Genomic DNA, 111,925 nt, shown 5'->3' with positions numbered 1-111,925 from the left:
AACGGGTCGTTTCGTTTCATCGCGGGATCGCTTATCATTGCCGCGAATTGAAACGGGGACGACAGGCATGGCCGAGGAGGCGGATACGGCGCGCAGATCGATCGGTGCGCGGCGCAATCCCGACAGTGCGGACGCCATTCTGGAGGCTGCCGAGGCAGTGCTGGTCGAAGGCGGCTATGCCGGCTTCTCGATCGAGGCCGTGGCGCGCCGCGCGCGCGCCGGCAAGCCGACCATCTATCGCTGGTGGCCAAGCAAGGCGGCATTGCTGCTCGAAGTTTATCAGCGCCAGAAGCGCGTCGACATTCCAGACAGCGGAAGCTTGGAAGAAGACCTCGTCGGCTTCCTGAAAAACCTGTTCGCGCATTGGCGCGACACGCCTTCGGGCAGCGTGTACAGGTCGCTGATTGCCGAGGCGCAATCGGATGAGACCGCCGGCGCGGCGCTCGCCGGCTATGCCACCGGGCGCCGGACTCACAACAGCCTGATCGTGGACCGCGCCAAGGCAAGGGGTGAGATTGCCGACGATATCGATTCAGAGGTGGTGGCCGATCTGATCGGGTCCTTCGCCTGGAAGCATCTTTTGACCAACCGCCTCGATGTGGATGAAACCACGATACGAACCGCTGTTGGCTATGTCACGCGAGGCATCGTCACGCCCAAGCCCTAAAGAACGGCAAAAAAATAGGCGCGGCGAGCAATCACTCGCCGCGCCTTCGCGATTGCGTGTGTTACTTGGCGCTTTCCAGCGTGTCGACGGCCTTTTTCAGATTGGCGTCGGGGATCTCGACCTTGGCGCCGCCGCGCAGCGACTTGACCAGCGCGAAATACTTGTCGCGGATGACGGCCTGCTTGGCCTGATCCTTGACGTCGTCGAAGGCCGGCGGCTGCTTGGCGCGCTTGTCCTCGAGCTTGATGACATGCCAGCCGAACTGCGTCTGCACCGGCTCCTTGGTGTATTTGCCGACCTCGAGCGCGGAGGCCGCCTTGTCGAACTCCGGCACCATCTGGCCAGGTCCGAACCAGCCGAGATCGCCGCCATTGGACTTGCCCGAGGGATCGCTGGTGTGCTCGTTGGCGAGCTTCTGGAAATCGCCGCCGCTGTCGAGCTGCTTGATGATCGCCTCGGCCTCTTCCTTCGTCTTCACGAGGATGTGACGGGCATGCACCTCGTTGACCGGGGGCGTGTTGGCGATTTCCTGGTCGTAGCGGGCGCGAACCTCGGCGTCGGTGACCTTGTCGACCACACCCTTCTCAACCATCTCGCCATGCAGCGCGCGCTGCTGCAGGAAAGCCATGCGGCGCTGGAAGTCAGGATCCTTATCGAGACCGTCGGTGACCGCCTTGGCTGCCATGACGCGGATTTCGATGGCCGCCGAAAGTGCCGCGGCGCGGCGCTGCTCGGGCGGCAACTGCGCGAACTGCTGCGATAGCTCGCCTTCGGCAAGCACCAGATCGGCCTCGGTCAAAGGCTGGCCGTTGACGGTGGCGATCACGGTATTCGGGTCGACGGGCGCCGCGGCCGGGGCGGCCGGAGCGGGAGCGGTCTCCTGCGCGGTGACAGGCGACAGGCAAAGAGCCGACAGGCCGAAGGCCAGGCCAAGGCTGGCAAGCGACGCACGGCTGAACAACAAGGACATAAGGATGACTCCGGTGAGGGATTGTAGGGAGGGTGGCTTCCAGATCAGCCAGATTGTGGCGGAATTTGGCGCGACCGGCAGGGCCAGCGCGGCGTTGACATCAGTTGAGCCCCCTCTTATCTGTCCATCGACTTGGCGTCCAGAACCGTTTTCCGGGCGCTTTTTGTGTTTGCCCGTATTCAGGCGGTGCGTTCACGTGGATGTGATGGGGCCGGCCGGCGTCCGTCTCAAGATTGAGAATTCTATCGAAAGGACCATTGGATGGTCAGTCTCGGCGGTCTCGCCCGTAAGGTTTTCGGTTCCTCCAACGACCGTCGGGTCAAATCGACCCGCCCCCGTGTCGAAGCGATCAACGCCATGGAAAACGAGATGCGGGCGCTCTCCGATGCCGAGCTTGCCGGCCGCACGGAAAAATTTCGCCAGGATATCGCCAACGGCGCCAGCCTCGACGATCTGCTGGTCCCGGCCTTCGCAACCGCCCGCGAGGCCGCGCGCCGCGTGCTTGGCATGCGCCCCTTCGACGTCCAGCTGATCGGCGGCATGGTGCTGCACAATGGCGGCATCGCCGAGATGCGCACCGGGGAGGGCAAGACCCTGGTCGCGACGCTGCCGGTCTATCTCAACGCGCTCGCCGGCAACGGCGTCCATGTCGTGACCGTCAACGACTATCTCGCCACCCGCGACTCCGAATGGATGGGCCGCGTCTATAAATTCCTCGGCCTCTCGGTCGGCGTTATCGTCCACGGCCTATCGGACGAGGAGCGTCGCGTCGCCTACGCCTCCGACGTCACCTACGCCACCAACAACGAACTCGGCTTCGATTATCTGCGTGACAACATGAAGTACGAGCGCGTCCAGATGGTGCAGCGCGGTCACAATTACGCGATCGTCGACGAGGTCGATTCCATTCTGGTCGACGAAGCGCGCACGCCGCTGATCATTTCCGGTCCGCTCGAGGACCGTTCGGAAATGTACAACACCATCGACACCTTCATCATCCAGCTGCAGCCGCAGGATTATGAGATCGACGAGAAGCAGAAGACCTCGATCTTTACCGAGGAAGGCACCGAGAAGCTGGAGAACATGCTGCGCGATGCCGACCTCCTCAAGGGCGAGTCGCTCTACGACGTAGAGAACGTCGCCATCGTCCACCACGTCAACAACGCGCTGAAGGCGCACCGGCTGTTCCAGCGCGACAAGGACTACATCGTGCGCAACGGCGAGATCGTCATCATCGACGAGTTCACCGGCCGCATGATGCCCGGCCGCCGCTATTCGGAAGGCCTGCACCAGGCGCTGGAAGCCAAGGAGCACGTGGCGATCCAGCCGGAGAACCAGACGCTCGCTTCCGTCACCTTCCAGAACTACTTCCGCCTCTACAAGAAGCTTTCCGGCATGACCGGCACGGCGCTGACCGAAGCCGAGGAATTCGGCAACATCTACGGTCTCGAAGTCACCGAGATCCCGACCAACCTGCCGGTCATCCGCAAGGACGAGGACGACGAGGTCTACCGGACGGTCGAGGAGAAGTACAAGGCGATCGTCAGGGAGATCCGCGAAGCCAGCGCCAAGGGTCAACCGACACTGGTCGGCACGACCTCGATCGAAAAGTCCGAGCAGTTGGCCGAGCGCCTGCGCAAGGAAGGCTTCACGGATTTCGAGGTTCTGAACGCCCGCCATCACGAGCGGGAAGCGGCAATCGTGGCCCAGGCAGGCAAGCCCGGCGCCATCACCATCGCCACCAACATGGCCGGCCGCGGTACCGACATCAAGCTCGGCGGCAATGCCGAGATGCGCATCGCCGACGAACTGGGCGACATGCCCGAAGGCCCCGAACGCGAGGCGCGCGAAAAGGAAATCAATGCCGACATCGAGCGCCTGAAGGAAAAGGCGCTGGCCGCCGGCGGCCTATACGTGCTTGCCACCGAGCGCCATGAATCGCGCCGCATCGACAATCAGCTCAGAGGCCGCTCTGGCCGCCAGGGCGACCCCGGCCGCTCGAAATTCTTCCTGTCGCTGCAGGACGATCTGATGCGCATCTTCGGCTCCGAGCGCATGGACGGCATGCTGCAGAAGCTCGGCCTCAAGGAAGACGAGGCCATCATCCATCCATGGATCAACAAGGCGCTGGAAAAGGCGCAGAAGAAGGTCGAGGCGCGCAACTTCGACATCCGCAAGAACCTGTTGAAATATGACGACGTCTCCAACGACCAGCGCAAGGTGGTGTTCGAGCAGCGCATCGAGCTGATGGACGGCGAGGGCCTTTCGGAGACCATCGGCGAGATGCGCGCGGGCGTCATCGACGAGATCGTCGCCAAGGCCATTCCCGAAAACGCCTACGCCGAACAGTGGGATGTCGCCGGCCTGAAGGCCGAGGTCGCCGAATTCCTCAATCTCGACCTGCCGATCGAGGACTGGGTGAAGGAAGAAGGCATCGCCGAGGACGACATCCGCGAGCGCATCTCTCAAGCCGCCGACGCCGCCGCACAAGAACGCGCCGACCGTTTCGGTCCCGAGGTGATGAACTATGTCGAGCGCTCCGTGGTGCTGCAGACGCTCGACCATCTGTGGCGCGAGCATATCGTCAATCTCGACCATCTGCGTTCGGTCGTCGGCTTCCGCGGCTACGCCCAGCGCGATCCGCTGCAGGAATACAAGAGCGAGGCGTTCGAGCTGTTCCAGGCGATGCTCGGCAATCTGCGCCAGGCCGTCACCGCGCAGCTGATGCGCGTCGAACTGGTCCGCCAGGCCGCCGAAGCGCCGCCGCCGGAAGCGCCCGACATGTTCGGCACGCATATTGACGGCACCACCGGCGAGAATGATTTCGAAGATGGCGAAACGGCCCTTCTGGTACGCCAGGAAAGCACCGCCATCGTCGCTCCCGAGGATCGCGACCCAAACAACCCCGAGACCTGGGGCAAGGTCGGCCGCAACGAAGCCTGCCCCTGCGGCTCCGGCAAGAAATACAAGCACTGCCACGGGACCTTCGCGTAAAGACCGCGAGATCGGTGTTCCCGGACTTCTGATCCGGGGAGGCTTCCATATTGTCAGATCAGCCCGGAATCGCGCGCGGCGGCGGTCGCCTCGCCGCGCGAAACGGCGTCCAGCTTGCCCAGCACCGCTGAGACATGATGATCGACGGTCTTCGGTGAGATGGTTAGGTGCTCGGCGATTCTCTTGTTGGAGAAACCGCGCTCGATCAGGTGCAGAACCTCCATTTGGCGGAGCGTCAGGCCAGCGTGATTGGCGCGTGTGCTCTGCCGCGGTCCCCTGGCGATGTTATGGACGCCATTCTGCCGCATGACGGCGCGGACGTGCTGCGCCACCGGCCGGGCACCGAGCCCCTCGAATATGTCCAGGGCCAGGCGCAGCGCCGGCTCGTCGCCGTACAACAGGGCGAGCGCCCGTTCGAACGGAGCGCCCAGCCGGGCCCACAGCATCGCGGCACCACGCCAGTCGCCGGTGAGCAGCAGGCGGTAGGGCTCCGCCATGCCGGTCGTATCGCCAGGATTGCTGTCAGGTGACAAGAGCAGCCGCCAGACGGCCAACTCGGCGAACATCGCCCTCGTCGGCGACAGGCTTTCGGCCAGATCGATCAGGCGAAGTGCCTCTTCGGAGTCGCCTTGCCCTAGCCATGCCAGTTCGGCCATCGATGCCGTGTAGGGCACCAGCCGCTGCAGCTCCATTCCCTTGTCTAGGAACCGCTTCATTTCGTCCAGCACGGGCGCGGCCGGATCGCCTCGTCTTATGCGCAATTTCGCCAGCGCGACCAAGGATGGGTAACGCACCAGGGCCGTGGTCGCACTATCGTCGATGATGTCGTGAGCCATCGCGGCCGCATCGTCCCAAAGGCCGCGTCGCAAAAGCAATTGCGCCTGCACGCCCCGCATATAGTCCCGCCAGGTCGCGAGGTCATTCTCGACGCAATAGGCAATGCCCCGGTCGAGAAAGGATTGCGCCCGGACAAGGTCGAGCTGGTTCATTTCGGCGCAGGCACAATTGGTGAAGCCGCGTGCGGCGTGCTCCTGGAAGTTCTGCCCGAGCGCGATGTCAAGACTGCGGGCGAGGTGCAGCCGACCCTTGGCCAGGTCTAGCCACTGTTCGGCGGAGCCAAGATTGTTCAGCGCATGACAGACTATCTCCGGCTTGTTCAACCGTTCGGCCAAACCGACTGCCTTGCAGCCGAGCAGCAGCGTCTCGTCGAGCTTCTCGGCCAGCATCGCCAGCTGCGAGAGATTGGAATAGGCCATGGCAAGCTCCGGACTGGCCGGCGCCTGTTCCAGCAATTCCACCGCCTGTGCCCCGAACAGGTCCGCCTGTTCTCGGTCACCCACCAGATAGGCGAAGCGCGACAGGCATCTGAGGCTGTCGCCCTCCCTGAGCGTGTCCCCCAACGCCTGCTGCAACCGCCGCGCCTGGCCCTGCGCCTCGATGGCCGTATCGATGCGGCCGATCAGATGGCATTCAAAGGCATAGCCCTCGTAAAGCCTCGCCCTGTCGCCCATGGGCAGGCTGTCGGCGTGCCGAAGGGCGACTTCGTAATAGCCGGCCGCATCGCGATGCGCGCCGACGCGGGAAGCCTCGCCCGCCGCGAGCGGGGCAAGCTCGCGCACGGCTTCCAAATTCTGGGCCTCCACCGCGTGGTGCACAAGTCTTGCGGTAGCCACCTCGACGTTTTCCTGCAGTGCGGAAAGCGCGCGCTGGTTGAATTCGCGCCGATGGCTCGGCGTCAGCGCCATCTCGACGGCGCGACGGGCGATCTCGTGGCGGAAGGCATAGCCATCGCCGAGATCGTCGAGCAGGCCGTTCGATACACATTCCGCCAGCTGGCCCGCGCTGGCGACACCACAGAGGCCGCGCAGCGCCCAGACATCGGCGCGGCGCGGAAACACCGACACCGCGTCGAGCATCGAGCGCCCGCCCCGCGACAGGCGCTCGGCACGCGCCAGCACAGCGTCGCGGACGCTGGCCGGCGGGATCATCTCGCTTTCGGCAGCCAGCAACTCGGTGACGAAGAAGGCGTTGCCCGCGGTGGCGCGGTAGATTGCGCTGCCGTCGCGGTTGGCTGCTTCGGCAAGCGACAACACCGCCGCTTCGGTGAGCAGCGGCACTTCGATACGCTGGACGTTGGCGGCCGGAATTTCACCGAGCACCCGACGCGCGCGCATCTGCCCTTCGCTACGGTCGGTGCGTGCCGTGAACAGCACCAGCATATGGGTGTTGGCGATGCGTCGGCCCAGGAAACGGACGAAATCCAGGGTCGCGTCGTCGGCCCAGTGCATATCCTCGATGACCAGCAGGCCCGGACGAGACTTCGCCTCGAAAACCTCGAGAGCGTCAGAAAACAAGGGCAGCCGCTGGCCTTGCCGGTCATCGATCGCCCGAGGCAGTGCCCACTGCGCGTCCCGGGCCAAATCATAGAGGGGTCCCAGCGGATCGGGAATCGACAGATCCTCGCAGGCGCTGCGGAATATGGAAACGTGCTGCCCAACACCGCTTACGAACGCCTCCACGAGTGCCGTCTTGCCGGCGCCGGCCTCACCCAGCAATGCCGCCACGCGGCCGCGACCGAGCGCCGCCGCCGCGAGCAGTTCCTCCAAATGTTCAAGTTGCGCCTGCCGCTCCAGAAGCATCGTTACTGGCCCATGAGTATCGTCGTCAAACCCATCCCCCAAGATACCCACGCTCCGGTATCCGCAGTGTGGCTCCAAGATCAAACGTCGAAAACATAGGGAATCGTCCCGCGAAATATGGGGAAAGGCTCCGATGCGCGCTTTCGAAGGCCATGGTTCTTCTCCGACCGCGCTCACTTCGAGCGTGAATCAATCGTAAAAGGAAGCCATTCCATGCCTCGCTATCTGATCGAACGGACATTCCCCGACGGACTCAACCTTCCGATGAACGACATCGGCGCAACGGCGCTTGGCGGTATCATCATGCGCAATGCCGAGAAGGGGGTCACCTGGGTGCAGTCCTTCGTCTCGCCCGACAAGAGCAAGAGTTTCTGCATCTACGACGCCCCCTCGCCGGAAGCCATCCGCAGCACGGCGCAGAAGAATTCTCTGCCGGTGGACAAGATCACCGAGGTGAGGGTCCTGGACCCCTACTTTTATCGCTGATCCGATGGACCAAGGTTGGAGCGATGAGCGTGAAATTGTCCTGGGCAATGATAGCAGTCGGTTTTCCCTGTCGTTCCTTCCCGAAACGGCGGCCGCCGTCGTGGCGTTCGACCCCCCACCCCACCGGCGCGGTCTCGCATCGCGGATTGTCTCCGCGCTGCTATCGGCATTGCGAGGCCGGCGCAGGTGCCTGCCTCCGCAAGACGATTATTTGAGACGGGACATCGGTCAGCCGGAGCACGAGATGCGGCGGGACTACTGGGAATACTGGTGGTGGCACCAATGAGACCGCGGTCCGGTTAGACGGGATGGACGAGATCGAACCCCTCCCGCACTGCCACTCCCATGCCGCGGGCTTCTGCAACCAGGCCTGGCCTTGATGGCCGGCCTGGGCGCCTGCCGGATCATCAACAATCAATGGAGAACAAAATGAACGTCAATTTCTGGCGCCTTGCCGCACTGTTCATCACGTCGATCGCCTCCACCGCCGCATCGGCGGGGAAGAGCAATCCGCTTGCCGACGAGGTGCGGGCGGCCAACAGCCGCTTCGCCAACGTCGCGGCGGCCACCGCCGAGGGCTATGCGGCGATACCTTGCGCCAGTGGCATCACTGGCGGCGCCATGGGCATTCATTACGTCAATGGCGCCTATCTGAAGGACGATGCGATCGACGTCGCCAAGCCGGAGGCCGTGATGTACGAGCCGATGTCCGATGGCACGCTGAAGCTGGTGGCTGTCGAATACATCACCGCGAAGGGTCCGGCCTCGCTTGATGGCCAGTTGTTCAACTTCAACAGCGCTCCCAACCGCTATGGCCTCGGCCCTTTCTACGAACTTCATGTCTGGGCCTGGAAGCAAAACCCGACCGGCGCCTTCGCCGACATGAACCCGAACGTCTCGTGTGACGCCATGAAAAAGGCCGACTGACGGCACCCGGCCTGCCGGTCCAGGTCCCGGCAGGCCTTTCGCGCGCACCGCGAGGAGAGATCATGCCCGAAATCGATGTCGTCCTGGCGAGGCCGCGCACCCAAACTTCGCGCCTGATGGCCGTTGCCGCTTGGCTTGTGCACGGGCGGCGCCTACGGCATGGCCGGCGTCGCCTTGAGACCATGCCCGATTTCATGCTGAAGGACATCGGTATCAGCCGTTGCGCGATCGACCATGTCGCAACGCGCGGAGAGACGGGCCGCCGGTAGACTCGACTGATTAAAAAACGGCGCCGCGCCTGTCTCGCCTTTGCGGCACCTTCACCCGTTCGTCATCGCTCGACTTTCGGCCATTACGCACGCCCTCCCCACCCACGCTTTCTTAAGGTGTTTTCGCTACACCAAAGTCTGAAAAGAGGCGGAAAACGGAGAGAAATCGGGGTGCGCTTTTCCGCGGCCACGACTGCCGGGCGGTTCTTGCCGCAGCGTTTGGCGCTGCGCATGGAGCCTTTGCTTGGCCGCCTCGAGGCCGTGCTGTTCACCGCCGACGAGCGCGGCGAAGCCGGCCGGATGTCGGTCATCGCCTTCTCCATCCGCATCGTCAGTGCCGTCATCGCCTTTATCAGCCAGGTGCTGATGGCGCGCTGGATGGGTTCGTTCGAATACGGCATCTTCGTGCTGGTCTGGGTGACAATGGTCATTGTCGGCAACCTCGCCTGCCTCGGCTTCCACACATCGGTCATCCGCTTCATCCCCGAATACCGCGAGCGCGGCCTGATGGACGAATTGCGCGGCATCGTCGTTGCGAGCCGCCTGTTCGTGCTGATCGCCTCGACGGTCATCGCCGGGCTCGGCGCCCTCGGCGTCTGGCTGGCCGCGCCCTGGATCGAAAACTACTACGTGATACCGTTCATCCTCGGTGTCATCTGCCTGCCGATGATCGCGCTGTCGGATTTGCTGCAAGGGCTGGCGCGCGCCAATTCATGGGCGTTGTTCGCGCTGTCTCCGACCTACCTGATCCGGCCGGTGCTGATCCTGCTGTTCATGGCGCTGATGCTTTGGGCGGGCTACGCCCCCGACGCGCGGACGGCGATCTTCGCCTCGATCGCCGCTACCTACGCCACCACGCTGACCCAGCTCATCGGGGTCACCCAGCGCATGGAAAGGCAAATTCCGGCCGGCCCGATGAAAGTGCATTTCGCGCAATGGTTCGTCGTCTCGCTGCCGATCTTCCTGGTTGAGAGCTTCTTCTTCCTGCTCACCAACGCCGATGTGCTGATGGTCGGCGCCTATATGGATCCCAATGATGTCGCCGTCTATTTCGCCACGGTCAAGACGCTGGCGCTGGTGCATTTCGTCTATTTCGCGGTCAAGGCCGGCGTTGCCCAACGCTACGCGCAGTTCACCCATGGCGAGCCGCAAAAGCTTGCCGCCTTCGCCCGCGAGACGGTATCGTGGACCTTCTGGCCCTCGCTGCTGATGGCGTTCCTGGTGCTGGCGCTGGGCGAACCGATGCTGGTGCTGTTCGGCCCCGAATTCACGTCGGGCTATCCGCTTCTGTTCCTGCTCGTGTTCGGGGTCGTGGCGCGCGCAGCCGTTGGCCCCTGCGAAAGCCTGCTCACCATGAGCGGCAACCAGAATGTCTGCGCCGCAGTCTATGCCATGACATTGGCCTTCAATATCGGACTCAACGTGGTGCTGATCCCGCATTTCGGCCTGTGGGGCGCGGCCATGGCCACCGCCTTTGCCATGATCTTCGAGGCCGGCGCGCTGTCCTTCACGGTCTGGCGCAAGCTCGGCATCGTCATGGCGATCTTCGCGCCAGCCAAAGGAGCCGCCTGATGGCCGCCATCCCTCTGCTCGAGGAAACCAGCGGCGGTCCCGCCGGCGCCATGGTGTCCGGCCTTGCCGGGCTGGCGCGCGACGCCGATCCCGCCCATATCGAGATCCTCGCCAACAACCGGCCCGAGCGCAAACTCGCCATCTACCCGGCGTCGGCCGGCTTCGACCTTGTCGAGGAACTGGACTATCTCTGCGCCCGCACGATCGAGCCGAACGTCTTCTTCAACCCGCGTTTCCTGGCGCCGGCCATGCCCCGGCTGGAAGACCGCGAAGTGCGCCTTGCCGTGATCCGGGACGGCGATGAATACCGCAACCGACTGCGGCTGCTGGTGCCGATCTCGGTGGAACGGCCGGTGGTGCCGCTCGGCGTACCGGTCATGCGCACCTGGTCGAGCCCGTTCGGCCCGCTCGGCACGCCGCTGATCGACCGCGACGACCCGGTCGGCGTGGTCGAGGATTTCTTCTCGATGCTGTCGCGCCCGCATTTGAAAATGCCGAAAGTCCTGATCCTGCCCGACATCAGGCTCGACGGTCCGGTGGCGAGCCTGATCGCCACCGTGGCCGAAACCCGTGGCCTGACACTGGTCACCACGGGCCAGACTTCACGCCCCGTGCTGGAGAGCGAACTCGACGGCGACGACTATCTCAAGGCTTCGCTGCGCGCGCACCATTATCGCGAATTCCGCCGCCTGAAGCGGCGCCTTGGCGATCTCGGCAAGCTCGAACACGCCGTGGCACGCGGCCCCGAGGAAATCCGCCACGCCATCGAGCACTTCCTGACGCTGGAGGCGTCCGGCTGGAAAGGCCGCGAGCGCACCGCCATGGCGATCGACCGCTTCCGCGCCGCCTTCGCCCGCGAGGCGGTGCACCGGCTCGCCGAACAGGACATGTGCCGCATCCATTCGCTGACGCTCGACGGCCGTACCGTCGCTTGCCTGATCGTCTTCGTCGAGGCCGGCGTCGCCTACACTTGGAAAACGGCCTATGACGAGACGCTGGCTGCCTATTCGCCCGGCACGCTGCTGATGATCGAGGTCACAAGACAGCATCTCGACGATCCCAACATCATGATGACCGACTCCTGCGCCGTGCCTGACCACCCGGTGATGAGCCGGCTGTGGAGCGAGCGCAAACCGGTAGGCACGCTGGTTATCGGGTTGACCAGGGATGCCGACCGCCTCGCCCGCCAGGCCGCCTCGCAGCTGCATCTCTATCGCGAGACCCGAAATATGGCGCGCCTGCTGCGCAACCGGATGAAGAGTTTGCTCAAGAGGCGGTAAGAAGGCCCCGCTTCTTTTGAAGGGCTCGTTCCGTGCCCGGGTTCCAGCCGGCGCCCGCCGGCATGAACGTCTCTCCGGGAGCCCCGGATAGGCCGCCTCACCGGGCGATACCCTCCTCACCCGAAACACCGGCGGCGAGCCCCTGGGATCCATGCCGGTTCCATGGAAGCCGTGGTCATTGTGCACTTGTTTGCTCAATCCTTGTTAGAGGATTTTTGTCACGAGATTGTCCAGCCGGGAGTTCTCACGATAGATCAGTCGCGCCACAACAGCGCCCAGGGCGCCAGTGATCGCGCCGCCGATGACATCGGTCAGGTAATGGGTCCCAATGTAGATCCTCGACCAGCAAATCAGGAATGCCACCACCAAGAGCCCAATCGTCCGGCGCGGCAGCCTCCGCATCGCAAAAGCGGCAACGATGGCAATGGTGGCTGTTGCATGGTCGGAAGGGAAGGACCAGTCGGCGCTTGGCGCAATCAGGAGATGCGTCACGCCGGCATCGTAGGGCCGCATCCGATGCACGAACAGAAGGATGAACTGGTTGATTGCGAGGCCGAGCAGGAACGACAGACCTGCAGAAAGGGCCGCGTGACGAACATGGTAGCGGTCAGTTTTGGCCCACCACTGCAGCACTATGGCCAGCACCATCAGCGGAACGCCGAATTGTGAGACGCCGATCATTGCTCTATCAAGGATAGGGCTGAGGCCGGCCTCGGCATTTACCCAATGGGTGAGGGCTGCATCCATTTGTCGTCCGTTTCGTCAGTTGGATGAGGTGGGACTTTGAAGGCCGTCGATGAGAGTCGCATTCACCAGGTCTTCGAGATCGGCGTCTGGCTCAAGGGAGCGCATGCCTTCATTGAGTGCGTTGGTGGGGTGTTGCTCTATCTCGTCACCCCGCCACCATTGCGTCTTGGGTCAATGCCCTTACCCAGGACGAGTTGACCGAAGATCCGAAGGATTTCATAGCTGGCTATCTGTCGCAGGTGGCAAGCCATTTCTCGGTCGCCAGCAAGGAGTTCTATGCCTTCTATCTCCTCAGTCACGGCCTGATAAAGCTCTTCCTGGTTATCGGACTTCTCAGGGGCAAACTATGGTCGTACCCGGCGTCTCTCCTGGCCTTGGGGGCATTCATGATCTACCAGGTCTACCGTTACTCCTACACCCATTCGGCCGGGCTGCTCGTGCTGACCGTCTTCGATGCGGTCGTCATGGTGCTGATCTGGCACGAATGGAAGATCATACGGCAGCACGGACCCGTGTGAGGCGATCATCGCCCACGCCGCTGTTTCAATCCAGTGGAGCGCCAGCGACTGAATTGTTCAACCCAGTGGAGTCAGCGATTTGTCGACTTCCCACCTGTGTTGTGGTGCCCCTAGCCGGGATCGAACCAGCACTCCTTGCGGAACTCGATTTTGAGTCGAGCGCGTCTACCAATTCCGCCATAGGGGCTCAGGCCGGGCGGCCTGGATGGGCGCGGACTATACGGTCGGAGGCCTGTTCGTCAACAGGCCAATTTGCAAACCAGCCTCTGCCGCGACCAGACGGCACCTTTCCAATTTGTAAGACCGCGGCCATTGTGCAGCGCGAAAAACCTTTCTAGACAGACGGGCCGTTCCATAGGAGAGCCGATGCTTCGCGGACTGTATGACTGGACCCTGTCGCTGGCGGCTCGCAAATCCGCCGAATGGTGGCTGGCCTTCATCGCTTTCGTCGAGAGCTCGGTCTTTCTGGTGCCGGCCGACGTGCTCTATCTGCCGATGGCGTTGTCACGGCCGGATCGCGCCTATCGCTATGCCTTGATCGCCACCGTCGCCTCGGTGCTGGGCGGCATTGCCGGCTGGTTCATCGGCCACTATGCATATGACGCGGTGGCGCGGCCCATCCTCGAATTCTACGGCAAATATGACGACTTCGAGCAGTTGCGGTCCTCGGCGGGCGTCAGCATCGAGTTCATCGCCCTGATGCTGGTCACCTCGGGTGCCGCGCATCTGCCGCCTATCAAGGTGGTGACGATCCTGTCCGGTGCCCTGGGCGTCAACCTGGCGCTGTTCATCGTGCTGGCCATCATCGCGCGCGGCGGCCGCTTTCTGCTGTTGGCGTGGCTTTTGCGCCGCTATGGCGAGCCAATCCGCGAATTCATCGAAAAGCGCCTGGGCCTGATCGTCGGCGCTGCCGCGGTCGCCCTGATTTTGCTCTATATCCTGATCAAATACGCTCTCTAAGGTTTGATGCTTAAAACCGGGCAACGGTTTCGGCAGCGCGGCGAGCAGACTTCGCAGACGGCGAACGCAACGGACGAAAGACGCCATGACAGCGACCATGAATTCCGATACCGGCCGCCAGCGGACGCGCGCGGCCCTGTTTCTCGCCGTCGCGATGGCCGCGACCGTTGGCTCGGCGCTCGGCTTCCAGCACATTGGCGGCTACATCCCCTGCCACCTCTGCCTGGAACAGCGCACACCCTACTACATTGGCGTGCCCTTGATGGTGCTGGCGGCGATCGCATCGATGCTGCGGGCACCGGCATGGCTGACGCGCGGCCTGTTGGCCGTTGGCGGCCTCTTGATGCTGTACGGGCTCTATCTCGGCGTCTATCACTCCGGCGTCGAGTGGCAGTGGTGGGCTGGCCCGACCGACTGCACGGCGGGCGCCGGCCCTGTCGACACCGGTGGCAAGGGCGTGCTCGACGCGCTCGACAAATTCGTGCCGCCCTCCTGCGACAAGGCCGCCTTGCGCATTCTCGGCCTGTCGCTGGCCGGTTGGAACGCCATCGCCAGCCTTATCCTGGCCGCCGTCGCCTTCCGTGGCGCGCTGGCTCGCGATTAATGTAGAGAACGCGCCGACTCGAGATCCTTCAAAGAAATTCGGCAGGCTGAGTCAAATGAAGTGATTTTCGAGAACCGGAGCGGAGCGGCCATCAAGTCCGTGAGCCCCGGAGGCGCAGAAAATCGCTTCGGGCGGCCAGCCTCCTGAATTCTCGAACGAACTCAGGGCTCCAGTTCGACATCCCAGTAGAGATAATCCATCCAGCTTTCATGCAGATGGTTGGGCGGGAACAGGCGGCCGTTATTGTGCAGATCATGCACCGTCGGCTGAAACGGCTTCTGCAGCGGCCACATCTTGGCGCGAGCCGGCATCATGCCGCCCTTCCTCAGATTGCAGGGCGAACAGGCGGCGACGACATTCTCCCATGTCGTGGCGCCGCCACGGTGACGCGGGATGACATGGTCGAAGGTCAGGTCCTCGGGGGTACCGCAATACTGGCACTGGAAACGGTCGCGCAGGAAGACGTTGAAGCGTGTGAAGGCTGGATGCCTGGATGGCTTCACATAGGCCTTCAGGCTGACCACGCTCGGCAGCTTCATCGAGAAGGTCGGCGAGGAGACCGCGTGCTCGTATTCGGCCACGATGTTCACCCTGTCGAGGAACACCGCCTTGATCGCGTCCTGCCAGGACCAGAGCGACAAGGGGTAATAGCTGAGCGGACGGTAATCCGCATTCAGCACCAGCGCTGGAAGCCCATCCGGAGATACGGCAACCGTCACCTTATTGACCTCCTAGTTCTAGAACCGTTCGGCGTGGATACTGTAAGCCTGACATGACAGGGATGTGAAGCGGATTGTCGCTGGCGCGAAGCGCCAAAAACGCATGATTTTTATGCTTTCTTGCGGATTCAGGCCGGCGGTGCGGCGTCCCGGCCCTTCGTTTCGCGATAATAGGACCAAAAAAGCCGCGATGCGACACCTCGCCACGGGCTCCATGATTCGGCCAGAGCGATCAGTGTTTTCTCCGCTGGACGCGGGTCGATGCCGAGCGCATGGCCAACGGCGCTCTGCAGGGCGACGTCGCGCGCCGGGAAAATGTCGGGGTGTCCGGCGGCAAACAACAGATACACTTCCGCCGTCCAGGGACCGATACCAGGCACCGCCGTCATCCTGGCGATCGCCTCCACGGCATCGAGCGAACAGAGGTGATGCAGGTCGAGCCCATCGGCCACGGCCTGGGCAACCGCGATCAGGCCGCGCTGCTTGGGCCGCGACAGGCCGGCCTCGCGAAACATGTCCTCGCCCGCGGCAAGGATCGCCTGGGGCGTCAGCGGATCGACGAGTTTCGTCAGCCGGCCGAAGATCGCATCGGCGCTCGCCCGCGAAACCTGCTGCGAGACGATGATCGAGGCCAGGCTTCTGAAGCCCGGCTCCGAAAGCCTGAGCGGCACCTCGCCGGCCATGCCGCGCACTTTGTCCAGGCGCGGGTCGATGAGGCAAAGCGCGTCCAGCCCCCGCTCAACGTCGTCCATTGTCGCAATGCGCTGCATGGTATCCTTGTCCGAAGATGTGCAGCAAGGTAGCAACCGCCAAAACCACAGCACAACCCGATTGCCGCCTGAGACATGACGCTCCTGACATTCCGCTTCGCGCCCAGCCCCAACGGCGAACTGCATCTGGGCCACGCCTATTCGGCGCTGCTCAACCAGAAGCTCGCAAATAGCAGTGGCGGCCGCCTGCTGCTGCGCATCGAGGATATCGACACGACGCGCTGCACGCCGGAGTTCGAGGCGGGCATGATCGCCGATCTGAAATGGCTGGGCCTCGACTGGAAGGAGCCGGTGCGTCGGCAATCGGAGCATTTCGCCGAATACGAGACGGTGCTCAAGCGCCTGATCCGCCAAGAACTCGTCTATCCCGCCTTCATGAGCCGCGGCGAGATACGCGCCTTCATCGCCGACAGCGAAAAGCGCGGGCGCGACTGGCCGCGCGATCCCGACGGGGTGCCGCTCTATCCCCCGGCCGACAAGGCGCTTTCGATGAAGGAACGCAACCGGCGGATTGCCGAGAATGCGCCCTTCGCCTGGCGGCTCGACGTCGGCGTCGCCATGGCGCGTGCCGGCAAGGACCTGGCATGGGCCGAATTCAGCGATGAGACGCTATCCACGACGCGCTTCGTCGAGGCACGTCCGCAGGATTGGGGCGACGTTATCGTGGCGCGCCGCGACATCCCGACCAGCTACCACCTCGCCGTCGTCATCGACGATGCCCTGCAAGGCGTCAGCCACGTCGTGCGCGGACAGGACCTGTTTTCCGCGACCGGGGTGCAGCGCCTGCTGCAGGAGATTCTGGGATTGCAGCCACCCGCCTATTTCCATCATAGACTGATCCTCGGGCCGGATGGGCGAAAACTGTCGAAGAGCCTCAGGGATACGGGCCTTACCGCCTTGCGCGACGCAGGCGCTTCGCCCGAAGAAATCCGAAGGATGGTAGGGCTTTGACCAGCATTATGTCAGGAGAACGCTCTCCGGGCGCGCCACCCGTTCATCCCCCTTGACGCATGGATCAATCGTTTCGTTTTGCGCGCGGGGTTGAACAGGACTAGAGCATCGTCACGGTTAATTCTCACCAGCGCGGCGATCCCCGGAAAATGTCCAGCATCAAGCGGTTCATCCCCGCCACCTTCGTTGTCCTGTGGGCGACCGGCTTCATCGGCGCGCGTTACGCCATGCCATGGGCGGAGCCGTTCACCTTCCTCGCCGCGCGTTTCGTGCTCGCCGCCATCCTGCTGGCCGTGCTGATGCTGGTGCTGGGCTCGAAACGAGCCACCCGCGAGGAGGCGCTGCATGCCACCGGCGCCGGCGTGCTGATGCATGGCATTTATCTCGGCGCCGTCTTCTGGGCCATCCATCGAGGCATGCCGGCCGGTTTTTCGGCCCTGATCGTCGGCCTGCAGCCGCTGATCACCGCGGTGCTTGCCGGCAAGTTTCTGGGCGAGGCCATCCTGCCGCGCCACTGGCTTGGCCTCGCTATCGGGCTGGTCGGCATCGTCATCGTGCTGTGGCCGAAACTCGGGGCGCTCGGTGGCGGCGTGACGGCGGCGACGCTGGCTGCCTCGCTGGTCTCGGTGCTCGGCATGAGCGCCGGCACGATCTGGCAAAAGCGTTTTGCGTCCGGCGGCGACCTCGTGGCGGCCACCATGTGGCAATATGTCGGCGGCGCTTCGCTGATGATCCTGGCTTCGCTTGCCTTCGAAACGCAAGCCGTTGTTATCAATGGCGAATTTGTCTTCGCCATGGCCTGGCTGCTGCTGGTGCTGTCGCTCGGCGCCATCTTTCTTCTGATGGTGATGATCCGTGACGGCGAGATGTCGAAAGTGGCCTCGTTGTTCTATCTGGTGCCGGCGGTCACGGCTGTCATCGCCTGGGCCTTGTTCAACGAGCAGCTCAATGCGCTGCAGATCGTCGGCATGGCCATCACCACTTTCGGCGTCGGCCTGGCAACCGCCCGAACAGGCAAACTTCAGCCGACCCGGGCACGCGCCTCTAGATAACGGCTGATCGCGGCGTTGAGCTCGCCGCCGAGGATGAAGATGGCCGAGACGATGTAGAGGAAGACCACCGCGATCATGATCGAGGCGAGGCCGGCATAGGTCGTCACGTAGGACGAGAAGTGGTCGAGATAGGTGGCGAAGACAGTCGAGCCGACAAGCCATCCGGACAGCGTGAAGATGATGCCCGGGACGATCGACACCAGGCGGCGCTTGCCCGCCGGCAACNCCACCGCGATCATGATCGAGGCGAGTCCGGCATAGGTCGTCACATAGGACGAGAAATGGTCGAGATAGGTGGCGAACATGGTCGAGCCGATAAGCCATGCGGCTAGTGTGAAGATGATGCCGGGTATCAGCGAGACGAAACGGCGCTTGCCGGCCGGCAGCCAGTAATGGACGGCAAACAGTCCGCCGATGATGACGGTTGAGGCGATGACGTACCGCCATAGCGTGATCGTGCCCGTATAGGGTTTGATCCATTCGAAATGGGCTTCCGCCAGCCGCGCCAGCAACGGCGCGAACACCAGCAGCACGCTTATCGCCAGGAAGCCGGCGGTAGCGATCAGCACGAAGAAGATGCTTTGCACCCGGCGATAGATGATGCCGCGCGTTTCCGTGACCCGATAGGCGCGGTTGAGCGAGGTGCGCAGCGCCTCGATGCCGTTGGAGGCAAAGTAGGCGGCAAGCAGCACGCCATAAGTCAACAGATCGCTGCGCCTGACGGTCAGCACGTTCAGCACCTCGTGCGCGATCGGCTTGGCGATCTGGTCCGGCCAGGTGTCGAAAACCAGGTGCACGGCTGTGTCGGCAAAGGCCTGGGCGCCAAGGAAGCTGCCCAGCGTCGTGGCGAAGATCAGGAATGGAAACAGCGCCATCAGCGAGGTGATCGCCAGATGGCTGGCCATCGCCCAACCGTCATCGGTGTTGAAGTGGCCGAGCGCGTCGTAGAGCACGCGGCGCAGGGCGACAATATTCCGCAGCAAGGACGCGCGCTCCCCTCGATTGTCTCGACGCCGCGAATATGGGAAATGAATGCCGCAAATGGCAACCCTTCGTCAAACCCCGAATTCTCCTGCGGCAGAGTTGCGCACCATCATCGTCACCGGCGCGTCTTCCGGCATAGGCGCCTATTGCACCCGTGCATTGAAGGCTGAGGGCTGGCGGGTGTTCGCGACGGCGCGCAAGCCGGAGGACATCGCTGCCCTCGAAGCCGACGGCATCGAGGCTTTTTACCTCGACTATAGCGAACCGGACTCCATAGCCGCCCTGGTGACGGCGGTGCTCGAACGCACCGGCGGCAGGCTCGACGCGCTGTTCAACAACGGCGCCTATGCGCAGGCAGGCGCCGTCGAGGATTTGCCCGTTGCGGCGCTCAGGGAGCAGTTCGAGGCCAATTTCTTCGGCTGGCACGACCTGACCCGCCGCCTGGTTCCGGTGATGCGACGCCAGGGCCACGGTCGCCTCGTCCACTGCTCGTCGATCCTGGGTCTCGTGCCTGTGCGCTTCCGCGGCGCCTATTCGGCCTCCAAGCATGCCTTGGAGGCCTTGATGCTCTGCCAGCGCCAGGAACTGGCCGGCAGCGGCATCCATGTCTCGCTGATCGAGCCGGGACCGGTGAAATCGAAGATCGCCAGCAATGGCCTGCCGTGGTTCCTCAGGAACATCGACCATGAGAATTCCACGCATCGCGCCGACTATGCCGCACAGCTGGAGCGCATGCGCGCCGGCGGCAGCCAAGCGGCGCGGAAGCCCGGACCCGAAGTGGTCCACAAGGTGCTTCGCCATGCACTTCTGTCGCGGCGCCCACGCCCGCACTATGTGGTAACAATGTCGGCCAGGATCGGTGCCGTGCTCAAACGCATCCTGCCGGCCTCGATGCTCCACCGCCTGCTCGCCAAGCGCGCCTGAACAAGCAAAGAACTGGAAACGCAAAAATGGCCACTGCCTTCAATATCCTTGCCATTCTGGTCATGGCCGCCGTCGTGGTCGTGCTGATCAGGGGCCTCATCAACATGATGCGCGGCGGCTCCGGTGTGACCTCCAACAAGCTGATGCAGGCCCGTGTTCTGCTGCAGGCCGTGGCGCTGGCACTGATCCTGCTGGCCGTGTATTTCACCCGCAAGTGAGGCTTTTCGGGAGGCGATGTGGTCAAGCTCAACAAGATCTACACCCGCACCGGCGATGATGGCACCACGGGCCTCGGCACTGGTGAGCGGCGGCTGAAATCCGATCTCAGGGTGGACGCCTACGGCACGGTCGACGAAGCCAATGCCTGCATCGGCATGGCTCGAGTGCATACCGCCCAGAGCTACCAGGCGATCGACGCCATGCTCTCGCGCATCCAGAACGATCTCTTCGACCTCGGCGCCGATCTCGCGGTGCCTGATGACGGCAAGCCGCTTGGCTACGAGCCGTTGCGCATCGTTGCCACGCAGACCGACCGTGTCGAGCACGACATCGACGTCCTCAACAAGAAGCTCCAGCCGCTGAAATCCTTCGTGCTGAACGGCGGCACGCCGGCAGCGGCGGCACTTCATCTCGCCCGCACGGTGGCGCGGCGCGCCGAGCGGCTGATGGTCGCCCTGGCTCAGGACCCGGCCGAACACGTCAACCGCGAAGGGCTGAAATTTATCAACCGCGTCTCGGATTTCCTGTTTGTCGCCGCCCGGGCGGTCAATGACAACGGAAATGCCGACGTGCTATGGGTTCCCGGCAAGAACCGCTGAACGGACCAGAGGCGGGAGGGGGCCGGCGACCGATGTTCATCCCGCTTTACGACACCAACAGGCTGCGCCACATCAGGCTGCAATATGTGACGATCGGGCTGATTGTCGCAAACGCCGTGGTCTATTGCGCCACGGCGCTCGGCGGCGAGAACTTCACCAATGCCGCCGTGCTTGGCCTCGGCTTCATCCCCTCCGTCGTTCACGACACGGCCGAACTTGACCCCCGCTTTGTCATCATCCCCGAGAGCCTGAGCTATCTCACCTATTCCTTCCTGCATGCCGATATTTTCCATCTCGGCGGCAACATGCTGTTCCTTTGGGTGTTCGGCGACAATGTCGAGGACGCGCTCGGTCACATCCGCTACCTGATCTTCTATCTGCTGTGCGCCATCGCCGGTGCCGCCTTCCAGGGGCTGGTCGCCTGGGATTCGCAGGCGCCGCTGATCGGCGCGTCGGGCGCTATCGCCGGCGTGGTCGTCGCCTACCTGATCCTCTATCCCAGGGTGAAGGTGTGGGTGCTTGCCTTCGCCCGCATTCCTTTGCGCATTCCAGCCTTTATCCCGCTCATCCTGTGGGTGCTGTTCCAGATCGTCATGTTCGCGGCCGGCGGCGAGGATCAGATATCCTGGGCCTGCCACATCGGCGGCATCATTGCCGGCGCGGTTCTGGTGCTGGTCCTGCGCAGCCGCGGCGTGCCGCTGTTTGCCCCTGCCGACGAGGATGCCGTGCTACCGACGGCTGAACAGCCGCCGGCGGTCGGCGAACCAGCGGCGCCCCAAACGGCCGCCACCACGGCGCGCTGGGGACGTGGAAACCCATCTGGCCCAAACTGAACCGATTTGAGCGGCTTTCAGCGTATTGACGGCAGGGGTTGCCACAATTACGGAAACGTCTCCACTGCGGCCCAAGGCGTTCAGGAGCAGCCCAGGGCGGGCAAAGACCAGAATTTCCATCCGGCCAGAATTCCGTCTGGCCGGAATTCAGTCAGGAATGTCGGCTTTCGACAACTCAGAAGGGGCGCAGGCTGCTATAGCGCGCCCAACTAGCGTGAAGAGGTGACAGGCAAATGAAGATCCTTGTGCCCGTGAAGCGGGTTGTGGACGCGAACGTCAAGGTGCGCGTGAAGGCTGATGGCTCGGCGGTGGAACTGGCCAACGTCAAGATGGCGATGAACCCGTTCGACGAGATCGCGGTCGAGGAAGCGATCCGGATCAAGGAAGCCGGCAAGGCCGAAGAGATCATCGTCGTTTCGATCGGCCCGCAGCAGGCGCAGGAAACCTTGCGCACCGCGCTCGCCATGGGCGCCGACCGTGCCATCCTGGTCAAGACCGACGAGCAGACCGAGCCGCTCGGCGTCGCCAAGGTGCTGAAGGGCGTGGTCGAGGCGGAACAGCCCGGCCTTGTCATTCTCGGCAAGCAGGCGATCGACGACGATTCCAACCAGACCGGCCAGATGCTGGCTGCCCTGCTTGGCTGGGCGCAGGGCACTTTCGCCTCCAAGCTCGTGCTCGAGGGCGATCATGCCAGGGTGACGCGCGAAGTCGACGGCGGCCTGCAGACTGTGGAGTTGAAGATGCCGGTGATCGTCACCGCCGACCTTCGCCTCAACCAGCCGCGTTATGCCTCATTGCCCAACATCATGAAGGCCAAGAAGAAGCAGCTCGACGAGAAGAGCCCGGCCGATTACGGCGCCGACGTCAAGCCACGCCTCAAGGTCATCATGACCGAGGAGCCGAGCGGCCGCAAGGCGGGTGTCAAGGTCAAGAGCGTCGCCGAACTCGTCGACAAGCTCAAGAACGAAGCCGGCGTGCTCTGAGATCGGAAGGAACAGACAAAATGGCAATTCTCCTCATCGCTGAACACGACAACGCCACCCTTTCCGACCAGACCGCCAAGGCGCTTTCGGCCGCCCTGCAGATCGGCTCGGACGTTCATGTTCTGGTGGCCGGCAAAGGCGCCAAGGCTGCCGCCGACGCAGCCGCGAAACTGAAGGGTGTGAGCAAGGTGCTGCTCGCCGAAGCCGACGAACTCGCCGAGCGTCTGGCTGAGCCGACGGCGGCGCTTGTCGTCTCGCTGGCTGGCGCCTACGACACGGTCATCGCGCCCGCGACGTCGGCCGGCAAGAACATCGCGCCGCGCGTGGCGGCCCTGCTCGATGTCGCGCAGGTCTCCGAGATCATCGAAGTGGTCTCGCCCGATACCTTCAAGCGGCCGATCTATGCCGGCAACGCCATCCAGACGGTGCAGTCGAGCGACGCCAAGAAGGTGATCACCGTTCGCACCGCGTCCTTCCAGGCCGCGCCCGAGGGCGGCGCGGCTTCGGTCGAGACGGTCAATGCGGCGGCCAATCCCGGCCTGTCCACCTTCGTCGAGAACAAGCTGTCGGAGACTGACCGTCCGGAGTTGACCTCGGCCAAGATCATCATCTCGGGCGGCCGCGCGCTCGGTTCCTCGGAGAAATTCCAGGAAGTCATCCTGCCGGTCGCCGACAAGCTCGGTGCCGCCGTCGGCGCCTCCCGCGCCGCCGTCGATGCCGGCTACGCGCCGAACGACTGGCAGGTCGGGCAGACCGGCAAAGTCGTCGCCCCCGATCTCTACATCGCGGTCGGCATATCGGGCGCCATCCAACACCTTGCCGGCATGAAGGATTCCAAGGTCATCGTCGCCATCAACAAAGACGAGGAAGCGCCGATCTTCCAGGTTGCCGACTACGGCCTCGTCGGCGACCTCTTCGTCATCCTGCCGGAGTTGCAGAAGGCGCTTTGACGCTTCCGCGCAACCGTACTAAATTGCGAGGGGTGGGGTAGACGAAGTCGCCCCACCCTTTTAGTTTGCACCGCACAATAAGCACGCCACAAAGGCTGAGAGCAATTCCAGCAGCAGTGCGCAGGGTTTTGCGCCGGGAATTGCGGGAACAAAGAGATGGGGCGGTTCGCTATTCCAGCGAAAAACGCTCCGGACGGGATCGGGTAATGAGCAAGATCGAGACGATCGGCATCATTGGTGCGGGCCAGATGGGCGGCGGCATCGCCCACGTCTCCGCGCTTTCGGGCTATAAGGTGCTGATCTACGATATATCGCCCGACCGCATCGAGAAGGGCATTGCCACCATCAGCGGCAACATGGCCCGTCAGGTGGGGTCCGGCAAGCTCGACGAGAAGCTGCGCAATCAGGCCATGGCACGCATCGCGTCGGCACCGACGATGGCCGATCTCGCCGGCGCCGATCTGGTGATCGAAGCGGCGACCGAGGACGAGACCGTCAAGCGCAAGATTTATGCGCAGCTCTGTCCGCAGCTCAATCCCGAAGCGATCCTGGCGACCAACACCTCGTCGATTTCGATCACACGGCTGGCTGCGCAGACCGACCGGCCGGAGCGGTTCATCGGCATACATTTCATGAACCCGGTACCGCTGATGAAGCTGGTCGAACTGGTGCGCGGCATCGCCACCGAGGACCAGACCTTCGAGGCGGCCAAGACCTATGTGAAGCAGCTCGACAAGACGATCACCGTCTCGGAGGATTTTCCGGCCTTCATCGTCAACCGCATCCTTTTGCCGATGATCAACGAGGCGATCTACACGCTCTATGAGGGCGTCGGCTCGGTCGATGCTATCGACACCGCCATGCGGCTCGGCGCCAACCATCCCATGGGACCGCTGCAGCTTGCCGATTTCATCGGCCTGGATACCTGCCTGTCGATCATGCAGGTGCTGCATGACGGCCTGTCGGACTCGAAGTACCGGCCTTGTCCGCTGCTGGTCAAATATGTCGAGGCCGGCTGGCTCGGTCGCAAGACCGGGCGCGGCTTCTACGATTATCGCGGCGAGCATCCCGTTCCGACGCGCTGACGTGATTGCCACTCACGAGGCCGCGGCGAGTGGCGTGGGCGGTTCTGACCTGTCGTCGTCGCTGACCTTGCCGTCCGGCGCCACCGAAACGCATCCGCGGCCGGCGGCCTTGGCCGCATAGCAAGCGGTGTCGGCCCTTGCGATGATCTCGTCGACTTCGCCGCAATTGGCGCGGATCGCGGTCAACCCGATGCTGGCGCCGATCCCGTGCGGCCGGCCATCCCATGTGAAGTTCAGGCCGGTTATCGCATCGATGATGGAACGCGCCGCGATCCTCGCGCCGGTTGTGGAAGCCGATTTCAGGATCACGGCGAATTCGTCGCCACCCAGGCGCGCGACGATGTCTTCAGGACCAAGCACGCCGCGCACGGCGTCAGCGACACGCTTCAACAGGGCGTCTCCGGCAGCGTGACCTCCCGTGTCGTTGACCAGCTTGAAATGGTCGAGGTCGATGAACATGAACTGATGGCGGCCCCCAGCCGCGGTGCCGTCCTTGCGCGCCTGATCGACCATCCCCTCCATGGCACGGATGAAACTCGAGCGGTTGGCAAGGCCGGTCAGCGCATCATGCGCGGCGGCATGGGCAAGCTGTCGCTGCAGGGCACGCGCATCGGTGAAGTCCTGGAAGACGATCACCAGACCGCAGAATTCGGTGCGTTCGTTGAGGATCGGCGACACGACCTGACGGATGCTGCAGCGTGTGTCGTCGCGGCGGATGAGGACCGCGCGGCTGTTCTGGTCGGAGCGCGTCTCTTCGCCTGTGACCGGCCGCGTCATGCCGATCCTGTGGCCCGTCTCCTCGTCAACCGCCCAGTAGACATGGCTCAGCGTCTTGCCCAGCGCGTCGTCACTGGAAACGCCGGTCAATTTTTCGGCCACCGGGTTCATGAAGGTGACACGGTTCGCGGCGTCGGTGCAGATGACGGCATCGCCGATGGATTGCAGCGTCACCCTCAGCCGCTCCTTCTCGTCGGCCAGCATCGCCGCCGAGACGATGAGCCGTTCTTCGGCCTGCTTTCGCCGGGTGATGTCCATCAAGCTGCCGATCGCTCTGACCAGTTGTCCGTCCGCATCGCGCTCGATGGCCTTGCCACGGTCGAGGATCCAGATCCAGTGGCCGTCCTTGTGGCGCATGCGGAACTCGGCTTCGAAAAACTCCGTCTCGCCGGCGAGATGGGCGCGATCGGCCTCCGCGACCGTGGCGCGATCGTCCGGATGGATCATCGTCAGCCAGCGATCGGGGTCGCCATCGAGCTCGCCATCCCCGTAGCCCAGCATCTTGACCCAGGCGGAAGAATAGGTGGTGCCCCCCTTGCGCATGTCGAAATCCCAGACACCTTGACCGGCGCCGGCCAGCGCGAAGTTCCAGCGCGTTTCCGCCTCTGTGATGCGCGCCTCGGCCTGTTTGCGCGCGTCGATGTCCTCGATCTGCGAGACGAGATAGAGCGGCCGGCCGCTTTTCTCGTCGCGAATGACCGAGCCGGCAAGATGAGCCCAGACGGGTGTGCCGTCCTTCTTGAGATAACGCTTCTCGAAGTGGAAGGCATCGACGGTACCCGCCTTCAGGCCGGCCATCGTTTCGCTTCCGATCTGCACATCGTCGGGATGCGTGAGCTGGAAGAAGGTCAGCGCCTCGATCTCCTCGCGGCTGTAGCCAAGCATGGCGGCAAAGGCCGGATTGGTCTGGAGAATACGCCCGTCGAGACCGACGATAGCGATGCCGATCGCCGAGTCCTCCATGGCCCGGCGGAACCGCTGCTCGCTGTCCGTGATCTGTCGTCGATCCTCCGAGATTCGACCGATGAACAGATAGGCCGCGAAAAGCGCGCAGACCGTCACCGCGACCGATATTTGGAGGCAAAGTCTGAGTGCTTGCGCGCCAAGGTCCAGCCCGGACAGCACAAGCGCGGCGGCCACTACGGCCAGACCGGCCACAAGCAGCGCCAGAGCTGCATGCTTGTGCGGTCCCGGCCCGATGATACCTCGCAATGTCACGATCCGTGCCACCCCCGTGGGCAATCGCTTTTTCCCGTTAAAACCCTGAAGGATCGATTTTAAGGAAAGGTTGCGCCTGGGGCGTTGGCGACATGGAAACCCGGCAAACAATTGCCGGCATGATTAAGGATCGGTATTCACGGTGCAGGCGTGGGTATCGTGCTACCAGCGCACGAAAAACCGCCCGCCGAGCGCGCCAAGCAAAGCGAGAGCCGCGATGGCGATCGTGTACCAGGTGGCAACGAAAAGCGGCGAATCGTCGAAGCAGTGAGCCGCGTAGAAAGTCGCCGCCAGGCCGCCGGCAAGCAGCCCCGCGACCGCGCCGGCAAGCACCGGCCGTGTCGGCGCGCCATAGCGCAGCATCCACAGGAAGATGGCCAGCGGGCCGATGCCGATCAGTGGGATGAAGCCCATGCAGATCATCATGTTCGAGCCGATCAAGCGCGTGCTCCACAGGGCCTGCGGCACCATGAAGAGCTCCAGCACCACGGCCACCGCGACCAGCAGCGGCGCGGCGATCATCGCCGCCATTGCCCGGCCTGTCGCCGCACCCGGCGTCGACAGGGCACGGATCAGGGCAAAGGCGCTGATGGCGAGCACGATGGTGAAAACGAATTTGGACAGGAAACGCATCGTGTGCGCGGCCACCATGAAGTCGGGGCGCGGCCCGATCGTCATCATGAAAACAGCGGCCGCGAGGACGGCGGCCGCAACAGCCGCCAGCCACCAGGCCGATCGCAGCGGCATCGCCTTGCTGCGGGCATCGGCGTCGAGCGCCTTGATGAGATCGTCGGTCTTCATGTCATTCCCGCCCGAACCGCCCCTGCCCGAATCGCCTGGCTATGGCGGTAAGTCCCCGGTGCAGCGACACCCGCACCGCAGTCTCGCTGATGCCGAACTTCGCCGCCGTCTCGCCGATCGAGCGGCCCTCCACGGATACGGCTGAAACCACGGAACGCTGTGCCGGCGGCAGCCCGTCGAGCGCCCGGTTGATGTCGCGCTCGCTGACGGTTTCCGTTTCGGGCTCCGCGAACGTCTCGGCGATGTCGTCGACATCGATCTCTATGCGCCGTCCGCGCCGCCGGAACGCATCGATCAGCTTGAAACGGGCAATCGCATAGACCCAGGGCAGCACCGGCGCGTCCTGGCGCCAGGTGTGCCGTTTCACATGAATGGCCAGCAAGGTTTCCTGCACGACATCCTCGGGATCGACCCCGCCCTGCACGATCTTGCGCCTGACGAAACCGCGAACCAGCGCGGCAATCCGGTGCAGAAAGTCGGCATAGGCCTTTTCATCCCCCGCGATCGCGGCCCGCATCAGCCGGGAAAGCTCGGCCTCGTCCTTGCCGCTCACAAGAGTTCACTCCCCGATCTTCGCGCCTCGGCACTGATTTGTTACGTGGCCGGTGAAATAATGTCCAAGCCAAACTACGGGCAAATCACGAAACTTTGCGGGATGGCCCGCTAATTTCCCTGACGGGTTCCCTGGTTTCCAGCCCCATGCGTGAGGAGCGGCGTGGGACCAACCTTGGATTGACGTAAGGTAAACCCTTCTGTAGCGTCAAAGGATCGGAGGGCGGCCGAAATGGATTTCATTGAACGCATTTTTGGATTTTCTCCCGACAATGGCTCGGGAACTGTCGAGAGCAGCCTTGTCATTGCTGCCATAGTCCTTGTCGCCGCCGTCTACTTCTACAGAAGACAGGGATCACTGAAGAAATAGCCTCTGGACAACCGGCGGAGACAGGTCCGCCAGGAAAACATTACCGTTGCGTCCTCTCAGCGTGGGGAACACGACATGGCAGGATCTCTGGTCAACCACATCAGAACCGCGGCCTTGCTGTTGTTTGCCGCCGAATTCTGGAAGCGTCTGGCCGCCGGGCTGAAGGTGCTGTTTGCCACGATATGCAGGCTGCTGTGCCGGCTGGCCAAGGGCCAGCGGCTGCCCAGCCCGGCGCAGAACGATTGCTGCATCCAGCTACCACCCGACATCTACAAGCGCGCCGATCCTCTTCTCTATGCCCAGTACTATCTGATGGGGCAGGGCCTCGCGGTCACCTGGGACAATCCCGATATCGACATTTTCGACGGCACCTTGCCGGTCACCGGCGCGCTTCAGCCAGCACATACATATCGCGTTCGCGTGCGTGTCTGGAACGGCTCCTATGACGCCCCAGCGGTGGGCGTCGGGGTCGCACTGTCCTACCTGTCATTCGGCGCCCAGACCATTTCCCGTCCGATCGCCAACGTCGCCATCAATCTCGGAGCCAAGGGCACGATCGATTGCCCTGCCTATGCCGAGTTCAGTTGGACCACGCCCGCCACCGGCGGCCACTACTGCCTGCAGGCACAGCTTTCCTGGGGCGATGACGCCAACCCCAGCAACAACCTTGGCCAGAAGAACGTCAACATTGCCGAGATGCGCTCACCGGCGAAGTTCGTCTTCAGCGTGCGCAACGAAGCCTCGGTCGTCCGGCGTTTCCAGATCGAGGCGGACTGCTACGCTCTACCGAAGCTGCGGCCATGTGTCCCGCCACGCGGCCAAGGTCGAGACGAGCGGACGGACACCCCACAGCCGCGGCTCGCCGAGAGCAAGGCGCGCTGGGCCAAGGCCCTCGAGGAACAGGCGTATGGCCGGTTTCCCGTGCCGGACGACTGGTTGGTCAGGATCGTCCCAAGAACGCTTTTACTGCAGCCGCGCCAGCTGACCGAGATCGCCGTCGAGATCGAACCGAAGGACTCCGCCTTCCGCGGCTCAAAGACCTTCAACGTCCACGTCTTCACGGTCGGCGAGAGCGGATCGCGCACCATGACCGGCGGCGTGACGCTCACCGCCACGAAAGGCTGAGGCTGCTCCGATGGCCTACAAGCACTATACGAGCTGCTTTCTCTATCCGGCCGGTGGCAAGCCCTACAACGAGGACGATCGGCTGGCTTTCCTCGCCGGCCAGGCGCTGCAGATCATCGTGATCACCGGGCTGGCGGCTGCCTTCGGCCTGCTGCTGGGGCCGGTCGGTGCGGCACTTGCCGCGGTCATCGCATTTCTGGCGTCCGCCACTGCCACGATCGACAAGGCGGCGGGGGAATGGCTCAACCATCGCCTGGTCTGCCTCGACAAGGACAATCCGAAATGCGCCGTCGGCATCGTGTCTTACAATCCGTTCCGCAGCGATCTCGGCGCCTTCGACAACGACCAGTATTTCGACGTCATACTGATGCCGCATCCGACGACCGAAATCCTCAATGCGGAAACAAATGAGGCGGCCTTGGCGGCGGCCAATCGCTACAATGCCGACGGCACCGTCGTGGCGGAATTCGCCGCCAGCGTCGCGGCCCATCCGGCCAACGATATTCTCAATGACGGCTTTCAGGGTCATGAGCTGCTGTTGCCGCGCGATGACCTGAAGACGGATCTGGGCTACGCACCCGCCGACGATCATGCCCGCTGGGGCCTGCACTGCGAGGCCGAGGGCGACTTCTGGATCAAGATGCGCCAATGGGCACCGGCCATCGTCATCCTGCTGACGGCGGCCCTGGTCGTCACGGCGGCCGCGGCGGCGGCCGGCGCCAGTATCGGCGCGGCTGTCGGCTGCGCCATAGGATCGTTCTTCCTGGGTGCGCTGGGCTGTGCCATCGGCTCGTTCCTGGGAGGATTGCTCGGAGCGGCCATTGGCGGCGCCATCGGCGGAGCGGCGTCCTATTTCGGCGGGGTCAAGCCGGTCCTTCAGGGGTTGTTCAACTGGAGCCCCGGCAATGTCGAGGACGCCAATGTCGGCGACAAGGCGCTCGGCCCCATCAGAATGGGCGACCATGTCGCCGTTCTCGGCGAACATGTCTATGACGGCTATCACAAGGGCTGGCACGAGTTTCATCCGCTGATGGCGGTGGTCAAATTCGATGTGGCCGCCGGTGCCGACGCGAAACATTATCTACAGTGGGATCCGAACTTTGCCGACACGGGCACCGTTCCGCCCAAACCGCCGGGCGAGACCACCGACCTCACCGCGCAGGATATGCGTGACGGGCTTGGCAGCGCGGCGTTCCGGTCGCGCGGCGACAATCTGCGCAGAACCTGGTGCGCCATGCTGAACGAAGCGTTCGATCCCGAGACCAAACGAACGCAGCAGGGGCTGGACCAGCGCTGGACCATTCATCCGATGGTCGATGGCTGCATCCCGCAGGAGCAGCCACCAGCCCCGCATATCGGGTGATGCCATCGGCCTCCGACACGCGAAACCGTGATGATGCCAATCGTCTTTCAATCTTGACTAGTTCATTCATGAATTGTACTCGGACGCACCCCAGTGCGGGACAACCCGAGGAGTACCTTATGAAATCCCCCCTTCTTGCCCTTGCCAGCGTAGCCGCGCTTGCAATCAGCCTCGCCGCTGGTCCGGCGACGGCCGAAGATGCCGGCATCGTCGTCTATAACGCCCAGCATGAAAGCCTGGCGAAGGAATGGGCGGAAGGGTTCACCAAGGAAACGGGGATAAAGGTCACCTTGCGCAACGGCGGTGACAGCGACTTCTCCAACCAGATCGTCGCCGAAGGCGCCGCCTCGCCCGCCGACGTGTTCCTGACGGAAAATTCGCCGGCCATGGTGCTGGTCGAGAATGCCGGCCTGTTCGCGCCGGTCGCCACCGATACGCTGGCTCAAGTCCCGCAAGACTATCAGGCCACTAGCGGCAAATGGGTGGGCGTGGCCGCGCGCAGCACCGTGTTTGTCTACAACACCACCAAGCTCAAGGCAGACCAGCTGCCCAAGTCGATGCTCGATCTCGCCGACCCGAGCTGGAAGGGCCGCTGGGCGGCTTCGCCTTCCGGCGCCGATTTCCAGGCCATTGTTAGCGCTTTGCTGCAGCTCAAGGGCGAGCCCGCCACGGCCGACTGGCTGAAGGCGATGAAGGAGAACTTCACCGCCTACAAGGGCAACAGCACCGTGATGAAGGCGGTCAATGCCGGTGAGATCGAAGCCGGCGTGATCTACCACTACTACTACTTTGGCGATCAGGCCAAGACCGGCGAAAATTCCAAGAATGTCGCGCTGCACTATTTCAAGAACCAGGATCCGGGCGCTTTCGTCTCGGTTTCCGGCGGCGGCGTGCTGGCCTCGAGCAAGCATCCCAAGGAAGCCCAGGCCTTCCTGAAATGGGTGACCGGCAAGGGCGGCCAGGATGTGCTGAAGAACGGAAGCTCCTTCGAATACGCGGTCGGCAAGGGCGCGCAGTCCAATCCGAAGCTGGTGCCACTGGCCGACCTGCAGGCGCCGAAGGTCGATGCCACGACGCTGAACTCCAAGAAGGTCACCGATCTGATGACGGCAGCCGGCTTGCTTTAGTTGCCGTTCTTCCTAATAAGGACGTCAGATCGTGCTCCCGCGGGAATTCACCTTTCGCGGGAGCGTTTTGTTTCGAGATGCATTCGTCCATGACGACACGCTTCGTTCCTGACCGCTACCGTGGTCCCATGATTGCCGCTGCCGCGTCGCAACGGTATGGCGCCTGAACGGATGCAGTCCGCGGTCGATCTCGCGCGTCCCGGCCTGCGGCCCAAGATGCGTGGACGGGCGCAGCGGCGGGCGGCGCCCTGGCTTGTCGCCGCCGCCATATTTGTCTCCCTGCTGGCGCTGCTGCCGCTCGCTTTCATCTTCTGGATCGCGGTGCAGACCGGCTGGGAGACGGTCTCGGCACTGGTCTTTCGGCCGCGTGTCGGCGAACTGCTGGTCAACACCGGCCTGCTGGTGCTGCTGGCGGTGCCGATCGCCATCACCTTGTCGGTGACGCTGGCCTGGCTGACGGAACGCAGCAACCTGCCCGGTGCCCGGCTCTGGTCCTGGCTCTGCGTGGCGCCGCTCGCCATCCCCGCTTTCGTGCACTCCTATGCCTGGATCTCCCTGGTGCCCGGGCTGCACGGCCTGTGGGCTGGCGTGCTGGTTTCCGTCATCGCCTATTTCCCTTTCCTCTATTTGCCGGTGTCGGCGGCCCTGCGCCGTCTCGATCCCGCTCTCGAGGACGCGGCCGCGGCACTTGGCCATGGACCCTGGCGCGTGTTCTGGCGCGTCGTGCTGCCGCAGCTCAGGCTCGCAATATGCGGCGGCTCGCTGCTGGTCGGGCTGCATCTGCTGGCCGAATATGGCCTCTATGTCTTCATCCGCTTCGACACCTTCACGACCGCGATTGTCGATCAGTTCCAGTCGACCTTCAACGGCCCGGCCGCCAGCATGCTGGCCGGCGTGCTGGTGACCTGCTGCTTCGTGCTGCTCGGCCTCGAAGTGCTGGTCCGCGGCGAGGAGCGTTATGCCCGTGTCGGCTCGGGTGCCGCGCGATACCAGCAACGAATGAGCCTAGGCCGCGCCACTCTGCCCAGCTTACTGCTGCTCGCCGTCACCACATTGCTGGCGCTTGGCGTTCCGTTCGTGACCATCGGGCGCTGGCTCGCCGCCGGCGGCGCCGAGGTTTGGCGCTTCGACGAGATCGGCCTTGCACTCGGTCAGACGCTGTTCCTGTCGTTCGCCGGGGCGCTGCTTGCCACTGTGGCGGCCATGCCGATGGCCTGGATCTCTATCCGCGCGCCAGGTCCGTTGCAGCGCCTGCTCGAGGGATGCAATTATATCGTCGGTTCGCTGCCGGGCGTCGTCATCGCGCTTGCACTGGTCACCATCACGGTGCGCATCGCACTGCCGCTCTACCAGACCCTGTTCACCATCCTGGTCGCCTATGCACTGATGTTCCTGCCGCGCTCGCTGGTCAGCCTGCGTGCATCGATTGCGCAAGCGCCGGTCGAGCTCGAACGGGCTGCGTCCAGCCTCGGCCGTCGGCCGCTCAATGCGCTGTGGTCGACGACAATCCGCCTGTCGGCGCCCGGTGCGGCGGCCGGCATGGCGCTGGTGGCGCTCGGCATCATGAACGAACTGACCGCGACCCAGATGCTGGCGCCGAACGGCACCCGCACACTGGCCATGGCGTTCTGGTCCTACAGCAGCGAGATCGATTACGCCTCGGCGGCTCCTTACGCCTTCATCATGGTGGCCATGTCGCTGCCCCTGACCTGGCTGCTCTACGTCCAGTCGAAGCGGATGGCCGGACGATGAGCTTTCTCGAACTCGGCAATCTGCACAAGCACTACGGCGCGGTCGCCGCACTGGCCGGTGTCAACCTGAACGTCGCCAGCGGCAGCCGCACGGCGATCGTGGGACCTTCCGGCTGCGGCAAGACGACCTTGCTGCGGCTGATCGCCGGCTTCGAGGCGCCTGATCAGGGCAGCATCGTGCTCGACGGGCAGGTGCTGGCCAATGGCGGCGCCGCTGTCCCGGCGCATCGCCGCGGTATTGGCGTGGTGGCGCAGGACGGCGCCCTGTTCCCGCACCTGACCATCTCTGACAATATCGGCTTCGGCATGGCACGGGACGACGACAGGCGCGCAGAACGCATCGTCGAACTTGCCTACATCGTGGGACTCGACAAGGCGATCCTCAAACGCCGCCCGCACGAGCTCTCCGGCGGCCAGCAGCAGCGCGTGGCGCTGGCCCGCGCCATGGCTATGAAGCCGCGGCTGATGCTGCTCGACGAGCCGTTCTCGGCACTCGACACCGGCCTGCGCGCCTCGATGCGCAAGGCGGTGGCCGAACTTCTGGAGGCGGCCGGCATCACCACCATCCTGGTGACGCACGATCAGGCCGAGGCACTCTCCTTCGCCAGCCAGGTGGCGGTAATGCGCGATGGGAAATTTTCCCAGATCGGCACGCCGCGCGAGCTCTATCTCAAGCCGAAGGACAGGATGATCGCCGAGTTCCTCGGCGATGCCATCATCCTTCCGGCGAGCATTTCAGGCGGCTTCGCCAGTTCGCCGCTGGGTCGCATCGCCGTCGACGCGCCGGACAGCCGCGATGTCGCCCGCATCATGCTGCGGCCGGAGCAGATCGGCCTGAAACGCACCTCGCGCGAGGGCATGTCGGGCACGTCGGACATGCCGTTCGGCGAGGTGACGGAATCGGAATTCGCCGGCTCGACATGCACGATCGCCGTGCGGCTCCTGAACAATTCCGATCCGCCCGACGCTGCGGCCATCGGCGGCACGCCGCTGATCCTGCGCAAATCCGGCATGGACGCGCCGGCGGTCGGCGAGATCGTGCGGCTGACCGTATCGGGCAAGGCGCACGTCTTCGCTTGAGCCCGACGCGCCGGTCATGGTTACCCGGCAGCAGCCTCTACGGCACCGATAGCGTGGTCAGGGCAGCGCGCGGATCGGCATAGCTCTGTGGCGCACCGGTCTCTGTCAGGTCGCCGGTAAAAGACGCAAAGCGCGGCGTCGGCGTGATGTGCATTGATGTGCGCAATGCAATGATCCCGCCGCTGGTGCAGGTCGGCCCCAAAGCGGCGCTCACCTTGCCGACCGGGATGCACGTCGGTGACCTGGATGACTTTCATGTACGTCTCTATGGCTGTGCGCGTGCTGGAAATCAAAGCGCTGGCTCTGGCACCGAAGCCTTGAAGACATCGAGACGGGTGCCTGTCTCCGACGAGAAGAAGTGCATGTCGTCCGGCGAGATCTTCAGGCCGACAGTGCTGCCGGGCTCGGGGTGAACGGCCTCCGAGGTCATCACCGAGAACGGCGCGCCGTCGAGGTCGACATAGATCACCCGCCCCGCGCCCAATTCCTCCACCAGGTCGACCGTGGCATCGAGCGCGCCGGCCGTGCCTGGTGCCACCAGCCGGACCGCTTCCGGCCGGATGCCCATCGCCACTTTCGTGCCGACCGGCAGGCCAGCGCGAGCCATCGCCAGGCGCCGGCTGCCGCCGAGCAGCGACAATCCGTCGAGTTCGACGGTGCCTCCGAGGATGTTCATGGCCGGCGCGCCGACGAAGGTGGCGACGAAGCGGCTGGCTGGGCGGGTGTAGATTTCACCTGGCGTGCCGACCTGTTCGACCCGTCCCCCATTCATCACCACCAGTCGGTCGGCCAAGGTCATGGCCTCGACCTGGTCGTGGGTGACGAAGACGGAGGTGGCATTCAGCCGGCGATGCAGCTTGCGGATCTCCGAGCGCATCTGCACGCGCAGCTTGGCGTCGAGATTGGACAGCGGCTCGTCGAACAGGAACACCTTCGGCTCGCGGATCATGGCGCGGCCCATGGCGACGCGTTGCCTCTGGCCACCCGAAAGCGCCATCGGCTTGCGGTCGAGCAGTTGCTCGAGTTCGAGCGTGCGGGCCACCGCCCGGATGCGCTGGTCGCGTTCGGCCGAGGGAACGCCGGCGACTTTCAGCGAATAGCCGATGTTCTGGGCCACGCTCATATGCGGATAAAGCGCGTAATTCTGGAACACCATGGCGCAGCCGCGCTCGCGCGGCTCGAGCTTGTTGACCACCGTGCCGTCGATGGCGATTGTGCCGTCGGAAATCTCTTCCAGCCCCGCGATCATCCTGAGCAGCGTGGACTTGCCGCAGCCGGACGGCCCGAGGATGACGACGAATTCGCCCGAGGCGAAGTCGAGATCGACGCCGTGCACGACCTGCGTCTTGGCATAGTTCTTCTTGACGCCGCGTATTGCGATGGAGGCCATCTTTTGTCTCCTTGTTACTTCTCGGTGGCGATCAGGCCGCGCACGAACCAGCGCTGCATGAGCACCACCACGATCAGCGGCGGCAGCATGACGATAAGCGTTCCGGCCATGGCGATGTTCCATTCCGGAATGCCGCCGACATTGGGGATAAGTTGCTTGAGCTCGGTGACGGCGGTCGCGTGCGACTGGTCGGTGGTGATGAGCAGCGGCCACAGATACTGGTTCCACGCCCACAGGAACATGATGGTGCCGAGCGCGGCCATGTTGTTGCGCGACAACGGCAGCAAGATATCGATGAAGAAGCGCAGCGCGCCGGCACCGTCCATGCGCGCCGCCTCGGTCAGTTCGTCCGGCACGGTCAGGAAGAACTGCCGGTAGAGGAAGGTGCCGGTGGCAGTGGCGATCAGCGGCAGGATCAGCCCGGTATAGGAATTGAGCAGGCCTAGGCTGAGCGAAACCTGCACGCCCGAGATCTTCTCGATCAGCCAGCTCAGCCCGGTAATGTCGAGGATGGTCTGGTAGGGCGACAGCACATTGGCGACCACCGCATAGGTCGGCACGATGCGCACTTCCAGCGGCAGCATCAACGTGACGAAGATCAGCCAAAAGATGAAGGTGCGGCCGGGATAGCGGAAATAGACGATCGAGAAGGCGGTCAGCGCCGAGATGATTACTTTGCCGGCCGCGACGCCGGCAGCCATGATGAAACTGTTGAGCAGCTTGGGACCAAGGTCGGCCGTCGTCCACGCCGTCTTGATGTTAGTCCAGAAATCGCTGCCCGGCAGCAGCGACATCGGCACGTCGTTGACATCCTTGAGGTTGTGCGACGCGGCCACGGCCACAACCACGAACGGCGCGATGCAAAGCACAAAGCCGGCAAACAGAATCACATGGGTGAAGAAGTTGAGGAACGGGGTGCGCTCGACCATATCAGTCTCACCTGTAGTGGACGCGCCGCTCGATGAAGCGGAACTGGAAAATGGTCAGCACGATGATCAGCAACATCAGGATGATGCTCTGCGCGGCGGCACCGGAGTAATCGAGGCCTTTGAAGCCGTCGGAATAGATCTTGTAGACCATCAGATTGGTGGCATTCGCCGGCCCACCGGACGTCATGATATCGACGATGCCGAAGGAATCCTGGAAGCTTTCCGTGATGTTGATGACAAGCAGGAAGAAGATGGTCGGCGTGATCAGCGGAAACTGGATATCCCAGAAGCGCCTCATGACACCAGAGCCGTCCATCGCGGCGGCTTCGATCAGGGAACGCGGGATGGCCTGGAACGCGGCAAGGAAGAAAATGAAGTTATAGCCGACATATTTCCAGGAGAAGGCGACGATAATCGAAGCCATGGCGTCTGCGCCGTCGAGGCCGGGATCCCAGAAGCCGGGCCAGACCTGGTTGACGACGGCCATGAAGCCGGCTTCGGGCGCCAGGATGAAGCGGAACGCCATCGCCAGCGCGGGTGCGGCGATACCGTAGGGCCAGATCAGCACCACGCGATAGAGACGCGAGCCGGCTAGCTGGCGGTCGGTGAGCGCGGCGAGCACGAGCGCGACGAACATCGCAAGCCCGGTGCTGATGCCAGCAAAGACAAGACTGGCAGTGATCGAGTTCCAGTAATCGGCGTTGGCTAGGATCGAGCGGAAATTGTCGAGACCGACCCAGATGTTGCCGCCGCCCCAGGGCTGCTGCAGCGTCAGCGACCAGTATACGGCCTGGCCGGCAGGCCAGTAGAAGAAGGTGAAGATCAGGACAAGTTGCGGCACCGCGAAAAGAATGCCGACTGTCCAACTGCCGAAAGTGACGCGTTTTTCCATCGGTCCGCCGTTGCCGCAGGGTGGTCAGCTTAAAGCAAGCGAAAGATTAATAACGAAATAGCCGCCCGTCGACCCAAGCATGATCCCGAAAGTGGAGACGGTTTTCGGGATCATGCTCAAACGGGTCGGCCGGCGGCCCGGAATTTCCCTGGATCAGGGCAGGGTTTTTCCCGGATAGGTCTTCTGGAAGCGGTCGAGGATGGCGTCGCCGTTCTTGACCAGCGTGTCGAGGCCTTCCTGCACGCTGACCTTGTTGGCGAAGATCGCCTGCATCTGGGTGCCGAACTCGGCGCGGATCTGGGTGAAATTGCCCAGGCGGATGCCGCGGGTGATTTCGGTCGGCTCGGAGGCGGTCAGGCTGGCGATCGCGACTTCGCGCCCCTTGTAAGGCGCCTTGTCGTAAAAGCCCTGGCCCTTCATGTAGTCGAAGCCCGACTTGGTCACCGGGATGTAACCGGTGTTGGTCGACCAGAACAGGGCGGTCTTCGGATCGTGGATGAAGTTGAGGAACGCGGCCGCGCCCTTGTATTCAGCATCCGACTTGCCGGAGAGAACCCACAGCGATGCGCCGCCGACGAGCGAGTTCTTGCGCTCCGTGCCGGCATAGACGGGCAGTTCGGCAACGTCCCAGTTCATGCCTTCCTTCTGCGTACGGCCAACCGTGCCGTGATCGCCGACCGAGGTCAGGATGACCTGGCAGGTACCGGTGGCAAAGGCCTGGACCATATCCTGGCCGAGATCCTTCGATTTGATCTTGATCAGGCCGGCGTCATACCATTTCTTGAGGTCGGTGACGTACTGCACGAATTTGGTCTTGTTGACTTCGAGACGGGCGTCGAGGCCGTCATAGCCATTGTTCTTGGTGGCGATCGGTTGGTTGTGCAGCGCCGAGAATTGCTCCATGAGCTGCCAGCTTTCATTGGCCGAGATGTTGATCGCCATCGGGCATTCATAGCCGGCGTCCTTCAACGCCTTGAGGTCGGCGCCGACGTCTTCCCAGGTCTTCGGCGCATCGCTCTTGCCGATCTTGGCGAAGGCGTCCTTGTTCCAGTACATCAGCGGGGTCGACGAATTGAACGGGAAGGACAGCATCTCGCCTTTCGACGTGGCGTAATAGCGGGCGATGCCGGGGAAATAATCGGCGTAGTCGATCTTGTAGCCGTTTTCTTCCATGAGCTTGTCGGCGGGCTTGTAGGCACCCGACAGCATCATGGTGGCGGTGCCGACGTCATAGACCTGAACGACGGCGGGCTGCTTGCCGGCGCGGAAGGCGGCAATGGTGTTCTGCAAGGTGGCGTCGTAATTGCCCTGGCTGGTGCAGACGACTTCATAGTCCTTCTGCGAGGCGTTGAAATTCTTGCACAGCGTGTCCACGACACGTGCGAGATCGCCCGAAAGGCCGAACCAGAAATCGAATTTTGCCGGTTCCGCGAAGGCAGGCATCGCCAGCGCGGTGCTCAGCACGCCTGCGACAAGGGCAGCAAAGCCCCGCTCGATGATCGTCATGATTTCTTCCCTCTTGAATGACTGTTGACAAGGGTCTTGCGCAAGTCCTTGCCCGCTCTCTTAGAGAAGGTATGTGACAGTCTGTTGTGGCCCTTGCGGGCCTGTACACAGCTGGTCTTTTCTCCCCTTCGGCGGCGACAGCGGCATGAAAACGTCACACCGGCGCCCTAGGTAGCTAGGGCGCCTGCCAAAGACGTAAAGACCGTCATTGTTATCCGGCAAAGGGATGATGAAATGCTGGTGAAGCGTTCGTGCAATGGCATCGACATGACGAAGCCGCTCGACGTTCCAGGCCACCACCTTCAATGCCTCGCCGACGCCGCCTGAAATAGCCGTTGCCTTCAATCGATACGGCTGACCTGGTCTGTGCTCTTGCGGTCAGCTTGCGCCGCAAAGGCACGCTATGGTTGCAGGCGGCTTTATCGATCCTTCAACAGCCAAGCATTAATCAGTCATATTTCTTTCTTTATTTCCTGCGGGCTAGGGGGAATAAGATGCTGACGATCTATAATTGCATCGTGAACCAGCACGATCTGAGGCTGGTTGCTCTGGCAGCGCTGATTTGTGGAATTTCCTGTTTTTCAGCCGTCAATCTTCTTCATCACATAGGCCGCTCGACGGATCGAAATCGGCTTGCCTGGCTGACGATCGCCTCCACCTCGACCGGCTTCGGCATTTGGGCCACGCACTTCATCGCCATGCTTGCCTTCACGCCGGGAATACCCAACGCCTATGATCCCGGACTTTCAGTACTCTCGCTCGCTGGTGCGGTGGCGGTGACGGCGGTTGGCATGTGGGTCGCCACCTTGCGCGACGAGCTTGATTATCATCTGGTCGGCGGTGCCGTTCTGGGCGGCGGTATCGCGGCCATGCACTACATCGGCATGGCGGCATTCGAGGTCGAGGGCCGGATCGAATGGAACCTGCTCCTCGTCGCCGTCTCCTTGCTGGTCGGCGTGACGCTCGCGGCGCTGGCTTTGCGGGTCGTCCTGCGTGGCTCGTCAATGCCTGCGACACTTGCCGGTGCGGTCTTGCTGACGCTGGCAATCTGCGGCCTGCACTTCATAGCCATGGCTGCCGTCTCGATCTTCCCGGATTCCTCGATAGCCATATCCGAACACACCGTCGCACCGACCTCGCAGGCCTTCGCCGCCGCTGCGGCCACTCTGGTGATCCTGGTGCTTTCGGCCTCCGCGCTGTGGATCGACCTGCGCTTCCGCCGCCAAAAGCTTGAGGTCGACCGCATGCACGGCTTGGCCAACGCCGCGGTGGAAGGCCTGATCGTTTGCGACGGCAATCGCATCGTCAGTGTCAACGACAGCATGGCCAGGCTGACCGGCATGGTCGCAACGACACTGAACGGAAGGGAACTTGGCGACCTCTTTGATGAGCGCACCGCATCCGACCTGATCAACTTCCAGGGACAGCCGTGGGAGGCGGAACTGAGCAATCGCGACGGGATGAGAATCCCTGTCGAACTGATCGCCAGAAGCATCGACTATTGCGGCAAGCCCCACAATGTCGTGGCCGTCCGCGACATTCGCGAACGCAAGAAGGCGGAGCAGGAAATCCTTCGCCTCGCTCATTTCGATCCGCTGACGGGGCTCGCCAACCGCCGTAGCTTTTCCAGCCGGCTTGATACCGAAATCGCGACCACGAGCCGAGACGCAAAACCCGGCAAGGGCGCGAGGGGCGGACATCTTGCGCTTCTGCTGCTCGACCTCGATCGCTTCAAGGAAGTGAACGATCTTTATGGGCATGGCGCCGGCGACGCGATGCTTCAGAAGGTGGCGAATTGCGTCTCCGGCGTTCTTCGCCACGGACAGATGCTGGCGCGCCTTGGAGGCGACGAATTCGCCATCATCGCCCCCAACCTGCCCGACCCGCAGGCGGCGAGCCGGATAGCCGACGCGGTGCTCGCCGCGATGCGCGAGGAGAACCGGCTCTNACCGGCTCTCGGCGGGTGGCGGGCTGGTATCGGGGAGCATCGGCATCGCGCTCTATCCGCTGGACGCGGAAGACCAAGCCAGCCTCATCAGTCATGCGGATACCGCGCTCTATCGCGCCAAGACCGAAGGCAGGGACACCTATCGCTATTTCGAGGCGTCGATGGGCGCCGAGGCTCGCGACAAGCGCGTCATGGAGCACGAACTGCGCCAGGCAGTCGCGCGCGACGAATTCTATCTCGTCTACCAGCCGCAGAAAGAGATCAGCAGCGGCAGGATGGTCGGCTTCGAAGCCTTGATCCGTTGGCGGCATCCCGAACGCGGCGATGTTCCCCCGTCCATATTCATTCCCCTGGCGGAGGACAGCGGCGCCATCGGCCAGATCGGAGATTGGGTGCTGACGGCAGCGTGCCAGGAGGCCGCCCGTTGGGAAAATCCCCTGACGGTGGCCGTCAACGTCTCCGCGGTGCAGTTGCACAATCCGAACTTCAGTCGAAAGGTGCACGAGACCTTGCTCAAGTCCGGTCTCGCGGCGGCCAGGCTGGAACTCGAAATCACCGAGACGGCGCTGGTGAAGGACATGCCGCGCGCGCTGGCGAGTTTGCGACAGGTCAAGGCGCTTGGCGTGCGTGTGGCCATGGATGATTTCGGAACCGGCTATTCCTCCCTCTCCAACCTTCGAGCCTTCCCTTTCGACAAGATCAAGATCGACGGTTCCTTCATCAAGTCCGTCGACACCAACGGCCAAGTTGCGGCGATCGTGCGCGCCGTGCTCGGGCTGGGGCGCGGCCTGGGCCTGCCGGTGCTGGCGGAGGGCGTCGAGACGCTCGGCGAGTTGAAGTTCCTCGACGCCGAGGCCTGTGAGATCGGCCAGGGCTATTATCTCGGCAAGCCGGCGCCGATCGAGGCGTTCGGGGACCTGACCGGCCACGGCAAGCGTGTTCGGGCGCGAGGCGCCGACCGCCAGGATGGCAGCCTCGTATTGCTCAAACCGAGCGTACGCTCGGCCTAGAGCTCTTTGTTTTTACGCAATTCCGGACGGAAAACCGTTACACACTTTTCCTGGAGTTGCTCCGGCTCACGACCCGAGCGCCGTCTCGACCAGCCGCTTTGCATCGGGCCCGGCCCATTCGGCCGGACCGTTCATGTGGGCGATCAGGCAGCCTTCGCCGTCGATCAGCATGGTGACGGGCAGGCCGAGCGCCAGACCGCGCGTCTTGAGGTCGTTGAACAGCGTCATCGTCGAATCGCGGTAGTAGCCGAGCGTGTGCACACCGGTATCGGCGAGAAACTTCTTCGGTTTCACGTCGTCGCCGGCATCGACGTTGACGGCGACGACCTGAAAGGCGGCGCTGCCTTTCTCCTTCTGCAGCGCATCGAGCGCCGGCATTTCGGCACGGCACGGCGCGCACCATGTCGCCCAGAGATTGAGCAGCACGGTCTTGCCGGCAAGGTCGGCAAGCGTCATCNGACGGCGACGACCTGAAAGGCGGCGCTGCCTTTCTCCTTCTGCAGCGCATCGAGCGCCGGCATTTCGGCACGGCAGGGCGCGCACCACGTGGCCCAGAGATTGAGCAGCACCGTCTTGCCGGCATGATCGGCGATCGTCATCGGCTTGCCGTCCGGACCGTTGAAGGCGAGGCTCCTCATTGACTGCGGCGGATCGGCCGGCAAAAGTGCCGCGACCTCGCCGGTGGCCGCGGCCGCGACCTTCTTGGCGCGATCGCTCTTGGCGGCGCAGGCGACATCGTCCTTGCTGTCGCCGGCGGCTGCTTGGGGCGCGGCGTTGTTGCCAGACCGGCTCTCGCTGACATATACCGCGACCGCGCCGGCCAGCGCTCCCGCCACCAGGGCGGCGAGGATCAGGCGCGGGGCCGGGAAAAATCTGTTTCCGTCTGCCATTTTCTCAAAACTGCTCCGAAGCACGGGTTATAGCCATGAGCGACAAGAAGACCAGCAACCAGATGTGGGGCGGACGATTTGCCTCGGGTCCGGCCGCGATCATGGAAGCGATCAACGCGTCGATCTCGTTCGACCGCAAACTCTACGCGCAGGACATAAGAGGCTCGATCGCCCATAGCGAGATGCTGGCGCAAACGGGCATTATTTCGGCGGCCGATCAAGAAAAAATCGCTCACGGTCTGAACACGATCCTGAAAGAGATCGAAGCCGGCAGCTTCGAGTTTTCGGCGCGGCTGGAAGACATCCACATGAATGTCGAGGCCCGCCTTGCCGATCTGATCGGTCCGGCGGCCGGCCGCCTGCACACCGCCCGTTCGCGCAACGATCAGGTGGCCGTCGATCTGAGGCTCTGGGTCAAGGACGAATGCCTTCGTGTCGCCGAGGCGTTGAAAGGCTTGATCATGGCCCTCCTGGCGCGAGCCGAGGAACATGCGGCGACCGTCATGCCGGGTTTCACCCACATGCAGGCGGCGCAGCCGGTCACTTTCGGCCATCATTGCATGGCCTATGTCGAGATGTTTTCGCGCGACCTGTCGCGCGTGCGCGACGCGATCGAACGGATGGACGAGAGCCCGCTCGGTGCCGCCGCCCTTGCCGGCACCAGCTTCCCGATCGACCGCCACCAGACCGCGAGCGCGCTCGGTTTCCGCGAGCCGATGCGCAATTCGCTGGACAGCGTCTCGGACCGCGATTTCGCGCTGGAGTTCCTTGCCATGGCGGCGATCTGCGCCACCCATCTGTCGCGGCTGGCCGAGGAGATCATCATCTGGTCGACGCCGCAATTCGGCTTCATCAGGCTGTCGGATAGTTTTTCCACCGGCTCCTCGATCATGCCGCAGAAGAAGAACCCCGACGCCGCCGAACTGGTTCGCGGCAAGACAGGCCGCGTCAACGGCCATCTGGTCGGCCTGCTAACGGTGATGAAGGGCATGCCTTTGTCCTACGGCAAGGACATGCAGGAAGACAAGGAATCGGTGTTCGACGCGGCCGAGACGCTCGACCTGATGCTGGCCGCGATGACCGGCATGGTTGCGGACATGACGGTCAATGCCGCCGCGATGAAGAAGGCCGCCGGCTCCGGCCATGCCACCGCCACCGATCTCGCCGACTGGCTGGTGCGCACTTTGGGCATCCCGTTCCGCGAGGCCCATCATGTCACCGGCCGCGCGGTGGCGCTGGCCGAAGACAAGAAGGTTAGTCTGGAAAAGCTATCGCTGGAGGATCTGCGATCGATCAACCCGGGCATCACTTCCGACATATTCTCGGTGCTGGCGGTGCAGCGCTCGGTCAAGAGCCGCACCAGCTTCGGCGGCACCGCACCGTCGGAAGTGAGAAAGCAAATCCGCTATTGGAAAAAGCGTCTCGCCAAAGCGTAACCCCGATATCGCGATCAGCAATATCCGGGGTGCAATGCAACCAGAACTCGGCTAAAAGCAGCGGCGGACAGAGAGTTTCGGACGGATGGATCGATGACCGGAAGCAGGATTTTGGTGACGCTGACGCTGCTTGCGGCGCTTGCCTTCGTGACCGCCTGCGGCCGCAAGGCGGGCCTCGACACGCCCTACGAGGCGGCTGTCCAGGCACGCAAGGATGCCGAGAAGGCCCACCAGCCCGTGCCGCCGGAACCGGAAAAACCGGTCGTGGACAAGAAGTTCATTCTCGACCCGCTGATCTAGCTTCGATGAAGGCGGGATTGGTCTTTCCAAACCCGATCGCATCGTGCCTCAACTTCCGGAACCACTCTCGTGAACCATTTCGACTACCGCGACGGCGTGCTGCATGCCGAGGACGTGGCGATCCCTGATATCGCCGCACAGGTCGGCACGCCGTTCTACTGCTATTCGACGGCGACCCTGACCAGGCACTACCGTGTCTTCGTCCAGGCCTTTGCCGGGCTCGATACGCTGGTCTGCTACGCCATGAAGGCCAATTCCAACCAGGCGGTGCTGCGGACCTTGGCCAAGCTCGGCGCCGGTGCCGACGTGGTCTCGGAAGGCGAATTGCGCCGGGCTCTGGCCGCCGGCGTACCGGCCGGCAAGATCCTGTTCTCCGGCGTCGGCAAGACCGCGCGCGAAATGGACTTTGCGCTCGAAGCCGGCATTCTCTGCTTCAACGTCGAATCCGAGCCGGAACTCGAGCTGTTGTCGGCACGTGCCGTGGCGCTCGGCAAGGTGGCGCCGATCTCGCTGCGCATCAATCCCGACGTCGACGCCAAGACCCACAAGAAGATCTCAACCGGCAAGGCCGAGAACAAGTTCGGCATTCCCTGGCAGCGGGCGCGCCAGGTCTACGCCCGCGCGGCAACGCTTCCGGGCATCCGGATCACCGGCATCGATACCCATATCGGCAGCCAGATCACCGAGTTGCAGCCCTTCGACGACGCCTTCGCCCTGCTGGTCGACCTGGTCGGTGCGCTGCGCGGCGACGGCCACGCCATCGAGCATGTCGACCTCGGCGGCGGCCTCGGCATTCCCTACCGCGTCGACAACAACCCGCCCCCCTTGCCCGACGCCTATGCCCAGATCGTCCGCAAGCACGTCACCAAATTGGGTCTGAAGGTCATGTTCGAGCCGGGCCGGCTGATCGTTGGCAATGCCGGCATCCTGGTGTCGGAAGTGATTTTCGTGAAGGAAGGCGACGCCAAGAATTTCCTCGTAGTCGACGCGGCCATGAATGACTTGATCCGGCCGACGCTCTACGATGCCTTCCATGAGATCAAGCCGGTCGTGCAGCCGCCGGCCGACGCGCCGCGCATGATGGTCGATGTGGTCGGCCAAGTCTGCGAGACCGGCGATTATCTCGGCCTCGACCGCGACCTGCCCCGGATGATGGCGGGCGACCTCGTCGCCGTTTCCACCGCCGGCGCCTATGGCGCGGTCCAGGCCGGCACCTACAACACCCGCCTGCTGGTGCCGGAGGTGCTGGTCGACGGCGACCGTTTCCATGTCGTGCGTCCGCGCCTGACCTATGACGAGCTGATCGGGCTGGATTCGGTGCCGGACTGGCTTGCGTAAGCCGCCCTGCCGCGACGCTATAACCGGTTCTGGATGAGTGCCCTTGCGTCGGCGATCCTGTCCTCGTCACGGCGGTAGAAGGTCCATTGCTTGATGCGCTTGGTTCTGAGCAGGCCGGCCTGGATGAGCACGCGCATATGCTCGGAAAGCGTCGCCTGAGTGATGCCGAGCTTCTCGGCGATCAGCAGAGCGCAGACGCCGTCCTCGACCAGATCGCCATCCGCCTGTGCCCGGAAATGCGCACGTGGATCCTTGAGCCAGTCGAGAACCTGCAGTCTGCGCTCGTTGGCGATCGCCTTGAAGATATCAACCTCTTGCATTTAGCCATTTTGCCAAGTTACTAATTGCTGTCAATCCCAAGGAGATTTTGATGTCGCAGGGCAACGTCGTCACACGCGCACGCATCGCCGCGATGGAACCGCGCATCCGCCCCTATATCAGGTATACACCGGTTCTGCGCGTCGACATGGCCGACTTCGACCTGCCGCCTTTGGCGGTCGACCTCAAGCTCGAATGCCTGCAGCATTCCGGCTCGTTCAAAGCCCGCGGCGCTTTCACCAACCTGTTGGAGCGGCCGGTTCCCGAGGCCGGGGTCGTCGCCGCATCGGGCGGCAATCATGGCGCCGCCGTCGCCTACGCCGCCATGCGGCTTGGCCACGGAGCGACCATCTTCGTTCCCGAAGTGAGCCCGCAGGCCAAGCTGGACCGCATCCGGGGCTATGGCGCCGACCTCGTTGTCGGCGGCGCCCGCTATGCCGAGGCGCTGGCTGCCAGCGAACGATTCGCGGGGCAAACCGGCGCCTTGCGGATCCACGCCTTCAACCAGGAGGAGACGCTGATCGGCCAGGGCACGCTCGGGCTCGAAATCGAAAGCGATCTGCCTGAGATCGACACGCTGCTGGTCGCCGTCGGCGGTGGCGGCCTGATCGGAGGGATCGCCGCCTGGTATGCCGGCCGCATCCGCATCGTCGCCGTAGAGCCCGAGGGCGCGCCGACCCTCCATCGCGCCTTCGAGGCCGGCCATCCGGTTGACGCGCCCGCGGAAGGCATCGCCGCCGATTCGCTGGCGCCGAAGCGCGTCGGCGAGATGATGTTCCCGATCGCCGAAGCCTTCGTCGAACGCTCCATCCTGGTCAGCGACGACGACATCATCGCCGCCCAGAAGGCGCTCTGGAACCGCGTGCGCATCATCTCGGAGCCGGGTGGTGCCGCCGCCTTCGCCGCGATCCTGTCGGGCCGTTACGCGCCGACACCGGGCGAACGGGTCGCCGTGCTGGTCTGTGGCGCCAACGCAGACCCCGCCAATTTCTGATTGCAACCATTTCGGCAGGCTTCACGTTCTTTCAAACTGCCTCGCCTTTGCCGTGTTTGCTGGTATTCTTCGAGTCGTGAGGCTTGGGCTATCCCGCCCGCCTCGCCGCATGATCGCGAAAAGTGGAATCCGAGTTTCGGAACAGATCATGCCCAAAGAGGTTGAGCCCATTGCGGTCCTTCTGGACGGAACAGGGCTCTAGGAAGGGGCCGATGACCGAACGACCCATCTTCAGCAGCGATCGCGGCCTGGCCGGACGCCTGGCCTTGAGCCGGCTGGCGACGCGGATCTCGATGGCGATCGAGCGTGGCTGGCCGCTGCTGCTTCCGCTCATTATCGTCGTCGGCCTGTTCCTGAGCGTCTCCTGGTTCGGTATTTTCCCCCGGCTGCCCGACGTGGTGCGGATCGGCCTTACCGCCATGTTCTGCCTGGCAGGTCTGGCGGCGCTTTATCCGCTGCGCTTTTTCCGCATCCCTGGCGCGGCCGAGATCGATCGCCGCATCGAAGCCGCCAACAGACTGCTGCACAGCCCCGTACAGGTGCAGAGCGACCGGCCCAGCGGCCAGGAAAGCAGTTTCTCGCAAGCGCTCTGGCGCGAGCACCAGAAGCGAATGGCTGGAAAGCTCGACAATCTCAGCGCCGATCTGCCGCGCACGCGCGTGCCGGAGCGCGACCCGTGGGGGTTGCGCGCCGTGGCGGCGCTCCTGCTGGTCACTGCCTTTGCCTTCTCCTTTGGGCCGACCGGCGGCCGGCTGGGCGATGGGTTCAGCGCACATGGGACGCTCGACACCGTACCGCCGCGCATCGACGCATGGGTGACGCCGCCGGCCTATACCGGCAAGCCTCCGATCTTCCTGACGGCCGACGCCAACCAGGCGACGCCGACCTTTCATGTCCCCGAGGGCAGCGACGTCTCCTTGCGCGTTACCGGAGGCTCGGGCGAGGAAACGCTTGCCTATGCCGACAAGGACGGCAATGCGCGCGCCATCGACCCCGCAAGCCCGCAAGCCGCCGCCAAACCGGCAGCAAGCCCGGCGGTGCCGTCCGCCTCGAAGGTGCGCCAGTTCGCCAGCAAGCTGACCGGCGACGGGACGATGACGCTGAAATCGGGGGAGGATCAGCTTGGCCGCTGGGCTTTCGCCGTGATCGCGGACAAGCCGCCGCAGATCCGCTTCGTCGGCGAGCCCAAGCGCGCCGCCAACGGCGCCTTCGAGCTCAACTATCAGATCGACGACGACTACGGCGCCGCCACCGCCAAGGCGGCCTTCGCGCTGGCCGACCCGCAGGCGCCGGGTGCGCATCCGCTCTACGGTCCGCCCGAAATGCCGCTGACACTGCCGCGCCGCGGCGGCAAGTCGAATGCCGCCAAGACCACGAAAGACCTGACCGAGCATGTCTGGGCCGGCAGCAGCGTCAAGCTGACGCTGGTCGCCACCGACGACGCCGGCCACACCGCCTCAAGCGAAACCAAGACGCTCGTGATGCCCGAACGGCCCTTCGCCAACCCGCTGGCACGCGCGCTGATCGAACAGCGCCGCCTGCTTGCGCTCGACGCCAATGCCAAGCCGCGCGTGCTCGACCTGATGGAGGCCATCACGCTGCGGCCCGAAGACACGTTCGATACCATGTCCCACTACCTCGCCATCATGAGCGCGATGAGCCGGCTGAAGCTGGCGGTGAACGACGATCAATTGCGCAGCGAGGTTGCCTACCTCTGGGAGATCGCGCTTGGTATCGAGGAGGGCAACCTCTCGGCGGCCGAAAAGCGGCTGCGCCAGGCCCAGCAGGCCCTGCAGGATGCCATCAAGAATGGCGCCAGCGATGCCGAGATCGAGAAGGCGATGAAGGAACTTCGCGAGGCGATGAACCAGTTCCTGCAGGAATTCGCCGAACGCGCCAAGCAGAACCCGAACGCGCCGCAGATGCAGCAGAACGGCCAGGAGCTGCGCCAGAGCGACATCGACCGCATGATGGACCAGATCGAAAATCTGGCGAAGTCGGGCGCTCGCGACAAGGCCCAGCAATTGCTGTCTCAGTTGCAAGACATGATGAACAACCTCCAGGCCGGTCGCCAGCAGCAGGGGGGCGAGCAGGACAGCCAGATGCGTCAGCAGATGGATAAGCTTGGCGAGATCCTGCGGCGCCAGCAGGAGATGATGAACGACACCTTCCGCATGGATCAGATGCAGCGCGGCGAGCGCCAGCGCGGCCGCAACCGCGACGAGCAGCTTGGCCAGAACGATGAGCAAGGTCAATCGGGCGAAAACGGCAAGCCCGGCGAGAATGGCGAGCCAAAGCCGATGACGCCGCAGGAATTCGCCGATGCGCTGAAGCAGCTGCAGGAAGGCCAGGGCCAGCTGAAGAGCGATCTCGAGCAGCTGAAGAAAGGCCTCGAGGGCATGGGCATGGAGCCCAATGAAGGATTTGGCGAGGCCGGCAAGTCCATGGGCAGCGCCGAGCAGGCGCTTGGCGAGGGCCAGGGCGACGAGGCCGTCGGCCACCAGGGCCGGGCGCTCGAGGCGCTGCGCAAGGGCGCCAAGGACATGATGAAACAGATGCAGGCCATGCAGGGCGACCAGGGCGGCAGCCAGGAAGGCGGCCGCCAGCAGGATGCCGACCGTGACCCGCTCGGCCGGCCGCGCGCCAGCCAGGGTCCCGATTTCGGCGATTCGGTGAAAGTGCCCGACGAGATCGACGTGCAGCGCGCGCGCCAGATCCTGGAAGCGATCCGCAAGCGGCTCGGCAATGCGCTCAGCCCTGACATCGAGCGCAGCTATCTGGAACGGCTGCTGGAGCTGAAATAGCAAGCGGCGAGAGCGGCCAGCTTCATTTCCATGAAGCCGATCTACCTGTTGACGAATGCCTCGCGGATTGCCTCCTGCATGCCGTCGATTGCTTCGCCTGACGCATTCGGGTTGCGATGCATCACCACATTGGAGGAATCGATGTCGCCGAACCCGTCCGCGGACGTCAGCTCTCGGCAGTCCGCCGGAATGTTGCTGCGTGAGATCGGCGCGATCGCCAACCCTGAGGTGACGGCAAGCTTCAGGCCGCCATTGGTATCGCTTGTATAGGCGACGCGATAGGCAAGGCCGCGCTGCTCCAGCGATTTGATGGCGAAGTCCTTGCACCAGCCGGCGCGGTTGTAGAGCGCGATCGGGACCGGGCGCTCCTCATGCATGTGATGCAGGTTCGACGTCACCCAGACCGTCGGATCGTGCATCAGCACTTCGCCGCCGGATGGGTCCTGCCATTCGAACACCACGCACAGATCCAGCTCGCCGGCGGCGAGCGCCGCGATCTGCGCCTCCGAATGCGCGTAGCGCACGGTGACCTCGACCTTGGTGTGGCGCTTCGAAAATGCGCCGAGCGCGCGAGACAGGATGGCATGGCCATATTCCTCCGGAATGCCGATGCGCACCGGCCCACCGAGCGGCGCCGCCGCCATCGACGCCGCCGTTTCATCGAGCAGCGAAACGATACGGCGGGCATTGACGATGAGTTCGCCGCCCCGCCGCGTCAGTGCGACGCCGCGTGAACCTCGCTCGAAAAGGCTGTCGCCGACCAGCTCTTCGAGCTTCTTCATCTGCATCGACACGGCCGATTGCGTGCGGCCGGCCTGCTCGGCGGCCCTCGTGAAATTGCCAGCCTCGGCGATGGCGACAAAGGTACGTAGGAGATCACTGTCGAGGGTTGGCCGCATGGCATCCATCATAAGCGGATTTGATCGCTGGCATCATTCCAATTCGTTTGCAACATGTCAAACGCCGAACGATAATCGCATCACCCATTGGATATGCAGTCGCGAAATCGGCCGCGGACCAATCAAGAGTCCTCACTCGTGCCCGCTACCCGAAAACGGTGGCGGGTTCTTTTTGATCTGGTGAGGGTCGCCGGATCGGATGCGCGGGAGCCTGAACGGATGCAAAATAGGATGGTGGGCGGCATCCTGAGCCTGTGCCTGGGCGTGCTGGTCTTCTCGCTACAGGATCCGCTCGTCAAAGCCGTGTCGAGCGGCTACCCGGTGACCGAGGTGATGGCGATCCGCTCGATCATAGCCTTGCCGATCCTGATCGTTCTGGTTCACGCCGATGTCGGGCTGCGGGCAATCCTGTCGAAACGGTTCGGCCTGCTGACGATACGCGCCTTCATCCAGTTCACCTCCTACACGGTCTATTACCTGGCCATCGCCGCCCTGCCGCTGGCCGACGCCGTGGCGCTTTATTTCATGGCGCCGCTCTGCATCATGGCGATGGCCGGCCCCTATCTCGGCGAGCGCGTTTCCTGGCAGACGCTGTCAACCGTGCTGATCGGCATGTTTGGCGTCCTGGTGATGCTGCGGCCCGGCGCAGGGCTGTTCGACTGGGCGGCCTTGCTGTCGCTGGGCTCGGCCGTGCTCTACGCCTTCTCGCAGCTGATGGCTCGCAAGATCGGCGATACCGAATCGTCCACTGTCATGGCCTTCTACCAGAACGGCGCCTATCTCGTCGGCGCGGCCGTCGTCGCCGGCACGTTTCACATTGCGGGCATAACCCACGCTGTCCACCCGAGCCTCGAATTCCTGGTGCGACCATGGATCTGGCCGACGCTGCCGGATTTCCTCAAGATGGCCGCCTGCGGTTTCGTCGCCGCGGCCGGCATGATCCTGCTCTCGCAAGGCTACCGGCTGGCGCCGGCCAACCGCGTCGCCACCTTCGAATACACCGGCATCCTGTGGTCGCCGCTGTGGGGTTTCCTGTTCTTCGCCGAGGTGCCCAGGTCAGCAACGGTGATCGGCGCGGCGCTTATCATCGGCGCCGGCCTGCTGGCGCTCAACACCGAGCGCCGCGCCAGCCCGGCACCGGCGCTTGTCGCCAGGGATCCAGCCTGATCAGGCGAAGCAGATCAGCGCGCGTTCGACGCGAGAACGGATCTCGGCCAGCGTGAAGGGCTTTTGCACGACATCGAGGATGATGCCGTTCAATTCCTCGGCGCGCTCGCGCTGGTCGGCATAGCCGGTCATCAGCATGATCTTCATCGCGGGAAAAAGCGCGGCTGCCGCAACCGCCATCTCGATGCCGTCCATCTCGGGCATGCGTATGTCGGAGACGACGAGATCGTAACCGCCTTTTGCGGCGCGGATCAGCGAAAGCCCCTGCGCGCCATCGGCGGCGATATCGATTGAGTGGCCGGCGCGTTCGAGCGCGCGGGCTGCGAGGGTGCGGACGGACTCATCGTCCTCGACGATCAAAAGCTTTGCCATGGCCGGCATATTTGGTGGCGAAACGTTGACTTTTCCTGAAAACCCCGGCGTTCGTCCACACTAATTTTCCTGCCACCGTTAAGGCCTTTTTCAGGATTCACCGGTGCGAGGCACTCGCCTTACACGTCGCCTTTCACCACACCCACGAACGGCAATTCACGGAAGGCATGCGCCACATCCATGCCATAGCCGACGACGAAATAATCGGGGCAGTCGAAGCCGACGTAATCGGCGTTGAGCGCGGTCTGGCGGCGCATGCGCTTGTCGAGCAGCACGGTGATGGAACAGCTTTTCGCGCCACGCGACAGCATCAGGTCGCGCGTGAAGCTTAGCGTCTTGCCCGATTCCAGAATGTCGTCGATCAACAGCACGTCGCGGCCGGCGACCTCGTTGTCGATGTCGCGCAGCACCCTCACCTCGCCGCTGATTGTGCCGGCGCCATAACTGGAGATGAAGATGAACTCGACTTCCGGCGACAGGCCGACATCATGCATGGCGCGGATCAGGTCGGCGGCGAAGATGAACGAGCCTTTCAGCACCGAAATCACCAAGAGATCGTGATAATCGTGCCCGGCGATCTCCTTGGCGAGTTCGAGATTGCGCCGCGCGATCGCCGATGCCGAAAACAGGACTTCGATGTCCTTGCCGCGCACGTTTGGCATTTCTCGCCCTCTCCAGTTTTTTCCCAACGCCTTCACACCGAGCGTGTGATGGGATTCAGGTCAGGCCGAGCCGAAAGCGGTGGTTTCCGAGAACTGGAGCGGAGCGTACTTAAGTACGTGAGCACCGGAATCGCGGGGAACCACCGTTTGCAGACCGGCTTCACCTGAATATCGACACACGCTATTCGGCGAAGGTGACCAAAACGGTCCTTACGCCGTTCTTAGGCACGTCGAGCCGGCTGGCAAAGCCGAATCTTTCGCCCGATGCCAGCGAATGGCCAGATGTCCCCAGCGTATAGCGGGTTGTTCGCCCGTCATTGCCCGTCACCCGGATTTCGAGTGGCGGCATTGTCGCCGGCCTCGTCCCATCATTGGCGGCCTCGCCGTCGACGAACAGCACCGGATTGGCGCCGGAGGCGTCGACGCGTGACGTCACGCCTGAAATGGTCAGCGCCGACGCTTGCGCGCCGGGCAGGAGCGGTGCCTGGCGCACCAGCGCATGACCGCCCGAGACCCAGAAGGCAGCAAGGGCGGCACCGATGCCGGCGATCCAGAAGATCGGACCGCCGCGCGAGGCCGGCGGCCGTTCCGCCGGCGTTTCCGGCTTGCGCAGCATGTCCATGCCTTCGATAGGCGGGGTGACAATCGCACGCGGCAGCGGCGAAACATTTTCGACTGATGAGGCCGGCTGCGGCAACACAATATAATCCGCATCGATGATATCATCCGCCGGAGCGCGCAAGATCCGGTCAACCGCGGCAACTGCCGCGGGATCGGTCATGATTTCGCCGGAAACCGGGCGCGCGGTTCGTTCGTCAGCCATCATGGCCCCAGTATTGCGCGTGTTCGCTTTTCGTTTCTTTTGCGTAAACACAAATGGTTAACGCTTCCCCACCGGAGCCCTCTTGAAGAGCCTAAACGAGCCAGGAATTAACCGCCGGTTAACCATGCCGGCCGATGGTCTTTTCACAAAACAGGCCGGTTCGCCGCGGCCAGGAAATTCAGGTCGTCGAAATTGATTCGCTTTGAAAATGTCGGCCTCCGCTATGGCATGGGTCCGGAAATCCTCCGCGACATCTCCCTGCACATACCGGAGCGCTCCTTCCAGTTCCTGAGCGGTCCTTCGGGTGCCGGCAAGACGACATTGCTGCGCCTTTTGTTCATGTCGCTGAAACCGACGCGTGGACTGATCACCATCTTCGGCAAGGACCGCTCGCGCATCTCACGCACCGAACTGCCGCATCTGCGCCGCCGCATCGGCGTGGTCTTCCAGGACTTTCGCCTGCTCGACCACATGACCACCTATGAGAATGTCGCGCTGCCGCTGCGCGTGCGCGGGCGCGAGGAAGCGAGCTACCGCACCGATGTCACCGAGTTGTTGAAATGGGTGGGGCTCGGCGAGCGCATGCATGTGCTGCCGCCGGTCCTGTCCGGCGGCGAGAAGCAGCGTGCCGCGATCGCGCGCGCCCTGATCGAGCAGCCGGAGATCCTGCTCGCCGACGAGCCGACCGGCAATGTCGATCCGCCGCTGGCGCGGCGGCTGCTGCGGCTGTTCATCGAGCTCAACCGGCTTGGTACCGCCGTTGTGATCGCCACGCACGACCTGGGCCTGATGGAGCAGGTCGACGCGCGCCGCATGATCTTGGCCGGCGGAAGGCTTGATATCTATGACTGAGCAGTCGGCCGACCATTTCGAGGAGCAGGATGGCGAGGCGGTGGAGGCGAGGCCGCGCGCACAACGCAAGATGGCGCCGATCGTGCCGGCTCAGAACATTGCCGGCCGCGCGCTGGTGCTGGTCATCGCCATCATGACTTTCCTGTCCTGCCTGACCTTCGGCGCGGTGACACTGGTGCGCGACACAGCCTCGGTTTGGGAAAACCAGATCTCGCGCGAGGCGACGATCCAGATCAAGCCGGCCGCCGGCCTCGACATGGAAGCGGCGCTTACCCAGGCTTCGCGGATCGCTGGCGAGTTCCCTGGCGTGAAGGCCACCCGGATCATCGACCGCGAAGCGACCGCGAGACTGCTGGAGCCCTGGCTGGGCTCGGGCCTCAACATCGACGACCTGCCGGTGCCGCGCCTCATCATCGTCACCATCGATGAGAGCAGCCCGCCGGACTTCGCCGCCATGCGCGCCGCGATCACGCCGAAACTGCCGAGTGCATCGCTCGACGACCACCGCACCTGGGTCGACCGGCTGGTGGCCATGGCCCGTACCACGGTGACCATAGGCGTCGCCGTTCTGGCCCTGATGCTGTCGGCGACGGTGCTGACCGTGGTGTTCGCGACCCGTGGGGCCATGGACGGCAACGGCCACATCATCGAGGTGCTGCATTTCGTCGGCGCCGAGGCGCGCTTCATCGCACGCGAATTCCGCCGGCATTTCCTGGTCACCGGCATGAAGGGCGCGGCCGCCGGCGGGGCGGCGGCGGTGCTCGTCTTCATCGTGTTCTCCTGGTGGTCGTCACGCAACATGGCAACCCCGCAGGCCGATCAGGCAACCGCCTTGTTCGGTAACTTCGCCATCGGTTCGGCTGGTTACGCAGGTGTCGTCCTGATGGTGCTGGTGATCGGCGCGCTGACGGCGGCAACCTCGCACGTCACCGTCGTTGCCTATCTCAGCGACATCGACGTTCGCCAGCCCGATGCATGAAAGGACCTCGTCCTGGCTTGGATGGAAACAGGGCGATCACGGATAGAGAATTCGCGTAACGCAAAGTGCGTCTTTTACCTATCAAGGGCCGCATTTGAGGATTAACTATATGATCATGGATGTGCGGGACTCGACCGGGACGGCTGGACAGCTGCCAGTGGTGGTTGACCGTTGGCGCGGCCTTGGCAGGGTTAGCCATCTAAGGACCGCCCTTCGCTTCTCCGCTTTCTCCCTGCTTGTGCTTGCAACAGTGTTCGCTGGCGGCTTTGGCTGGTTCGCCAGCAAGGTCAGTCATCTGACCACGCCCGCCAACCCGGCCAAGGCCGACGCCATCATCGTGCTGACCGGCGGCCAGTCGCGCCTCGACGCCGCGATGGAGCTGCTCGCATCCGGCAAGGGCGAGCGGCTCTTGATCAGCGGCGTGCACCCCTCGGCCAGCCGGCGCCAGCTTCAGGCGGCGACCGGCGGCGACAAGAAACTGTTTTCCTGCTGCGTCGACATCGATCGCGCCGCGCTCGACACGATCGGCAATGCCGAGGAAAGCGCCAAATGGGTGGAAAACCATGCCTATGGCACGGTGATCCTGGTCACCAACAATTATCACATGCCGCGCAGCCTTTTGGAGATGGGCCGGCTGCTGCATGGCGCCAAGCTCGAACCCTACCCGGTGGTCAATTCCAACCTGGATAATGGCAGTTGGCTGACCAAGCCGCGGGCCGTGCGCGTGCTGTTCACCGAATACACCAAGTATCTGCTGGCGCTGGCTCGCGGGTTTATCCCGGTGAAACCGACGCCCGAGGGAATCGCGCTGGCCGAGACCGCCGCCGGCGGCTGAGCCGCGTCATTGCTTGGCGACAGCCCCTGAAACGCCCTTGAGGCGCGCGATCTCTCGTTCAAGGTCTTGGATGCGCCGGTCGCGCTCGCCAAGCGCGGCTGCCACATCAGCCGCCTCGAAGCGCTGCGGTATATGTTGCGGGCAATTGGCATCCCATGCCGAGACGGTGAACAGGATGATCTGCTCGGGACGCGCCTTGTAGTCCGGCGGCATCAGCCTCGCCGTCAACTCGGCATCGTCCTCGACAACGCGCGCCGTACCCCAGATCTTGATGCGCTGGCGCATCATGTAGTCGATCAGGAACAGGAAGGCCCTCGGATTGTCGGCCAGATTGCCCTGCGTGATGAATTGCTTGTTGCCGGAGAAATCCGCGAAGCCGATCGTCTTTTCGTCGAGTACCTTGAGAAAGCCAGCAGGCCCGCCGCGGTGCTGGATGTAGGGCTGGCCATCGCCATTGGCCGTCGACAGGAAGATGCTGGTCTGCATTTCGATGAACGCGGCAAGGTCCGGTGTGATCGCCGACTGCCAGCCGCCGCGCTCCTCGACGCGGGCGTAGGACTGGCGCGAGCCCTTGCGCGCCTGGATCGCCTTCACCGTCGGCGTGAAGGCGACATCGCTGGTAAAAGCGTGTGCGTTCATCGAAACCTCCTTGCATGAATGCTTCTAAAGACCGAGCTCCGACAAGGTCGGATGGTCGTCCGGCCGCCGGCCGAGCGGCCAGTGATATTTGCGCTCGGCTTCGGCGATCGGCAGGTCGTTGATGCTGGCGATGCGTAGCCGCATCAGCCCGTGCTCGTCGAACTCCCAGTTCTCGTTGCCGTAGCTGCGGAACCATGAGCCGCTGTCGTCGCGCCATTCATAGGCGAAGCGCACGGCGATGCGGTTGCCGTGGAAGGCCCAGACCTCCTTGATGAGCCGGTAGTCGAGCTCGCGGCTCCATTTGCGCGTCAGGAACGCCTGGATGGCATCGCGGCCCTGCAGGAACTCGGCGCGGTTGCGCCAGCGGCTGTCCGCCGTATAGGCGAGAGCCACCCGCGCCGGATCGCGCGAGTTCCAGGCATCCTCGGCCATGCGCGCTTTCTGGGCTGACGTCTCGGCGGTGAAAGGCGGAAGCGGCGGGCGGCTCTCAGACATGGGATTCCTCTGCGGCATGAAGGTGGGGACCGGCGGGCACCGCCGCTCCTATCCGGATTCAGGCAGCATCGCGGGCGGAAACAACCGGAAAATCGATCTCGGTCTGGGCAACCTCATTGATATAGTTGGTCCAGACGTTCAGGGCGACATGCTGGACAATCTCGATGATCTCTCCGTCGTCATAGCCCGCGAGCCTGACAGCGGCGATATCGTCCTGGGCGACATGTCCGCGGCTTTGCGCAATCCGGGCCGCAAAACGCACCGCCGCGGCTGCCTTGGGATCCATCGAGCCGCCATGGCGATTGGCCATCATCTCGGCATCATCGAGGCTTGCGAGCGTCTTGCCGAGATAGGTGTGCGCGCACAGACAGTAGTTGCACCCATTGATTTCGGCGATCGCCAGCGCGATGCGCTCTCGCGTCGGCGCCGGAAGCCGGCCCTTGGCAAGCGCTCCCATCATGCCGAGATAGCCATCCAACGCCGCCGGACTGTTGGCGACATCCGAAACAGGTTCGGCACGACACCAAGCTGTCTTTCCACCGCTTGCAGCATGGGCTGCGCGGCGGCGGGAGCGGCAGCGATAGACGAAGGCGTAGCGATGCGGGGCATGGAGATTTCCTGGTTGAGGTGTGCCCCACTATATGCAGCCTTCCATCTTGCGGATGTAGATGCCATATCTGCAATCAACCCTTCCATTTTCTGGAACAAATGATGGATCGCCTCGAAGCCATGTCTCTTTTCGTCGCGGCGGCGGAAGGCGGCAGCCTTTCCGCCGCCGCGCGCCGTTCGGACGTTCCCCTGGCAACAGTCAGCCGCAAGGTCTCCGACCTGGAGCGGCACCTGAAGACACGCCTGTTGAACCGCTCGACGCGGCGGCTGACACTGACCGACGCTGGCCATGCCTATCTCGCTGCCTGCCGCCGCATCCTCGACGAGGTCGGCGACGCCGAACGCGCCGCCGGCGGCGAATACAGCGCCCCGACAGGGGAATTGATCATCACCGCGCCAATCGTCTTCGGCCGTCTTCACGTGCTACCGGTCGTCACCGACTTCCTCGCCGCCTATCCCCTGGTGGATATCCGCCTGACGCTCGGCGACAGGATAAGCCAGTTGGCCGAGGATCATATCGACCTCGCCGTCCGTATCGGCAGGCTGCCGGATTCGCGCATGGTCGCCATCAGGGTCGGTTCGATCGGTCACGTTGTCTGCGCAAGCCCTGCCTATCTGGCCGGACGCGGCATTCCAGAAACTCCCGGAGATCTCGAGACGCACAGCTGCATTACCTTCGAGGGCCTCGGCTCGCTCGCCACCTGGACCTTCACCGTGGACAAGGCTGATTGTGTCGTGCCGGTCCGATCAAGGCTCCGGGTCAACACCGCCGAGGCGGCGATTGATGCGGCGATCGCCGGTGTCGGACTGACGCGGGTGCTTTCCTACCAGATCGTCGCCGCCGCACGCTCGGGAACACTGCGCCCCGTGCTCGGGGATTTCGAACCCGAGCCTTGGCCGGTAAACCTGGTGCATGCGGGCCAGGGCCGGCTGCCGGTGAAACTGCGCGCCTTCCTCGACTTCGCCGCCCCGCGCCTGAGGGAACGCCTGGCGCAGGCGACCTGGTAGGACGGGGCAGTATCGCACCGTTTCCTTTTTCTCCGCGCTTGGTGTAACCAACGCACACTTCCTCACCGGACCCTCCCCATGCTCTATGTCCGATCGCTGGCCTTCAATTTCGTCTTCTACGTCAATCTGATCGTCCAGATGATCCTCTGGACCCCGTACTATTTCCTGTCGCCCCGCCACCGCGCCTGGTTCGTGCCGAAATTCTGGTCGCGCACCTCGATGTGGCTCTATGACAAGATCGCCGGCACCAAAAACGACATCACCGGGCAGGAAAACCTGCCCGAGGGTTCCTTCATCCTGGCGCCCAAGCACCAGTCGTTCTGGGACGCCATCGCCTTCTTTCCTTTCCTCCAGGACCCGCTCTACATCCTCAAGCGCGAGCTGACCTGGATCCCCTTCTTCGGCTGGTACATCTTGAAGATGCGGATGATCCCGGTGCATCGTGGCAGCCGCTCCAAGGCCTTGAAGGCCGTGGTCGCGGCGACCAAGGAAGAAATGGCGCGCAACCCGCGCCAGCTAATCATCTATCCGGAGGGCACGCGCCGGGCGCCGGGCGACGAGCCGGCCTACAAATACGGCATCGTCGAAATCTATTCGCAGCTTGGCGTTCCGGTCGTGCCGGTCGCCCATGTCGCTGGCCTCTATTGGCCGCGCCGCAAGTTCCTGCGCTATCCCGGCACCGTCAAGGCGCGCTTCCTGCGGCCTATACCGCCTGGCCTGGGCAAGGACGAGTTCATGGCGCGGCTGATCGGTGAGACCGAGGCTGCCTGCGACCAGCTTCTCCTCGAGGCATCCCGCGCATCCAACCCGCCGGTCCTGCCGCCAACGGCGGTGAAGCGGCTTCGGGAGCTCGGCGCGGAGGCCTGAACCCTTCTGACCACGGGCCGTGAGCTGTACACCGCCAGCACCGTGGTAACGCTTATCGTCGCCGGTTCCGGGCTGCCCATGACGACAGTGGCGGCCAACAACAGCGTGAGCAATTGCCGCCAAAGCTCCGGCTGCGAGACAAACGGTCCGGCCATCTGATCCTCCGCCCTGAGCCCCATTGCGAAGGACGGTATGGCAGCAGATGAGGACCGTCTTGGACGTTCCTGCGTGCGGCGCCGGCGGTAGCCTCAGGCGCTGGCTTTGTCGAGTTCGGCCATGTCGTCCGCGGACAGCTTCAGCGACGCCGCGCGGATCAGGCTGTCCATCTGCTCAGGCTTGGTCGCACTGGCGATTGGCGCGGTGACGCCGGGCCGCGCGATAACCCACGCAAGCGCCACTTCCGCCTGTTTGGCCGAATGCCTCGCCGACACCGCGTCCAGCGCCGCCAGGATGCGCATGCCACGCGCATTGAGGTAGTCTTTTACCCCGCCGCCGCGCTCGCTTTGGCCAAGATCGGCCTCGCTGCGATACTTGCCGCTGAGAAATCCCTTGGCCAGGCTGAAATAGGTGATGACGCCGATATCCTCCGCCACGCAGAGATCGCGCAGCGGGCCATCGAAGGAGGAGCGGTCATAGAGATTGTATTCCGGCTGCAGCACCTCATAGCGCGGCAGGCCGCGCAGGCTTGCCACGTCAAGTGCCGCGCGCAACTGGCCGGCGTCGAGGTTGGAACAGCCGGCATAGCGGATCTTGCCCTTGGCGAGCAGTTTCTCATAGACGCCGAGGGTTTCCTCATAGGGCGTGGTCGGATCCGGCCAGTGCGACAGGTAAAGGTCGATGAACTCGGTCTGCAGCCGCTTCAGCGATGCATCGACCGCCTTTTCGATATAGGCGGCCGACAGGTCCTTGTGGCCCTGCCCCATGTCCGAGCCGACCTTGGTGATCACCACGACCTTGTCGCGATTGCCACGATCCTTCATCCATTTGCCGATGATGGTTTCCGATTCACCGCCCTTGTTGCCGGGAACCCAGCGCGAATAGGCGTCGGCCGTGTCGATGGCATTGAGGCCAGCCCCGACAAAGCGATCGAGCAGATCGAAAGAAGTCTTCTCATCGGCGGTCCAGCCGAAGACATTGCCACCCAGAACCAGCGGCGCGATGGAAAGGTCGGTGCGACCGAGACGGCGTTTATGCAAGACGGATCTCCGTGATGATTGGGACCGGGCGGATGCCGCCCGCTGGCTGGGTTCGGACCCTAACCTAGGTCTTGCCGCATCGACGTCAAAGGCCTGGCCACCTTTTCCGCGGAGCCAGGCTTCACAAAGTCGCTATCCGGTGCGCCACGTCCTCCAGCCAGTGATCGCGAATCTCGAGCGCTTTCAGATGCTTCAGCGTGCTCAGCACATAATCCTCGTTGTCGCCGGACCGGCCGACCGCGCCGCGCACCACGGCCGCCGCATCCGCCGCGTCCAGCGCGCCCGCATATTGCTCGTGCTTGCGGTCGACGATGTAGGCCACGGCTTCCACCGCGCCACCGCCGTCGAGGCGAACCTTGAGCGTCCGCTCGAGATAGACGCTGGTGACGAGTTCGCGCTCGCGCAGATAGGCAATGACCTCGTCGCGCAATTCGCCAGGCACGCGGTACGCGAGGCCGACGCAGGAGCCGCCATGGTCCAGTCCAAGCACCAGTCCGGGCCGCTGGCGGGTGCCGCGATGGACGAAGGAATAGACGCAGAGCGAGCGGCGATAGCCATTCAGACGGGCGCGTCGTGTCCCGACATGAGCGAAACCCGGCCGCCAGATCAGCGAACCGTAGCCGAACACCCAAAAATCGCCCATATCACCGCGCCTGATTGTAAAAGAATGGCAGCACCGCACCGGTAACCGGTGTTTTTTCCATCCATCTCTGTCTACCTAGTGTTCGGAACCTGAGAATCCGTCCACACCATCCATGCGTTAATGAGAGCCAAAGCATGACGTCAAGTGACGAACGCCAACCGGGTAACCGTCGCCGGCTGTGGTGGCTTGCCACGTTCATCCTCGTGCTGTTCGCCGTTTACAGCGCCGGCTGGTTCTATCTTGCCAACAGGGTCCGGTCCGAGGCCGGCAAGGTGGTTGCCACGCTCAACAAGAGCGGGATCGAGGCCGGTTGCGCCAATCTCCAGGTCGGTGGCTATCCCCTGAGCTTCACGCTCTCCTGCGACAGTCTGGCGTATGAAGACGATGCCAAAAACATTGCCGCCTCGGCCGGCTCCTTCAACGCCGTCGCTCAGATTGTCCACCCTTTGTCGCCTGTTGCCAATCTACGCGGTCCGCTCCGGACCTCAGTCCCCGGCATGATGCCTCTCTGGATCGACTGGGACAATCTGCAGGCCAACGTCAAATTGTGGTACCCGCTGCCGCGGCGTGTAGCGCTGCAGGCCGAGGGCCTGTCGGGCCAGACCGACCCGGCCGACGACACCGATCCGGTGGAACTGTTCAGTGCCGGCAAAGCGTCAGGCCAGTTGCAGCCCAACAACGGCGATCTCGACTATGTCGGCAGCTTTGGCGATCTCGAGATCGATGCCGACGCGATCGGCGGGCGGGTGTTGCCGGCGCTCGATGCCAGCGGCGACGTGACACTGAAGAACGGCGTGGCGCTGATCGGCACGCAGGTGAAAAGCCTGCGCGGCCAGCGGATCGAAATCCGAAACCTCGATCTGTCGTCCGGCACGGCGCGCGTGACCGTTTCCGGGCCGCTGTCGGTCGATGCCGAAGGCTTGGTCGACGCCGACCTGATGATTAGGATCAAGGATCCCAAGGCAGTGGCATCTATTCTTGCTGGCGCCATACCCGAGCAGAAGAATGCGATCGAGCAGGGTTTTGGCGCCCTGGCACTGCTTGGCAGCGAACCGTCGATGCCGCTGAAAGTGATCAAGGGCAAGGCGTCCCTTGGCTTCATTCCGCTGGGCAAGATCAAACCGGTCAACTAACGGATGGAGAGGCCGGCAAAGCTCCTGAGCGTCGGCGCACTGACGCTTGACACTATTCTTCGTGTCGAATCGCTGCCCACGCATCAAGGAAAGTTCATCGCCTCGGACGGCGTCCAGATCGCCTCGGGCATGGCCACGAGCGCGGCCTGCGCCGCGCATCGCCTGGGTGCCGAGGTGTCGCTATGGGCGAGCGCCGGCGACGATCCGGTCGGCGATCTGCTGATTGCCGGGATAGAGGCCGAAGGCGTCGATTGCAGCCATGTACGCCGCGTCAGCGGCGCCCGCTCGGCACTGGCCTCGATCCTGGTCGATGCGCATGGCGAGCGGATCATCGTGCCTTTCTACGACGCGCGCGCTCAGGCTGATCCCGAGGTTTTGCCGTTCACCGACATAACGGCATTCGACACGGTACTGGCCGACGTGCGCTGGCCGGGCGCCGCGGCACTTGCCCTGAAGGCGGCGCGCGCCGCCGGCCGCCCAGCTATACTCGATGCCGATACCGCGCCCCTGGCGGTACTGGAGCGATTATTGCCGCTGGCCTCGCACATCGTCGCCTCCGAGCCGGCGGTCCGCATCATATGCGGCCACGCGCTGGATCTGGAGACCGCCTGCATCGATCTGGCGTCTCGCACCGATGCGTTCGTCGCGGTCACCGGCGGCGCGGCGGGTACCTGGTGGTTCGAGCGAAGCACCGGATCATCCCGCCATGTCGAGGCACCGAGGATCAAGGCGGTCGATACGCTGGCCGCCGGCGATGTCTTTCATGGCGCCTTTGCCGTCGGGCTGGCGGAAGCCATGGCGGTCGAGCACGCACTGCGCTTTGCCAGCGCGGCCGCCGCGCTCAAGTGCCTGCGCTTCGGCGGCCGGCTGGGCGCGCCCGATCGGGCGGAGACGCTCGCCATGATGGCAACGGCCTGGCCGGTTAAAATCACCTAGCTCTTTGCCGGATGCTCGACCGCCTGGCGGCCAAAATCAGGCGCGTCGATATCTTGGCCCGCCTCGATGATCGAGCGGCGCACGGCGCGTGTGCGGGTGAACAGGTCGAAGAGTTTGTCGCCGTCCCCCCAGCGGATGGCGCGCTGCAGGAACGCCAGGTCTTCCGAGAACCGCGCCAACATCTCCAGGATGGCATCCTTGTTGTGCAGGCACACGTCTCGCCACATGGTCGGATCGGAGGCAGCCAGACGCGTGAAATCGCGAAAACCGGAGGCGGAATATTTGATCACTTCCGTCTTGGTCACCGATTCCAGATCGTCGGCGGTGCCGACGATGTTGTAGGCGATGATGTGCGGCAGATGCGAGACGATGGCCAGCGTCATGTCGTGATGCTGCGGGTCCATCGTGTCGATGTTGGCGCCGCAGCGGCGCCAGAATTCCGACAGCCGTTCCAGCGCATCCGGATCGGTGCCCGGCACCGGCGTGAAGATGCACCAGCGATTGTCGAACAGGTCGGCAAATCCGGCATCCGGGCCGGATTTTTCGGTGCCCGCCAGCGGATGGCCGGGAATGAAATGGACGCCTTCCGGCACATGCGGCTGCATCTGCGCGATAACCGAGGCCTTGGTCGAGCCGACATCGGTGAGGATCGCCCCCTTTTTCAGCGCCGGCGCGATTTCCTCCGCAACAGCTCCGGATGAGCCGACCGGCACCGAGACAACGACCAGATCGGCATCACGCACCGCGTCCTCGGCATCGGTGGTGTAGGAATCGCCAAGGCCCAGTTCCTCGGCTCGCTTAAGCGTTGCCGGGCTGCGCGTCGAGATGGCGACATGGCGAGCCAAACCCTCGCGTCGGATGACGCGGGCCAGAGACGAGCCGATCAGGCCAATGCCGACCAGCGCGATCTTTTCGAACATCGGTGATGCCATGGTGTTCCAGCTTTTCAGACGTTCTAGCTTTTCAGGAATGTCGTGAGCGCGGCGACAACGCCGCGATTGGCCTCTTCGGTACCGACCGTCATGCGAAGCGCGTTGGGAAAGCCGTAGCCTGAAACGCGCCGCAATATATAGCCGCGCGCGCTCAGATAATCGTCAGCCGCCGCCGCGGAATGCTTCTGATCGTCGGGAAAATGAATGAGCAGGAAATTGCCGACGCTCGGCGTCACGCGCAGCCCCAGCCCGGCCATTTCGCCGCTCAGCCAGGTGAGCCAGGTCTCGTTATGCGCCACGCTTCGCTCGACATGGGCACGGTCGCGGATCGCGGCGATGCCTGCCTCGATCGCTGTAGCATTGACGTTGAAGGGGCCGCGCACACGATTGATGGCGTCGACGATATGCAGGGGACCATACATCCAGCCGATGCGCGCGCCACCCAGCCCGATCTTGGAGAAGGTGCGGGTCATCACCACGTTCTCGGCGCTGCCGGCCAGCTCAATGCCGGCTTCGTAATCGTTGCGGCGAACATATTCGGCGTAGGCCGCGTCGAGCACCAGAAGCACGTTTCCCGGCAGTCCGGCGTGAAGGCGGCGCACCTCCTGGAACGGCACATAGGTGCCGGTCGGGTTGTTGGGGTTGGCCAGGAACACGATTTTCGTGCGCGGCGTGACGGCCGCCAGCATCGCATCGATGTCGGCGCGCTCGTTGGTCTCCTTGACCACGACCGGGGTAGCGCCTGCCGACTGGATGTAGATCTTGTAGACCATGAAGGCGTGCTCGGTGAACATAGCCTCGTCGCCGGGCGCGAGATAGGTCTGCGCCAACAGGCCGAGGATTTCGTCCGACCCATTGGAGCAGATGATGTTTTGCGCGTTGAGGCCATGCACCTCGGCGATTGCCTCGCGCAACCGCCTGGCGGTACCGTCGGGATAGATGTCGAGCTTGCCGGCGACTTCGCGCGCGGCCTCGATCGCCTTCGGCGAAGGCCCAAGCGGATTCTCGTTCGACGACAGCTTGTAGACCTTGGCGACACCGGCGGGTGCCGAGCTTTTGCCGGGCACATAGGCTTCTATGTCCATGATGCCCGCGCGCGGAGTTGGACGTGCCTGATCCGGTGTCTGGTTCATATCTTGCAAATTCCGTCGAAAACGCCTCCATCCGGAGGCCGCTGCGGAAATACAAGCCATGGCACGCAATGTCGAGAGGTGGCAGTGGTGCCAGCCGCCGCCATTGACGGCGAGGCAGGCGGGTTCTAGAAAGACGATGACAGTTCCGTGGTGATTTGGCCGGTCGGCTTGCAGCCACGTTAAACAATTCGCTAAAGGGCCGTTTGCGTGACGTAACCGGCTTTGCGAAGGCAATGCCGGTTTTTTGTTGTCCGCGACCGGACGGACGGACGCATCGGCGGCGGAGATCGGTAGCGATTTCCACGAGCGCACGGTGCAGCAAGAGGGACGTGATGGCCGCTCTGCGTGCAGGAAAGACCAACAACGAGGCCGACCAACCGTCGAGCCCGGTGTTGCGGTTCGGGCCCGACAAGCCGCTCAAGCTCGACGCCGGCACGCTGCTGTCGCCGTTCCAGATCGCCTACCAGACCTATGGCACGCTGAACGATGCCCGTTCCAATGCCATCCTCGTCTGTCATGCGCTGACCGGTGACCAGCATGTCGCCAGCACCAATCCGGTAACCGGCAAGCCCGGTTGGTGGGAAGTGCTGATCGGACCGGGCAAGATCATCGATACCAGCCGTTTCTTCGTCATCTGCTCCAATGTCATCGGCGGCTGCCTGGGTTCCACCGGTCCGGCCTCGACCAACGCGGCAACGGGTAAACCCTATGGCCTCGACCTGCCGGTCATCACCATCCGTGACATGGTGCGCGCGCAGCAGATGCTGATCGACCATTTCGGCATCGAGAAACTTTTCTGCGTGCTCGGTGGCTCGATGGGCGGCATGCAGGTTCTGGAATGGGCGTCGAGCTATCCCGAGCGCGTGTTCTCGGCGCTGCCGATCGCCACCGGGGCGCGCCATTCGTCACAGAACATCGCCTTCCACGAAGTCGGGCGGCAAGCTGTGATGGCCGATCCGGACTGGCATGGCGGCAAATATTTCGAGCATGGCAAGCGTCCGGAGAAAGGGCTGGCGGTGGCGCGTATGGCCGCCCACATCACCTATCTGTCGGAAGCCGCCCTGCACCGCAAATTCGGCCGCAATTTGCAGGACCGCGAAGCGCTGACCTTCGGCTTCGATGCCGACTTCCAGATCGAGAGCTATCTGCGCCACCAGGGCATGACCTTCGTCGACCGCTTCGATGCAAACTCCTATCTCTACATGACGCGGTCGATGGATTATTTTGACCTCGCCGCCGACCATGGCGGCCGGCTGGCCGACGCCTTCGCCGGCACGAAAACCCGCTTTTGCCTGGTGTCCTTCACATCGGACTGGCTGTTCCCGACCGAAGAGAGCCGCTCCATCGTCCACGCACTCAACGCCGCCGGCGCCTCGGTATCCTTCGTCGAGATCGAGACCGATCGCGGCCACGACGCCTTCCTGCTCGACGAGCCGGAACTGTTTGCCGCCATCAACGGCTTCATCGGCTCGGCCGCGCGCGCCAGGGGGCTCAGCGCATGACCCTGAAAAGTCGCGGACTTTTCGGACCAAGGTCATGCGCCAACAGAAAGGCGAAGCCATGACCCTGAAAAGTTGCGGACTTTTCGGACCAAGGTCATGCGCCGTTCCGGAGCCGAAGCCATGAGCGTCAACGGCAGCCAGCGCGTCGACCTTGAGGTCGTCGCCAACCTCATCCCGCCGCAATCGCGTGTGCTCGACGTCGGCTCGGGCGACGGCTCGTTGCTCGAATTGCTGCAAGACACCAAGCACGTCGACGGTCGTGGTCTCGAGCTGTCGCAGCGTGGCGTCAACGAATGCGTGGCGCGCGGTCTCAGTGTCATCCAGGGCGATGCCGACATCGATCTCGAATTCTATCCCGACAAGGGCTTTGACTTCGTCGTTCTGTCGCAGACCCTGCAGGCCACCCGCAACCCGAAGCTGGTGCTCGACGAGCTGCTCAGGATCGGCAACCGGGCGATCGTGTCCTTCCCCAATTTCGGTCACTGGCGGGTGCGCCTATCGCTGTTCGTCAAGGGCCGCATGCCTGTGACCAGCGACCTGCCCTATTCTTGGTACGACACGCCCAACATCCACTTCTGCACGATCCGCGACTTCGTCAACTTGTGCGAAGAGCTTGGCGCGACAGTGGAGAAGGCGACCGCGCTCGACGCCAACGGCCAGAAGATCGGCCTGTCGATGCCATGGTGGTTCTGGAATTTCTTTGGCCAGCAGGCAGTGTTCCTGCTGAAGCGCTAATGAAATGGACACCGCAGGCGAGACTGCCAATCCTTTGAGGCGGCCGCGCTACTTCCTGCGGCGCGAAAGTGTTGCAGTTGAAGCGCCAGGAGCCGGAATTCATCATGCCTGGTCGGTCGAACGACGGCACGACGGGGTGACATGGCAGGTTGTTTTTTGTAGCGTCGCACCGAATCCGAGGAGGCCCATCCAGGGGGAAGTCCGATCCATTTAGCCATCCCCATGATCAAAGGACCTGGCGCGAAGGGTGTTTACGCGATGAAGGCGGCCGGCGCGATATGATCGGGAAGACCGAACAGGCGCCCCTCATCACGGTGATCACGCCGACTCACAACCGGCGCGAAACGGTGCTCCGCGCCGTCGAAAGCGTGCTCTCCCAGAGCATGCCGCGATTTGAACATATCGTCGTCGACGATGGTTCGACGGACGGGACCGAGGCGGCGCTCGCCCGCATCCATGACCCCCGGCTGATCTATGTCGGCGCGAAGTGGCGCGGCGCCAATGCCGCCAGGAATGCCGGCATCGAGCTAGCCCGGGCGCCCGTGGTGACTTTTCTCGATTCGGACGATCTCTTCCTGCCGCACCGGCTCGCACGGACGCTGACATGGTTCGACGACAATCCGGCGCTCGAGGTCCTGCTCTCCTCATATGTCTCGGTGAAGGGTGGCCGTGGCACCGCCTGCGTCAACCGCGGCGCTTTCCTGAACCCGCCAATGCTGGAGCGGGCCGTGGTTGCACAGACGGCCTTCATAGCCGGATCGGCGATAACGGCCAGGCGCGAGGCTTTGCTGGCCATCGGCGGCTATGACAGCGACATTCCCCGGATGCAGGACCGCGAGCTTCTGCTGCGCTTCGCACAGCGCTTCGGCGCGCAATTATCGGAAGATATCGACTGGACGAAGCACAATTCGCAGAATTCGATTTCAGGCCGCAGGGACGGCTACGTCGAAGCCTACGCGATCCTGATGAGCAAGCATCCGCACATCGCTCGCTCTTACCCCCATATCCCTCCCTTTATGATCGCGCGGCAGATCATCGCCGATATTCTCCGGGGGCGAATACCACAGGCATTTGCGGGATACATGGCCAACCGCTCGTCTGACGCGCTTGGTTATTCATTGCCGGAACTGATCAATGGTTATCTCCACGGCCGCCGCTGGCGGCGCGACCTCTACGACGAAGTTCGCGGTAAGTTTGGGATTCCACCGGCCTGACCGGCGACAGCTCAGCGATCGAGCGCGGCGCGTCGCAGGGCGCATTCCTTCTCGTCCGGCAGCGAGATGTCGACCGCCAGGGCCTTTGGCGGCCAGGCAACGGGCCGCAACGGGGGAAAACTGCTACTTCCTGTGGTGGAGGCTTGCCGCGGCTGGCGGCGGCTCGATGGCACCCGCCCTGACGTGGGCAGGTTTCAGCGAGGGCGCGCCGGAATCCTTAACGATCGTCAGGGAACGCGGGAAGAACTGATTGTTGTGCTGTCCGCGCCCGATGTTGAGGATCGCGGCCCCGGGCAGTCGCTTCTCCAGCAGCGACAGCACGCGCCGCAGCGAGGGTCCGTCGAACGCATCCATGGCTTCGTCGATGATCACCCATTTCGGCTGTCGCAAGGCGAGCCTGGCCACGCCCAGCAATCGCTGTTCGTCATCGCCCAACTCATGGTCCCAGCGTCCGACGCGGTCGAGCGACGACGACAGGCGTCCAAGACCGACCTCGGCAAGCACCGCTGAAATGTCGGCGTCGTTCGCCGGCGCATGCCCGTTCGGGTGATTGAGGACTTCGCGCAGCGTGCCGGCCGGCAAATAGGGGACGCGCGGCACGAAGATGATGGTTTCACCCGCGGGCAGGCCGATGCGTCCACTGCCCCACGGCCACAGCCCGGCAATGGCGCGAAAGAACAGCGTCTTTCCGGCGCCCGGCTCGCCGGTGATCATGACGCGCTCGCCGGCAAGGATTTCGACATGCTGGTCGGCGAGCTTGGTGCATCCGTCAGGCGATGCCACCTGAAGCTTCTCGAACGTCAGGCTGCCATTGGCGTTGTCGGCGAATTCGATGCGCTTCTCCTTATCGTGCAGCACATCGGTTTCATCGAGCGCGATGCGGAAGTCGGCGACACGCATCAGCGTGGCGCGCCAGTCGGCAATGCTGCCGATGTTGTTGATGAACCAACGCAGGGAGGAGTGGACCTGGTTGAAGGCCCCGACCGCCATCATCAGCCCGCCAAAGCTGATATCCCCCGAGAAATAGACCGGCGAGGCGACCAGGATCGGCGCCACGACCGTGATCCAGCCATAGGTATCGGTTACCCAGGATAGATTGATCTGGGCGGTGTAGATGCGCCGCATGGCGCCCAGCACCGTGCCGAGGTCGAGTTGCAGCCGTCGCTTGGCGTCATCCTCCCCACGGTACAGCGCGATGGCATCGACATTCTCGTTGACGCGCACCATCGAGGAGCGCAGCTCCGCTTCGCGCGTATAGCGGTCGCTGTTGAGGCTGATGAGCGGCCGGCCGACCAGCCAGCTCAGCCACGAGGCGGTGCCGGCATAGAGGAACGCGGCCCAGACCATATAGCCGGGTATCGCCAGCGGCCAGCCGTTGACGTGGAAGACGAAGCCCGAAGACAGTTCCCACAGCACACCGACGAAGGACACGAGCAGGATGAACGACTGCAGCAGGCCGACACCAAGATCGGTCGACAGGTCCGAGAGATGCGCGGCATCCTGCTGCATGCGCTGGTCGGGATTGACGCCGATGGCGCCGGCATTGGCCAGCCGGAAGGCGCGCGCCGGCCGCATCCACTGGTCGATCAGGTCCAGCGTCAGCGCCTCGCGCAACTTCAGCCGGATCATCTGGTTGAGCCAGGTCTGGCCGATATTGAGCACCAGCAGTCCGCCGGCGATCATGGCAAAGACCATGAGCTGATGCAGGAAGGCCGCCATGTCGCGGCGCGCGAGCGCGTCGTAGAAGGGCTGGTTCCAGCGGTTGAGCAAGACCTGGCCGATCGACGTCGCGATAATGACGCCCATGATGCCGAGCGACGTCCACAGCAACCACTTGCGAACCGGCGATCCGATCAGCGCCCGCTTGATGGTCGCCACCTGATCGCGCAGGCTGCTGGCCACGGCGACCGGCTGAACGGTGGCCTGATTGTCCAATTGATCAGCCATGGCCGAGGTCCTTGCGTTCAGTAGCGAAGCTGAAACCGGATGAAGGGAGCCGACGGCGGCAGCCCCTCAACCACTCTGCGAGCCCAGCACGACAGATAGGTCGGAAAGACGCGGCGCGATGCAAGTTTCCATCGCGATCACGAAGGTGTCACTTGCCGGGGCGATGCCACACCCCTTGCCTCGGCCCGCCGGCCGAGCCGTGTCGCGCCATGCGGCGACAGCACCGGCACGAAGACGCGGCGGGACGCACGCTGGGCTACCGGCACGCCTTGATAGAGCCGTTTCTGCGCTTCGACGACAATGACGCCGGAAAAGATCGGCCACAGCTTCCGGCCGGCGCGCTCCAGCACATTGTGGAAGCGCATCATGAAACGCCGCCGCGATGGCGGGAAAAACAGCGCATCCGACCAGGCGGCGGGCGTGAAATTCGCCTCACGCAGCAATTCGGTGAGCTGCCCGCGTGAGAAGGGCCGGCCATTGCCGAACGGCGTATGTTCGAAGCGCGCCCAGACCCCGCGCCGGTTTGGCACGACGATGACGACGCGCCCCGCCGGGGACAGCACCCGCCAGATCTCGTTCAGCGTTTCGCGCGGGTTTTCGACGTGTTCGAGCGAATGGACGAGCAGCATGCGGTCGATGCAGGAATCGACCAGCGGCAGTTCCTCGTCGAACACCAGGGCCGCCGCCGTTGGCCCGGTCGCCGGCCAGACCACGGCGCCCTGAGTCGCCGGCATGAAGGCGAAGACCCGCTCGGCGTCGGTGCCGAAGCGTTCCAGCCAGGGCAAGGTATAGCCCAGGCCGACCAGCCGCTCATTGGGCACCGCGGCCCATATCGACGACAGCGCCGTGGTGATCGAGCGCTCGGCGAACCGGCCGAGCGTTGTCGAATAGAAGGAACGAAGGTCGACGATGTCGGAATGCATGTCAGGGATGTAGCCGTGATATCGGCCGGATTCAACAAAAGGCCAAAGCGGCCGGCTACGTATGTCAATTTGACATCCCAGGATAACATTCGCTTTGCTTGCCATCCGGGATGACATTCGCTTTCTCATCCGGGATGACATTCACGCAGCGGCGCCCTATGTCTGCGGCGGTAAATGGAGAGATGCGATGCCGGTCGAAATCGAACAGTTCATGTGCCGCACCGACAATTTCGGCGTGCTGGTGCATGACCGCGAAAGCGGCCAGACCGCGATCATCGACGCGCCCGAGGAAGCGCCGATCCTGGCCGCGCTCAAGCGCACCGGCTGGACGCCGACGATGATCCTGACCACACATCATCATATGGATCACGTCGACGCGAATCTGGCGCTCAAGGAGCGCTTCAAGCTGCGCATCGTCGGCCCGGAGGCGGAAAAGGCCAAGATCCCCGGCATCGATGAAACCGTCGAAGAAGGCTCCGTCCTGCATCTCGGCAACGAGCGCATCGAAGTGATCGCCACGCCCGGGCATACCGCTGGCCATGTCTCCTACCATCTGCCGTTATCGAAAGTGGCGTTCACCGCGGATACGTTGTTTGCGCTGGGTTGTGGGCGGCTGTTCGAATGCAGGCCGCCGGTGATGTACGACTCGCTGAAGAAGCTCGCGGCCCTTCCCGCCGAGACGACAATCTATTGCGGCCACGAATACACGCTCGCCAATGCCCGTTTCGCGCTGAGCGTCGACCCCACCAATTCGGCGTTGAAGGAGCGCGCCGCGCGGATCGAGGCGCTGCGGGTCCACAACAAGCCGACGCTGCCGACGACGATCGGCGAGGAACTGTCGACCAATCCCTTCCTGCGCTGGCACGATCCGGCAATCCGCAAGCATCTCGGCATGGAAAAGGCCGGGGATGCCGAGGTCTTCGCCGAGATCCGCAAGCGCAAGGACAATTTCTGACCACCATGCCAACTTTCTGCCTATGACCAGTTCCGCGGAAATCATAGCAACGCTCGCCCTGAAGCCGCATCCGGAAGGCGGCTGGTACGCGGAAACCTTTCGCGACGAAGCCGGCGGTGCGCGCGGCCATTCGACAGCCATCTACTTCCTGCTGGAACAGCATCAGGTTTCGGCCTGGCATCGGGTCAGGGACGCCGCCGAGGTTTGGCACTTTCATACCGGCGCGCCATTGGCATTGTCGATGTGGGAAGAAGGCGGCGCCATTGTCGAGCAGGTTCTCGGCATCGAGCTCGCGGCGGGTGAACGGCCGCAGATCGTCGTGCCGGCGGGCTGGTGGCAATCGGCGCGCACACTGGGCGAATGGACGCTGGTCGGCTGCACGGTGGCGCCGGGTTTTGATTTCGCCGCCTTCGAACTGGCCGAGCCGGGCTGGCAGCCGAAGCCGATTTAACCCAGCAGGAATCCCAGCGTGATCGCCAGTTGGGCGGCATAGTACAAAACCCACACGGTCAAACCCATCCAGGCGCGATGCGGCGAGACGGCCGCCACTAAAAATTTCTCCATGGCGAGCAGCCCGTCCGATGCCATGAACAGCACGGCGCCACCAATCACCCAGACATTGCTTGTCGTTAGCGCCGACATGCCCATAGCCAGGATCGCCATGACATAGACGGCAATCGGTATACGCAAGCCGGGACCAACGCGGCGCCAAAGCGCCGCCAGCATGACGATCGCGAACACCGCCATGGCCAGCGCGATCGCGCCGCGCCAGGGCTCGGCGCCTAGCAACTCCAATCCGGCACCGCTGCGCAGCAACAACGCGACATAGACGATGTGGGCGACGAGAAAACTGGCCAGTCCACCCAGAAAGGCTTTTTCGCCGTCGCGCGACAAGAAGGCATCGCCCATGGCGCTCAGCGCAAGGGCGGCGACCAGCAGCAGCGGCCCGCCTTGTATTGCGGCGAGTACGGCGAGCATCGCGACGGCAAGTGTCTTTGCCGCCGAGCGGGCCAGCGTCGGCGGCATGCCAAGCGTGAAGGCATAGATCACCGCCGCCACCAGCGAAAAGATCAGCGTCGCATTGGCGTTGGCGTCGATGCCTCCGGCAAACGGCATCGTCATGCCCTGGCTCCGCCTTCGGATGCCCTGGCTCCGCCTTCGGATGCCCTGGCTCCCTCTTCGGATGCCCCGGCTCCGCTCTCCGTAGCCGGCTTGCGCAGGAACAGCGATTTTGCCGCTAGCGCCGCGCCGCCCGTGATGAGCACACAGGCGGCCAGAATGCGCAGCGACGGTTCGGCGGCGCCGGCCGCGATCAGCACCAGGGTAGACAGCAGCGGCGCCGCGTAGCTCGCGGCACCCAGCACCTGGATGTTGCCGCGCTTGACACCGATGTCCCAGGCATAGAAGGCCGCGCCCACCGGCATCAGGCCGAGCCCGAGCACGGCCAGCCAGTGGCCGGCGCCGTCAGGCAGAACCGTTTGTTCCAGCGCCAGGTGGCAGACGAGCGACAGCACGGCGGTTGCCGCGCAGAACCAGGTGACGATGCTGGTCGGCACCGACGGGAAACCTCGAGACAGCAAGGAATAGGACGACCATAGCAGGGCGCAGATGGCGGCCATGGCGTAACCGAAGGCGTAGCGCGCATCCAAGGCCAGGCCCCCGCCCTTGGTGACGATAAGCACGGTGCCGGCAAGGCCGAGCAGCGCGCCGACGACATGGTTCCAGGCCAGCTTCTCGCCCGGCATCAGCGCCGAGCCCAGCACGATCAGCAGCGGCCAGAGATAAGCAATCAGGCTCGCCTCGATCGCCGGCGCGTTGCGCAGCGCGGTGAAGTAGAAGAAGTGGTAGCCGAACAGGCCGGCAATGCCGATCGCCCAGACCTGAGGAGGAATCTTTTGGCTCCTGTCGGTGGCCGGCATGAACAGTCGCGTGACAAACCCAACGCCGGTGCCGATCGAGAAAGTGATCGCCGACAACATGAATGGCGGCACTTTGCCGGACGCATCCGTTAGCGACGCCAGCAATGCCCACATGGCGACCGCCGAAAAGCCGATCAGTGTTGCGCGCCCCATTTTGTCTCCAGTGGCGCGCCCGTTCTGTCCCGGTGGCGTGCCTTATTGTACCGCTTCGAACCGTCTGGCGCTGATGGTCAAGGTGCCGATCTGCGTTCCGACCGTGGCGTGGATCGGCGCATATACGCCGGTTTGGCCGAGCGGTGCAAAGGTCACCATCATGCGGCTTTTGTTCTTGAGATAATTGAGCGCCTTGCGGCCCTTGCGATAGCCCGCCACCGGGTCGAAACCCATCTGGCAGGTGACGGTGTCGCCCTTGTAGCCCGGCACCGAGATCGTTCCTTTCGAGGCGTAGGTCAGCGTCAGGTCGGCGCGCATCTCGCCATCGTAGAACTTGACCTTGCGGCCACAGACCTGGTCGAGGCTGTCGGCATGGATGACGGTCGCCGCCATCGGATCGAGCACCGATGCCAGGTCGCCGGCGCCGAGCGGCACCCAGGCCTTGGGATCGCGCTTGCCCGGAGCAGGGATGACCTGCGTCGAGGTCACGTTGCCATTGCTAAAGCGAATGTCGATCGAAGACGCCTTCTTGCCGGAGGTGTAGTCGGCTCGAAACGCCTGCGGCACCATTTTCTGGCCCGAAATGGTGCCTTTTGACGAGATCGTGCCCCGCGTGTCGTCGAACAGCTTGGCGAGACCCGCCGCCGAGACACTGCCTTCGATCGCGTAGGCACCGTTCTCATAATGGCTGGAAAAGGTCGATCTGGCGATCGAGAGACCAAGGAACGACACCGTGTATTCGCCCTTGAACGACTGCGGCGAGGCAGCGGACGCAGCGGTCGGCAGGGCGATGACAAGCGCGGCAACAAGCGCGTGAGACGAACGAGGCATGGCGGGATCGGATCCTTGGTTTTCGGCCGGAGGCGGGCGACTCCGGTCTGGCGTGTCCCTACGAGACCGCTTATACGGTGAAATCCGGCCTTAATATGAAAAGCCGGGCGCTTCCGTGCGGAAGCCGGAGCTTGACGCCCCGGTGAAATGCAACTATGGAACGCCAACTTTTCCATAAGGCCGCCTGACCAGAACCGCGCGCCACCCGGCGCGGGTACGAAGGTTTGGCAGGCCCCGAGAGAACTGAAGGTTAGAACCATGTCCCGCACCTGCGAACTCACTGCCAAGGCAGTCCAGACCGGCAACAATGTGAGCCACGCCAACAACAAGACCAAGCGTCGCTTCCTGCCGAACCTCGTCAATGTGACGCTCATTTCGGAAGCGCTGAACCAGAATGTACGCCTGCGCATCTCGGCCAACGCGCTGCGTTCGGTCGAACATCGCGGCGGCCTCGATGCCTTCCTGGCCAAGGCCGACGTCAAGGAACTGTCGCAGCGCGCGCGTCTCTTGAAGAAGCAGATCGCCAAGAAGCTTGCCGAGCAGGTCGCTGCGTAAGATCCAGATAAAGGCGGGGGACGACCGCCTGGCCAGCCTCTTTGCTGGCCGCTGAGCATCGGATAGATCCGCAAGGTTCGACACTCCGATGCTCAATTTCGAAGCGAGCGCTGCCTCGGCATGATGCTCCGCTGGTTCCATTACCCAGGATAAAAAAATGTCTTCTTTTTCGCGGTACCTGCCTTTCGTGGCCGCCATGGCACTTGTCGTCGTGGCATCGAACATCCTCGTGCAGTTTCCCATGCAGGGCCACCTCGGCGGCCTGTCGCTCGCCGACGTTTTGACCTGGGGCGCTTTCACCTATCCCTTCTCTTTCCTGGTCACAGACCTCGCCAACCGCCGTTACGGGCCCGCCGCGGCGCGCCGGATCGTCTTTGTCGGCTTCATGACGGCGGTGGTCTGCTCGATCCTCGTCCCGCCCTTTCTGTTCCGCCATGGCCTGATCGAATTCGAGACATCAGCCGACCGGCTGGTGCGCATCGCGGCGGCTTCCGGAGCGGCATTCCTGTCCGCGCAATTGCTCGATGTGACCGTGTTCAACCGTTTGCGCCGGCAGAGCTGGTGGCGGGCGCCGATCGTCGGCACGCTGGTTGGATCGGTGTTCGACACCCTCGTGTTCTTCGGCGTCGCCTTTTCAGCCGCCTTTGCCTTCGTCGGCCCAAGCGACGGGTTTGCGCTGGAGAGCGCCCCATTGATGGGGGTGTTTCATGTCGACGCCATGCGCTGGGTGTCCTGGGCGCTCGGCGATCTTAGTGTGAAACTGATCATCGCTGTCGTGGCTCTGATCCCTTACCGGCTGCTCGCCGCCCGCTGGAGCCAGCCGGCCGTTGCCGCGGCCTAGCAGTGATTCCCTGGATCCAGCTGGACTCCGCGAAAACGCCTGATGGCCGGCAGGAACTGCGGCTGAAACAGCGCGGTTCTGAATTCTCGATCATGCTTGGTACCAACGAGCTGATGAACAGCCGACTGAGCGGCTCCGAAGAAGCGCTGGCAAAACTGTCCTGCCAGGGGATTGCGGGTCATCGTCGGCCGAGAATCCTGATCGGCGGGCTCGGCATGGGTTTTACGCTGCGCGCTGCCCTCGCCGAATTGGGCGACAACACCGCGATCGTCGTCGCGGAACTGGTGCCGGCCGTCGTCGCCTGGGCACGCGGCCCGATGGCCGAGATTTTTGCCGGCTCGCTCGATGATCCCCGCGTCACCATCCGCGAAACCGATGTCGGCCAGCTCATACGGTCCGCACCCATTGCCTGGGACGCGATCCTGCTCGACGTCGACAATGGCCCCGAAGGCATCGTCCACAAGGGCAACGACGCGCTCTACAGCGTGGCTGGCCTCGCCGCCGCACGCACCGCCCTAAGACCGGGCGGAGTCCTGGCCGTATGGTCGCAAGGGCCGGATGCCGGCTTCACGAGGCGGTTGAAACAGGCGGGTTTCGCTGTCGAGGAAGTCAACACGCGCGCCAACGGCAAGCGCGGCGCGCGCCATGTCATCTGGATCGCCACCAACAGCTCATGATCCTAGGTCGAGGCCGTAGGCAGCCGGGGCTACTTCGGCCGCTGAAGTTCGGTGGCAAGGGCCTCCAGCAGCCCGCGGGTCCCTCTTCCCGCCCCTTGGCGGAATCGACACCGTCGAAGAAGGCGCCCTGCTCGGTGTAGGTCAGCCTTGTGCCGTCGCCCGAAGGCGTCAGCTCCACGGTGGTCAGCGATGCCGACATGGGCTGCGGCCCGACCGCCATCCTGTAGGAAAACACGATGCGCTGGTCGGCAACGATATACTGGAATTGCGCGTCGAGCCTGATCTCAGGGCCGTCGCCATAGCTGAAGCGAGACACCTCGCCGCCACCGACACGAAAGTCGAAGCTGAACTCGGCAACGCTAAAACCATCGCCTCAATGCGCCAGCGCCGCACCGTCTCCTTGTCGCCGAAGGCATGGAAGACACATGACGGCGATTGCGGATAGGTTCGCTCGACGGTGAAAGTGGAATGGATGACGGAATGCTCGTCTTTCGCGGGGGCGATCTGGTTCATTGCGGTTCGTCCTTTTCCTGATTTTTCTTGGGGAATTGGTCTGTCTCGGCCAGAATCTGGCCAAGACGGTCGAGGTGGCGTTCCGCCGGTAAGCGGCGCTCGGCAATCCAGTCGGCGAGCGGAGCGAGCCCGCCCGGTTCGATCCGGCAGGTGCGCACTCGCCCGATCTTTTCGCTGCGGATCAGCCCACAGGCCTCCAACGCCTGCAGATGCTGCAGCACGGCGGCAAACGTCATGCCGAACGGCTCCGCCAGCTGGCTGACGGTGGCCGGTCCGCTGCTCAACCTTTCCAGGATCTGTCGGCGGGTGGGCTCGACAAGCGCGCGAAGTATAACGTCGATCCCTGAATTGTTAAGCATGGACTTGAGTATTGTCGGCGCCACTTTAATTGTCAAGCCCAGACTAAAGTGTTTTTGCCTGGCGGTCGTCGCGACACTGGCCCGGATTCAGTGGCTTGTCGGGGCAAAGACTGTGGGATGGCCGGCGCATGGACAAAATCGCCGCAAGATCGCTGGTGGGGCGTCGCGAAGGGCTGCCCCTCAATCCTGAAGCAGAATGAATTCCAGATAGAGATTGCGCTGCAGGATCGAATGGTTGTCGTCGGAGATCAGCGACACCATCAGCGCGCCGTCATCCCGGCTCCAGACGTCGAGCCCTTCAATATTGTCGATTTGGTAGCCCATGTCGGCTTGCAGCAGCACCGGCCCGTCGGCGACGGCGCCCTTCTCGACGCTCTCCCCATAAATGCGCCGCAGCCGCATCTTGAGGCCGCCCGCCATGGTGAAGCTGCGCTCCAGCAGCAAGAGGTCGCCATCCGGCAGGAAGGCGCCGTCGGTGATGTCGAAATCGTCGTTGCGCTTGATGGTGAAGACGCCCCTATGCGGGCCTTCGATAATGGCGGCGTAGATGTTGCCTGATTTGTCGAGGCTCTTCTCCGACACCACGACCAGGCCGCCTTGATGCTGGCCATTGGCATTTGAATGGGTAACTGTCTCGAAGCCGCGGTTCTGCCGCAGCTCCCGCGGCGGCACCAGGAAATCCAGCTGCCTGAATGGCGCCTTCATGGTGTCCGGTTCGATCCTGAATTGGGAGACGCGGTGGTTGCGCTCGAAACCGACGGTGGCAATGCCGTCCTTGACCGCGAGGCCTTCGGCGTCGACTTCCCATTTTTCGTCGATCGGCTGCCCGCTCTGGTCGGCCATCTGCTGCATGCGAAAATTCTGGATGCCGAGGGGTCGCCTGTCGGCGTCGCGGGCCACCGAGCCGAAGAACCAGTAACCGGTGTCGGCAACACCGATGAAATCACTGCCCGCTTTCAGGAACCGAAAGGCCGACAACGCGCCGAAATCGCGTGATGGCGACGTCATTTCCAGCCCACCGACGAATTCGAGCGGACCGAATTGCTTGTCGGCGCGGCCAATGTGGAATTCGGTGATCGGGCGTGCCGAGACGGCGACAGGTTCAACTGGAGCCGAGCCGGCCGAACCTGCCGGAACACCGGCGAGCAGGACGATGGCGGCGAAAAGCGTTTGCCTAAACCCGCCTCGCGAAAAGATCATCCGGCGCGCCGCACGCCGCCGCGACGCGTATCCTTCGCGCTCTCCTCGGCGAACAGCGACGCCAGCTGCTCGGTCATCGCGCCGGCCAGTTCCTCGGCATCGACGATGGTGACAGCGCGCCTGTAGTAGCGCGTGACGTCATGGCCTATGCCGATGGCCAGCAGCTCGACCGGTGAGCGCGTCTCGATCAATTCGATGACAGCGCGCAGATGCCGCTCGAGATAATTGCCCGGATTGACCGACAGCGTGGAATCGTCGACCGGCGCGCCGTCCGAGATCATCATCAGGATCTTGCGCTGTTCAGGCCGGGCAATCAGCCGATTGTGCGCCCACAGCAGCGCCTCGCCGTCGATATTTTCCTTGAGCAGGCCTTCGCGCATCATCAGGCCAAGGTTGCGGCGTGCCCGCCGCCATGGATGATCGGCGGATTTGTAGATGATATGACGCAGATCGTTGAGGCGGCCGGGGTTCGGCGGCTTGCCGTCCTTCAGCCACTTCTCGCGCGCCTGTCCGCCCTTCCAGGCCCGCGTGGTAAAGCCGAGGATCTCGACCGAGACGCCGCAGCGCTCCAGCGTGCGCGCCAGAATATCGGCGCAGGTGGCGGCGACCGTGATCGGCCGGCCACGCATCGAGCCGGAATTGTCGAGCACCAGCGTCACCACCGTGTCGCGGAACTTGGTGTCGCGCTCCTGCTTAAACGACAGCGGCTGCATCGGATCGATGACGACGCGCACCAGTCGCGCCGGGTCGAGATAGCCCTCTTCCAGGTCGAAATCCCAGGACCGGTTCTGCTGCGCCATCAGCCGGCGCTGCAGCCGGTTGGCGAGCCGTCCGACCACGCCCGACAGATTGGCGAGTTGCTTGTCGAGGAAGGCGCGCAGCCGGTCGAGTTCTTCCTCTTCGCAGAGCTCCTCCGCGCCGACCGTCTCGTCGAAAGCTGACGTGTAAACCTTGTAGTCGATTTCCTTCGGCAGATTGGTGAAGGGATTGTCGTTGCGCCTAGCCTCGCCGGGCGTCTCGGCATCGGCATCGTCGTCGTCGGACAAATCGTCAGCGGTGGCGTCGGAGGCTTCCGTCTCCGCCGATTGCTCGTCGTCGGCCGATGCCTCGGCGTCCTCGGACTGGGACTGCTCGGAGCCTGAATCGTCCTCGCCGCCTTCCTCGCTTTGTTCCTCGCCTTGCGGCTGGTTGTCGTCATTGTCCTCGGAGTCTTCGGTCTCCTGGTCGTCGCCGAGTTCCTCGGCCATTTCCATGGAGGCAAGCATCTCGCGCACGACGCGGGCGAAGGCCTGCTGGTCCTCGAGCTTTTCCGACAGGCCGTCGAGGTCGGCCTTGGCCTTCTCCTCGACCCAGGGCCGCCAGAGTTCGACCAGCCGCTCGCCGCTCTTCGGCACCGGCCGGCCGGTCAGCTTTTCGCGCACCATCAGCGCCAGCGCCTCCTCGATGGGCGCGTCCGCCTTATCCTTGACGTCGACGAGGTTGGCCTTGGTGTATTTGTCCTCCAGCATCGAGCCTATATTGTCGGCGACGCCCTGCATGGCGCGGCTGCCGATCGCCTCGACGCGGGCCTGTTCGACCGCGTCGTAGATGGCGCGGGCGGCCTTGCCTTCCGGCGCCAGCTTGCTGTGGATGCGCACATCATGGCAGGCGCGCTTCAACGCCATGGAATCGCCGAGCCCGCGGGTAATCGCGATGTCGGACTTCGATGCCTTCTTGGGCAGTTCGGGCAGCCGCGCACGGCTGCCCGCCAGCGCCGGCCTGTCCTTGGCGAAGCCGACTTCCATTTCCTTGTCGCCGGCAATGGCGCGCATGCAGACGGTGACGGCGCGCTTGAAGCTGTCGGCTTCAGACCCCGTCTTGGACTTGTTGCGCGTATTGTCGCCCGGACCCGCCATAGAGGCTCTGCTTAGCCCAGCACCACATTGGCCGCGCTCTCGGGCAGATCCTGGCCGAAGGCGCGCTGGTAGAACTCGGCAACCACCGAACGCTCCAGCTCGTCGCACTTGTTGAGGAAGGTCAGCCGGAACGCCATGCCGACATCGCCGAAGATCTCGGCATTCTCGGCCCAGGTGATGACGGTACGCGGGCTCATCACCGTCGACAGGTCGCCATTGATGAAGGCCGAGCGCGTCATGTCGGCGACGCGCACCATCTTGTTGACGATGTCCTTGCCCTTGGTGTCGCGATAATGCTTGGCCTTGGCCAGCACGATGTTCACTTCATTGTCGTGCGGCAGATAATTCAGCGTGGTAACGATCGACCAGCGGTCCATCTGCGCCTGGTTGATCTGCTGGGTGCCGTGATAAAGGCCAGTGGTGTCGCCTAGACCAACCGTATTTGCGGTCGAAAACAGCCGGAACGCCGGATGCGGGCGGATGACCCGGCTCTGGTCGAGCAGCGTCAGTCGGCCGGACGATTCCAGCACGCGCTGGATGACGAACATCACGTCCGGACGGCCGGCGTCATACTCGTCGAAGCAGAGCGCCACATTGTGCTGGTAGGCCCAGGGCAGGATGCCGTCGCGGAATTCAGTGATCTGCAGGCCGTCCTTGACCACGATCGCGTCCTTGCCGACGAGATCGATACGGCTGACATGGCTGTCGAGATTGACGCGCACGCAGGGCCAGTTGAGGCGGGCGGCGACCTGTTCGATATGGGTCGACTTGCCGGTGCCGTGATAGCCCGACACCATGACGCGGCGGTTGTAGGCAAACCCGGCGAGGATCGCCAAGGTCGTCGCCTTGTCGAACAGATAGTCGGGATCGACATCGGGCACATGCTCGCTGGTGACCGAGTACGCTGGCACCACCATCTTGGACTCGAAACCGAATTTCTCCTTCACCGACACCGTCGTGTCGGGCAGGTTGGCGATGTCGCGATCGACCTTGTTCATATCTCTCAACGTCTCCACGGGCGAAACGTCGCGTTTCGCCGGCAATCCATTTTGTTCGGGGGCGGTCTTAGAGCCTTTTCCAACCTTATGAAAGTTGGAAAACGACACGAACCATAGGGTCGCTCAGCACAGGCCCGCCTGTTTGAGCACGCGATAGGCCTGAAGCACATCGCGGAACCGGTCTTCCGAACCTCTGTCGCCGCCATTCGCATCCGGATGGTGACGCTTCACCAGTTCCTTATAGCGCGCCTTGATGTCCTTGCCAGTCGCCTTTGTATCAAGGCCAAGCGTTTCCAGCGCCTTGGCCTCAAGCGGCTTGGCCTTGCGCTCGCGCGCCTCGCGCGGATCCTTCGGTCCCTTGAACAGGTCGAACGGGTCGCGCATGCGGTTGTAATAGCCCGCGCGGCCGGAGCGCATCTGCGCCATGTCGGGCGAAGAACGCGTCGAGGCGCCGTTGACGCCCATCTTCCAAGTCGGCCGGTGGCCGGTCATCGCTTCCTTCTGGAAGCGCGCCACCTCGGTGTCCGGCACGCCGGAGAAGTAGTTGAAGCCCTTGTTGTACTCACGCACATGGTCGAAGCAGAAGCGGAAATACTCGCCCTCCTTCATGCGGCCGACCGGCGCGCGATGCGTGCCCGCCTCCTTGCAGCCATCCCACTGGCAGATCGGCGCGTGCGCCTTCACCTCCGCGTCCTTGTCGGGGCGGACGCGAATCTTCTCGAAATATTTGGGATACGGCTTCATCTAACCCATTTATGGGGCGTTCGCAGATGCGAAACAAGAATTGACATTTTCGCGATGATCGCCCTAACCGCTGAATCGCGGCTTAAAGCAGGCGAACGACCGATTTTGTTGCGCGCCGGCGGCCCGGCGAATCCTGTTTCCGGTTTTCACGCCGGCGCGCCGACCATATGTGGTGAAGGGAGAAGACGATGTCCATACAGGCGACCATGGAAGACAAGCTCAACAGGGCATTTTCGCCCGAGCGGCTGGTCATCCTCAACGAAAGCCATCTCCACGCCGGCCATCATCACGTGGAATCCGGTCACCACGCTGAGTTCGATGGCACCGGCGAGACACATTTCCGTGTCCGTATCGTCTCGGCGAATTTTGTTGGCATGAGCCGCGTCGAGCGCCACCGCGCCGTCAACGAACTGCTGGCCGACGAGTTGAAGGCCGGCGTTCACGCACTGGCTATCGAGCCCGCGGCGCCCGGCGAACAGACGCGCTGGTAGGCCAAGTCCCCGAGCTGAGCTGTAGCGCGCGTCTCGCGCTGTTCAGATTATCGCTTCGATCAGGAATGGCCCGCGCCGCGACAAGGCGGCATCGAGCAGCGCGTTAAACCGCTCGCAGGTGTCGGCACGCGCCGCCTCCACGCCCATGCCTTTGGCCAGCGAAACCCAGTCCAGCGCCGGATGGTCGAGGTCGAGCATGCGCCTGGCATTTTCGCCGATCGCGTTCACCCCGACATTGCGCATTTCGCCATGCAGGATCGCATAGGTGCGGTTGGAAAAGACGATCGTCACCACGTCGAGATTTTCCCGCGCCTGCGTCCACAGGCCCTGCACCGTGTACATGCCGCTGCCGTCGGCCTCCAGATTGATTACCTTGCGGCCGGGACAGGCGATCGCCGCGCCTGTCGCCAGCGGAATGCCGCCGCCGATCGACCCGCCCGTGCCCATCATATAGTCGTGCGGCGCGGCAAAGGCCGACAGCGCGAAGAAGCGTCGCGCCGAAGTGACCGCCTCGTCGCAAACGATCGCGTCGCCCGGCAGCTTTTTGGCGACGGAGAGTGCAATTGCATCTTCCGTCAATCTGCCGGTTGGTGTTGCCTCCTCGGGAAAGGCGCTTGCAACCAACGCCGGTTGCGATTGCTTGACGCGTAGTTCGTCGCGAAGCGCCTCCAGCGCCGCATGCAGATCCTGACCATGGGCGGCGAGCGTCAGCACCTGGCAATCGTCACGGACAAGCCTTCCCGGTTTTCCCGGATAGGCGAAGAAGGCGACCGGCTCCTTTCCGCCGATCAGCACAAGGACATCGATATCCCTGAGCGCTGCCGTCGCCGCGTCGACGGGATAGGGAATGCGCGTCGGCGCGACACGCCCGCGCCCGCGCTGCATACGCGCGATCAACACCTCGCTGAACAGCCTGACATCGCAGGCCGCTGAAATCTGGCCGGCGATCTCGAGGGCATCGGCTCGCGCCGCCCGTCCCCGAACGATCATGCCGACGCGCCCGGGAGCGGCACGGATCGCGGTAGCCACCGCTCGCACGGCGTCGATGTCGACGGCTCGCGGCGATGCGAGTTCCACTTTGACGGGCGAAACCGCGTCGGCGTCGCCCCAGGCCGCGTCCGCCGGCAGGATCAGCGTTGCGACACCCGGCGGTGTCAGCGAGGCGCGAAGGGCCGCCTCCGTGGCCGGTTGGACATCCGTGGGCCCTTCGATGCGGCGCACCCACTTCGACATCGGCGCCGCCAGCCCCTCTATGTCGCTGGTGAGCGGCGCGTCGAGCGGCAGATGGTAGGAGGCATGGTCCCCGACGATGTTGATCATCGGGCTGAAGGCGCGCCTTGCATTGTGCATGTTGGCCAGCCCATTGGCGAGGCCCGGGCCGGTGTGCAGCAGCGTCGCGGCGGGTCGATCGGTCATGCGCGCATAGCCGTCGGCCGCACCCGTCACCACCCCCTCGAACAGGCCGAGCACGCAGCGCATCGCCGGCTTGCGGTCGAGGGCCGCGACGAAATGCATTTCGGATGTGCCGGGATTGGCGAAGCAGACATTCACGTCATTAGCCAACAGCACGTCGCACAGAACATCGGCGCCATTCATGCAAATTTTCTCCCATTCACGAAGAGCAATTGCACCCGCGGATATCGGCACGGCAATATCCCGCCGCCGCTTTTGGCATGATCCAGCCACGGAATGGGCGAGCGACGGTCGGCAGGATCAGGCGATCGTCGATTTCAGGAACGCTGGCGCCGCGGCGTTCGGCGCACTGCCGTCATCTCCGCCGAAATCGCGGTTGATGGGCGGCCATTCGGGCCGGAGCGTTGTTTGGATTTCAGTACCAGATGCATGCGCGCCGACGGAACAAACAATGCCTTCCCGCAGTTGAATATGCGAGCCCCATCAAAATGGCTCCGAAGGCAACGAACATGCGTGAGAACCAATCCGACGTCTTCCATCTCTTCTCGGAAATTTATGCGAACGCCGCCCAGGAAGAGATAAGTCTCCAGCAATATCTGCTCGCCTGCCGCGAGGACAAATCGATGTATGCCTCGGCGCCGGAACGAATGGTCGAGGCGATCGGCGAGCCAAACCTGGTCGACACCAGCAAGGACGAGCGGCTAGGCCGTATCTTCTCGAACCGGACCGTCAAGATATATCCCTCCTTCTCCGACTTTTACGGGATGGAAGATACGATCGAGCGCATCGCCGGCTATTTCCGCTATGCCTCCCAGGGCCTCGAGGAGCGCAAGCAGATCCTCTACCTCTTGGGTCCGGTCGGCGGCGGCAAATCCTCCTTGGCCGAACGGTTGAAGAAATTGATGGAAGAGCGCCCGATCTACACGCTGAAGGTCGGCAACCAGATCAGTCCGGTTTTCGAATCGCCGCTTGGCCTGTTCCATCCCGATCGCATGAGCGATCTCCTGGAGGACAAATACGGGATAGCCCGGCGCCGCCTGAACGGACTTATCTCGCCATGGGCGGCCAAGCGCCTCGACGAACTGTCCGGCGACATTTCCAAATTCAGCGTCGTCAAACTGATGCCGTCGCGGCTGCGCCAGATCGGCATCGCCAAGACCGAGCCTGGCGACGAGAACAATCAGGACGTCTCGGCCCTGGTTGGCAAGGTCGACATCAGGCAATTGGAAAATTTCAGCCAGTCCGACCCTGACGCTTATTCCTACAGCGGCGGGCTGAACCGAACGACGCAAGGCCTGCTCGAATTCGTCGAGATGTTCAAGGCGCCCATCAAGGTGCTGCATCCATTGCTGACGGCGACCCAGGAAGGCAGTTACAACGGCACCGAGAATTTCGGTGCCTTTCCGTACCAGGGCATCATCGTTGCCCATTCCAACGAATCCGAGTGGCAACAGTTCAAAAACAACAAGAACAATGAGGCGTTTCTCGATCGCATCCTCGTGGTCAAGGTGCCGTATTGCCTGCGCATCACCGAAGAGAGGCAGATCTACGAGAAGCTGCTGCGCGAGAGTGAATTGGCCGCCAGCCCCTGCGCGCCCGAGGTGTTGGACATCCTCAGCCGGTTCAGCGTCTCGACACGCCTTGCCGAGCACGACAATTCGCCGCTGCACACCAAAATGCGCGCCNGGTTCAGCGTCTCGACACGCCTTGCCGAGCACGACAATTCGCCGCTGCACACCAAAATGCGCGCCTATGATGGCGAGAACCTCAAGGAAGTCGACCCGAGGGCGAAGTCAGTCCAGGAATATCGCGACGCCGCCGGCGTCGACGAAGGCATGACCGGCGTCAGCACGCGCTTCGCCTTCAAGATCCTGTCGCAGACGTTCAACTACGACACCAACGAGGTCGCGGCGGACCCCGTGCATCTTATGTACATCCTGGAAGAGGCGATCAAACGGGAGCAGTTTCCGAAGGAGACGGAAGCCGCCTATCTCGAATTCATCAAGTCGGAGCTGGCCGCCCGTTACGCCGAGTTCATCGGCCATGAAATCCAGAAGGCCTATCTGGAGTCCTATAGCGAATATGGCCAGAACCTGTTCGACCGCTACATCGCCTATGCCGATGCCTGGATCGAGGACCAGGACTACAAGGACCCCGACACCGGCCAAATCCTCAATCGCGAGGTGTTGGACAACGAACTGTCGCAGGTCGAAAAACCGGCAGGCATCGCCAATCCGAAGGACTTCCGCAACGAGGTGGTGAAGTTCACGCTGCGTGCCCGGGCGCGCAACCATGGCCGCAACCCGTCATGGACGAGCTACGAGAAGCTGCGCGAGGTTATCGAAAAGCGCATGTTCGGCCAGGTCGAGGACCTCCTGCCCGTGATCAGCTTCGGCTCCAAGCAGGATAGCGTCACCGAAAAGCGGCATAATGAATTCGTCCAGCGGATGGTGGAGCGCGGCTATACGGAACGGCAGGTGCGCCGGCTGGTCGATTGGTACATGCGGGTGAACAAGGCGGGCTGAGAGCAGTCCGGATGGTTGCATGCCGATCTTTATCGACCGCCGCCTGAATCCGAAGGACAAAAGCCTTGGCAACCGCCAGCGCTTTCTCAGGCGTGCCCGCGAGGAGCTAAAGCGCAGCATTCGCGACCAGATCCGCGCTGGGCGGATCGCCGACGTGGACGCGGAGCATGTCGTGCCGATGCCCGAAAGAGGCACTGGCGAGCCGACCTTCAACGACGCCAGGGACACCGGCCGGCGCCGGCACATCCTGCCGGGCAACAGGCAATTCTCCCAAGGCGACCTGATCGCCAAGCCCGGTCAGGGCGGAGGCATGGGCGGTTCGTCACCGGGAAAAACCGCGTCCGAGGACGACTTTCGTTTCGTGCTTTCGCGCGAGGAGGTGCTCGATCTCTTCTTCGAGGATCTCGAACTGCCCGACCTGGTCAAGCTCAATCTCAAGGAGATCCTTGCCTTCAAGCCGCGCCGGGCGGGTTTCGCCGCCACCGGTTCGCCAACCAACATCAATGTCGGCCGCACGATGCGCAACAGCCACGGCCGCCGCATTGCGCTCAGGCGCCCCAAGCAAGCGGCGGTCGATGCGATCACGCAGGAACTCGCCTTGCTGGAGGCCGCACCGCCTGATGCTCAAGCGCGCGAGCGCGTCGTGGCGCTCAAAGAAGAGATCGAGCGGCTGGAGCGCCGGCGCCGGCGGATCGCCTTCGTCGACCCGGTCGACATCCGGTTCAACCGCTTCGACCAGCGCCCGGTGCCGAATGCGAAAGCGGTCATGTTCTGCCTGATGGATGTGTCAGGCTCGATGGGCGAGCGCGAGAAGGACTTGGCCAAGCGCTTCTTCGTGCTGCTGCACCTGTTCCTGAAGCGACGTTATGAACGCACCGAAATCGTCTTCATCCGCCACACGCACGAGGCGCAGGAGGTGGATGAGGAAACCTTCTTCTACTGCTCGCAAAGCGGTGGCACCGTCGTTTCCACCGCGCTCGAGGAGATGCATCGCGTCATCGAGCAGCGTTACCCCGCGAGCGAGTGGAACATCTACGCCGCCCAGGCCTCGGATGGCGACAATTTCGCCACCGATTCCGAGCGCTGCATCGCCCTGCTGAACGGCAAGCTCATGCGCCTGTGCCAGTATTTCGCCTATGTCGAGATCATCGACGAACGCGAGAGTCACATCTTCGGTGCGACTGAAAACGGGACGTCGCTCTGGCGAGCCTACAGCGCCATCGAATCGAACTGGCCGAACTTCCAGATGAGCCGCATAGCCACGGCCGCCGATATCTATCCTGTCTTTCGTCAGCTCTTCGCCAAACAGCCCGCGCTCCGGAAGAGCGCCTGAGGGGAACCATGGCCAGGACAGCCAGCAAACCCGGTTTGCTCTTTTCCGGATCCGACTGGGATTTCCTGAAATTGTCGCACGCCTACGAGGCGATCGCGGCAATCGCCATCGAGGACCTCAAGCTGGACACCTATCCGGTGCAGATGGAAATCATTTCCTCGCAACAGATGCTCGACGCCTATTCATCGGTCGGCATGCCGCTGATGTACCGTCATTGGTCGTTCGGCAAGCATTTCCTGTACCAGGATTTTCTCTACCGCAAGGGTGGACGGGGCCTGGCTTACGAACTGGTCATCAACTCCAATCCCTGCATCGTCTACCTGATGGAGGAAAACACCATGGCCTTGCAGGCCCTGGTGACGGCGCATGCGGCGCTCGGACACAATCATTTCTTCAAGAACAATCACCTGTTCCGGCAGTGGACCGACGCCGGGGGGATTCTGAGCTACCTGGAGTTCGCCAAGGGCTACATCGCCCGATGCGAGGAGCGGCACGGACTGTCGGCCGTGGAAAGCATTCTCGACTGCGCCCACGCGCTGATGGAACAAGGCGTGTTCCGATACCACAGGCCGCCAAAGCTGTCGTCGGAGCGGCAGCGTGAAGGGCTGCGCGAGCGCCTGGAGTATGAAGAACGCTCCTACAACGACTTGTGGCGCACGCTGCCACACTCGCAGGAGAGCAGCAAGACGGAGAAGAAGGACGAAGGCTTGGCGGAGCGGAAGAAATCGCTCAACCTGCCCGAGGAAAATCTGCTCTATTTCCTCGAGAAGAACAGTCTTATCCTGGAGCCCTGGCAGCGCGAGATCATCCGCATCGTGCGCATCGTCGCGCAGTATTTCTATCCGCAGCGGCAAACGCAGGTGATGAATGAAGGCTGCGCCACCTTCGTGCATTACACCCTCATGAACGCATTGTTCGACCGCGGCCAGATCAGCGAGGGCGCCATGCTCGAGGTCCTGCGCAACCATTCCAATGTGATCTTCCAGCCGGCCTTCGACGACCCCCGGTTCTCCGGTATCAACCCATACGCGCTCGGCCTCGACATGATGCAGGACATCCAGCGCATTTCGACCGCGCCTACGGCGGAAGACCGCGACTGGTTTCCCGACATTGCGGGCCGGGGTGACTGGCGCGATGTGCTCCTGGACGCCTGGGCCAACCACCGCGACGAATCCTTCATCCGCCAGCACCTCAGCCCAGCCCTGATACGGAAATGGCGGATGTTTGTCCTGGCCGATCAGGCCGACAACGCGCATTACGAGGTCGCCTCGATCCACAACGAGCGCGGCTACCAAAAGATACGTGCCGCGCTGGCCCAGAGCTACGACATCGGGGCGAGCCGGCCGGATATCCAGGTGGTGGATGTCGACCTGCTCGGTAACCGGCATTTGCGGCTGCAGCACAAGGTGAAGGAGGGCGTACTGCTCGACAGCGGCAGCCGCGACGCGACCCTGCGCCATGTCCGAAGCCTCTGGGGTTATGAGGTCAGCCTCGCTTCGGTCGACGCCGAAACCGGTGCGACGCTCAGCGAGCGCTCAAGCAACGACTGTTGAATTTCCGCCCGGCCGCATCGGCGGGTGCCCGGCACAACGAGTGGAACACAGCCGGTGCGCTCAACCGACCCTCGTTCAGGAACGCCAGCGCGGCTGCTTGGCCTGACCGTAGGCCACAGTTTCCGGGGATGGCGTATCTCGCGCCGCTCTCGTGCGGGTTGGCAACAAGGCAGCCATCGAGGCCAGGAGCAAGGTTCGCCGATCGATCGTCATCGGCGAAGAATGCATCGTGGCGGGCGGGGTTTCCGCGAAGGATTGGTAAGGCGACGGCTCGATAGCAATTCCAGGAAAAAGTGCGTAGCGGCTTTCCGCCCGGAATCTCGTAAAACAAAGAGTTGGAGCGGCTCGGCGATCCTATCAAACACTGACCCGATCTAACTGTCGCCGGCCGGCCGGATCCTGACCCTGGCAATCCGGTTCTTGTCGCGTTTCATGACGACGAAGCGCTTGCCGTGGAAGGTAAAAGCCTGCTTCTCCTCGGGGATCGATTGCGCCTCGTGGATGACGAGGCCGGCGATCGTCGTCGCCTCTTCGTCCGGCAGGTTCCAGTCGAGCGCCCGGTTGAGGTCGCGGATCGGCACCGTGCCCTCGACGACGACGGAGCCGTCCGCCTCCTGCTTGACGCCCTGGATGTCGACATCGTGCTCGTCCGCGATCTCGCCGACGATCTCCTCGATAATGTCCTCCAGCGTCACCAGCCCTTCGACCTCGCCATATTCATCGACGACGACGGCAAAATGCGCCTTGCGGCGCAGGAAGGCGTTGAGCTGTTCCTGCAAGGTCGTGGTGTCGGGCACGAACCACGGTTTTGACGCGATCTTCATCACGTCGATCCGCGAGAAATCATTGCCGGCTTCGTTCAGCGCGCGCAGCAGATCCTTGGCGTGCAGCACGCCGACGATGTTGTCGAGTGAACCTTTCCAGAGCGGCATGCGGGTGTGCGGGCTCTGCAGGATCTCGCGCACCACCGCTTCCGGCGCATTGTCGGCATTGACCGAGCGCATATTCGTGCGGTGGACCATGACGTCGGAAACTTCGAGCTCTTCGAGGTCGAACAGGCCGCCGATGCGGTCGCGATCCTCACGCACCACCTGGCCGTCGCGGCGAAAATCGTCGACCGCGCCGCGCAACTCGTCCTGACTCGACCGCTGCGGCTCGATGCGCGAGAGTTCATAGCCGAACATGGCAAGCAGGCGGGTTCGCACGGCAACGACCAGGATGACGAGGATGGCAAGAACGGCGAAGACGACCCAGCCAGTGTCCATCTCAGCCGGCTTTCCCGTTGTCTGGATGGTTTTCCCTGAGGAACGCCAGCACTTCCGAGGCCGGCACATCCTTGGCGATGAAAGCCTCGCCGATCCCGCGCGTCAGAATAAAGGTCAGCGCACCGCGCGACACTTTCTTGTCCTGCGTGATGAATGAAAGCAGCGCATTGGCATCGGGCAAGTCGCCCGGAATGTCGGCCATCCGCCACGGCAGCCCGACGGCACGCAGATGCGCCTCGACGCGGGCCGCGTCGTCGGGGCTGGCGAGATTGAGCCGAGAGGAGAACCGGTACGCCAGCGCCATGCCGATGGCGACCCCCTCGCCGTGGACGAGGCGCGTCCCGTCATACTGCGTGGCGGCTTCGAGCGCGTGCCCGAACGTATGGCCGAGGTTGAGCAGAGCGCGGTCGCCGGTCTCGAACTCGTCGCGGGCAACGACATCGGCCTTGGCGCGGCAGGCTTCGGCAATGGCCTGGACCCGCTCCGGTCCGCCGGCGAACACCTTTTCCCAATTCGCTTCCAGCCAGGCGAAGAAATCCGGCCGGTCGATCAGCCCGTATTTGGCAAGCTCGGCATAGCCGGCGCGAAATTCGCGGATCGGCAGCGTATCGAGCACTTCGGTATCGGCCAGCACCAGCCTGGGCTGGAGGAAGACGCCGACGAGGTTCTTGCCGCGCGGGCTGTTGATGCCGGTCTTGCCGCCGACCGAAGAATCGACCTGCGCCAGAAGCGAGGTCGGAACCTGCACGAAATTCATGCCACGCCGCACGATCCCGGAGGCAAAACCGGTGAGATCGCCGATGACGCCGCCGCCAAGCGCGATGACGACGTCGCCGCGCTCCAGCCTGGCGGCCAGGACGCCGTCGACCACCGCCTCGAGATGGGCAAAGCTCTTGGTCTTCTCGCCGGGCGGCATCGTGATGATCGCGGGCTGGATGCCACTCTTCTCGAGCCCGGCCCTCAGCGTATCGAGATGCGCGGCGGCGACGTTCTCGTCGGTCACCACAGCGGCGCGCGTGCCCGGCAGCCGGCGCGAAATCTCAACGCCGGCGCGCGACAGCAGGCCGGAGCCGATCAATATGTCGTAGGCACGGTCGCCCAGACCGACTTCGACTGTGACTGGCTGATCCGCGCTCATGATTCGACCTCGCCCGTCGCGGCTATCGCATCGATGCCGAAATGCCGGCACAGCGCCTCGATCACCTCGGCCGCGATGACCTCCTTGCGATCGTCGCGGGTCGGCACGGTGACGTCAGAGGTCGCATAGACCGGATAGCGTTCCGCCATCAGCCGCTCCAGCACGGCACGGGGATCGGCGCTTTTCAAGAGCGGCCGGTTCTGCTTCTTGGAAACGCGGTCCATCAGAAGGTCGAGCTCGGCCTTCAGCCACACCGAGACCCCATGGGCGGCGATGGCTTCGCGCGTCTGCGCGTTCATGAAGGCACCGCCGCCGGTCGACAGAACCTGCGGACCGTTTTCCAGCACGCGCAGGATGACACGCTGTTCCAAGGCCCTGAACTCGGTTTCGCCATAGCGCTCGAACAGCTCCGGCACGGTCATCCGCGACACGCTTTCGATCTCCTGGTCGCTGTCGATGAAGGGCAGCGAAAGCATGGTCGCCACCTTGCGGCCGATCGCCGTCTTGCCGGCGCCCATCAGCCCGACAAAGACGATGGACCGGCTGCCCAGCCGGCCAAGCAGCGTGCCATGGGTCTCGCCTGGGGGATTTGCCTGTAGCGCGTTCATCGGCTGTTTCTTCGGCCCTCTTTGCCGGCGTATCGACATGAAAAGCCGGTTTGCGTCAAGCGTGCCGAGTGCCTTGGGCCGATATGGACAGAGCGACGCTTGCGTCAGGAGTTGCTAACAGGGTCCGCTTCTTCCTTGAATTGGCCGGATTGGCGTCCCATAAGGGCACAGGGTTTGGAAACGCAGAACAAGAAGACGGGCGAGAACTGAATGCCGACACTGTTTCGCTTTGTCGTGACCCTCGCGATTCTGGCCGGCATTGCCTATGGTACGATGTTCGCGCTGGTGATGTTCGTCGAGCCGAAAAAAGCCGAGATGAGCGTGCGTATTCCGCCGGAAAAGCTCAATCCGAAGAAAAACTGAACCCCAAGAAGACCGACTCGGAACCGCCTCAAGGACATGAACAGCGCCGCTCGCATCGAGGCCTTCCTGGAAATGATGAGCGCCGAGCGCGGAGCGGCGGAGAACACGCTTTCCTCCTATCGCGGCGATCTCGAGGATGCTTCCGAGGGGATCGATGGCGGACTTGCCCGCGCCGGCGCCGCCGACATCAGGGCCTATCTCGACGATATCGCCGCGCGTGGCTTCGCGCCGACCTCGCAGGCGCGCAAACTGTCGGCGATCCGGCAGTTCTTCAAGTTCCTCTACGCCGAGGGCCTGCGCGCGGATGACCCCACCGGCACGCTGGACAGCCCGAAAAAAGGCCGCCCGCTGCCTAAGACGATGAGCGAGGCCGAAACCGGCCGGCTGATCGACCGCGCCGCGCAGGAAGCCGGCGATGATGGGCTCGGCCACGCCGACAGGCTGGCGGCCTTGCGCCTGCATGCGCTGGTCGAAGTGCTCTACGCCACCGGACTGCGCGTTTCCGAGCTGGTCGGCCTGCCGGTGACGGTGGCACAGCGCGACGACCGTTTCTTCATGGTACGCGGCAAGGGCGACAAGGAACGCATGGTGCCGCTGTCGGCCAAGGCGCGCGCGGCGATGCGGAACTGGCTTGAAGCCCGGGCCAAGCTGCCCGCCTTCGCCAACAGCCCGTTCCTGTTTCCGGCGGCATCCGACAGCGGCTATCTCTCGCGCCAGGTCTTTGCCCGTGACCTGAAAGGATTGGCGGCGCGCGCCGGCATCGCCTCGGCCAAAATCTCGCCGCACGTGCTGCGCCATGCTTTCGCCAGCCATCTCCTCCAGAACGGCGCCGACCTGAGAGCCGTTCAGCAACTGCTTGGCCATGCCGACATATCGACGACACAGATTTACACCCATGTGCTGGAAGAGCGGCTGGTGCGGCTGGTCAACGAGCATCATCCGCTTGCCGACTAGGCCTCATATCGCTATGTGAGGACGACATTTCACCGCCCGGAGCCTTGGTTTCAACGGTTCCGCTGTCATTGCCTTCCGACGTATCGGTCCGCCCAAGCATGTACAATTACCTCGATTTCGAAAAGCCGGTCCAGGATCTTGAGCTCAAGATCCTCGAACTCAAGAAGCTTGCCGAGAACGGCGAGGCGGTCGATGTCGCCGATGAGATCACCAGGCTCGAGAAGCGCTCGCGCGACGCGCTGCGCGAACTCTACAAGGCGCTGACGCCGTGGCAGAAAGTGCAGGTGGCGCGCCACTCCGACCGGCCGCACTGCATCGACTACATCAAGGGCCTGTTCAGCGACTTCACGCCACTCGCCGGCGACCGCAATTTCGGCGAGGACCAGGCGATCGTCGGCGGCTTTGCCCGTTTCCGCGGCGAGCCCATCGCGATTCTCGGCCAGGAAAAGGGTTCCGACACGGCGAGCCGCCTGAAGCACAATTTCGGTTCGGTACGCCCCGAAGGCTATCGCAAGGCGGTGCGGCTGATGGAACTGGCCGACCGTTTCAAGATCCCGCTTTTGACGCTGGTCGACACGGCCGGCGCCTATCCCGGCGTTGGCGCCGAGGAGCGCGGCCAGGCCGAAGCCATTGCGCGATCGACCTCGGCCTGCCTTGGCTTGAAAGTACCGTCGATCTCGGTGGTTATCGGCGAAGGCGGTTCGGGCGGCGCTATCGCGATCGCCACCGCCAACCGCGTCTACATGCTCGAACACGCCATCTATTCGGTGATTTCGCCGGAAGGTGCCGCCTCCATCCTGTGGCGTGACACGACGCGCTCCAAGGACGCGGCAACCAACATGAAGATCACCGCGCAGGATCTCCTGGAACTGAAGGTCATCGACGCCATTATCCCCGAGCCGATGGGTGGCGCCCAGCGCGCGCCCGAAACGGTGATTGCCGCGACCGGCGATCTCATAGCCAAGACAATGAACGAATTCGCCGGCGCCAACACCGATTTCCGCGAACAGCGCCGCGAGAAGTATCTGGCGATGGGCCGCAGCCTCTGACGCCTTTTGGGCGGCGGAACAAGGCAGACGGAAGCTGCCTGTCCACGCCAATGTGGCGGCGATGAGCAATTTCGCCACAAAAATGCCGCCCCATTCGGTTCAATGAAATCACCGCGGGAGAACGGCCGAGCCTTGCGGTAAGGAATTTTCAAGGTTAACGGGCTTACGGTCCGTCAGTGTTCAGCATGCGGGTGTGGCCGTTTCGAAGCCATTGGCCCGAAAGAAAAGACATAGCCTTATCCATGTTTGCCAAGCTTGCCCGCACTGGAGTTCTTGCCGCCTCGATTGCCGTCGCGGGCTGTAATGATTCGTCGATGAAGGACTTTGCCCCGGAAGCCAACAAGCCGCTGCCCGACAAGGTCCTTGCCGATATGAGAGCCAAGGGCATGGTCCGCACCTCTTCGGTGATGGCGCGCATCTTCAAGGAAGAAGGCAAGCTTGAGATCTGGAAGGCCAAGACCAATGGCCGCTACGACATGGTGGCGAGCTACGACATCTGCAAATGGTCGGGCAAGCTCGGCCCGAAATACACCGAAGGCGACCGCCAGGCGCCGGAAGGTTTTTACACGGTTCGCCCGTCGCAGATGAATCCGCGCTCGAATTACCATCTGTCGTTCAACATCGGCTTTCCCAACGCCTATGATCGTGCCAATGGCCGCACCGGCCAGAACCTGATGGTGCATGGCGCCTGCTCGTCATCGGGCTGCTATTCGATGACCGACGCCCAGATCGAGCAGATCTACGCCTTCGGCCGCGACGCCTTCCAGGGTGGCCAGACCGAGTTCCAGATCCAGGCTTTTCCGTTCCGCATGACGGCCGCCAACATGGCGCGCTACCGCAACGACCCGAATTACGAATTCTGGAAGATGCTGAAAGTCGGCTACGACAATTTCGAGGTCACCAAGGTGCCACCGAAAGTCGACGTCTGCGAGAAGCGCTACGTCTTCAACCAGGTCGCCCCCGATGGGCAGACCTTCAATCCGACCGGCCCCTGCCCGGCGACCACGCAGCCGGATTCGCTTAGGAGCGCCTATAACGCCTATCAAAGCACCTATGACTCGGCCTTCAACAGCGCGCTCAAGGCCAGTGTGCCGCCACCCAAGCCGACGATTGCCGGCATCAAGGAAGCGAGCATCGTCTCCGACTGGTCCAAGCGCCGGGCGCGTGGCGAGCGCGTGCCGATCGATCCGCCGTCGCTCAACACCGACGGTTCGGTGACCGAGACGTCGCGCATGGGCCGCATCGATTCGCCCGCCGGCCGCAAGATGGCCGCGCTCGAAGCCGAAAAGGCCGCCAAGGAGAAGGCCGAGCGAGAGCGGGTGGCGGCGATAGAAGCGGCAAAAGCGGCGAAGGAAGCCGCCAAGGCGCAAGCGTTGGCCGAAAAGGAAGCTGCCAAGGCGCAAGCCGTGGCTGCGAAGGAAGCGGCCAAGGCCGCCAAGGAAGCTCCGGTTGCCCCCGCGACCATCGCGGCCCCGGCGGAGGCCGCGCCGGCAGCCGAGACGCAGGCGGCGAGCGCCGATGAAAGCCGGGTTACGAAGCTGAAGAACAAGTTGCTCGGCATGTTCGGCGGCTGAGGTTTTCACCTTGGCCGAACTGATAGCTATCTACGACCTCAAGGGGCTGAACTGCCCTTTGCCGGTCCTCAAGGCGAAAAAGCGCCTGGCCGGGATGCAGCCCGGCAGCAGGCTCTGGCTCGAAACCACCGACCCTCTGGCTGTCATCGATATTCCTGCCTTCTGCGCCGACAGCGGACATCAGTTGATCGAGACGGCGGCGATGTCCGGTGGCCATCGCTTTCTGGTTGAACGCGGCCAACAGCGCCCGTAAAGCTCAACGCCCGGCGATCGCCAGGGGATTGTTTTCCAGCGCCGCGCGGTCGGGCGTGTCGACCGAAGGCCGGTTGGTGAAGGCGGCGAACAGCCGGCGCACATAGTCTTCCGGCATGTCGAGCGTAATCAGCACCAGCCGCGTGCCGCGCTGGCTGTCCGGCCAGGACGGCAACCGCACCGGCGGATGCAGGATCTTTTGGACGCCATGCACGACCAAGGGCCGCGACGGATCCTCCTGCAATTCGATGACGCCCTTCATCCGCAGCAGGTGCTCGCCATGTGTGGAACGCAGGAGATCGAGGAACATCTCGATGGCTGAAAACGGCACCGGCCCGTCATGCACCAGCGAGTGGGTTTTTACGCGCTGATCGTGGCGATGGGCATGGTTATGCCCTTCATGGTCATGGTCACGTTGGTGGTGATCATGCGCGGCTTCTTCGCCGAGCCAGCGCCGCACGTCGGCGGATTTGGCCGCAGGATTGTAGAGACCGCAGTCGAACAATGCCGCCACCCCGGTTTTCGTCTCCCCGGCATCGAGCACTCGAGCCCCGGGATTGATCTGCCGCAAGCGCGCCCGCAGCGTGGCGAGGTCGCCGTGACCGGTGGCCAGATCGGCCTTGGAGAGCACGATGCGGTCGGCCACGGCGACCTGCTTGACCGCCTCGACATGCGCATCGAGCGTGGCATTGCCGTTGACCGCATCCACCAGGGTGATGACGCCGTCGAGCCGAAAGGCCTGGACCAGCGCCGGATGGGCCATGATCGACTGCAGCACCGGCGCGGGGTCGGCCAATCCCGTGGTTTCGACGATGACGCGGCCAAGCCGGACGATGCGGCCGGTCTGCAGCCGGTCGACCAGGTCGGCCAGCGTGTCGACAAGTTCGCCGCGCACCGTGCAGCACAGGCAGCCGTCGGAAAGCTGGATGATGCCGTCGGAGGCCTGCTCGACCAGCAGATGGTCGATCGCCACCTCACCAAACTCGTTGATGATGACCGCGGTGTCGACGAGCGCCGGATCCTTCAGGAGCCTATTGAGCAATGTCGTCTTGCCGGCGCCGAGAAAGCCGGTCAGCACCGAGACTGGGATCGGGAAACCGCTCATCTGGTTCTGTCTTCTAATTTGACCATGATCTCTCGCGAAAGCCGGATCATGCTCTAATTCGCGACCTTGGCCGGCTGGTCGCCTTGCGCGGCGGCACCCACGACTTTCGGGCCGGTGCCGGCGGGCACCGGCTTGTCGGGCCGCCAGGTCGGGATTGGTACGTCGGCATATTCCTGCGCGCCCTCGTCGAGGATCGCCTTAGGCGCCGGCCCCGTCGCGCCGCCAAGGCCGACGGCAACCAGTGTCGGTACATGATCGAGCTTCTCCCGATAGGGCGATTTAGGCTGGTCCTTGGCGGCGGCCGGCGGCGGCGCCTCGGACTGCTCCGCCTTCGTCTTCTTCTTGCAGACTTCGTCATGCATGTCGTTGGGCGAGATCAGATCACCGTAGGGCGCGAGTGTGGTGACGGTGGTGGACCCCGCGGCAGGCGCGTCAAAGCCCTGATCGAGCAATTTGGCCGCGGTTTCGGCACGGCTGACCGCCGACTTCTCGCCAAGCACGACCGCCACCAGCGTACGTCCGTTGCGGGTCGCCGACCCGATCATGTTGAAGCCCGACGGGCAGACAAAGCCGGTCTTCATGCCGTCGGCGCCGGGATACCGGCCGATCAGGAGATTGTAGTTCGGAATGGCCTTCTTGCCGACCGCGAGCCCCTCGATCGAGAACCACGGCGCATATTGCGGGAACTCGCGGCGGATCGCCATCACCAGGATCGAAAGATCGCGCGCCGTCGTGTACTGGTCGGGCGAGTAAAGGCCGTTCGGGTTGACGAAATGGGTGCCGTTCATGCCGAGCCTGGCCGCCTCGGCATTCATCCTTTCAGCGAAGGCTGCCTGCGAGCCGCCGACATTCTCGCCGACCGCCATGGCGATGTCATTGGCCGACTTGACCAGCATCATCTTCAGCGCATTGTCGAGCCGCATCACCGAGCCGGGCTTGAAACCCATCTTGCTTGGCGGTTCGCCAGCGGAATGTTTGGTCACCTTGATCGGCGAATCGAGCTGGACTTCTCCGGCCGCGATCGCCCGGAAGGTCACATAGGCGGTCATCAGCTTGCTGAGCGAGGCCGGATACCAGCGCTTGAACGCATCCTGGTGCTGCAGGATCTGGCCGCTCTTCAGGTCGAAGACCACCACCGGATTGGCCAGCGCTGGCCCAGCCAGGACGGACAGCATGATTGCGCCAGCCGGGAATAGTTTGAGGAAATGCCTGTACCGCATGATCGAATCCGAAATCGCCTCTTGCCCTGATTGCCCCTGGCTCCGTAAGATTTCATTACGTGACCGCCAGCATAAGGATCCGACCCTCAAAAACCGGACCGCATTATTGCGGTGCTATTTACCCTATGTGACGCCAACATGGCAAAGCGCCTGACAATCATAATTGCAAGGCACCCCGGGCCCAATTGCAAACCACCAGGCTGAAGCCGGCTGCACCAACAACGAAATGGAACCATCATGCCAATCCTCAACCGCGCCGCCGAAATGCAGGACGAAGTCGCCGGCTGGCGACGACATTTGCACCAGACGCCAGAACTGAACTTCGATGTCTTCAAGACGGCGGCTTTCGTCACGGAAAAGCTGAAAGAGTTCGGCTGCGACGATGTGGTGACCGGCCTCGGCAAGACGGGCGTCGTCGGCATCATTCGCGGCCGTCAGGGGGAAGGCCCCACAATCGGATTGCGCGCCGACATGGATGCACTGCCGCTCAAGGAGATCACCGGCAAGCCCTACGCGTCGACCGTTCCGGGCAAGATGCATGCCTGCGGCCATGACGGCCACACCGCGATGCTGCTCGGTGCGGCGAAATATCTCGCCGAGACGCGCAACTTCACGGGCTCCGTGGCGGTGATTTTCCAACCGGCGGAAGAAGGCGGCGGCGGCGGCAACGAGATGGTCAAGGACGGCATGATGGAGCGTTTCGACATCGCTAAAGTGTTCGGCATGCACAACATGCCCGGCCTGCCGGTCGGCCAGTTCGCCATTCGTCCGGGCCCGATCATGGCGGCGACGGCCGAATTCACCATCACCGTGAAAGGCCGCGGCGGCCATGCGGCGATGCCGCACGGCACGATCGATCCGATCGTCATCACCAGCCAGTTGGTCGGCGCCTTGCAGACGATCGCCTCGCGCAGCACCGATCCGGTCGAGGCGGTGGTGGTGTCGGTGACCAAGTTCCACGCCGGCGACGCATACAACATCATCCCGGAATCGGCCGAGATCGCCGGCACCGTGCGCACGCTGAAGAAGGAGGTGGCCAGGAAATCGGAAGAGCGGATCCGCGCCATCTGCGCGGGACTTGCCACTGCCTATGGCGCGACGATCGAAGTCGACTACGACGCGAACTACCCGGTGACGTTCAATCACGCCGATGAGACCGTCTTCGCCAGCGATGTGGCCGCCGACGTGGCGGGCGATGCCCAGGTGCACCGCGAGATCCAGCCGGTGATGGGCGGCGAGGATTTCTCCTACATGCTGGAAGCCCGGCCTGGTGCCTTCATCTTCATCGGCAATGGCGAGACCGCCGGTCTCCACAACCCGGCCTACGACTTCAACGACGAAGCCATCCCGCACGGCATGAGCTATTGGGTGAAACTGGCGGAGACGGCGCTAGCCGCCTGAGGCCATAAAAATCGCCGGCCGAATTGCGTTCGACCGGCCCTCTTGGCGAAACGATCCGAAGGGGCTATGTGTCGGGCCGCGTGGTCCCGTAGCTCAGTAGGATAGAGCGGCAGATTCCTAATCTGTAGGTCACAGGTTCGATTCCTGTCGGGATCACCAAAATCGCTGAAAATACAAGGCCTTAGGCTGGTGATAGAGATGCTCATTGCCCGGAGCATATCTGTGTCCGCGTGATGTCCGCAACTTGCGCGTTGCTCCGCGAGCCGCGAGTGACCAGGCTGTGTCGCGCCCAATGTGGCGATGTCCCCACGGGTCTGTCTCAGATCGACCGCCGAACAAGCCCTGCGGTCGCGCGGACCGACTCCGCAGGAGCCTCGATTTCGGCTATACATCGGTCTGTGAGTCGAGATGACGCCAGTGGTAAAGCTGCCGCGAAATCATACTTCCCCTAGATCATTCGCGCCCCCAGCTCGATGCATCTATTGCGGTCGTGAGGGCGGAGAGCGCGGTCTTCGAGACGAGCATATCATTCCCGATGGAATTGGCGGACGGTTGGTTTACTCCAAGGCGAGCTGCCATGATTGCGAAAAAATCACATCCGCGTTTGAGGGGCGCGTCATAAGCCAAGCCTACGGAGATACGCGTGCAATACTTGGCCTAAAGCGTGGGAATGGCCGAAAATGGCCTAATGAATTCAATCTCACTGTCACGCGCGACGCTGAGGAGACCACTATTCCAGTAAAGGAGGATGGCCTGCCGGTCGCGATCTGGCTGACCTGCTTGAATCATCGCCCATTGATCCTGGACAACAAGCCGGTCAGCGGCAACACGAAGGTGGATCTCGCACTCTGGTCTCCACTTAAAGATTATCAAGACCGCCTAGCAAATTTGGGACCTGGAAGCGTGCCGGCTGCCAAGAGCTATCAGTTTGACCAGTTCTTCCGATTCATCAATCGGATCGCGTTCGCCTATGCACATGCTCTGCTAAAGGGAAAATTCTCCCCGCTGACTTCCGAATACGTGCTTAGAGACAGAGGCAAGTGGATCAGGAGATACATCGGTGCGGACATCATCGGACGGCCCGACGATGCCGCTTACGATATCCACGAACTCTACGTCGCTCAGGTTGAGGCCGGCGGGCTAATTTATATTGCCGTTCGGGTTCATCTTTTTGCCCTGAACAATTTCCCGGCGTACGTTGTCATCGTCGGCACAGCCAACGCCGAGACCGAGCAACCTACTAGTCCCGTTTACGATCAAAAGACGCCCGGAAAGTGGCTCGAGGAGAATTCTGTCTTGATGCGATCTCACCCTAGGGTTCGCTTTCGCTTTCGCAAGGATCGATAATCGCATGAAATAAGACTCCGACGCCCGCTGAACGATCGTGGCCGCGATCGCGCCGCAGATGTTCTTGACTTCGAATGGCATGGTGTCGACGCGCACATCGCCTCGCGCGCCGTCCGGTGATGTTGCGACGCGCCGCGCTGTTGCTCCGACGGCGGGTTCAGCCGACGCACTGATTGACGCGTTGACCAGCCTAGCGGCAGAGCTGCGCGCCCAAGTGGAACGATAGTCGGTGATTGGCTTGTCGCCAACGCTTGTTTGCCGGCGCCGCAAATGTTGGACGAGGAAGACAAGATCGAAGGACGGCTAACTTACTGACAGCTTTTAAGGGCAACGCCCTGCTTGTCTTTGTACGATTTGAGAGGCCCCTTCGCAGAGACCTTAACCGTTACGCCATCTTGTGCGCATATTAGACAAACGTTGGTCTCGCAAATGCGCAGGATTAGCGCTCGCGACGACGCGGCTGTCGTGCTGGAAACCCAAAAGTCGGAAACGTCAGACGAGTTTGTGACGGCTGGAGAATTCGGGTCATCCTTCATCGAGGCGACTAACGCTGAGAGTTTGCCTTCGAACGACACCAAATTCTGTACAGTGGAATAGGTCGTCCAACCAGTTAGAATAAGTAGCACGACCACGCTGAATACAAGCCAAGTCGTCAACCTGGCTCTCCGCTCCTTAAGCGTCTGAATAGCGAGATTGTATTTTTGAATTTGAGACATCCCATCGGTATTGATGTGGAATGACTCGTTCAGGGCGTTTACTAGCTCACGTTGCTGGTCAGGAGCCGCTTTAGAGATTATTGAGGCTCGATGCCGAAGGAATAATGCGTAGGCGGAAAAGGAAGCAGCGGCAAGAAAGGCCACGAGCGTGAACGTCGATTGAACCTTAGGTACCGCATCCCAAATGTCTGCAAGCATAGCTTCACTCTTTTATTGAGGTATGCAGCCTGTTGGAGAAGCTGAAGACCAATCCGTTTTCAAGAATGCCTGCCACCCCGGACTAACCACGGCCACACACCCGTGCTGCACAAAAAGGCGGCTATCGCTAATGCCGTTTATCAGCTTGGGAGAATTGACATCAAAATTTGCGAACGTGGTAGCGATGTCCTGGGAATTGCTCTGCAGTAGGTCGAGTGAAAGCTTCAACGCCGAGGGATCGGCCTGCGCGATTGCGGGCGAAAGCGCTAAGAAGAGAGTATTTGCGAACGCTGCGGGATCGCTGACTGCTGGTCCGACAACATCCTTCGGGTCGTTCAGGAATCGTAGTCCCTGGGTAATTGGGTCGCCGTCACCGCTTTTGAGAAACTGCAGACCGTTGAGAAAGCCCTGCTTTTCAATCTCTTGCAGAGCAGCGGCCTTCGCATTCCCAGCTTCGAATGTGATGGTGCATTTACTGGACAGGTCGGCTACCGAGCATGTCCCTTCTCCGCTAGCCGACGCTTTCTGATTTTTTTGCACTCACAAGTATTTTCCGCCGCGAAGGCGGAAACACTGCTTGCGACCAAAAAGAATGCAACCAATGCGTAGCGCGCGTTCTCACGGGTCCACATCATCGCCCCCTCAAATATTCTATAACGCTAATTTGTACAGATTTGGAAGTGAACTGGCGAGTCGGATTGAAGAAGGCTGCTGGTTTAGCCACTGCGGTGCTCTGCCTGCGGCTCGTTAAAATCCTGGAGCGACGTATGCCGAAGGTCTCACAGCGTCGCCGGCTACTCATGCCCTTCGGCGCGGCCCGGCTGGATCCTGGACCCCCTGAGCCGTTGGCGCATCTCGCGATTGAGGGTAATGAAGGCCGATCCGACATAGCGGCTGCGCCAGGTGATTTGGCATGAGTAGCCCGGTCATAAGCAGCTGGAGATGTCCAGTTGAATCAGTATTTCGAGCGACGGGGCGACGACGGCGCACCTGGTCGCGCGGCGAGCGGCGGCGGATTGCCACCTGAAGTTGGCAGGGTTGGAGGGCTCGGCGGTTTTGGCGGCGTCATAGATGACGACTTGCCGATCGAGAAGTGTGCTTCGTCATCAGGCGGGCTATCCGGGGCTCGTCTCATCAAGTGCAGCCATTCCCCAATACGCTCGTCTATGACGGTGCGCGCTGGCACCACGAGAGAGAGCAATTCCTTTATTTCACTTTGGCTGTGGCGCAGTCGCGCCTGTTCAGAGAGCAGCTGAGCAAGTGCGGCAGAAATGTTGGCGATCGCATCTGGCTTTGCCTGTCGCTCCTCCTCGTCATGATCGGCGGGGATAGCAGCATAGATTTGTTCCAGGTCGGGCCACCATTTGTCGAATGTCGCCGCGAGGCGATTCTCCTCTATGGGGGATGCCGAAGCCTTGTTGATATCTTTGGTCAGCTTCAAGATGCCTGGTCCGTCGAATCTATTGAATTGGAACTGACCAAGTGGGCTGCGAGCAAGGGCTAGCTCAGGCAAGTCACAGAGGAGAGGTGTCACACGTCCGGGTAGGGTGTTTGACAAAGCACCTGCTTCGAACAGAACCCAAGGTGCATTCTGGTTCGACTTAGTCACAATGACTATGCCAAAACCTCTCTCAGCAAGGGATTCGGCGATGGTATTCAGACCTCGATCGCCAGACACGATATCCTGGGAAGACACAAAAACGTCCACGGCCTGCAGCACATTTGGAAGCCAGTCCCTCAAGGCTTGAGCTATTGCATGGCTTTGCTTGCCGGACCAGCTGGCGAATATTTTCATGGGGTTCCCCTCCCTTATATAGCGAATATTAGCGTACTAGCGGTGTAGGCGAAACAGCCTGATCTCAGCCGGCACGTTTGGAATGAGGCTCATGGCTCAGTCGAAACCTCACGCGCAGGTGACAGCTGTCAGGTCTCACGCAGCACGAGGTGGCGGATGGGCGTCGACCGCGCCTATGTAAGCGGATTGGAGATGGGTAGGAGGAACCCCACGGTCATTACGCTTTGGCAGATAGCCGAAGCGATTGGGGTCAGGCCATAGGATCGATCTATTGTCCGAGGAAGAATAGCAAGATATCCGAACTCAACAGAAATTCGTCGGCGCCGGGAAGGTGATCTCTTGCCGATCCAACTTTGCGGAAGGGTAACCATGCAGACTTTGGCTGCGCTCCTCACGCCAACGATCGGTAAGCAGCCGGCCCGCACGTTCGTACAGCGCTCGCCCTTCCTAGGTCAGCTTGAGCATGCGTGCGCCGCGTTCGAACAGGCGCAGGCCAAGGCTGGCCTCAAGCTCCGCTACCCGACGTGACAGCGTCGCCTTGGGGCGAGCGGCAGCGCGGGCGGCACGCCCGAAGCCGCCATGGCGCGCCACGATGACGAAATCAGCGAGAGCAAGCAGATCCATGTGTTCCACCAGTGATACGCTGCGTTCAAATATCACAGCTATCGGCCCATGTGCGAACCACTCATATTCGGGTTGTCAAGCAACCCAACTCGGAGAAACAATCATGACTATCCTCGTTACCGGCGCCACTGGCCGTGTCGGCCGCCAAGTCGTCCAGCAGCTCGTCAAGCGCGGCGCCGATGTGCGCGTCCTCGTTCGGGACATCTCGAAGGCTGACTTTCCGGCCGTCGTAGAGGTCGTTCAAGGCGAACTGCTCGATATCGACTCGCTGCGCAAAGCGTTTGCCGGCATCAACACACTGTTCCTGCTCAACGCCGTGTCGGGGGATGAATTCACCCAGGCGCTCATCACCCTGAACATTGCCCGCGAGTCAGGCCTCGAGCGAGTTGTCTACCTGTCGGTGATCCACAGTGATCGCTTCGTCAATGTGCCGCATTTCGCCGTGAAGTCCGGCGCGGAGCGGATGATCGAACAGATGGGCTTCAGCGCCACTATCCTGCGCCCGGCCTACTTCATCGACAATGAACTCATGATCAAGGATGTGATCTTCAACCATGGGGTCTATCCGATGCCGATCGGAGCCAAGGGCATCGCCATGGTCGACGCCCGCGACATTGCCGAGGTCGCAGCCGTCGAGCTGATCCGTCGTGACCAGGCCCCGGGCAAGCTGCCGATCGAAATCATCAATCTGGTCGGCCCCGATACGCTGACTGGTTCGGATGTAGCGGCGATCTGGTCGGATGTCCTGGGCCGCCCGATTGCCTATGGGGGCGATGATCCTACCGGGTTCGAGCAGAATCTGGCGAACATCATGCCCAAGTGGATGGCCTATGAGATGCGCCTGATGGCCGAGCGCTATGTCGCCGACGGCATGCTTCCGGAGGCCGGCGACGTCGAGCGTTTGACACGGATCCTGGGCCGCCCCCTGCACTCCTATCGCAACTTCGCGAATGAGCTTGCGGCATCGGTTTGAGGCCAACCGCATTCGCACTCAGCTTCAACGAGTGGCAGCTGTATGGCCCGAATCTTACTGGGGCTTGTCGCTCGGCGTCCATTTGAAGTGGTCGCCGTCTTTCTCGATCTGCCCAATACCTGGGAACGGAAAGTGTGGCGCGAAGATCATCTCGCGGTCCTTGGCCAGTGTGGCCAAGGTCTTGGCCCTGTTCTGCTCACCTTCCGGCTTGTCGCCGTCGAAGGCCACGGCCCAGTCCGGCTTGGCGAGCGAGATGATTGAGCTGTGCACCGTGTCGCCAATATCGAACAGCCGTTCTTTTCCGGATTTGATCTGATAGCCGACATGGCCAGGTGTGTGCCCCTTGAGCGCTACCGAGGTGATACCAGGCGCAATCTGGGCGCCGGCCTTGAAGGGTTTCACATGGCCGGCGATGACCTTGACGATATCGGCCGCATCCTTGTTGGACTTGGCGAAATCCCACTCCACGTCAGACATCCTTATCGTGGCATTGGGAAAAGCCAGTTTGCCGTCCTTGACCAGCCCTCCCACGTGATCGGGATGAGAATGGGTGATCAATATCTCGTCGACGTCAGCGGGTTTGATGCCGGCCTTGGCCAGGCTGTCCTGCAGCGCACCGCCGACACCCGTGTCGATCAACACGACGCTGGTCTTCGATTTGACCAGCAGGGCGTCAACGCTCAGCGTGATGGTATCGGTCGGCGCCCCCGCCGCCTTGAGCAGCTCGCCGACTTCCGCAGGGCTGTGATCGAGGCCGAAGGTCTTGCCGTCGTTGGGCTTGACGAACTGGGCGTCGTGCAGGGCGACGATGTCGAGTGTGCCAAGCTTGAATGACTTGGCATCCGGCTGCTGCGCCGGCATCTGCGCCATTGCCAACCCCTGATGGAGCAGCATCAAAGTCGTTGTGGCCAACAGCCTGATGGAATTGGACCTTATCATGCGGGTATCCTCTGGCTGCGGAGGCGCGACCGTATCGGAAGACAGCTGGTGCGGCGGGCAATTCCGGGGTCGGGCCGATCACAAATTCGCTAGGGATATAGGCCTCGGGCACGGTCCGGCAATGGCGACCCCTTACCGATAGCCGCTTCCCGGGACGACTCGGTAGGCTGGCGTGTTCTCAAAGGCCTCGGCGAGCCCCGAAGAATAGTCCGCGCTTCAGCGTCGGCGCACTTCGCTTGGGTCATCGGCGACGCCCACGCGATGACGGTAGACCATTTCCCAGCCCTTCCAGCCCGTGAACAGAAGAATGAGAACCACGATCAGCGAGAGGACCAGGCCGGTGGGTATCACCGCCGTCTCGCCATGGATATAGCGCGAATACCAGTTGTAGAGTTCGATCAGGACGACGAGCACATTGCCGCCGGCGTGGAGCCAAGCGTCACGCAGATTTCGGATTTGAACATCGCCCAGGACATCGGTCAGTCCGGCAAGAGCTGCCAAGGCGGCCATTATCAGGCCCGCCCCAAGCAGCCAGAGACTAGCGGTCACCCATCCCGGATTGCCTGTTCGCCAGAAGATCAGGTCGCAAACGAAGGTAGCGACGAAGAAAGCGATCGGGAAAGGGATCAGCATGGGATGGATCGGATGGCCGGCAATGCTTGCCGTGCTTTGCGGGTTGCGGGCCATGGTAATGCCTCCAAAGGCAGTCGCGCGCGACTGCGGTACATCTCTGAAAGACAGTGTGGAGTAAAACGCCGGCTGCAGGTGAAGGTTCCACACCCCAAAGCGGTAGAGCTCCGAAGCGGAAGGCGCGCGGGCACGGTTCGATGGCGGAGCTGGTTGAGTGGAGTCGTGGGGCGGATAGCTATGCCGCAGTAGGCGCAAGGTTATCCGTGCTTACCCGCCTTGGCGAACCATGGCGGGCCTGCTTCGGCTGCGATCGGGCGGGCTCAGCCGACCCTGACGACAAAATGCTTGGTCACCGGCTCGATGATCTTCCAGGTGCCCTTGAAATCGGCTTCCACCACGAAGGCGTCGCCGGGGCCGACCTCGACCGGCGTGCCGCCGTCGGGCGTGATGATGATGCGGCCGGCGATCATGTGCACGAACTCATAATCGGTGTAGGTCGCATGATAGGTGCCGGGCGACGCCCGCCAGGTTCCCGATATCACCTTGCCATCCGGAGTCGTGTGCTGGACGGCTGTCTGCATGGTTGGCTGGCCCTCGACCGCGATCCAGCCAGGCAGATCGCCGGCTTCCGCGTGCTCGACCGCGCCGAATTTCAGGATGGTCTTGTTCGTCATGCCGGGCTCCGTTTGCTTCATGTGTCCGGCGGTTCGGATAGCCGATGCACATGACGGGAGCAATGCCGTGCCATTCGAAAACAGGCACGGCGGCGCATTCGGGCTGACCGGCGTGGACCTGGAGGATTATGGCTTGTGCCGTGCCGAGACCAGCTCTGCCTTGCGTTGCGCCGTCTCCAGCCCGAGGCCGATGAAGGCGCGCGCGTGCTTGGCGAGCGCCATGTTGTCGGTCCACAGATTGCGCCAGATCGCCGTCTTCTTCGACAGGTTCTCGTCGACAATCTCCGAGGAGAAGGATTCGAAGCTGAGATCGTCGGCATAGCCGATTGCGGTCAGCGCGTCGAAAATCCCTGCGAAATCGATGTTGCCGGTGCCGAGGAAGCCGCGATGGCTTTCGCCGATATGAACATAGCCGATCTTGGCCGCGGCGTGGCGGATGGCCAGCCCGACATCGGCTTCCTCGATGTTCATGTGGAATGTGTCGAGATGCAGGAAGATGTTGTCCGACCCGGTGTCCTCGATAAAGGCCAACCCTTGCGCGGCGGTGTTGAGCAGGTTGCTTTCGAAGCGGTTGACGATTTCGAGGTTGAGCGTGACGCCGGCTGCCTTCGCCGTCTCGGCGACCTTTGCCAGCGTTGCCGCGCTACGGTTCCATTGATCGCGTGTCGGTGCCTCGATCTGCAGGCCATGGCTGGTCGAAAGAATGCCGGCGACCTTGCTGCCGCCAAGGTCGCGCGTCAGCGCGACGGTGTCGCTGAGGATCTCGACACCGCGGGCGGCGACCGCCTTGTCGGCGCTCGAAATATCGCCGTCACCAGGCAATCCGATGCTGATCGCGACGCCGAGACCAAGATCGGCGATGCGTTTGGCAAGCCCGCCAATATCGACATTGGCAGGGTCGAGATAAGAGAATTCAATCAGGGCGAAACCGGCCTCCCTGGTATTGGCCAGCGTGCGTTCGAGTTCGCTCTGCGCCGAGCTTGCCGACCAGACGAAGGAATGGATTCCGATGCGTGACATGAT

At 63.0% G+C, this 111,925-nt stretch carries 107 protein-coding genes, 2 tRNA genes, 5 pseudogenes and 1 riboswitch; of the genes and pseudogenes, 60 read left to right on the top strand and 54 right to left on the bottom strand.

The window, feature by feature from the left end:
* The first annotated feature begins 67 nt into the window (after positions 1-67).
* Complete coding sequence (locus X739_RS147990; protein ID WP_023795059.1) at positions 68-667, top strand: TetR/AcrR family transcriptional regulator; 600 nt, start codon at positions 68-70, stop codon at positions 665-667.
* Positions 668-728: 61 nt separating this feature from the next.
* Here the strand turns inward: X739_RS147990 and X739_RS147995 are convergent, their stop codons facing one another.
* The gene (locus X739_RS147995) at positions 729-1,637 is read right to left on the bottom strand and encodes a peptidylprolyl isomerase (RefSeq protein ID WP_023795058.1); all 909 of its coding nucleotides are present in this window, start codon (positions 1,635-1,637) and stop codon (positions 729-731) included.
* 261 nt (positions 1,638-1,898) lie between these two features.
* On the opposite strand from X739_RS147995, the gene secA reads away from it, so the two are divergent.
* Positions 1,899-4,631, top strand: a complete 2,733-nt coding sequence (secA, locus tag X739_RS148000; protein ID WP_023770747.1) for a preprotein translocase subunit SecA — start codon at positions 1,899-1,901, stop codon at positions 4,629-4,631.
* Between the two features lie 53 nt (positions 4,632-4,684).
* Here secA and X739_RS148005 read toward each other — a convergent pair whose 3' ends face one another.
* Positions 4,685-7,321 carry an AAA family ATPase gene (locus X739_RS148005; protein ID WP_245273886.1) on the bottom strand — a complete coding sequence of 879 codons (2,637 nt, stop codon included), beginning with the start codon at positions 7,319-7,321 and terminating at the stop codon, positions 4,685-4,687.
* A gap of 162 nt (positions 7,322-7,483) precedes the next feature.
* Between X739_RS148005 and X739_RS148010 the strand changes: the two genes are divergently transcribed.
* The 5 genes from X739_RS148010 (at position 7,484) to X739_RS148030 (ending at position 11,804) form a co-directional block, all read left to right on the top strand.
* On the top strand, positions 7,484-7,756 hold the full coding sequence (locus tag X739_RS148010; RefSeq protein WP_023770749.1) for a DUF4242 domain-containing protein: 273 nt from the start codon (positions 7,484-7,486) through the stop codon (positions 7,754-7,756).
* A 429-nt stretch (positions 7,757-8,185) separates the two neighbouring features.
* Entirely contained in the window at positions 8,186-8,683 is a 498-nt protein-coding gene (locus X739_RS148015) for a hypothetical protein (protein WP_023795056.1), read from the top strand.
* 62 nt (positions 8,684-8,745) lie between these two features.
* Positions 8,746-8,952: a DUF1127 domain-containing protein gene (locus X739_RS148020; protein WP_023795055.1), complete on the top strand. Its 207-nt coding sequence runs from the start codon at positions 8,746-8,748 to the stop codon at positions 8,950-8,952.
* Between the two features lie 171 nt (positions 8,953-9,123).
* Complete coding sequence (locus X739_RS148025) at positions 9,124-10,524, top strand: lipopolysaccharide biosynthesis protein (RefSeq protein ID WP_023795054.1); 1,401 nt, start codon at positions 9,124-9,126, stop codon at positions 10,522-10,524.
* Positions 10,524-11,804, top strand: a complete 1,281-nt coding sequence (locus tag X739_RS148030; RefSeq protein WP_023770754.1) for a GNAT family N-acetyltransferase — start codon at positions 10,524-10,526, stop codon at positions 11,802-11,804. Before X739_RS148025 ends, X739_RS148030 begins: the two co-directional genes overlap by 1 nt.
* Positions 11,805-12,008: 204 nt before the next feature.
* Here X739_RS148030 and X739_RS148035 read toward each other — a convergent pair whose 3' ends face one another.
* Positions 12,009-12,551 (bottom strand): phosphatase PAP2 family protein, encoded by a 543-nt coding sequence (locus X739_RS148035; RefSeq protein ID WP_023795053.1) that lies wholly within the window; start codon positions 12,549-12,551, stop codon positions 12,009-12,011.
* A gap of 194 nt (positions 12,552-12,745) precedes the next feature.
* On the opposite strand from X739_RS148035, the gene X739_RS01000000166255 reads away from it, so the two are divergent.
* Positions 12,746-13,069 carry a DUF2127 domain-containing protein gene (locus tag X739_RS01000000166255; RefSeq protein ID WP_245273885.1) on the top strand — a complete coding sequence of 108 codons (324 nt, stop codon included), beginning with the start codon at positions 12,746-12,748 and terminating at the stop codon, positions 13,067-13,069.
* Between the two features lie 102 nt (positions 13,070-13,171).
* Here X739_RS01000000166255 and X739_RS148040 read toward each other — a convergent pair.
* Positions 13,172-13,256, bottom strand: a tRNA-Leu gene (locus X739_RS148040).
* 179 nt (positions 13,257-13,435) lie between these two features.
* On the opposite strand from X739_RS148040, the gene X739_RS148045 reads away from it, so the two are divergent.
* Together X739_RS148045 and X739_RS148050 are read left to right on the top strand one after the other, a co-directional pair.
* Positions 13,436-14,029 (top strand): YqaA family protein, encoded by a 594-nt coding sequence (locus X739_RS148045; protein WP_023795052.1) that lies wholly within the window; start codon positions 13,436-13,438, stop codon positions 14,027-14,029.
* Between the two features lie 85 nt (positions 14,030-14,114).
* On the top strand, positions 14,115-14,633 hold the full coding sequence (locus X739_RS148050; RefSeq protein WP_023770758.1) for a disulfide bond formation protein B: 519 nt from the start codon (positions 14,115-14,117) through the stop codon (positions 14,631-14,633).
* Between the two features lie 161 nt (positions 14,634-14,794).
* Here the strand turns inward: X739_RS148050 and X739_RS148055 are convergent, their stop codons facing one another.
* On the bottom strand, positions 14,795-15,352 hold the full coding sequence (locus X739_RS148055) for an HNH endonuclease (protein WP_023783557.1): 558 nt from the start codon (positions 15,350-15,352) through the stop codon (positions 14,795-14,797).
* 128 nt (positions 15,353-15,480) lie between these two features.
* Positions 15,481-16,122, bottom strand: coding sequence for a DNA-3-methyladenine glycosylase (locus X739_RS148060; protein ID WP_023770759.1), 642 nt, complete (start codon positions 16,120-16,122; stop codon positions 15,481-15,483).
* A gap of 75 nt (positions 16,123-16,197) precedes the next feature.
* Here X739_RS148060 and gluQRS point away from each other — a divergent pair, with 75 nt between their 5' ends.
* Together gluQRS and X739_RS148070 are read left to right on the top strand one after the other, a co-directional pair.
* Positions 16,198-17,073: a tRNA glutamyl-Q(34) synthetase GluQRS gene (gluQRS, locus tag X739_RS148065; protein WP_023783558.1), complete on the top strand. Its 876-nt coding sequence runs from the start codon at positions 16,198-16,200 to the stop codon at positions 17,071-17,073.
* 149 nt (positions 17,074-17,222) lie between these two features.
* Positions 17,223-18,125 carry a DMT family transporter gene (locus X739_RS148070; RefSeq protein ID WP_023795051.1) on the top strand — a complete coding sequence of 301 codons (903 nt, stop codon included), beginning with the start codon at positions 17,223-17,225 and terminating at the stop codon, positions 18,123-18,125.
* Here X739_RS148070 and X739_RS1000000169360 read toward each other — a convergent pair.
* Together X739_RS1000000169360 and X739_RS148075 are read right to left on the bottom strand one after the other, a co-directional pair.
* Complete coding sequence (locus X739_RS1000000169360; protein WP_245273889.1) at positions 18,095-18,364, bottom strand: YhjD/YihY/BrkB family envelope integrity protein; 270 nt, start codon at positions 18,362-18,364, stop codon at positions 18,095-18,097. The two genes, X739_RS148070 and X739_RS1000000169360, sit on opposite strands and share 31 nt — an antisense overlap.
* Positions 18,353-19,108, bottom strand: a pseudogene (locus tag X739_RS148075) (YihY/virulence factor BrkB family protein); the annotation flags it as partial. The gene X739_RS1000000169360 and the pseudogene X739_RS148075, both read right to left, overlap by 12 nt.
* 58 nt (positions 19,109-19,166) lie before the next feature.
* On the opposite strand from X739_RS148075, the gene X739_RS148080 reads away from it, so the two are divergent.
* The 7 genes from X739_RS148080 to X739_RS148110 all read left to right on the top strand — a co-directional run bounded on the left by X739_RS148080 (position 19,167) and on the right by X739_RS148110 (position 24,702).
* Positions 19,167-20,033, top strand: a complete 867-nt coding sequence (locus X739_RS148080) for an SDR family oxidoreductase (RefSeq protein ID WP_084056361.1) — start codon at positions 19,167-19,169, stop codon at positions 20,031-20,033.
* Between the two features lie 26 nt (positions 20,034-20,059).
* Positions 20,060-20,251 carry a twin transmembrane helix small protein gene (locus X739_RS148085; protein WP_015315567.1) on the top strand — a complete coding sequence of 64 codons (192 nt, stop codon included), beginning with the start codon at positions 20,060-20,062 and terminating at the stop codon, positions 20,249-20,251.
* A gap of 18 nt (positions 20,252-20,269) precedes the next feature.
* The gene (locus X739_RS148090) at positions 20,270-20,851 is read left to right on the top strand and encodes a cob(I)yrinic acid a,c-diamide adenosyltransferase (RefSeq protein WP_023795049.1); all 582 of its coding nucleotides are present in this window, start codon (positions 20,270-20,272) and stop codon (positions 20,849-20,851) included.
* 32 nt (positions 20,852-20,883) lie between these two features.
* Positions 20,884-21,684 carry a rhomboid family intramembrane serine protease gene (locus X739_RS148095; RefSeq protein ID WP_023783561.1) on the top strand — a complete coding sequence of 267 codons (801 nt, stop codon included), beginning with the start codon at positions 20,884-20,886 and terminating at the stop codon, positions 21,682-21,684.
* Between the two features lie 233 nt (positions 21,685-21,917).
* Positions 21,918-22,667: an electron transfer flavoprotein subunit beta/FixA family protein gene (locus X739_RS148100; protein ID WP_023795048.1), complete on the top strand. Its 750-nt coding sequence runs from the start codon at positions 21,918-21,920 to the stop codon at positions 22,665-22,667.
* A gap of 20 nt (positions 22,668-22,687) precedes the next feature.
* The gene (locus X739_RS148105; protein WP_023770767.1) at positions 22,688-23,617 is read left to right on the top strand and encodes an electron transfer flavoprotein subunit alpha/FixB family protein; all 930 of its coding nucleotides are present in this window, start codon (positions 22,688-22,690) and stop codon (positions 23,615-23,617) included.
* A gap of 206 nt (positions 23,618-23,823) precedes the next feature.
* Positions 23,824-24,702 (top strand): 3-hydroxybutyryl-CoA dehydrogenase, encoded by an 879-nt coding sequence (locus X739_RS148110; RefSeq protein ID WP_015315562.1) that lies wholly within the window; start codon positions 23,824-23,826, stop codon positions 24,700-24,702.
* A 12-nt stretch (positions 24,703-24,714) separates the two neighbouring features.
* On the opposite strand, the gene X739_RS148115 is transcribed toward X739_RS148110, so the two are convergent.
* From X739_RS148115 to X739_RS148125, 3 genes are all read right to left on the bottom strand, one after another.
* Entirely contained in the window at positions 24,715-26,721 is a 2,007-nt protein-coding gene (locus X739_RS148115) for a PAS domain S-box protein (protein WP_245273884.1), read from the bottom strand.
* 138 nt (positions 26,722-26,859) lie between these two features.
* Complete coding sequence (locus X739_RS148120) at positions 26,860-27,498, bottom strand: NrsF family protein (RefSeq protein WP_023770769.1); 639 nt, start codon at positions 27,496-27,498, stop codon at positions 26,860-26,862.
* 1 nt (position 27,499) lies between these two features.
* On the bottom strand, positions 27,500-28,051 hold the full coding sequence (locus X739_RS148125; protein ID WP_015315559.1) for a sigma-70 family RNA polymerase sigma factor: 552 nt from the start codon (positions 28,049-28,051) through the stop codon (positions 27,500-27,502).
* Between the two features lie 444 nt (positions 28,052-28,495).
* Here X739_RS148125 and X739_RS148130 point away from each other — a divergent pair, with 444 nt between their 5' ends.
* From X739_RS148130 to X739_RS148145, 5 genes are all read left to right on the top strand, one after another.
* On the top strand, positions 28,496-29,545 hold the full coding sequence (locus tag X739_RS148130) for a hypothetical protein (protein WP_023770770.1): 1,050 nt from the start codon (positions 28,496-28,498) through the stop codon (positions 29,543-29,545).
* A 10-nt stretch (positions 29,546-29,555) separates the two neighbouring features.
* Entirely contained in the window at positions 29,556-30,908 is a 1,353-nt protein-coding gene (locus tag X739_RS01000000166250; protein ID WP_032924272.1) for a hypothetical protein, read from the top strand.
* A 119-nt stretch (positions 30,909-31,027) separates the two neighbouring features.
* A complete protein-coding gene (locus tag X739_RS148135) occupies positions 31,028-32,035 on the top strand; it encodes an iron ABC transporter substrate-binding protein (RefSeq protein ID WP_023770772.1) in 1,008 nt (335 codons plus the stop codon).
* Positions 32,036-32,206: 171 nt separating this feature from the next.
* On the top strand, positions 32,207-33,787 hold the full coding sequence (locus X739_RS148140) for an iron ABC transporter permease (RefSeq protein WP_023795045.1): 1,581 nt from the start codon (positions 32,207-32,209) through the stop codon (positions 33,785-33,787).
* On the top strand, positions 33,784-34,866 hold the full coding sequence (locus X739_RS148145; protein ID WP_023770774.1) for an ABC transporter ATP-binding protein: 1,083 nt from the start codon (positions 33,784-33,786) through the stop codon (positions 34,864-34,866). The genes X739_RS148140 and X739_RS148145 overlap by 4 nt, the downstream gene beginning before the upstream one ends.
* A 37-nt stretch (positions 34,867-34,903) precedes the next feature.
* On the opposite strand, the gene X739_RS1000000168155 is transcribed toward X739_RS148145, so the two are convergent.
* The 5 genes from X739_RS1000000168155 to X739_RS148165 all read right to left on the bottom strand — a co-directional run bounded on the left by X739_RS1000000168155 (position 34,904) and on the right by X739_RS148165 (position 39,583).
* Positions 34,904-35,080, bottom strand: a complete 177-nt coding sequence (locus tag X739_RS1000000168155) for a hypothetical protein (RefSeq protein ID WP_245273883.1) — start codon at positions 35,078-35,080, stop codon at positions 34,904-34,906.
* Between the two features lie 75 nt (positions 35,081-35,155).
* On the bottom strand, positions 35,156-36,256 hold the full coding sequence (locus tag X739_RS148150; protein WP_023795043.1) for a sn-glycerol-3-phosphate import ATP-binding protein UgpC: 1,101 nt from the start codon (positions 36,254-36,256) through the stop codon (positions 35,156-35,158).
* A gap of 14 nt (positions 36,257-36,270) precedes the next feature.
* Complete coding sequence (locus tag X739_RS148155; protein WP_023770776.1) at positions 36,271-37,185, bottom strand: ABC transporter permease subunit; 915 nt, start codon at positions 37,183-37,185, stop codon at positions 36,271-36,273.
* A 7-nt stretch (positions 37,186-37,192) separates the two neighbouring features.
* Entirely contained in the window at positions 37,193-38,077 is an 885-nt protein-coding gene (locus X739_RS148160; RefSeq protein WP_023770777.1) for a sugar ABC transporter permease, read from the bottom strand.
* Between the two features lie 153 nt (positions 38,078-38,230).
* Positions 38,231-39,583 (bottom strand): extracellular solute-binding protein, encoded by a 1,353-nt coding sequence (locus tag X739_RS148165; protein WP_023795042.1) that lies wholly within the window; start codon positions 39,581-39,583, stop codon positions 38,231-38,233.
* 494 nt (positions 39,584-40,077) lie between these two features.
* Between X739_RS148165 and X739_RS01000000166245 the strand changes: the two are divergent.
* Positions 40,078-42,541: pseudogene (locus tag X739_RS01000000166245) on the top strand (EAL domain-containing protein).
* Positions 42,542-42,607: 66 nt separating this feature from the next.
* Here X739_RS01000000166245 and X739_RS1000000170000 read toward each other — a convergent pair.
* Both X739_RS1000000170000 and X739_RS1000000169995 read right to left on the bottom strand, forming a co-directional pair.
* A complete protein-coding gene (locus X739_RS1000000170000; RefSeq protein WP_245273882.1) occupies positions 42,608-42,997 on the bottom strand; it encodes a TlpA disulfide reductase family protein in 390 nt (129 codons plus the stop codon).
* Positions 42,998-42,999: 2 nt separating this feature from the next.
* Positions 43,000-43,431 (bottom strand): annotated as a pseudogene (locus X739_RS1000000169995) (TlpA disulfide reductase family protein); the annotation flags it as partial.
* 35 nt (positions 43,432-43,466) lie between these two features.
* On the opposite strand from X739_RS1000000169995, the gene argH reads away from it, so the two are divergent.
* The 3 genes from argH (at position 43,467) to lysA (ending at position 46,505) form a co-directional block, all read left to right on the top strand.
* Positions 43,467-44,867, top strand: a complete 1,401-nt coding sequence (gene argH / locus X739_RS148170; protein ID WP_023795038.1) for an argininosuccinate lyase — start codon at positions 43,467-43,469, stop codon at positions 44,865-44,867.
* A gap of 93 nt (positions 44,868-44,960) precedes the next feature.
* Positions 44,961-45,167: a lipoprotein gene (locus tag X739_RS148175; RefSeq protein ID WP_023770782.1), complete on the top strand. Its 207-nt coding sequence runs from the start codon at positions 44,961-44,963 to the stop codon at positions 45,165-45,167.
* Positions 45,168-45,236: 69 nt separating this feature from the next.
* Positions 45,237-46,505 carry a diaminopimelate decarboxylase gene (gene lysA, locus X739_RS148180; protein ID WP_023770783.1) on the top strand — a complete coding sequence of 423 codons (1,269 nt, stop codon included), beginning with the start codon at positions 45,237-45,239 and terminating at the stop codon, positions 46,503-46,505.
* A gap of 17 nt (positions 46,506-46,522) precedes the next feature.
* Here lysA and X739_RS148185 read toward each other — a convergent pair whose 3' ends face one another.
* Positions 46,523-46,825: a metalloregulator ArsR/SmtB family transcription factor gene (locus X739_RS148185; protein WP_023770784.1), complete on the bottom strand. Its 303-nt coding sequence runs from the start codon at positions 46,823-46,825 to the stop codon at positions 46,523-46,525.
* Between the two features lie 50 nt (positions 46,826-46,875).
* Between X739_RS148185 and X739_RS148190 the strand changes: the two genes are divergently transcribed.
* Positions 46,876-47,817, top strand: a complete 942-nt coding sequence (locus X739_RS148190; RefSeq protein WP_023795037.1) for a threonine/serine dehydratase — start codon at positions 46,876-46,878, stop codon at positions 47,815-47,817.
* Between the two features lie 212 nt (positions 47,818-48,029).
* Entirely contained in the window at positions 48,030-50,621 is a 2,592-nt protein-coding gene (locus tag X739_RS148195) for a TIGR02302 family protein (protein ID WP_023795036.1), read from the top strand.
* A gap of 41 nt (positions 50,622-50,662) precedes the next feature.
* On the opposite strand, the gene X739_RS148200 is transcribed toward X739_RS148195, so the two are convergent.
* Complete coding sequence (locus X739_RS148200; protein WP_015315538.1) at positions 50,663-51,520, bottom strand: LysR substrate-binding domain-containing protein; 858 nt, start codon at positions 51,518-51,520, stop codon at positions 50,663-50,665.
* Between the two features lie 219 nt (positions 51,521-51,739).
* On the opposite strand from X739_RS148200, the gene X739_RS148205 reads away from it, so the two are divergent.
* Positions 51,740-52,687 (top strand): DMT family transporter, encoded by a 948-nt coding sequence (locus tag X739_RS148205; protein ID WP_023795035.1) that lies wholly within the window; start codon positions 51,740-51,742, stop codon positions 52,685-52,687.
* Here X739_RS148205 and X739_RS148210 read toward each other — a convergent pair whose 3' ends face one another.
* From X739_RS148210 to X739_RS148220, 3 genes are all read right to left on the bottom strand, one after another.
* The gene (locus tag X739_RS148210) at positions 52,688-53,059 is read right to left on the bottom strand and encodes a response regulator (protein WP_023770789.1); all 372 of its coding nucleotides are present in this window, start codon (positions 53,057-53,059) and stop codon (positions 52,688-52,690) included. It lies immediately after the preceding gene.
* 119 nt (positions 53,060-53,178) lie between these two features.
* The gene (hpt, locus tag X739_RS148215) at positions 53,179-53,721 is read right to left on the bottom strand and encodes a hypoxanthine phosphoribosyltransferase (RefSeq protein ID WP_023795034.1); all 543 of its coding nucleotides are present in this window, start codon (positions 53,719-53,721) and stop codon (positions 53,179-53,181) included.
* A 181-nt stretch (positions 53,722-53,902) separates the two neighbouring features.
* Positions 53,903-54,547, bottom strand: a complete 645-nt coding sequence (locus tag X739_RS148220) for a hypothetical protein (protein ID WP_023795033.1) — start codon at positions 54,545-54,547, stop codon at positions 53,903-53,905.
* A 189-nt stretch (positions 54,548-54,736) separates the two neighbouring features.
* Here X739_RS148220 and ftsE point away from each other — a divergent pair, with 189 nt between their 5' ends.
* From ftsE to X739_RS148235, 3 genes are all read left to right on the top strand, one after another.
* Positions 54,737-55,396, top strand: a complete 660-nt coding sequence (ftsE, locus tag X739_RS148225; protein WP_010911739.1) for a cell division ATP-binding protein FtsE — start codon at positions 54,737-54,739, stop codon at positions 55,394-55,396.
* Positions 55,389-56,375, top strand: a complete 987-nt coding sequence (locus X739_RS148230) for an ABC transporter permease (protein ID WP_023795032.1) — start codon at positions 55,389-55,391, stop codon at positions 56,373-56,375. The genes ftsE and X739_RS148230 overlap by 8 nt, the downstream gene beginning before the upstream one ends.
* Before the next feature lie 109 nt (positions 56,376-56,484).
* Positions 56,485-57,210 carry a YdcF family protein gene (locus X739_RS148235; protein WP_023795031.1) on the top strand — a complete coding sequence of 242 codons (726 nt, stop codon included), beginning with the start codon at positions 56,485-56,487 and terminating at the stop codon, positions 57,208-57,210.
* A gap of 6 nt (positions 57,211-57,216) precedes the next feature.
* On the opposite strand, the gene X739_RS148240 is transcribed toward X739_RS148235, so the two are convergent.
* The 3 genes and pseudogenes from X739_RS148240 to X739_RS01000000166240 all read right to left on the bottom strand — a co-directional run bounded on the left by X739_RS148240 (position 57,217) and on the right by X739_RS01000000166240 (position 58,953).
* On the bottom strand, positions 57,217-57,849 hold the full coding sequence (locus X739_RS148240; RefSeq protein WP_023783573.1) for a pyridoxamine 5'-phosphate oxidase family protein: 633 nt from the start codon (positions 57,847-57,849) through the stop codon (positions 57,217-57,219).
* A 24-nt stretch (positions 57,850-57,873) separates the two neighbouring features.
* Positions 57,874-58,344, bottom strand: coding sequence for a DUF1348 family protein (locus tag X739_RS148245; protein ID WP_023770795.1), 471 nt, complete (start codon positions 58,342-58,344; stop codon positions 57,874-57,876).
* Positions 58,345-58,402: 58 nt separating this feature from the next.
* Positions 58,403-58,953 (bottom strand): annotated as a pseudogene (locus X739_RS01000000166240) (carboxymuconolactone decarboxylase family protein).
* A gap of 102 nt (positions 58,954-59,055) precedes the next feature.
* On the opposite strand from X739_RS01000000166240, the gene X739_RS148250 reads away from it, so the two are divergent.
* Both X739_RS148250 and X739_RS148255 read left to right on the top strand, forming a co-directional pair.
* Complete coding sequence (locus X739_RS148250) at positions 59,056-59,961, top strand: LysR family transcriptional regulator (protein WP_023795030.1); 906 nt, start codon at positions 59,056-59,058, stop codon at positions 59,959-59,961.
* A 78-nt stretch (positions 59,962-60,039) separates the two neighbouring features.
* Positions 60,040-60,828 carry a 1-acyl-sn-glycerol-3-phosphate acyltransferase gene (locus X739_RS148255; protein WP_023783575.1) on the top strand — a complete coding sequence of 263 codons (789 nt, stop codon included), beginning with the start codon at positions 60,040-60,042 and terminating at the stop codon, positions 60,826-60,828.
* Positions 60,829-61,076: 248 nt separating this feature from the next.
* Here the strand turns inward: X739_RS148255 and X739_RS148260 are convergent, their stop codons facing one another.
* Positions 61,077-62,024, bottom strand: a complete 948-nt coding sequence (locus X739_RS148260) for an aldo/keto reductase (protein ID WP_023770799.1) — start codon at positions 62,022-62,024, stop codon at positions 61,077-61,079.
* 121 nt (positions 62,025-62,145) lie between these two features.
* Complete coding sequence (locus X739_RS148265) at positions 62,146-62,667, bottom strand: gamma-glutamylcyclotransferase (RefSeq protein WP_023795029.1); 522 nt, start codon at positions 62,665-62,667, stop codon at positions 62,146-62,148.
* A 134-nt stretch (positions 62,668-62,801) separates the two neighbouring features.
* Between X739_RS148265 and X739_RS148270 the strand changes: the two genes are divergently transcribed.
* Entirely contained in the window at positions 62,802-63,800 is a 999-nt protein-coding gene (locus tag X739_RS148270) for a DUF2125 domain-containing protein (RefSeq protein WP_023795028.1), read from the top strand.
* A gap of 3 nt (positions 63,801-63,803) precedes the next feature.
* Positions 63,804-64,736, top strand: coding sequence for a sugar kinase (locus X739_RS148275; protein ID WP_023783578.1), 933 nt, complete (start codon positions 63,804-63,806; stop codon positions 64,734-64,736).
* Here X739_RS148275 and X739_RS148280 read toward each other — a convergent pair.
* Together X739_RS148280 and hisC are read right to left on the bottom strand one after the other, a co-directional pair.
* The gene (locus X739_RS148280; protein ID WP_023770803.1) at positions 64,733-65,668 is read right to left on the bottom strand and encodes a prephenate/arogenate dehydrogenase family protein; all 936 of its coding nucleotides are present in this window, start codon (positions 65,666-65,668) and stop codon (positions 64,733-64,735) included. The two genes, X739_RS148275 and X739_RS148280, sit on opposite strands and share 4 nt — an antisense overlap.
* 23 nt (positions 65,669-65,691) lie before the next feature.
* Positions 65,692-66,801: a histidinol-phosphate transaminase gene (gene hisC, locus X739_RS148285; RefSeq protein WP_023795027.1), complete on the bottom strand. Its 1,110-nt coding sequence runs from the start codon at positions 66,799-66,801 to the stop codon at positions 65,692-65,694.
* A gap of 137 nt (positions 66,802-66,938) precedes the next feature.
* Positions 66,939-67,016, top strand: a riboswitch (SAM riboswitch).
* 117 nt (positions 67,017-67,133) lie between these two features.
* Between hisC and X739_RS148290 the strand changes: the two genes are divergently transcribed.
* From X739_RS148290 to X739_RS148300, 3 genes are all read left to right on the top strand, one after another.
* Complete coding sequence (locus X739_RS148290; protein ID WP_023795026.1) at positions 67,134-68,303, top strand: homoserine O-acetyltransferase; 1,170 nt, start codon at positions 67,134-67,136, stop codon at positions 68,301-68,303.
* Positions 68,304-68,423: 120 nt separating this feature from the next.
* Positions 68,424-69,038: a methionine biosynthesis protein MetW gene (gene metW, locus X739_RS148295; protein WP_023795025.1), complete on the top strand. Its 615-nt coding sequence runs from the start codon at positions 68,424-68,426 to the stop codon at positions 69,036-69,038.
* Between the two features lie 278 nt (positions 69,039-69,316).
* The gene (locus tag X739_RS148300; protein WP_023795024.1) at positions 69,317-70,252 is read left to right on the top strand and encodes a glycosyltransferase family A protein; all 936 of its coding nucleotides are present in this window, start codon (positions 69,317-69,319) and stop codon (positions 70,250-70,252) included.
* Positions 70,253-70,375: 123 nt separating this feature from the next.
* Here the strand turns inward: X739_RS148300 and X739_RS148305 are convergent, their stop codons facing one another.
* A complete protein-coding gene (locus X739_RS148305; protein ID WP_023783582.1) occupies positions 70,376-72,199 on the bottom strand; it encodes an ABC transporter ATP-binding protein/permease in 1,824 nt (607 codons plus the stop codon).
* A 137-nt stretch (positions 72,200-72,336) separates the two neighbouring features.
* Positions 72,337-73,122 carry a methyltransferase domain-containing protein gene (locus tag X739_RS148310; protein WP_023795023.1) on the bottom strand — a complete coding sequence of 262 codons (786 nt, stop codon included), beginning with the start codon at positions 73,120-73,122 and terminating at the stop codon, positions 72,337-72,339.
* Between the two features lie 187 nt (positions 73,123-73,309).
* Here X739_RS148310 and gloB point away from each other — a divergent pair, with 187 nt between their 5' ends.
* The gene (gloB, locus tag X739_RS148315; protein ID WP_023795022.1) at positions 73,310-74,077 is read left to right on the top strand and encodes a hydroxyacylglutathione hydrolase; all 768 of its coding nucleotides are present in this window, start codon (positions 73,310-73,312) and stop codon (positions 74,075-74,077) included.
* 22 nt (positions 74,078-74,099) lie between these two features.
* On the top strand, positions 74,100-74,528 hold the full coding sequence (locus X739_RS148320; RefSeq protein ID WP_023783584.1) for a cupin domain-containing protein: 429 nt from the start codon (positions 74,100-74,102) through the stop codon (positions 74,526-74,528).
* Here X739_RS148320 and X739_RS148325 read toward each other — a convergent pair.
* Genes X739_RS148325 through X739_RS148335 form a run of 3 tightly spaced genes read right to left on the bottom strand, consistent with a single transcriptional unit; the run spans position 74,525 to position 76,980 of the window.
* Positions 74,525-75,199, bottom strand: coding sequence for a lysoplasmalogenase family protein (locus X739_RS148325; protein WP_023795021.1), 675 nt, complete (start codon positions 75,197-75,199; stop codon positions 74,525-74,527). The two genes, X739_RS148320 and X739_RS148325, sit on opposite strands and share 4 nt — an antisense overlap.
* Positions 75,196-76,149 (bottom strand): EamA family transporter, encoded by a 954-nt coding sequence (locus X739_RS148330; RefSeq protein WP_023795020.1) that lies wholly within the window; start codon positions 76,147-76,149, stop codon positions 75,196-75,198. The genes X739_RS148325 and X739_RS148330 overlap by 4 nt, the downstream gene beginning before the upstream one ends.
* Before the next feature lie 42 nt (positions 76,150-76,191).
* On the bottom strand, positions 76,192-76,980 hold the full coding sequence (locus X739_RS148335) for a DUF3108 domain-containing protein (protein WP_023783587.1): 789 nt from the start codon (positions 76,978-76,980) through the stop codon (positions 76,192-76,194).
* 258 nt (positions 76,981-77,238) lie between these two features.
* Here X739_RS148335 and rpmB point away from each other — a divergent pair, with 258 nt between their 5' ends.
* From rpmB to X739_RS148350, 3 genes are all read left to right on the top strand, one after another.
* Positions 77,239-77,535: a 50S ribosomal protein L28 gene (gene rpmB, locus X739_RS148340; protein WP_010911765.1), complete on the top strand. Its 297-nt coding sequence runs from the start codon at positions 77,239-77,241 to the stop codon at positions 77,533-77,535.
* 157 nt (positions 77,536-77,692) lie between these two features.
* A complete protein-coding gene (locus X739_RS148345) occupies positions 77,693-78,376 on the top strand; it encodes a queuosine precursor transporter (RefSeq protein WP_023770815.1) in 684 nt (227 codons plus the stop codon).
* 2 nt (positions 78,377-78,378) lie between these two features.
* A complete protein-coding gene (locus X739_RS148350; protein ID WP_023770816.1) occupies positions 78,379-79,053 on the top strand; it encodes a spermidine synthase in 675 nt (224 codons plus the stop codon).
* Here the strand turns inward: X739_RS148350 and X739_RS1000000170595 are convergent.
* The 6 genes from X739_RS1000000170595 to X739_RS148375 form a co-directional block, all read right to left on the bottom strand.
* Entirely contained in the window at positions 79,025-79,369 is a 345-nt protein-coding gene (locus X739_RS1000000170595) for an SRPBCC domain-containing protein (protein ID WP_031252107.1), read from the bottom strand. The genes X739_RS148350 and X739_RS1000000170595 overlap by 29 nt on opposite strands.
* A gap of 193 nt (positions 79,370-79,562) precedes the next feature.
* On the bottom strand, positions 79,563-79,925 hold the full coding sequence (locus X739_RS148355; RefSeq protein WP_023770818.1) for a metalloregulator ArsR/SmtB family transcription factor: 363 nt from the start codon (positions 79,923-79,925) through the stop codon (positions 79,563-79,565).
* 180 nt (positions 79,926-80,105) lie between these two features.
* On the bottom strand, positions 80,106-81,125 hold the full coding sequence (locus X739_RS148360; protein WP_023795019.1) for an esterase-like activity of phytase family protein: 1,020 nt from the start codon (positions 81,123-81,125) through the stop codon (positions 80,106-80,108).
* Entirely contained in the window at positions 81,122-83,020 is a 1,899-nt protein-coding gene (cobT, locus tag X739_RS148365) for a cobaltochelatase subunit CobT (protein ID WP_023770820.1), read from the bottom strand. The genes X739_RS148360 and cobT overlap by 4 nt, the downstream gene beginning before the upstream one ends.
* Positions 83,021-83,031: 11 nt before the next feature.
* Positions 83,032-84,018: a cobaltochelatase subunit CobS gene (cobS, locus tag X739_RS148370; RefSeq protein ID WP_015315506.1), complete on the bottom strand. Its 987-nt coding sequence runs from the start codon at positions 84,016-84,018 to the stop codon at positions 83,032-83,034.
* Between the two features lie 123 nt (positions 84,019-84,141).
* Positions 84,142-84,762 (bottom strand): J domain-containing protein, encoded by a 621-nt coding sequence (locus X739_RS148375; protein ID WP_023770821.1) that lies wholly within the window; start codon positions 84,760-84,762, stop codon positions 84,142-84,144.
* 188 nt (positions 84,763-84,950) lie between these two features.
* On the opposite strand from X739_RS148375, the gene X739_RS148380 reads away from it, so the two are divergent.
* Complete coding sequence (locus X739_RS148380) at positions 84,951-85,253, top strand: BolA family protein (protein ID WP_023783594.1); 303 nt, start codon at positions 84,951-84,953, stop codon at positions 85,251-85,253.
* Positions 85,254-85,295: 42 nt separating this feature from the next.
* On the opposite strand, the gene X739_RS148385 is transcribed toward X739_RS148380, so the two are convergent.
* Entirely contained in the window at positions 85,296-86,849 is a 1,554-nt protein-coding gene (locus tag X739_RS148385; RefSeq protein ID WP_023795018.1) for an acetolactate synthase large subunit, read from the bottom strand.
* Positions 86,850-87,175: 326 nt separating this feature from the next.
* Between X739_RS148385 and X739_RS148390 the strand changes: the two genes are divergently transcribed.
* The 3 genes from X739_RS148390 to X739_RS148400 are packed head-to-tail and all read left to right on the top strand — an operon-like array spanning position 87,176 to position 92,077.
* Positions 87,176-89,191 carry a PrkA family serine protein kinase gene (locus X739_RS148390; protein ID WP_023795017.1) on the top strand — a complete coding sequence of 672 codons (2,016 nt, stop codon included), beginning with the start codon at positions 87,176-87,178 and terminating at the stop codon, positions 89,189-89,191.
* A gap of 19 nt (positions 89,192-89,210) precedes the next feature.
* Positions 89,211-90,524, top strand: a complete 1,314-nt coding sequence (locus X739_RS148395) for a YeaH/YhbH family protein (protein ID WP_023770823.1) — start codon at positions 89,211-89,213, stop codon at positions 90,522-90,524.
* Between the two features lie 8 nt (positions 90,525-90,532).
* Complete coding sequence (locus X739_RS148400; RefSeq protein WP_023770824.1) at positions 90,533-92,077, top strand: SpoVR family protein; 1,545 nt, start codon at positions 90,533-90,535, stop codon at positions 92,075-92,077.
* 374 nt (positions 92,078-92,451) lie between these two features.
* Here the strand turns inward: X739_RS148400 and X739_RS148405 are convergent, their stop codons facing one another.
* The 3 genes from X739_RS148405 to X739_RS148415 are packed head-to-tail and all read right to left on the bottom strand — an operon-like array spanning position 92,452 to position 95,088.
* Positions 92,452-93,342 carry an HlyC/CorC family transporter gene (locus tag X739_RS148405; RefSeq protein ID WP_023770826.1) on the bottom strand — a complete coding sequence of 297 codons (891 nt, stop codon included), beginning with the start codon at positions 93,340-93,342 and terminating at the stop codon, positions 92,452-92,454.
* 1 nt (position 93,343) lies between these two features.
* Positions 93,344-94,480, bottom strand: coding sequence for a 3-dehydroquinate synthase (gene aroB, locus X739_RS148410; protein WP_023770827.1), 1,137 nt, complete (start codon positions 94,478-94,480; stop codon positions 93,344-93,346).
* Positions 94,477-95,088 (bottom strand): shikimate kinase, encoded by a 612-nt coding sequence (locus X739_RS148415; RefSeq protein WP_023770828.1) that lies wholly within the window; start codon positions 95,086-95,088, stop codon positions 94,477-94,479. The genes aroB and X739_RS148415 overlap by 4 nt, the downstream gene beginning before the upstream one ends.
* 210 nt (positions 95,089-95,298) lie before the next feature.
* On the opposite strand from X739_RS148415, the gene X739_RS148420 reads away from it, so the two are divergent.
* From X739_RS148420 to X739_RS148440, 5 genes are all read left to right on the top strand, one after another.
* A complete protein-coding gene (locus tag X739_RS148420) occupies positions 95,299-95,451 on the top strand; it encodes a hypothetical protein (protein WP_015315495.1) in 153 nt (50 codons plus the stop codon).
* A 36-nt stretch (positions 95,452-95,487) separates the two neighbouring features.
* A complete protein-coding gene (locus X739_RS148425) occupies positions 95,488-96,405 on the top strand; it encodes a site-specific tyrosine recombinase XerD (protein ID WP_023795016.1) in 918 nt (305 codons plus the stop codon).
* Positions 96,406-96,503: 98 nt separating this feature from the next.
* Positions 96,504-97,454 carry an acetyl-CoA carboxylase carboxyltransferase subunit alpha gene (locus X739_RS148430; protein WP_023770831.1) on the top strand — a complete coding sequence of 317 codons (951 nt, stop codon included), beginning with the start codon at positions 96,504-96,506 and terminating at the stop codon, positions 97,452-97,454.
* 242 nt (positions 97,455-97,696) lie between these two features.
* Complete coding sequence (locus tag X739_RS148435; protein WP_023783602.1) at positions 97,697-99,028, top strand: murein L,D-transpeptidase family protein; 1,332 nt, start codon at positions 97,697-97,699, stop codon at positions 99,026-99,028.
* A 10-nt stretch (positions 99,029-99,038) separates the two neighbouring features.
* Positions 99,039-99,281 (top strand): sulfurtransferase TusA family protein, encoded by a 243-nt coding sequence (locus X739_RS148440; protein WP_023783603.1) that lies wholly within the window; start codon positions 99,039-99,041, stop codon positions 99,279-99,281.
* 3 nt (positions 99,282-99,284) lie between these two features.
* Here X739_RS148440 and X739_RS148445 read toward each other — a convergent pair whose 3' ends face one another.
* Together X739_RS148445 and X739_RS148450 are read right to left on the bottom strand one after the other, a co-directional pair.
* The gene (locus tag X739_RS148445) at positions 99,285-100,385 is read right to left on the bottom strand and encodes a GTP-binding protein (protein WP_023795015.1); all 1,101 of its coding nucleotides are present in this window, start codon (positions 100,383-100,385) and stop codon (positions 99,285-99,287) included.
* 53 nt (positions 100,386-100,438) lie between these two features.
* A complete protein-coding gene (locus X739_RS148450) occupies positions 100,439-101,605 on the bottom strand; it encodes a D-alanyl-D-alanine carboxypeptidase family protein (RefSeq protein WP_023795014.1) in 1,167 nt (388 codons plus the stop codon).
* A gap of 237 nt (positions 101,606-101,842) precedes the next feature.
* Between X739_RS148450 and X739_RS148455 the strand changes: the two genes are divergently transcribed.
* The 3 genes from X739_RS148455 to X739_RS148465 all read left to right on the top strand — a co-directional run bounded on the left by X739_RS148455 (position 101,843) and on the right by X739_RS148465 (position 104,353).
* On the top strand, positions 101,843-103,006 hold the full coding sequence (locus X739_RS148455; RefSeq protein WP_015315488.1) for a M20 aminoacylase family protein: 1,164 nt from the start codon (positions 101,843-101,845) through the stop codon (positions 103,004-103,006).
* Between the two features lie 82 nt (positions 103,007-103,088).
* Positions 103,089-103,165: transfer RNA gene (locus tag X739_RS148460), tRNA-Arg, on the top strand.
* Positions 103,166-103,414: 249 nt separating this feature from the next.
* Positions 103,415-104,353 (top strand): HNH endonuclease, encoded by a 939-nt coding sequence (locus X739_RS148465; protein WP_084056341.1) that lies wholly within the window; start codon positions 103,415-103,417, stop codon positions 104,351-104,353.
* A gap of 926 nt (positions 104,354-105,279) precedes the next feature.
* Here X739_RS148465 and X739_RS148475 read toward each other — a convergent pair.
* Both X739_RS148475 and X739_RS1000000169355 read right to left on the bottom strand, forming a co-directional pair.
* Positions 105,280-105,807, bottom strand: a complete 528-nt coding sequence (locus X739_RS148475; protein WP_023795011.1) for a hypothetical protein — start codon at positions 105,805-105,807, stop codon at positions 105,280-105,282.
* Between the two features lie 415 nt (positions 105,808-106,222).
* Positions 106,223-107,062: a hypothetical protein gene (locus X739_RS1000000169355; protein ID WP_156939875.1), complete on the bottom strand. Its 840-nt coding sequence runs from the start codon at positions 107,060-107,062 to the stop codon at positions 106,223-106,225.
* A 156-nt stretch (positions 107,063-107,218) separates the two neighbouring features.
* On the opposite strand from X739_RS1000000169355, the gene X739_RS1000000168140 reads away from it, so the two are divergent.
* Positions 107,219-107,323, top strand: a complete 105-nt coding sequence (locus X739_RS1000000168140) for a helix-turn-helix transcriptional regulator (protein WP_156939873.1) — start codon at positions 107,219-107,221, stop codon at positions 107,321-107,323.
* 189 nt (positions 107,324-107,512) lie between these two features.
* On the opposite strand, the pseudogene X739_RS1000000168135 reads toward X739_RS1000000168140, so the two are convergent.
* Positions 107,513-107,686 (bottom strand): annotated as a pseudogene (locus tag X739_RS1000000168135) (LysR family transcriptional regulator); the annotation flags it as partial.
* A 103-nt stretch (positions 107,687-107,789) separates the two neighbouring features.
* Here X739_RS1000000168135 and X739_RS148485 point away from each other — a divergent pair.
* Entirely contained in the window at positions 107,790-108,659 is an 870-nt protein-coding gene (locus X739_RS148485; protein ID WP_023795008.1) for an NmrA family NAD(P)-binding protein, read from the top strand.
* A 54-nt stretch (positions 108,660-108,713) separates the two neighbouring features.
* Here the strand turns inward: X739_RS148485 and X739_RS148490 are convergent, their stop codons facing one another.
* The 4 genes from X739_RS148490 to X739_RS148505 form a co-directional block, all read right to left on the bottom strand.
* Positions 108,714-109,598 carry an MBL fold metallo-hydrolase gene (locus X739_RS148490; protein ID WP_023795007.1) on the bottom strand — a complete coding sequence of 295 codons (885 nt, stop codon included), beginning with the start codon at positions 109,596-109,598 and terminating at the stop codon, positions 108,714-108,716.
* A 216-nt stretch (positions 109,599-109,814) separates the two neighbouring features.
* Entirely contained in the window at positions 109,815-110,285 is a 471-nt protein-coding gene (locus X739_RS148495) for a DUF2231 domain-containing protein (RefSeq protein WP_023795006.1), read from the bottom strand.
* Positions 110,286-110,548: 263 nt separating this feature from the next.
* Complete coding sequence (locus X739_RS148500) at positions 110,549-110,902, bottom strand: cupin domain-containing protein (RefSeq protein WP_023770850.1); 354 nt, start codon at positions 110,900-110,902, stop codon at positions 110,549-110,551.
* A gap of 126 nt (positions 110,903-111,028) precedes the next feature.
* Positions 111,029-111,922, bottom strand: coding sequence for a sugar phosphate isomerase/epimerase (locus X739_RS148505; RefSeq protein WP_023795005.1), 894 nt, complete (start codon positions 111,920-111,922; stop codon positions 111,029-111,031).
* Positions 111,923-111,925 lie beyond the last annotated feature (3 nt).

Origin of the sequence: Mesorhizobium sp. LNHC209A00 (assembly GCF_000502915.1) — a bacterium.
Lineage (GTDB): Bacteria > Pseudomonadota > Alphaproteobacteria > Rhizobiales > Rhizobiaceae > Mesorhizobium.
This window is presented reverse-complemented; position numbering and strand designations above follow the sequence as displayed.

What these genes read in the sequence shown, in the direction of transcription:
- X739_RS148450 (WP_023795014.1), bottom strand. Translation starts at nt 101,605, where the DNA reads ATGCGGTACAGGCATTTCCTCAAACTATTCCCGGCTGGCGCAATCATG.
- X739_RS148240 (WP_023783573.1), bottom strand. Translation starts at nt 57,849, where the DNA reads ATGAACGCACACGCTTTTACCAGCGATGTCGCCTTCACGCCGACGGTG.
- X739_RS148185 (WP_023770784.1), bottom strand. Translation starts at nt 46,825, where the DNA reads ATGCAAGAGGTTGATATCTTCAAGGCGATCGCCAACGAGCGCAGACTG.
- X739_RS148325 (WP_023795021.1), bottom strand. Translation starts at nt 75,199, where the DNA reads ATGACGATGCCGTTTGCCGGAGGCATCGACGCCAACGCCAATGCGACG.
- X739_RS148100 (WP_023795048.1), top strand. Translation starts at nt 21,918, where the DNA reads ATGAAGATCCTTGTGCCCGTGAAGCGGGTTGTGGACGCGAACGTCAAG.
- X739_RS147995 (WP_023795058.1), bottom strand. Translation starts at nt 1,637, where the DNA reads ATGTCCTTGTTGTTCAGCCGTGCGTCGCTTGCCAGCCTTGGCCTGGCC.
- X739_RS1000000170000 (WP_245273882.1), bottom strand. Translation starts at nt 42,997, where the DNA reads ATGACGCTTGCCGACCTTGCCGGCAAGACCGTGCTGCTCAATCTCTGG.
- X739_RS148070 (WP_023795051.1), top strand. Translation starts at nt 17,223, where the DNA reads ATGTCCAGCATCAAGCGGTTCATCCCCGCCACCTTCGTTGTCCTGTGG.
- X739_RS148235 (WP_023795031.1), top strand. Translation starts at nt 56,485, where the DNA reads ATGATCATGGATGTGCGGGACTCGACCGGGACGGCTGGACAGCTGCCA.
- X739_RS148200 (WP_015315538.1), bottom strand. Translation starts at nt 51,520, where the DNA reads ATGCGGCCAACCCTCGACAGTGATCTCCTACGTACCTTTGTCGCCATC.
- X739_RS148220 (WP_023795033.1), bottom strand. Translation starts at nt 54,547, where the DNA reads ATGATGGCTGACGAACGAACCGCGCGCCCGGTTTCCGGCGAAATCATG.
- X739_RS148380 (WP_023783594.1), top strand. Translation starts at nt 84,951, where the DNA reads ATGTCCATACAGGCGACCATGGAAGACAAGCTCAACAGGGCATTTTCG.
- X739_RS147990 (WP_023795059.1), top strand. Translation starts at nt 68, where the DNA reads ATGGCCGAGGAGGCGGATACGGCGCGCAGATCGATCGGTGCGCGGCGC.
- X739_RS148245 (WP_023770795.1), bottom strand. Translation starts at nt 58,344, where the DNA reads ATGTCTGAGAGCCGCCCGCCGCTTCCGCCTTTCACCGCCGAGACGTCA.
- X739_RS148030 (WP_023770754.1), top strand. Translation starts at nt 10,524, where the DNA reads ATGGCCGCCATCCCTCTGCTCGAGGAAACCAGCGGCGGTCCCGCCGGC.
- X739_RS148035 (WP_023795053.1), bottom strand. Translation starts at nt 12,551, where the DNA reads ATGGATGCAGCCCTCACCCATTGGGTAAATGCCGAGGCCGGCCTCAGC.
- X739_RS148105 (WP_023770767.1), top strand. Translation starts at nt 22,688, where the DNA reads ATGGCAATTCTCCTCATCGCTGAACACGACAACGCCACCCTTTCCGAC.
- X739_RS148195 (WP_023795036.1), top strand. Translation starts at nt 48,030, where the DNA reads ATGACCGAACGACCCATCTTCAGCAGCGATCGCGGCCTGGCCGGACGC.
- X739_RS148395 (WP_023770823.1), top strand. Translation starts at nt 89,211, where the DNA reads ATGCCGATCTTTATCGACCGCCGCCTGAATCCGAAGGACAAAAGCCTT.
- X739_RS148400 (WP_023770824.1), top strand. Translation starts at nt 90,533, where the DNA reads ATGGCCAGGACAGCCAGCAAACCCGGTTTGCTCTTTTCCGGATCCGAC.
- secA (WP_023770747.1), top strand. Translation starts at nt 1,899, where the DNA reads ATGGTCAGTCTCGGCGGTCTCGCCCGTAAGGTTTTCGGTTCCTCCAAC.
- X739_RS148500 (WP_023770850.1), bottom strand. Translation starts at nt 110,902, where the DNA reads ATGACGAACAAGACCATCCTGAAATTCGGCGCGGTCGAGCACGCGGAA.
- X739_RS1000000169355 (WP_156939875.1), bottom strand. Translation starts at nt 107,062, where the DNA reads ATGAAAATATTCGCCAGCTGGTCCGGCAAGCAAAGCCATGCAATAGCT.
- X739_RS148080 (WP_084056361.1), top strand. Translation starts at nt 19,167, where the DNA reads ATGGCAACCCTTCGTCAAACCCCGAATTCTCCTGCGGCAGAGTTGCGC.
- X739_RS148375 (WP_023770821.1), bottom strand. Translation starts at nt 84,762, where the DNA reads ATGAAGCCGTATCCCAAATATTTCGAGAAGATTCGCGTCCGCCCCGAC.
- X739_RS148435 (WP_023783602.1), top strand. Translation starts at nt 97,697, where the DNA reads ATGTTTGCCAAGCTTGCCCGCACTGGAGTTCTTGCCGCCTCGATTGCC.
- X739_RS148345 (WP_023770815.1), top strand. Translation starts at nt 77,693, where the DNA reads ATGTCTTCTTTTTCGCGGTACCTGCCTTTCGTGGCCGCCATGGCACTT.
- X739_RS148160 (WP_023770777.1), bottom strand. Translation starts at nt 38,077, where the DNA reads ATGGAAAAACGCGTCACTTTCGGCAGTTGGACAGTCGGCATTCTTTTC.
- X739_RS148415 (WP_023770828.1), bottom strand. Translation starts at nt 95,088, where the DNA reads ATGAACGCGCTACAGGCAAATCCCCCAGGCGAGACCCATGGCACGCTG.
- X739_RS148330 (WP_023795020.1), bottom strand. Translation starts at nt 76,149, where the DNA reads ATGGGGCGCGCAACACTGATCGGCTTTTCGGCGGTCGCCATGTGGGCA.
- aroB (WP_023770827.1), bottom strand. Translation starts at nt 94,480, where the DNA reads ATGAGCGCGGATCAGCCAGTCACAGTCGAAGTCGGTCTGGGCGACCGT.
- X739_RS148320 (WP_023783584.1), top strand. Translation starts at nt 74,100, where the DNA reads ATGACCAGTTCCGCGGAAATCATAGCAACGCTCGCCCTGAAGCCGCAT.
- X739_RS148455 (WP_015315488.1), top strand. Translation starts at nt 101,843, where the DNA reads ATGCCAATCCTCAACCGCGCCGCCGAAATGCAGGACGAAGTCGCCGGC.
- metW (WP_023795025.1), top strand. Translation starts at nt 68,424, where the DNA reads ATGAGCGTCAACGGCAGCCAGCGCGTCGACCTTGAGGTCGTCGCCAAC.
- X739_RS148310 (WP_023795023.1), bottom strand. Translation starts at nt 73,122, where the DNA reads ATGCATTCCGACATCGTCGACCTTCGTTCCTTCTATTCGACAACGCTC.
- argH (WP_023795038.1), top strand. Translation starts at nt 43,467, where the DNA reads ATGAGCGACAAGAAGACCAGCAACCAGATGTGGGGCGGACGATTTGCC.
- X739_RS01000000166250 (WP_032924272.1), top strand. Translation starts at nt 29,556, where the DNA reads ATGGCCTACAAGCACTATACGAGCTGCTTTCTCTATCCGGCCGGTGGC.
- X739_RS148255 (WP_023783575.1), top strand. Translation starts at nt 60,040, where the DNA reads ATGCTCTATGTCCGATCGCTGGCCTTCAATTTCGTCTTCTACGTCAAT.
- rpmB (WP_010911765.1), top strand. Translation starts at nt 77,239, where the DNA reads ATGTCCCGCACCTGCGAACTCACTGCCAAGGCAGTCCAGACCGGCAAC.
- X739_RS148405 (WP_023770826.1), bottom strand. Translation starts at nt 93,342, where the DNA reads ATGGACACTGGCTGGGTCGTCTTCGCCGTTCTTGCCATCCTCGTCATC.
- X739_RS148300 (WP_023795024.1), top strand. Translation starts at nt 69,317, where the DNA reads ATGATCGGGAAGACCGAACAGGCGCCCCTCATCACGGTGATCACGCCG.
- X739_RS148155 (WP_023770776.1), bottom strand. Translation starts at nt 37,185, where the DNA reads ATGGTCGAGCGCACCCCGTTCCTCAACTTCTTCACCCATGTGATTCTG.
- cobS (WP_015315506.1), bottom strand. Translation starts at nt 84,018, where the DNA reads ATGAACAAGGTCGATCGCGACATCGCCAACCTGCCCGACACGACGGTG.
- X739_RS148445 (WP_023795015.1), bottom strand. Translation starts at nt 100,385, where the DNA reads ATGAGCGGTTTCCCGATCCCAGTCTCGGTGCTGACCGGCTTTCTCGGC.
- X739_RS148265 (WP_023795029.1), bottom strand. Translation starts at nt 62,667, where the DNA reads ATGGGCGATTTTTGGGTGTTCGGCTACGGTTCGCTGATCTGGCGGCCG.
- X739_RS148140 (WP_023795045.1), top strand. Translation starts at nt 32,207, where the DNA reads ATGCAGTCCGCGGTCGATCTCGCGCGTCCCGGCCTGCGGCCCAAGATG.
- X739_RS148010 (WP_023770749.1), top strand. Translation starts at nt 7,484, where the DNA reads ATGCCTCGCTATCTGATCGAACGGACATTCCCCGACGGACTCAACCTT.
- hisC (WP_023795027.1), bottom strand. Translation starts at nt 66,801, where the DNA reads ATGAACCAGACACCGGATCAGGCACGTCCAACTCCGCGCGCGGGCATC.
- X739_RS148270 (WP_023795028.1), top strand. Translation starts at nt 62,802, where the DNA reads ATGACGTCAAGTGACGAACGCCAACCGGGTAACCGTCGCCGGCTGTGG.
- X739_RS148060 (WP_023770759.1), bottom strand. Translation starts at nt 16,122, where the DNA reads ATGCAGCGCATTGCGACAATGGACGACGTTGAGCGGGGGCTGGACGCG.
- X739_RS148385 (WP_023795018.1), bottom strand. Translation starts at nt 86,849, where the DNA reads ATGAATGGCGCCGATGTTCTGTGCGACGTGCTGTTGGCTAATGACGTG.
- X739_RS148165 (WP_023795042.1), bottom strand. Translation starts at nt 39,583, where the DNA reads ATGACGATCATCGAGCGGGGCTTTGCTGCCCTTGTCGCAGGCGTGCTG.
- X739_RS148020 (WP_023795055.1), top strand. Translation starts at nt 8,746, where the DNA reads ATGCCCGAAATCGATGTCGTCCTGGCGAGGCCGCGCACCCAAACTTCG.
- X739_RS148275 (WP_023783578.1), top strand. Translation starts at nt 63,804, where the DNA reads ATGGAGAGGCCGGCAAAGCTCCTGAGCGTCGGCGCACTGACGCTTGAC.
- X739_RS148430 (WP_023770831.1), top strand. Translation starts at nt 96,504, where the DNA reads ATGTACAATTACCTCGATTTCGAAAAGCCGGTCCAGGATCTTGAGCTC.
- X739_RS148495 (WP_023795006.1), bottom strand. Translation starts at nt 110,285, where the DNA reads ATGGCCCGCAACCCGCAAAGCACGGCAAGCATTGCCGGCCATCCGATC.
- X739_RS148150 (WP_023795043.1), bottom strand. Translation starts at nt 36,256, where the DNA reads ATGGCCTCCATCGCAATACGCGGCGTCAAGAAGAACTATGCCAAGACG.
- X739_RS148465 (WP_084056341.1), top strand. Translation starts at nt 103,415, where the DNA reads ATGACGCCAGTGGTAAAGCTGCCGCGAAATCATACTTCCCCTAGATCA.
- X739_RS148490 (WP_023795007.1), bottom strand. Translation starts at nt 109,598, where the DNA reads ATGATAAGGTCCAATTCCATCAGGCTGTTGGCCACAACGACTTTGATG.
- X739_RS148045 (WP_023795052.1), top strand. Translation starts at nt 13,436, where the DNA reads ATGCTTCGCGGACTGTATGACTGGACCCTGTCGCTGGCGGCTCGCAAA.
- gloB (WP_023795022.1), top strand. Translation starts at nt 73,310, where the DNA reads ATGCCGGTCGAAATCGAACAGTTCATGTGCCGCACCGACAATTTCGGC.
- X739_RS148305 (WP_023783582.1), bottom strand. Translation starts at nt 72,199, where the DNA reads ATGGCTGATCAATTGGACAATCAGGCCACCGTTCAGCCGGTCGCCGTG.
- hpt (WP_023795034.1), bottom strand. Translation starts at nt 53,721, where the DNA reads ATGCCAAACGTGCGCGGCAAGGACATCGAAGTCCTGTTTTCGGCATCG.
- X739_RS148205 (WP_023795035.1), top strand. Translation starts at nt 51,740, where the DNA reads ATGCAAAATAGGATGGTGGGCGGCATCCTGAGCCTGTGCCTGGGCGTG.
- X739_RS148135 (WP_023770772.1), top strand. Translation starts at nt 31,028, where the DNA reads ATGAAATCCCCCCTTCTTGCCCTTGCCAGCGTAGCCGCGCTTGCAATC.
- X739_RS148130 (WP_023770770.1), top strand. Translation starts at nt 28,496, where the DNA reads ATGGCAGGATCTCTGGTCAACCACATCAGAACCGCGGCCTTGCTGTTG.
- X739_RS148175 (WP_023770782.1), top strand. Translation starts at nt 44,961, where the DNA reads ATGACCGGAAGCAGGATTTTGGTGACGCTGACGCTGCTTGCGGCGCTT.
- X739_RS1000000168140 (WP_156939873.1), top strand. Translation starts at nt 107,219, where the DNA reads ATGGGCGTCGACCGCGCCTATGTAAGCGGATTGGAGATGGGTAGGAGG.
- X739_RS148280 (WP_023770803.1), bottom strand. Translation starts at nt 65,668, where the DNA reads ATGGCATCACCGATGTTCGAAAAGATCGCGCTGGTCGGCATTGGCCTG.
- X739_RS148145 (WP_023770774.1), top strand. Translation starts at nt 33,784, where the DNA reads ATGAGCTTTCTCGAACTCGGCAATCTGCACAAGCACTACGGCGCGGTC.
- X739_RS148355 (WP_023770818.1), bottom strand. Translation starts at nt 79,925, where the DNA reads ATGCTTAACAATTCAGGGATCGACGTTATACTTCGCGCGCTTGTCGAG.
- X739_RS148190 (WP_023795037.1), top strand. Translation starts at nt 46,876, where the DNA reads ATGTCGCAGGGCAACGTCGTCACACGCGCACGCATCGCCGCGATGGAA.
- X739_RS148360 (WP_023795019.1), bottom strand. Translation starts at nt 81,125, where the DNA reads ATGATCTTTTCGCGAGGCGGGTTTAGGCAAACGCTTTTCGCCGCCATC.
- X739_RS148505 (WP_023795005.1), bottom strand. Translation starts at nt 111,922, where the DNA reads ATGTCACGCATCGGAATCCATTCCTTCGTCTGGTCGGCAAGCTCGGCG.
- X739_RS148425 (WP_023795016.1), top strand. Translation starts at nt 95,488, where the DNA reads ATGAACAGCGCCGCTCGCATCGAGGCCTTCCTGGAAATGATGAGCGCC.
- X739_RS148485 (WP_023795008.1), top strand. Translation starts at nt 107,790, where the DNA reads ATGACTATCCTCGTTACCGGCGCCACTGGCCGTGTCGGCCGCCAAGTC.
- cobT (WP_023770820.1), bottom strand. Translation starts at nt 83,020, where the DNA reads ATGGCGGGTCCGGGCGACAATACGCGCAACAAGTCCAAGACGGGGTCT.
- gluQRS (WP_023783558.1), top strand. Translation starts at nt 16,198, where the DNA reads ATGACGCTCCTGACATTCCGCTTCGCGCCCAGCCCCAACGGCGAACTG.
- X739_RS148095 (WP_023783561.1), top strand. Translation starts at nt 20,884, where the DNA reads ATGTTCATCCCGCTTTACGACACCAACAGGCTGCGCCACATCAGGCTG.
- X739_RS148085 (WP_015315567.1), top strand. Translation starts at nt 20,060, where the DNA reads ATGGCCACTGCCTTCAATATCCTTGCCATTCTGGTCATGGCCGCCGTC.
- X739_RS148335 (WP_023783587.1), bottom strand. Translation starts at nt 76,980, where the DNA reads ATGCCTCGTTCGTCTCACGCGCTTGTTGCCGCGCTTGTCATCGCCCTG.
- X739_RS148050 (WP_023770758.1), top strand. Translation starts at nt 14,115, where the DNA reads ATGACAGCGACCATGAATTCCGATACCGGCCGCCAGCGGACGCGCGCG.
- X739_RS148015 (WP_023795056.1), top strand. Translation starts at nt 8,186, where the DNA reads ATGAACGTCAATTTCTGGCGCCTTGCCGCACTGTTCATCACGTCGATC.
- X739_RS148120 (WP_023770769.1), bottom strand. Translation starts at nt 27,498, where the DNA reads ATGAAGACCGACGATCTCATCAAGGCGCTCGACGCCGATGCCCGCAGC.
- X739_RS148250 (WP_023795030.1), top strand. Translation starts at nt 59,056, where the DNA reads ATGGATCGCCTCGAAGCCATGTCTCTTTTCGTCGCGGCGGCGGAAGGC.
- X739_RS148110 (WP_015315562.1), top strand. Translation starts at nt 23,824, where the DNA reads ATGAGCAAGATCGAGACGATCGGCATCATTGGTGCGGGCCAGATGGGC.
- X739_RS148420 (WP_015315495.1), top strand. Translation starts at nt 95,299, where the DNA reads ATGCCGACACTGTTTCGCTTTGTCGTGACCCTCGCGATTCTGGCCGGC.
- X739_RS148290 (WP_023795026.1), top strand. Translation starts at nt 67,134, where the DNA reads ATGGCCGCTCTGCGTGCAGGAAAGACCAACAACGAGGCCGACCAACCG.
- X739_RS148230 (WP_023795032.1), top strand. Translation starts at nt 55,389, where the DNA reads ATGACTGAGCAGTCGGCCGACCATTTCGAGGAGCAGGATGGCGAGGCG.
- X739_RS148210 (WP_023770789.1), bottom strand. Translation starts at nt 53,059, where the DNA reads ATGGCAAAGCTTTTGATCGTCGAGGACGATGAGTCCGTCCGCACCCTC.